This is a genomic window from Colwellia sp. MEBiC06753 (assembly GCF_053470325.1).
Map to the genome: position 1 here is coordinate 1 of NZ_JBQMTM010000006.1, position 115,343 is coordinate 115,343.

Sequence of the window (115,343 nt, forward strand, 5' to 3'; positions counted from 1 at the left end):
AAGTCTTTCACATTCAAAATGTTAATGCCTATCACAGCAGGCTAAAAGCATGGATAGGACGGTTTCATGGAGTCGCCACAAAGTACCTTGATCATTACCTTGGTTGGTTCAGGTATATGGATGCTCCAGGAAACCTTAATGAAAACAAGCTATTTCGCATTCAACAACAGTTAATGGGAACATAGCCATTATTAATAGTTGCGAGTTTATAATAAATTTGATCATTACATTAGGACATAACATTAGTTATTTGACAGCTTCGCAGATGAATTATTGTAAGTACTGAAAGCTAATCATTTAGTTGTGAGATAGTTTGCATTTCATTGCTATATCTTTATATTGGTAGAAAAGTGTATTGAATGGATATAAATAGATGGATTTTCAAAGACCTACCACGTTCAAACAAAGCCTTCACAATGCTTTCAAAGACAGTATTAAGTGCGCATTGTATAGCACTAACCCCATTATTGAGCTTTTAGAAGAAACGTTTTATCAAGAACAGGTTAAAGACTCACCACATGGTTGCTACATGCCTGTTCCATTCCCTACTGGCGTGGGAAAAACATACAACACCCTATCATTAATCATTAAAGCCGTACTTGATGACATCGATAACGAGCTCACTCAAGGGGAAGACTATCAACCTAGAACAATCTACTACATTACTAACTCGGTTGATAATGTTTCAGAAGCCTATAAAGATTTAATAAAGCGCGTTAATAGCTCGACTCTATTTGACGACACTCAAAAGGCTATCCTTATAGATAGCTTCCTATATGCACCTTCTAACTCACATTCTTTGCTAGAGTTACTTAAAGATGACAGTAACGTATTAGAAAAGATATTGAAGCTGTTCGACGTAGAAAAAAATGCCACTCTAATGAATAGCATAGATCAATTGAAAAGTGAGCAAACAGTACTTAAGGTAAAGCTATCACCTATTCAAAAGAAGACACTTACAGCCCGTATTAATGACTTTGCAAGTGAATGCTACTCGAGTTTGATAAGGCATATTCAAAAGGTTCAACTGGGTGATACTCCTGTCTCCTTGTCAGACGGTAACATCAAACTACTTAGTAAGTTGATACCCGGTATCAAAATAGAAACGAATCAAGCTCGCGTTGTATTCATGACAACTAAGAAGTTTCTATTTGGTTTACAGCAATCTAAAGGTAAATTCCATCCTGTAAGGCACTTAAGTGGAGCTATGCTATTCATAGACGAAGTAGATAGGCAACATCAAGAAATTCTAGATCACTTAGTATCTTCAAATGACACCGACTTGCTATCGACGTTAAGAACCATTCATTCTAACCTTAAAGAGCAAAAGTTGTGTACCAAGTCTCAGTATGAGGGTATCGAGGAGATGTTCGAAGAGTACCTGGATAAGGTAAAGAGCTTCTTCACAAAGTGGTCTCTTCAGTACTCATTTGACATTGATGCAAGTGCGATTGAAGACGATAAACAAGTATTACTCTTTAGTGACAAGCTTACGACTCACAACACAAGTGTAAAGGGCAAGTTAGGGTTGAGTTTAAACGATGAGAACCAACAGCATGAAATTGCTCTAAGAGGCCGCTTTAAAGACCGGGAAGAGCACGACTTTCCAAAGTTCCTTGGTGGGCTTGAAAGGTTAGTAAACAGAACCTTTCACTCACTAGTTGAAAAAGCAGAAGAGCGATATCGGGAGAATATGGTAGGAGTTCTTTCTGAGGTCGAGCTAAGACAGCTAACATCATCTCAAGCTATTGCGAGTATTTTAGATCAACTAAATTTACATGGATTACGCCACCAGCTAAATCAGCAATTAAATTATTTAGTTGGTCGTCAAATAGGGGCACGTCGAAGCGCTGCAAATTATCATACGCGAGGAATACGCATGATAGAAATAGATCGTTTACCAGAAGCCCAAGACTCTGTCATATTTAAACACCAAGGCTTTAATGTATCACCTACTGGGATGCTAGCATCATGGGTTGAGTCTGGTTGCTGTATCTTGGGAATTAGCGCGACAGCGGAGTGCGACTCAGTCATCCATAATTTTGATAATAGATACCTAAAGAACAGTCTGAATAACAGGTTCATACAACTATCACCGTCTCAACGCAGCTCAATTCATGATTATTACGATATGGAGCGAGACTACAGTGGAAAAGGGGTTTCCGTCGTTCCAAGTGGAGTAGAGCAAAATTATGCCTTTATCCGAGACCTAATCGGAGAATGGAATCCCAGTGCTAAAAATAGAGAGTTGCTTTATCGGAAGCTATTTCAATGCGAAGAGAGGGAAGTAGAGTTCTGCTTAAGTTGGCTTAGCAAGCTTTGTTTGGCTATTCAAAGATTTGCAGAGTGTGATGGAAACCGTTACATGCTTGGCATGTTAAATCGTAATATAAAGCCGAGTATTCATCCTTTTCTTACGTGGTACGGAGAGAAGCTCGAAAAGACGTTACCTATTTCAATAAAGATAGTAAGCGGCATCAATGCTTCTTTCCTTAAACAAGGCTTATTTGAAAAGGAAGTAATCGAACATCTAGAAACTTGTTCAGACAAGGTGGTTGCACTAACTTCTTATCAAACAATGTCTTCTGGGAAGAACCCCGACTATAAATTTAATCCTAAATTAGAAGGCAGTAAGTTAATTCATGTTGGTCATCGTAACAGTGATCGAACTGATATTGATTTCATGTACCTCGAAGAACCAACCCATTTAATATCTGTCGAAGGTAAACCTGAAACTCGCACAAGTGATCGATTGCTACTTTTAAGTTACGGTATGGCACTTCAAGAGTCGGGTGTACTCACATTAAATCAAGCGAGCGCCTGGGCACACAATGTAGTAACTCACGACAGCCCCCACAATTTATGCCGAGAGCTAAAGAATAAATTCTATAAAAAAGACTCTGATGATTGCCTAAATGCAATCTATAGGATCATTGAGCAAGCTGTAGGTAGAGCCGCTCGTACAGAGATGAAAAGGCAAAATATTTATATAATTGCCGATAATAGGCTACTGCAGCTTCTTGCCAACGATGAACGAGATACGGCTCTATTCTCTCACGAATATCGCAGTATCGTGAGCTACGCTAAAGAAACCTTTAGTTGGGCAACCCCACCGGTCGACAGGGCTTCAAGGCGTCGACAAAACCTTGCACTGTTGCACTCAGATCGTTCGCTAGGCGCAATCAACCGAATGTTAAGCCTCATTAATTCAGAACCAAGCATCGAAAACATTAAAGCTTGGCAAGACCTTCGTTACCTTGCATTAAAAGAGCCTGCAGCTGTTAACGCCCCAACATATCTTGAATATTACGTTCAATCAAATGATCCAAGTGGCTATAACTACACACCACCAACTGAAGAATGGAAAACCAACGAGTATCGATTTTTTGAGCAATCTATTGCGCCTATAAAACGTGTAAGTGAGGCAAGCTCAATGCTTCCAATTTTTATGCGTAACGATACCGTTAAGGGATATTTTGAACATCATGGTTATTCAACGCAATGGCCTAAAAATGCACAATTCATGCTATCACCACCAATGTTCATAAACATCTATTTAGGAGCGATTGGAGAGGAAGTCGGTAAAGCTATCTTACAAGACCAAGGATTTACATTTGAACAACTCCCAATTGAACACTTTGAAGTACTCGACGAAATTATCGCTCTTGGAGAGCATAAAGCATTAATTGATTATAAACATTGGGATCTTACTTCTTGGCGATCATTATCAAATGAAGAGCGTAAAAAGGTCATGAATAAATTTAGTGATAAATTATCAGCCCTTCACTTAAACAAGCTAGTTATCTGCAACATGTTAAGACAAGGTGATGAACCAATCACATATTTTGATTCTAACTTTAATCCAATGTCGAGCTATATGGACTCATCCATCATAGTCATTCCTAACTTGGTCAATGATCATGACGGAAGCATTGATTGTGAAGCTATCGAAGCCCTGTCGCGCTGGATAGGTACTAAATAAGGAATAGAATAAGTGTCAGAACACGTTTTAGTTAATCGTATTGATGTTGAGTTTAATGGCTCTGCAATAGACTCCGATTTTGATTTTTACAATGTTAAGTGTGACCTAAAGGGCAAAAGCAATTACGGAAAAGTAATCAACAAGATATACAAGTACGTAAAACCACTATCTATGTGCCGTATAAAAGATGGCTATACTGTAATGCTTAATAAAGGAGTCAAGCACTCTTTAAATGATCATCACTACTCAGTCATCCCTCAACACCCCGATAATATACCAGTTAGCACTAAAGCTAAATTACTGATAGGTGCTTTACCTGTAATACAGTCGGAGTCCCGAAACTATAGTGAAGGTGTGGGGCTATATTACCTTGCTGATATCGAGACAATTCGTAATGTCGATGTATTGAGAACATATGAAATTAAAATCGAATGGGAGCAACAGAAGCATTTAGTACTCGGTATCAGCTCAGCAACGTTTACGCCCGTTAGCTACCACACTAATAGTGAGGGTGAGCTTTATAACGACTGTAGGCATTTACCTAGATTCAACTTCGACCACTGGACTCAAGAGCTTACTCGCTCAGGTCAAGGAGAGTATATTCGAAAGAAGCACCGTGATAAGAACATGGTAAGCGAAATGGTATCGTTGGATACAAAAAATCCTAGCAAGTTTATGCGATCAAAGATGGGTGTACTTGCTACTTTTATGGAAGACGTTAAACGACACCTATCTTCTTATCTAAGTTTTCGATTTGAAACTATTTCACCTGAGTATCGTGTAAAGTTTAAAGATAGAGACGTGAAGTTTGCCTACACTGCAATAAACCAGCTACTTTCCAAACACACGATTAATGTCATAAATCTAACAGAATGCGATATATCTGAGCTTCTGAAGAAGCTAGAGGATGAAAAGTTTACTTTTACACAGTCTACTACTATTGCTGCTGGCGCTTTAAATCTCGCTATACATCACGACAATGAGTATTGCGAATCCAAGCAGATAGAAGACCCTTATAATTCGTTGCATGCAGATAAAAATACCGTTATTCAGTCAGCATATCCAGAAACCCTTATAAGAAAGGGCAAGCTGTCGCAATCAGAGTATGAAGCTTGTAAGAAAGAGCTATATGTAAAGCTCGAAGCAGCATCTAAAGAGCTTAAATTCATAGCCCCACCTGGTAATTGGCTGTTTGTTGTTTGTAATGGGAATGAAAGAATGGAGCGGCAATACGATACGTTGAGAGTATCTGATAGGAAACTATACTTCTCACAGCTTGACGAGGATAGCGCTCAAACACAATTCCTTTTAGACTTTCCAAGGCAGTTAGTCAATGGAGAGCATGCAGTTGTCGATCTAGACTCGGGCGAACCATATATTTTTGAAGATACAAAGTATGTTGCTCTGCCTCAATATCAAGAGCTAGCCAGTGTTATGAATGAACTAACTACAGGATATTCAAACGGTATAAAACGAGACTGGATTGAAGAGTTTCTCCTTCTACTTGATAAAGAAGAAGTTCATCTAGCGAACCCTGAACTAGTCAAAAGCCGATTGACAATATTACTTTCTAAGCACCCTAGTTTATTGACGTTCTACAAAGAAGACATATTCAATGATAAAGAGAATAAGATAACGTACAAAGGAAGCTTCCAAACCTTCTTCGATTGGATACTAACTGAGAAAGGGCTTCGCTTAGCCGCATCACTGAAAGGACAAGATAAAGGCTTGATCGAGTCCTCCCTAGGTCTATTCTACAATGCTCAAGAGCAACTCTACTTTATAGGCGATAAAGACAACGTAAAAAGCATACCTAGATTCTGTCGAATTAGACGCATTCTTACAGATGCTACTGAAGTACCAACTGAGCTACTTCAGATGATGGAGGTATTTCATATTCGTCATAAACAGGCAACTGTGTACCCATTTCCTTTTAAACATTTAAGGGAGATGTCGAAAGGTTCCACAACTTCTAATTCCTAAACTATTACTAGCTTGAGAGGAGTTTGAAACAGGAGCGTTTTTACGGAAATTTATTCTCGAATGATTTAAAGTTCGCAGAAATAATAAATTATTTTCATTACCTAAATGAAGATACAAATTACATAACGATGCATAAAACTAAAGGTTCTGGCATAGACAATGTAATCGTGGTGCTGGATGAATATTCTTGGTCTCAAAGCTATGATTTTAAATCTTTTTACTCTGACTGCTCCTCGGAAAACAAAAAATCAAATACTCAGAAGCTGGTTTATGTTGCATGTTCTAGAGCAAAGAAAAACCTGAGATGTATTCGGATAGTTAATGATGCTGAAGAAGAAAAGGAGCTTTTAAAATTCTTCTCAGGCTTTCCTGTTACAAAATTTGATTACTCTCTTGCCGTAAGTGCTTAGTTTGTCGGTGAAAATTTAATTTTGATATTGCAAATGGTTGATTAAAGATGAGCATATGTACGGTTGAAGAGTGCGGCTTACAGGGTGAATATTATGGAAAATGCGCCTGCATTGCTCTAAAGGTGATTATCAATCGGACAAGCATAGTGGGTTACTAGTGTTATGTGTTTATTTATCAAATGTTTGTATCTTTTTATCTACTTCCTCCGTCACATGATACTTAAATGATGTAGTACAGATTGTGGTACAAGATGTTTTGAAATATTTATATTTCATTAAAATACATGGTGTTATATTGTTTTGTTGAGTCCCGCCATCACCAATAGATTGATAAAGGGCTGTAATAATACAGCCTTTTTTTATTGCCTGCATTTTATTAAAAGCGTCCTCTTTCCGCATCCTAATACAGTAATCAAAATCCCTATATTTAAGATAATAGAAAATACTCTTAGCTACTATTTATAATGTCAGGCATTGCAGCGCCATAACGGTTAATTCAGTCGCGTTAATCAGGAAGCTAATGTGTAGGTGTGTATAAAAGCTTTTGTCTGCTTTACATCCATATGAGAGGCTATTACTTAAGGCTTTATGAAAGTTACTATGTAAAAAGGAGAACGTTTTTCGGCAGTGTTAGGGGCGGTAGATAGTGTTCTCTATTTTGGTGTTAGCTAACATGCTTAGAATCAAAAGTTAAAAATCAGAACTCTATTTGAATGTTTAAGTTCTGATTGTGCAGTTGGCTATATCAGCATAAATGCTGTGGCGAGAATGAGCGCAAATATATTTTAAATTAAGAGTTATGTCGGTGTTATGAATTAAGCGTTAGGCCGTCGGCGTAATCAAGAAAATCTAGATTGAATGAGGTAACTTAATTAAAAGCTAGGGTAACTCTATTTTAAAGGGCTTGTGGTGACTTTTTCTGAACTTTATGACTTGTCTTTGGTTTGGCTTGAAAAACAAAAGTCACCTACTATGAGGTGACTTTATGCTGTTTACTTAGGTGATAGATTAGTCAGTTGGTGATTAGTCAAAGTAAACGAATTTAATCACAAATAAGGCTGCCAGAATTAATACGCTAGGCGATAATTCTTTAAACTTACCTGAGAAAATTCTTACGGCTGCATAACTAATAAAGCCAAAAGCAATACCGTCAGCGATTGAAAAGGTCAATGGCATAGTAATACAAATTAATGTTGCTGGTACCGCGTCGAGCAAGTCATCCCATTCAATATGAGCAAGGCTTGATAGCATTAGCACAGCAACAAAGAATAGAGGCCCAGCGGTGGCGTAAGCTGGCACCATTCCGGCTAATGGCGAGAATAGCAAGGCTAGTAAAAATAGTACGCCTACCACTACGGCAGTTAAGCCGGTTCTACCACCTGCGCTTACACCTGCTGCGCTTTCAACGTAACTGGTCGTGGTTGATGTACCCAACATACTACCGGCAATTGTCGCCGTTGAATCAGCTAATAGCGCTTTATCTAAACGTGGCAAATTGCCATCTTTGTCTAATAAGTTTCCTTTTTGCGCGACAGCAATCAATGTTCCTGAAGTATCAAACAAGTCGACGAATAAGAATGCAAAAATAACGCTGATCATGCCAATTTCTGTGGCACCAGCTAAGTCTAATTGCATAAATGTAGGGGTGATATCTGGCGGTGTAGAAATTAAACCGTGATATTCGATATCACCGATTAAGATGCCGATGCCAGTAATAATTAAAATGGCATACATTACCGCACCGTTATAGCCTCTGATCACCATAGCGACAATTAAGAATAAACCAAGTGCAGCCATAATTGGTGGTAAGGTAGTAATATCACCTAGGTCAACGAAAGTGGCTGGGTTGTCAACTACAATACCAGCGCTTTTTAGCGCAATAAACGCAAGGAACAAGCCGATACCAGCTGCAATACCTGAACGTAGTGCTTGAGGAATGCTATTAATTAGCCATTCACGGATACGCATTAAACTTAAAATAACAAATACAATACCGGATATACACACGCCGCCTAATGCTACTTGCCAGCTATAGCCCATTTCTAATACAACGGTATAGGTGAAAAATGCGTTTAGGCCCATACCTGGGGCCAGTGCAATTGGGTAGTTAGCGATAAAGCCCATCACGAAACAACCAATGGCAGCGGCTAAACACGTGGCAACAAATACAGCTCCTGCATCCATACCTGTATCTGACAACATGGTTGGATTAACAAAGATGATGTAAGCCATAGTTAAGAATGTGGTTACACCGGCCATGATTTCTTGTCGAACATTGGTGTGATGCTCTTCAAGCTTAAAGAGTTTTTCAATCATAATATATGGTTTCTATTATTGTTGGTTGCCTGTTAATACAGGCTAAACTAAGTGTGAATTTGTCTGTAAATTAAAAAACAAGCGTTAACTATACGTTGGAAACGTCAATGATTAAAGAATCATCAATATTGGTTGACGAAATAGTCTCTTTACTATAGTCATAAGCTTTACGTGACTCACTTCGGTCAATCGGTAAGTTAATAAAGTCAAATAACTCAGTATCTGCTAATTGGCTTGGGCTGACATTCTTGATGGCATTAAAAATGTTTTCAATACGGCCAGGTGCTGAATGCTCCCATGAATTGAGCATGGCTTTGATGTTTTGACGCTGGAGGTTTTCTTGTGAACCACATAAATTACAAGGGATAATTGGAAACTCTTTTAGTTCTGCCAATTCAATTAAGTCTTTCTCGCGGCAATAACTCAGTGGGCGAATGACCGTATTGCGGTTGTCGTCTGCACGTAGCTTTGGCGGCATTGCTTTTAATTTAGCACCGAAAAAAATATTTAAAAATAACGTTTCTACGATATCGTCCATATGGTGACCTAAGGCTATTTTAGTGGCACCAATTTCTTCAGCGAATGAATATAAGGTGCCACGTCTTAACCTTGAACATAAACCACAAGTGGTTTTACCTTCTGGCACCTTTTGTTTAACAACCGAGTATGTATCTTTGTCGATAATGTAGTAGGGAATATCAAGTGATTCAAAATACTCAGGCAAAATATGGGCAGGAAAGCCTGGTTGCTTTTGATCTAAGTTAACGGCAATAACTTGAAAATTAATGGGAGCGGCTTTTTGTAAGCTCAATAAAATATCAAGCATAGCAAATGAGTCTTTGCCGCCACTAATAGCAGCCATAATAACATCGCCTTCTTCAATCATATTGTAATCGGCAATTGCCTTACCTACTTTACTACGAAGACGTTTTTGCAGTTTATTCGCTTCATAAACCGCTTTTCTGTTATCTATTTCAGCCATACCCAGAGAACTACATTAATAAATGGGCGCGTATTATAAAAGGAAAGGGCAAATTTAGTAAGCAAAAAATAACCAGCGCTGTCAATTTAAGCGCTGGTTACATTAGTTATTCTGATGAGGGGAAATAACCTTAAGGTTAATCTTGTAGTGGAGATTTATATCCGGCTGGTTTTAATGCTAAAACATCACAATTTAATTTGTCTATTACATGTTCGGCAGTATTGCCAATTAGTGCTGCTGACAAACCTGTGCGGCCGATCGTGCCCAGAATGACAAGTTCTGCGTCTAGTTCTTGCGATAACGCTTCAATGGTATCTTCCGGTAAGCCTTCTTTAACATGTGTGTTTGCGACATCAATACCAAATGCATTTGCATGTTTTTCCATGGCTTGTTTATGATGCAATAACATAGTGTCGTTATATTGGCTGGCATCAAACTCTGGTATTTCAATTGCAATATTAACTGGCGTGCCAGGGTAGGAGTTAACTAAGTGAACATTAGCGTTCATCAGGCCTGCAAGGTGCTTGGCCTCTTCGGTTATGATGTTATTCAGTGATTGGTGTTCTTGCTCGTCACTACCAACATTAACCGCCGCTAAAATATTGCCATTGTCTGGCCAAGAATGCTCTTTTACTAACAGTAACGGGCAAGGGCATTTACGTAATAAATGCCAATCGGTTGGCGTAAAAATAACTGATTTTAATTTATCGTGCTCATGGGTGCCTTTAATGACAATATCAAATTGATGCTTAAGCACTTGATCTATAACCGCTTCAAATGGGCGGTTATGCCAGACTACATCAATGGTAATATTGTTTTGTTGGGCGTTAAGCGACTTGATCTGCTCTTCAATCCACACCTTGCGATCATTGATCACTGTTTGTCGCATCGCATCACGTTCATCACTTGATAACATCGTGGTCATTTCATAGGAGAAATCAAAAATGCTTAGAAATGCCGTTATGCTTGCACCAGTTTTGCTGCCTAGTTCAATTGCTCGGCTCAGTGCTTTTTGATCTTCTGTTGTTGGATCAATTACAACAAGTATTTTTTGATACGTTTCCATTTATGCCTCGTTTGCCACATTGTTGATTTAAATAGTTTGCCCGCTATTGGCAATTAATTATTTGTTTTAAATCAAAAAATGCATTCGTTACATTATGACTAAAGCGCTATATTATGACTAAAGCATAGTATGGAAATATGATGATTTAAAGTGGAGGTTGACACCTTACTTTTATTTTTACTTCAATAAGGCGACTTCATTTAACTTATCAATATCATTTAAGGTAATCAGTTTACCATCGACATTGATTAACCCTTCTTTATGAAAACGATTTAATAAGCGGCTTATGGTTTCTACGGTTAAACCAATATAGTTACCAATATCACCTCGGGTCATGGTTAATCGAAATTCTTTTGGCGATAGGCCACGCGCTTTATAACGAGTGCTCAGAGTTGCTAAAAAGGTGGCTAGTCGCTGCTCGGCATTTTTGCGATTAAGTAACGATAACATTTCTTGATCAGTTCTGATCTCATTACTCATTAAACGTAATACCTGACGCTTTAACGCAGGCATACTGTTAGAAAGTTCATCTAAGGTATTGTAAGGAATTTCACAAACCATCGCGGTTTCTAGTGCTTGCGCAAAACTTTGGTGCTCGCTACTCGCTAGCGCGTCGAAGCCGAGTAAATCGCCCGCTAAATGAAAACCGGTAATTTGTTCTTCACCACTTGAGTCAATGGTGAATGTTTTGAATGTGCCTGAACGTATGGCAAATAATGAATGCAATGCTTCACCATCTTGGAATATTTTTTCACCCTTTCTGATTGGGCGTTTACGATCAATGATATTGTCTAAGGTATCTAGTTCTTTTTCATTAAGTGAAAAGGGCAAGCATAACTCGCTGATACTACAGTTTTGACAATGGATATGACTTTTATGAGCACATGATTCAGACATTTACAGGTTTAACTCATCAATTGAATTGGTTTAGCCAAAGGCCATGATATTAAAACATTGCTTGGTAGGCAACCAAGACCCCGTAAAAACCATAAGCAATTAGTATAATAGCCATAGTTTTTCGAAATAAATTGGACTGTAAGAGCCCCTTTATTGAAAAAATGCCGAATGATAATGACAGTAGCGCCGGCAATGTTCCTAAGCCAAAGGCTGCCATAATTAAGGCGCCATTTTCCATGCTGCCGCTGGCCATTGACCAAGTGAGTGTTGAATAAACCAGGCCACAGGGTAACCAGCCCCATATAATACCTAATGCCAGTGCTTTGGCATTTGAGTCAACCGGCAGTACTTTACTGGCCAGTGGTGAAATAAATTGCCAAATAAATTTTCCAGCTTGTTCTATTTTGGTTAATAACATTAACCATTGACCAAGATAGAGCCCAAGTAAAATTAAAAAAATGGCAGAAATTAGCCGTAATGCATGCAGAGGAAAGCCAATACTTTTGGCTGCTAAAGAACCGGTAAAGCCGACAATTGCGCCAATAATGCTGTAAGACGCAATGCGTCCTAGGTTATAGGCAAGGGTAAATTGCCATTTTTGCTTGTGGTTTTGCTGAGGAATTGCCGAAAGCAACATACCTGAAACGCCACCACACATCATTAGGCAATGTCCTGATCCTAGTAAACCAATAACAAATGCGGAAAGTAAATCTAAGGTCATTTGTTGGTTGAATCACCGTTGATTGTTGTTTTTTCTGATTGTTGTGCGGTGTTTTCTACAACTTCAATGTGGCTTTTTTGAGCGTCAATTGGCTTCTCTTGTGCACCAGCATGCTTGTCTGAGGCCTGTTGTTTGCTTTCATCGTCAAATAAAATACTTAACCCTTCTTTTTCTAAATCGTTAAACTGCTCGGTTTTAACCGCCCAAAAAAACAGGTAAATCCCGACAATGGTTAAAATAATCGCAATAGGAATAAGTACGTAAATAACACTCATGATTTTAAAAGTCGCAGCGAGTTGGTAATCACTAAAATCGAGCTTGCAGACATCCCGATAACCGCAAGGTAAGGGGTGATAAATCCACAAACAGCCAATGGCAACACAATAGCATTATAGCCAATTGCCCAACAGTAATTTTGGTAAATAATACGTCGGGTTTTAATACTGGTGTTACGCAGTGTTGTGATAGAAGACAGCTTATTATTTAATAAAATGGCATCTGCGCCACTTTTCGCGACATCTGTACCACCGCCCATAGCGATAGAAACATGAGCGGCACTGAATACTGGCGTGTCATTAACACCATCACCTACCATAGCAACGGTTTTTGTTGCTTGCAGCTTTTGCACAATATCCATTTTTTCATGGGCTGAAAGGCCTGCATGTACTTCGTCTAATGGCAGTTGTTTGCTTACTTTTTCACAACCTGTTTGGCTATCGCCAGATAGCATGATTGTTTTAATGTTGGCTTGATGTAAATGTTCAATAACCGAATTAGCCTCATCTCTTGGCTTATCGGATAAATAAATTGCGGCAATTAATTGCTCATTCTTACAAACCGCAATTTGTGCATCAATGCAAGTGTTTGCGTGTTCATGATCATCTGTGTTTACCAACCAACTTACTTTACCAACGGTAAAGTTATTACCATCAATGTCGCCAGAAACGCCAAGGCCAGGATGCACAGTGACATAACCGGCATTAATTGAATAATCTCTGTCTGCGTTAAATGCTTTGGCAAGCGGGTGTTGTGAATGCGTCTCTAAAGCGGCAACTAATGCTAATAGTTGTTGATCGGTGTAGCCTTGTTCAAAATGAATAATACGATCAACTTGAAACTGGCCTTGGGTTAAAGTGCCAGTTTTATCAAAGGCGAAAATATCAACCTCGGGAATAGTCTCTAAAACATGGCCTGATTTAATCATAATGCCATTGCGGTTAAGTTTGGTGGTAGCACAGGTAAGCGCTGTTGGCGTTGCCAATGAAAGCGCGCAAGGGCAAGTGGCAACCAGCACAGACAAGGTGATCCAAAACGCTTTTTCCGGCAAGTGTTGTTGCCAGTAAAGGGCGGTGGCGATGGCGGTTAATAAAATTATCGCAACAAAATATTGAGCGATTTTATCAGATAACTGGGCAATTTTAGGTTTGTGCGACTGAGCACTTTCACTTAAGCGAATAAGCTGACTTAAAAATGTTTCGCTACCAGGTTGCTGTACTCGGGCAATTAAGTTGCCGTCGCCATTAATCGTTCCTGCAAATATTTCATCTCCAATAGTTTTGGCAACCGCTCTTTGCTCACCTGAGAGCATAGCCTCATTAAAGTGGCTACTTCCGTGTTCTATAACACAGTCAGCAGGGGCTGTTTCGCCAGGCTTTATAATAATTTGATCGCTGCGCTGTAAAGATTTTGCCGTAACAAATTGTTCTATGCCATCAACCAATTTTGTTGCTGTCATTGGCATTAACTTTAACAGGTTGGCTGATACTTGCGCGGCGCGTGATCGTGCGCGAAACTCTAAAAACTTACCTATAAGTAATAAGAAGGTAAACATAGAGACTGACTCAAAGTAGACCTCACCCTGTTGGGTTACCGTTGCCCAGGCGCTGGCAAAAAATGCCAGTAAAATCGCAATAGATACGGGAACATCCATACTTAGGCGCTTGGCTTTAATGGCGTTTATTGCGCCGACATAAAATGGGAATGCGCCATAGAAAATAATTGGGATAGTTAGTATTAAGCTAACATGACGCAGATAGACTAAATTATGCTCAGCCATATCGGAAAACGCGCCAAAATATAAGCCAATGGCAATCATCATAACTTGCATCATTAAAATGCCGGAGACGCCAAGTCGTTTAATAAAGGTTTTACTTTGTGCTAGGTTTGCTGTCTCACTGTCGCTGGCTTTAAACGGTAGGGCGTGATAACCCAGTTGTTCAATATTTTCGATAATTTGGCTCAGTTTGATAACATCATTTTGCCATTTGATGTTGGCCCGTTGGCTGGTGGCGTTAACCGAAATGTTGGCAATGCCTTCAATTTTTTCCAATTTCATTTCAATTAGCCAAGCGCATGCCGCGCAGCTAATGCCATCAACGGTTAAAATGGTTTCTCTATACTCGCCAGCTTGGTGGGTAAATTCATGTTGTAAGTTGTCATCATCAAGCAATTGGTTTCGTTGTAATTGCTCAGGAACCAGTTGTGTGCCTTTAGGAGCATTTTCTGTGCGAAATTTATAGTAGTCGGTTAGCTTGTTATTAACGATAGTTTCGGCAACTGCCTGACAACCCACACAGCACATTGCTCGATTTTTATTATCAATAACAACATTAAGGGCGATGCCTTTAGGGATAGGCTCGCCACAATGAAAACAAGGTTCTGACATTACTGGGCTTCAGCTGGGTTCGGAATTAACTCAATAAAGTTGGCTTGAGGTAGAGCAATGGTTGCTTGTATCTTCCATGTATTCTCAAACGAAGATAGCGTTACGCGCCACTTTCCTGCTTTTGATTGCTCAAATTGATGGCGAAAATAACCGCTGCCATCGGGTGTTAATGCCAAATTAAAGTCTTTTTCTTTTTGGGTAGGGTGGTAAAAGCTGACATTTAAAATAGGAAATTGTTTTTCTATTCCAGTAGGCTTTATTACCAGTTCGTTATCAACGAGCTTTAAACCAAACTTCATGCCTAATTTTTGCGCTTCTTTTACTTTAGATACTTCCAAATTAATGGCTTTACCTTTTTTATAGTAATCACCTACAACTAAATCATCCGGGTCGGTATTGGCAATAATAACGGTTGAAATACCTGCAACAACGGCAGAAAAAGGTAAGAAAAATACTAACCAAGCCCAAGGCTCTTTGTACCAAGGTGTTTTCATTGAATAAATCTGATAAAAAATTATGGTCGTTATTGTAGCCTTTTATTTTAGCTGCTCCAATAATAAAAGGTTAAAATCTACGATCTATATCAATAAAAAACGCCTTATTAAATACTTAATAAGGCGTTTTAAAATAATAACTTAGATTAAGTTTTTAGTTGTTTGATAAACTAAATACGTAAGCACTAATTAAGTGAACTTTATCTTCACCTAGAATGTCTTTCCAGGCTGGCATTACACCGGCACGACCATTGCGAATTGATTCTTCAACTGCTTTTTGTGAGCCACCGTATAACCAAATGTTGTCGTTCAGGCGAGGAGCACCAAGGGCAATCCCCATTGCTGCGCTACCTTGACCTTCAGCACCGTGACAAGCAGCACACATTGCGAACTTAGGCGCTGCTTTTGCTGCTAAGTCAGCGTCATGTTCGCGGCCACTTAAGCTAAGCACATAAGCTGCCATTTCTTTAACGCCTGCTTCGCCGCCTAATGCACCTTTCCAAGCCATCATACCTTGTGCCTTACGGCCATTCATAATGCTTTCTTTGATCATTGCTGGCTCGCCACCGTACAACCAATCGTTATCCGCTAGGTTAGGGAAACCAGTTGTACCACGGGCGTCTGAACCATGACATTGTGCACAGTTTTGTAGGAATAAACGTTGGCCTACTTTAAGTGCCGCTTCATCGGTAGCTAAGTCTTCAATACTACGGGCAGCATAGGCTTCAAAGATTGGGCCGTATTTATCGTCAGCTAATTTAACTTCACGATCGTACTGGTTAAGTACGCCTGAGCTTTCCTTCAAGTTTGCCTCAGTACGTGCAGCTGATTCTTCGATAGTTAGTACGCCTTGGTTAGAGCTTTGCCAGCCAAGTAAACCCGCCCAGTTACCTAAACCTGGATAAAGCAATAGGTAACCAAAACCCCAGATAATGGTTAATAGGAAGAAAGTACTCCACCATTTAGGCAGCGGATTATTTAATTCTTCAATACCATCAAATTCATGTCCCATTGATTCGCCTTCAGGGACACCAGCGAAGTTCTTTAAACACATGCGTAATAACAGGTAACAACCTATCAAAGTACCCAGTGAAAGAACCGTAATCCAAATACTCCAGAAGCTAGACATTATTATTAGTCTCCTGTTTGTTTACCTCTTTATTGTCGTCTTCCTCGAAAATAGAGTTTGCTGCTTCATCGAATGCAGTCTTTCTCTTTTTACTGTAGGACCAAACCACAATAATGATAAAAAGTGCCAAAATTAGGAGGGCGATTAACCCTCTAAGTGTTCCATAGTCCATATCGTTACTTCAACGCGTGGCCAAGAGATTGTAAGTAAGCAATTAGCGCTTCCATCTCAGTTTTACCATTAACGTCTGAACGCGCTTTAGCGATTTCATCAGCAGAGTAAAGTGGGATAGGGTTGCCTTGCTCATCTTTATGTCCGCGATTACGAGTCAATAGGTTAAACGTTTCTAGCTTTTTAGCCGTTAATTTACCGTCTAACGTATTTTCTTCTAACCATCTAAAAGATGGCATATTTGACTCAGGTACCACTGAACGAGGGTCGATTAAATGGGCACGGTGCCAGTCATCACTGTAACGACCGCCAACGCGAGCTAAATCTGGACCAGTACGTTTTGAGCCCCATAAGAATGGATGTTCCCAAACACTTTCACCTGCCACAGAATAGTGACCATAACGTTCAGTTTCAGCACGGAATGGACGGATCATTTGGCTATGACAGGTATTACAACCTTCACGGATGTAGATATCACGTCCTTCCATTTCTAACGCTGTATATGGACGTAAATTAGTGACTGGTGTTGTCGTCGCTTTTTGGAAGAACAACGGAGTAATTTCTACTAAACCACCAATACTGATTGCCATAATGGTTGCAATAAAGAACCAACCAACGTGCTTTTCAAATTTTTCGTGTTTATTTTGAGGATTATTAGTCGCCATTGTGATGCTCCTTAAGCCGCTTCAACTTTCTTAAGGCTGCCGTTTTCAGCACCTATGGTTTTAAACATGTTGTAAAGCATGATAACAAAACCAGCCACAACTAATGCACCACCTAAGAAGCGCATAAAGTAGAACGGGTATGAGGCTGTTAAACTTTCAACAAAGCTGTAAGTTAATGTACCGTCAGTGTTTACCGCACGCCACATTAAGCCTTGCATAACACCAGAAATCCACATGGCAACGATATATAAAACGATACCTGCTGTGTGCATCCAGAAATGGATGTTGATTAAACGAACACTGTACATACGTTGTTGGTTAAATAGCACAGGAATTAAGTGGTACATCGCACCAATTGACACCATGGCAACCCAACCTAAGGCACCTGAATGTACGTGACCGATAGTCCAGTCAGTATAATGTGATAACGCGTTAACCGATTTAATCGCCATCATTGGGCCTTCAAACGTTGACATGCCGTAGAAAGATAACGATACGATTAAGAAGCGTAAAATTGGGTCATGACGAAGTTTATGCCATGCGCCTGATAACGTCATAATACCGTTAATCATACCACCCCATGATGGCAGGAATAATACGATAGACATTACCATACCTAAACTTTGTGCCCAGTCAGGCAATGCAGTGTAGTGTAAGTGGTGAGGACCAGCCCAAATATATAGTGAAACTAGTGCCCAGAAGTGAACGATAGATAAGCGGTATGAGTAAACCGGACGTTCAGCTTGTTTTGGTACGAAGTAATACATCATGCCAAGGAAACCAGCAGTAAGTAGGAAACCTACAGCATTGTGACCGTACCACCATTGCATCATCGCATCTATGGCACCCGAATAAATCGAGTATGATTTCATCATAGATACAGGGATTGCCATACTGTTACCAATATGTAATACCGCAACAGTAATGATAAAGCCACCGAAGAACCAGTTAGCAACATAGATATGTGATGTCGTTCGCTTAATTACCGTACCGAAGAATACGATGGCATAGCTTACCCAAACGACCGCAATAGCGATATCGATTGGCCATTCTAATTCAGCATATTCTTTACTGGTGGTGTAACCTAAAGGTAAGGTAATTGCCGCTGCGACAATAATCGCTTGCCAACCCCAGAAAGTGAAAGAAGCTAAGCTGCCACCAAACAACGCGGTTTTACAGGTACGTTGTACAACATAATAAGATGTTGCAAATAGGGCGCTAGTACCAAATGCAAAGATAACAGCATTGGTATGCAGTGGGCGTAAACGGGAGTAGGTTAACCAAGGCGTATCAAAATTTAGCGCAGGCCAAATTAACTGGGCTGCAATTAAAACACCAACTAGCGTACCAACGAACCCCCAAATGACAGTCATCACAGTAAATTGACGTACAACATTCATGTTGTAATCTACTGCTGATGTATTACTTTGACTCATGTTATGGTTTCCGCAGTTATAATTATTTGTTAATGGGTGTGGACTTGTCCGAGCAATTCACTAACTACTCTACAATTAGTTATAGACTATAATTAGTAACTTCACCCGTTGGAGTTCCAACACGTGCGCATGATAATGATTTAACGTAGAAAAGTCACCCGCGTTCACGGCAAAACCTGTTCTAAATCAAAAAAAATCACACATAATTACAATAAATGACAAAAATGTGGGTAAAATGCCATTGTATGTTAGATAAAAGGTTGATATGTGGTCATAAAATATACATTAATTACAAGTTGTCTATTGCTGCTTTTTGCCTGCCAACCCAGTAATGATAAATCTTTCACTTTAGCCACTGCTCAATGCATTTCTTCCCAGTCTCGTTGTGAAATAGTGATTGATAATAGCCAGATAGCCATCCTATTTAGTGAGGCCTATTTGGTCGCAGAAACCCCATTTAGTTTATATGTCGAGACGCAATCACCTGAAATCACCATAGCAAGTGGCTACATGGAAGGTGTTGATATGTTTATGGGAAAAATTCCTTTATTTTTCAAAGAAGAGCCAGAAATTACAGACAGTGGTCGGCGCTTTACTAGCCAAGGGCTGTTTGGTGCTTGTTCACAAAAAAACATGACCTGGCGGGTTTGGCTTAACTTAACTATTGAAAAGCAGGGTAATGTAGTTAGTAAAACCGTGTTTTTAGATGTAAAAAGCTATCAATCTGCTGCTGACATTACTACGAGTTAACTTAGCGCTAATTCAGTACTAACTGAGCGCTAACCAAAGTGCTACGCCTAACATTAAACTTCCTGAAACCCTGTTTAGCAAGGCAACATTGTTGCGTTGAGTAAGTACCTTGCCAATGGTTTTACCGCCACTGGCGTATATCATCATGCAGGTAAATTCAGAGAGAATAATAATGCCAATCAGTAGCAACAATTGTGGTGCTATTGCTAGTTGGTCATTAATAAAAGGCGGCAGTAAAGATACCATAAATGCCCAACCTTTTGGGTTAGCGATGGCGGTGATAAAGCCTTGGCTTGCTAATTGTTTAGCAGAAACGTTGGCTTTTTCCGTTTGATTTGAAATTGCTAACTTGCCTTTCGAGCGCCACATATTGATGCCAATATAGGCCAGATAAATGGCACCTAATATTTTAAAAAGCTGGAATATGTTGGGGTATTGTAACATTATCGCGGACACCCCAATTACCGCCGCAATGGCAACGGTAGCGACGCCAACTAACTCGCCAATCATCATGTACATAGTTCGTCTAACACCAATGGACATACCTAAGGTCATCGCCAAGGTCATGCACATGCCGGGTGTTAAGCTAACAATAAAAAATGTTGGAACAAATAAAGCAATTAGCGTTAGGTCAAACATAAAGGAACTCAGTCATAAGCGAAATTTCTTGTTATAAAAGTAGGCAGAGTTAACCGCCACCAATGATCTTAAATTGTAATCAGATCATTGGTCAGCTTTATTAGGGTTAAATGTTATTGGTGCTAAATATTGTCGGTGCTAAACGCAATTCGCTTAAATATTATTAGTGACATCAACCGAAAGCTTAAGGATCTGTCCAGGTTGCAAGTACTTTTTACGGCTTAAGCTATTCCAACGTTCGATATCACTGATTTTGACATTAAACTTGTCTGCGATGCGGGCAAAAGAGTCGCCTCGTCGCACACGGTAGGTAATATTGCGCATAATTGCTTGTTCACTTGGCTTGCCAGCGGTTTGGGCTAAACCAGACTTTTGCCAAATCACTAATTTTTGACCCGGCTTAATATAGTCTCTTGGCGCCATACCATTCCATTTAGCGATGCTGCGAGTAGAAACATTATATTTTTGGCTAATGTCCCATAGCGTGTCGCCAGATTTTACTGTGTGATAACTTTTTATACCTGGGCGTTCACGTTGTTGAGTTTTTGATAAACGCTGTTCTTGCGATAAAATGTAGTCATCAAGCTCTTGAGCAGCAACAGGAATTAATAAATGTTTACCGGCGCGTATATTATTGCCTTCAATATTATTAACGCTGCGGATCAACTCTGGCGTGGTATTAAAGTGCTTGGCGATGCGAATTAAACTATCACCATTTTTAATTTTATAACGTTGCCAACTTAAGCGATCTTTATCAGATAGTTTCGCCAACGCCGTTTGAAAGTTTTCGGCTTTCGTGCGCGGAACCACCACATAGTGTGGGCCTTGAGGGTCTGTTGCCCAACGATTAAAACCAGGGTTTAACCGTTGGAATTCCGCTAAACTTAAATCTGCCAATTTTGCTGCTTTGGCTAAATCTATTTGAGAGCCAATATCGACACTTTCAATTACTGGCACATTATCAATTTCATACAGTTTGACATTAAAGGTTTCTGGCCGTTTAACAATATCGGCTAATGCCAGTAATTTCGGCACGTAAGCGCGCGTTTCCTTCGGTAAATCCAATGACCAAAAGTCAGTAGGTTTATTTTTACGTGCGTTGTTCTTCATCGCGCGTTTAACTCGGCCTTCGCCAGAGTTATAGGCAGCAAGCGCTAATAACCAATCACCATCAAAATACTTATTGAGGTATTTTAGGTAAGCTATAGCACCTTGGGTTGAAGCAATAACGTCCCGTCGACCGTCATACCACCAGTTTTGCTTCATACCAAAACGTTTGCCGGTACCAGGCACAAACTGCCACATACCAGAGGCGCGGCCATGGGAATAGGCAAATGGGTCAAATGCACTTTCAACAATCGGTAATAATGCCATTTCTATTGGCATATCGTTCGCTTCTAGCTCTTGAACAATATAGTGGATAAACGGCTCAGCGCGTTTAGCGACACGATCAAGATAACTTTGATGTTTTGCATACCAGTTACGTTGCGCTATTACCCGATCATTTTGTGGAATATCGAATGTTAGTTGTTCACGCATATGTGCCCAAATATCTTCAGATACATGAACAGCATCACCATTTAAATCAATATCGATATCGGCAACGGGGTGAATAACATCGATAGTTTCGTCAGCAAGTAATGCTTGGTTAATTTCTGATGGCAGGGCGATATGGCTATTTGAAGCCAGCTCCCGATTGTTGTCAGCTTGCTGAGTTGTTTGGCAACCAAATAACAGAAGTGATGCCGATAATGCAGTTGATAGATACTTCATATACGTCTTTTCAATCAAAAAGTAGCAAAATTCTACTCGTTTAGTATGGTAATTCAAGGGCTAATTCATGTGATATTAAAATTGGTCCTTCCATTTTCGAATAGTGGCAAAGACGTTTACTTCAGTAGTTAACTGATTTCCAGCAAATATTTCTGCACTAGATTTAATTGAGTATTGATTACAACGCAAAAAAGGATTAATGGCGATTTCTTGTTCGATTGTCGTTGGAATCGAAGGCAAGTTTTCTGCTCTAAGCCCTTGAACGTGTTGGCTATACGAGTCCAGTGCCCTATTGTTAGGTTCAACGGCTTGGGCAAACGCTAAATTACTTAAGGTATATTCATGTGCACAATACACTTTAGTGTGTGCTGGTAAACTTTTTAATTTTGCAAGGGAGTTATGCATTTGTGCGGGTGTTCCCTCAAAAAGGCGACCACAACCGCCTGAAAATAAAGTGTCGCCACAAAACAAAACTTCATCATTAAAGTAAACAATATGGCCAGCGGTATGGCCGGGAACATCTAACACAGTGTATTCCACCTCAAATTCAGGTAATGGCACAGTATCACCTTCTTTTAGGGCGACGGCTTTATGTGGAATATTTTCATTTGCCGGACCAAATACTGTCGCTTGTGGAAATAAATCAATAAGCTCAGCTATCGCGCCGACATGATCTGGGTGGTGATGGGTGACTAAAATATAACTTAAGCTCAAGTTATGTTGCTTAATAAAATTAATACATGGTTGAGCTTGTCCCGGATCTACTAGTGTCAATGCCGAGTTGTTGTTTGCAGTAATCGCCCAAATATAGTTATCGTTAAAAGCGTTAATTGGCGTTATATTTATAGTCATATCAGCACATTTAAAAAGTTTTTATCATTATAACGACTAACTTTATCACGACAAACTCCGTTATAAATAGATCAAAAGGCTAGGATCTGTAGACCTTTCATTTTAGTCTCTGCTATAGGCTAATTTATAAGGTGACTAGGCGAACAGAGTGTAATGTAGTTATTCTACATTAACGATTTTCAACGCAGTTAGGTTGAAAATGAGCCATAGCCCTTCGGGTTGTTTTAAAAAAAAGGTGTCACCCTTTGTTGCTTAATATGCATTTGGCACAATCAAACTTTATATTAAGCGCCGCGATTGACCGCTTTTTCAAAAACAACAGCGTTATAAACTGAAAGATCAACAGACCCTAATAAAGCTTAGGATATTAAAATTTGATGAAATCTGCATTAGCTTATCGCGAACCAAGTACACCTCAACAATGGCAAGAACTGCCAATGGGTTCAACGATTTGCCAAACGATTAATCAGGCTATTGCCCCTTGGTGTAGCAAATTTTTTGGTTATCACTTATTGAAAATAGGCGCACTAAGTAGTGCAATTGATTGCAGTCAGTCACCAATTAAGCATCAGGTAAATGTGTCACATTGTCGCGAATTAAGCTCTGTGATCGCTGACATCGATGATTTACCATTTATTGAACATAGCGTTGATGTTTGTATATTGGGGCATGCACTAGAGTTTACTACTGACCCTCATCATGTATTGCGTGAAGCGTCACGGGTGCTGATCCCGAATGGCTATATGGTCATTACTGGATATAACCCATTTAGTTTTGCTGGATTAAATAAACTTATGCCATATCGGCGTAAGCAGTCACCTTGGCGGGAGCAATTTTTTACCCCAATGCGGGTTAAAGACTGGTTAGCGCTGATGGGCTACGAAGTATTAGACGACAATCGTTTGTTGTTTTCGATGCTTTCCGGACGCGATGAAGGCAAAAAGTCAGGTAAGCTCAATGGTTATTGGCAGCGGTTTGCCGGTAGTTACTTGCCTGCACTAGGCAGTATCTATGTGATTGTTGCCAAAAAACGTGTTCACCCGTTAACGCCAATTAAGCCTAAGTGGCGCTTACGACCAAGCCTACAACCAGCCAGAGTGACGCCAATGAACAGCAGCAAGGTTCATGGTAAATATCGCTAATAGTTATTTAAATGAGTGAAATAACTTTGGTTAGTTTATTTGTTAAAAAAAAGCCCTGAAAAATCAGGGCTTTTTTATGATTTGTAATGATTAGGCTAAGCCTAATCTGTTATTAGAACTTATACGTTGCTTGAGCATAGGCAAAACGGCCTTGACCGCTATGAACGTTTACAACAAATCCCATAAAGTCATGATAAGCAAATGGAGGCTCTTCATTAAACAGGTTAGTTGCACCAATAGTTAAAACAGTATTATCAATACCATAGTAGTTGAATGTTGCATCCACTGTGGTCATTGAATCAACTTTTTTATCAATACCTAAAGATGCTTCTTGTTCAAACTCATCGATAAAGTTAATCGCTGCAGTTGCACTGAAGTCGTCTTTCATCCAGTCAATTGAAGTTGTCCAGCGAATTTCAGGTTGCTCAAATCCACCTTCTTTTGTGCCTTTATAATCTTCAAAATTTAGAACATAGTTCATTACATAACCTAAACGGAATTGACCATATTCAGTATCTAAGTTGTAACGGATATCAACGTCTAAACCAGAAGTTTGTAGGTCACCAATGTTTTGGAAACCATCATTAACCTGAATAACTTCACCAGGATCATTAGGAATTGATGTAGGACGACGCTCAACAATGTCAGGATCTAAACCGTAAGTATCCATAACAAATTGTGTGTCTGAATCAATAATATCTTCGATGTCGTAATCATAGTAATCTACAGAGAAGCTTAAGTCATCTGTGATGTTATAAATTACACCAAAGTTATAACTCGTTGATTCTTCTGGCCCTAAGTCTGGGTTACCTTCAAAAACTGCTGTGTATTCTTGTGGTTCACAGGCACGATCTTGATTGCCGATCAATTCACAACGCTTAGTATCAATCAAGTTTGGCGACTCATCAGTACGACCTAAACCTAATTGGTGTAACGAAGGTGCACGGAAGGCAGTACCGTAGGAACCACGAACACTTAAGTCTTCGGTAGGTGTCCATAAAAATGATACTTTAGGATCGGTTGTAGTACCAAAATCAGAGTAATCTTCGTAACGTACCGCAAGTTGTACTTCTAAGGTATCAATAACAGGGATCGCTAATTCGCCAAAGATAGCTGTGTTGTCACGAGAGCCATTTGCTTGTGTCGCTTCAGTACCAAAGATATCACCACGTAAGAATTGATCATCTGGATTGTCAGAAATTTTCTCTTCACGGTATTCAGCACCAACCGCTAACATTAAGTCACCTGCAGGCATTTCCATCAATGGTCCAGAGAATTTTACATCAAGTGACTTATTGGTTGATTTACCAATACGTGTGGTAGTGGTTTCAATATAATCGAGTGACTCTTGCGAGTTTGAAGATGGCTCAAACGGGTCCCATAGGCCAGAATCAATCGCTTCTTGAATACGACGTGAGTTAGGAAAACCGTCAACACCGCGCTCAGTAGATTCACTTTTAATATAAGAATAAGCTGCTTCCCAGTTCCAATCGCCAATTTCACCTTGTAAACCTAAAATCGCGCGATAGTAATCTGAGTCTACGCGTTTTTCACGGTTGCCAATATCAACAGTACGGCGGCGCATAGTTAAATCCTGACCGTGGAACTCATGCTCTGGCATATCGGCAAACGGGTGATTAATGTTGTCGCCAGACATAAATAATTCATTGAAACTTGGGCTACCTGCGCCACGAACCACTGATTTTGAGTTTTGGCCGTTTAATTCAGCAAATGCACGCATATTATCGTTAATTTCGTATTTGCCCATATAATTCCAGCTAAAACGTTCGGCATCTGGGATCATGGTCATATGTGGGGCATAGTCATAACGACATAAGTTATTGGCAAAATCACGATCAGCTTCTGGACAAGTATCATTACCATATAAATCAATTAAACGGTTTGATGGATCTGCTGCCAAGGCAATGGTTCCAGGAATACCAGATGAAGATCGGAAGTCAGTTGTCAATGGATCATTGGGACGCAATGCTGTTTGGTTAGCTGATTTAGCGTAATCGCGATCGGCATATAACACTTCTTCGCGGTCAAAATATTCCATGATGAAGGTGTGGCTTGATTTTTCTGTTTGATTACCAAACACTAAGCTAAATGATTGCTCATCGCCACCGCCATCAGCAGTGGTACCAACTTTACCTGAAAGCTCAACACCATCAACATCATCACGTAATACAATGTTAATTACACCAGCTACCGCATCAGAGCCGTAAGTTGCAGATGCGCCATCTTTTAAGATATCGACACGTTTAATTGCAGATAATGGTATGTTGTTAATGTCAACAAATGCAGTATCAATACCTTTAGCAAACGGACTAACAGATACGCGGCGACCATTAACTAAAATAAGTGTTGAGTCAGCACCTAAACCGCGAAGTGATACTGATGAGCCGCCGTTGGCGGTATCATCTGAGCTGTTGGCTTGGGTTGAGAAAGTGCCTTGACCTGAAATTGGTAACTTAGTGAATAAGCTGATTAAGTCAGTAACACCGGTTTTTTGAATATCTTCTGACGATAAACTGGTTACCGGCGAAGGGCCTTCCATACTGGTTCTTTTAATATGAGAACCGGTAATTTGGATACGTTCTACTTCTTCTTCCGTTTCTGCAGCGACAACATTAAAACTTTGCGAGGCAAGTAATGCAGCAGAAATGCTTAGTGCAAGTGATGTTTTCTTAGAAAAAAACTTTGTCATTTCCTTCATTCCTTTTGATTATAATTATTAAAATCAAACTATAATTAGTTAACTTTTGTTAGCCATATCTTGTGCTATTTGCTAGTTCTTGAGACTAGTTTTTTGTTTGATCTACAAATTTGTAGCAAATATCTAGGCAGATAGGAATAGGGAATTTGTGTAGAATGTTAATAGATTGTAAATATATCTATCCGAAAACATACTTGGTTTAGCCGCAAACAGGCATCAGTACTGCATTTTCTACGACTCGATTCGTACAGAATAAAAATTTTCCATGGTCGATATTTTTTGTTGATGATGGGTACTTAGTTGTATTGTTTTGATCGAGTACCTGTTGTTGAAAGATTTTATCGGCTATTCAAATATGAGACACTGATGCCAACGCATAGTAAGCATTAATCTGGGAATTACATGTTAAGAGCAGAATTTGAACAATATTTATTTGAATTATTAAAACCTCAGCAAATCGCCGATTTCTGTCCAAACGGTTTGCAAGTCCAAGGCAGTGATGAGGTAATAAATATTGTTACAGGGGTAACGGCAACCGAAGCATTAATTGATCAAGCCATTGCGTTAAATGCAGACACCATATTAGTGCACCATGGTTACTTCTGGAAAGGTGAGTCGCAAACAATAACCGGAATGAAATATAACCGCATTAAAAAGTTGCTTGAGCATAATATCAATTTATTCGCCTACCATTTGCCGCTAGATATTCACCCTGAACTTGGCAATAACGCGCAATTAGCCAAGTTATTGGGCATTAAAGTGACAGGGCCTTTAGAGCTAGGAAACCCGTTGAGTGTTGGCGTGCAGGGCGAACTAGCCTTTAATATTAGTGGTGAAAGTTTTAGTCAATTAATTAGTCAAAAGCTTGAACGTCAATGTTTACATATTGCACCTCCGTCTAATAAACCTATAAAAACAGTAGCGTGGTGCACAGGTGGTGGTCAAAGTTATATCGAACAAGCGGCTAGCCAAGGCATTGATGCATTTATTTCAGGTGAAGCCTCTGAGCAAACTACGCATGTTGCCAGAGAATTAGGTATTCACTTTTTTGCCGCTGGTCATCATGCAACCGAACGATATGGCGCTAAAGCCTTGGGTGAACATGTAGCGTTAGAGTTTGGGCTAAATGTCGATTTTATCGATATTGATAATCCAGTTTAAGTAATAGCTATGTGTGTTAAATGGTTAGCTTATTAATGAATTTAATAAGCTATCCATTGCCAAAGTTGACCCATCGCTTCATACCAAGCAATACTGCTTTTCACTAAACTTTGGCTTTGCGGTAGAAAATTCTGCCAAACAAGTTGCTGCTCAATATTTTTCACATAAAATCCTGCAGGTGCAGGAATGGGGGTAACGCCCTCCAACGCAAAATATTTCATCGCTCGTGGTAGATGATAAGCGTCAGTTACTAGTACCGTATTTTTACCTTTAACTCGTGGTGCAATAAGTTGTGCTTCTTCGCGGGTATCTTTGGGGAATACCTCTAATAAAATTTTATTCTCTGGCACGCCCAAAGCGATAGCTGCATTTTTCACTTTCTCGGCATTTGACATTTCATCTTGGCCACCTGAACCAGAGGTAATGATTTGAGCTTCCGGATGCAGTCGATAAATTCGAATTGCTTCAACTAATCGAGACAGTGAACATGGCTTTAATTGTGATGTTGCAGGAAGAGCATCGTTTGAGTGGTGACCACAGCCAAGAACAATAATGTAGTCAACAGGTGTACTTGACCGACTAAAACTCTCATAGTTTTTTTCGAACGAGTAAATGCTTTTATCAGCAACATAAGGAATAGAGGAAATCGCCAGAATTAACGTTGCACACAATAGTAACCGACGACTTAAGCGAGCATTGGCTTTGGTCAGCATTAACGAGGTAACTAATAGTAAAAGGGTGATGTTGATCGGCATAACAATTACCGAGACCAACTTTTTAAACAGAAAAAAGTCCATGAAAGTCCGAATTGCACCTAGAGTTGCGCATTATGTTCAAAGCAGTTGACTATTCTAGCTAATGCATAGCTGCATTCAATATCTGTTGTCATATTTACTCGTGTAATAAAATTACAAATATTCATTAATTGATCGCTATTTTTACTTGTATCAGGCTTAGCTTTGATGTTTAATACCCGTGTTGTCGAGCTTTTACTTTAATAATGCTGGCAACACCAGAAGAGGTGCGAAAGCCAGGTAGCTAGTATGAGGAACCACATTCCCATGACCACTAGTGAGGGGGACTTTCGCCGAGGATACTAGTTTGAGTGGCGAGCTGTATTCGGTCACTAGGGTTGAATCCCTAGGATTGTCACCGCTAATGTAAGATAACTCGAGCATTAGCAAAGGTGGAGAGCTTCTGGCTGAAAATGTTTTGCTTATTTTCTGCTGCGCATATCCTCAGCCTTGCTCTTCCTTGTTGTAAATAGTTTACTTGCTATCTAGGGAGGACTTTCGATGAAATGTTATTTCGATTACACCTTAACTACTTATAATCAATCTCAGTTTAAAGCGTCTGGGAGTGTCTATGTCTAATTTAACTGTCGCTAAATTTGGTGGTACCAGTGTTGCTGACTTTCAAGCTATGCAGCGTTGCGCCAGTATCATTAAAAATGATTTAACTAACCGTGTGGTGGTCGTTTCCGCTAGTGCGGGTGTTACCAACCACTTGGTCGCATTGGGGCAAGCAAATTTATCAATTGAGCAGCAAGCCGAGATCATTGAAGCTATTCGTGTTATTCAATTTAATATTGCTGCCGAGCTAGCCAATACTGAAGCGCTAGAAACCGCTATAAATGGCAAGCTTGCCGAGTTGGCAGAAGTGGCAGCGCTGCAGGCTGAGCAACATAGTTTAAAAAATGCTGATGAAATTCTATCTTACGGCGAACAATTAAGTTCTATGCTATTTGCTCAAGTGCTTAATGAGATGGATGTAAGTGCCATTAGTTTTGATGTTCGCCGTGTAATGAAAACCAACAGCCTATATGGTCAGGCAGTCGTTGATATTGAGCTGTTAAAAGCTAAGGTGATAGATGAACTCACTCCTTTACTTAATCAACATGTGGTTGTTACGCAAGGGTTTATTGGTCAAGACAGTTTAGGCAATACTACCACGCTGGGTCGTGGCGGCTCAGATTATAGCGCGGCATTATTAGCTGAAGCGCTAGAAGCAACTAATTTAAGTATTTGGACCGATGTCGTTGGTATTTTTACCACCGATCCACGTATTACTGATCAGGCACGCTCAATTCCTGAAATATCCTTTGGTGAAGCGGCGGAAATGGCAACCTTTGGTGCGAAAATATTACACCCTGCCACTTTAATACCTGCGATGCGGACAAACATTCCGGTATTTGTTGGTTCAAGTAAAGAGCCCGAAAAAGGCGGTACCCTAATTCAGCAAACAGTGGCATCAAACCCAACTTATCGCTCTATCGCGCTTAGACGAGAACAAACGTTAGTGACGGTAAAAAGCCCGGCAATGTTGCATGCCAGTGGCTTCTTAGCGAAAGTGTTCGCCATATTAGCCAAACATGAGCTAAGTGTTGATTTAATTACTACCAGTGAAATTAGTGTCGCGTTAACTTTCGATAACCCAACGGGTAGCACCAAGTCATTAATCAATAATTCGGTGGTTGAAGAGCTTGAGCAGTTGTGTGAAGTGACGGTTGAGCACGGCTTATCTTTGGTGGCAATAATTGGTAATAATTTGCATAAAACTAATAGCTTAGGCAGTCACGTTTTTGATCATATTAATGACGTAAATATTCGTATGATTTGTCATGGTGCAAGTAGTAACAATCTATGCTTCTTAGTGCCAGAGCTAAGTGCTAATACGGTGGTAGAGCATTTGCATCAAGCGTTATTTGCTTAAAAGACATTTATTACGAGTGAGCAAGTAAGCTATTAACTTACCTTAAAAAGGCGAACCACAATGCTTAACCTCTGTGTTCGCCTTTTTCTTTAACCTTGCAAATTATTATCTACTTTTGCTGAGGCTTATCTCTTATCAATATCTAATCTAGCTTAATGCAACTAGCTAATATGCTGGCGGGCATTAGTTAGTAATTTATCTAAAGTCATTTGTAAGCCACTGAGCTCAGCCAAGGATAAACCGGTTAGGGCAAATAACTTCGCCGGAATTTGCTTGGCTTTTTGCTTAATATTACGGCCATGTGGCGTTAAGGTGATTGAAACCGAACGTTCATCTTCTTGACTACGAGTACGTTTTATTAGTTGTGCTTGTTCTAGCCGTTTTAGTAGTGGCGATAACGTGCCAGTATCTAAATCTAATGTTTGGCACAGTGTTTTGACTGGCATGGCACTATCAGCTTGCCATAGCGCTAACATCACCAAATATTGTGGGTAGGTTAGCCCCATGTCTTTCAGCATAGGGGCATATAGTTTAGTAATGCTTTTGTTTAAACTATACACCCGAAAGCATAACTGCTTTTCTAATGCTAGAGAATCAGACATAAGCGTTATAATAATGCGGTAATGGCCGGTTCAATTTTTTCAGGCTTGGTCATAGTGGCATAACGTTTGACGACTTTACCGTCTTTGCCAATTAAGAATTTAGTAAAATTCCACTTAATGCCTTCGGTTCCTAAAATACCCGGCGCTTGAGCTTTTAAATATTTGTAAAGCGGGTGCGCGTTGTCACCATTGACATCGATTTTGCCAAATAGTGGGAATTGGATATTAAAATGTAAATCGCAGAACGACTTAATTTCTTCGTTACTGCCTTTTTCCTGCTGTTGAAATTGATTACATGGAAAGGCTAATACCTCAAATCCTTGATCTTTATATTTATCATAAAGCTTTTGTAAGCCTTCATATTGTGGAGTAAATCCACAAGCGCTAGCTGTATTAACGATTAATAAAACTTTTCCTTCATAGTCTTTTAAATCAACGGTTTGTCCACGATAGTCTTGTGCTGAAAATTGATAAATTGAATCGCTCATAGTTAGCTCTTTTTAAGTTTTGTAAAATTAAGTTGTGCACAATATAAAATAATTAACGAATAAAAGCAAGAAAGTGGTTTGGCTATGACTAATTCAGTACTATAGGCGGCAATTATTTTTTATCGTTAATTTATCGTTATTTTTTTAAGTAAAGTAGGGCACTGACATGGCAAAAGTTGCATTTATTGGTTTAGGGGTTATGGGTTATCCGATGGCAGGCCACTTGGCAAAAGCAGGACATGAGGTTTCGGTATATAACCGTACTCAGGAAAAAGCCATTGCCTGGGCAGAAGAGTTTGGTGGTCAACACTTCCCTACACCGAGACAAGCTGCACAAGATTGTGAATTCGTTTTTTGCTGTGTTGGTAATGATCAAGACTTAAGCAGTGTTTGTTTAGGCGAAGATGGTATTTTAGTTGGAATGGTGAAAGGTACGGTGCTAATCGATCATACCACCGCATCGGCAGAAACTGCTCGCGAACTAGCGACACAAGCAGCTAAACAAGGCGTAGCATTTTTAGATGCGCCTGTTTCTGGTGGTCAAGCGGGCGCAGAAAATGGCGTATTAACGGTAATGGTTGGTGGCGAAAAAGCTGACTATGAGCGTGCACAACCGGTAATGGCCGCGTTTTCGCGTTTTACTCAATTAATGGGGCCAATTGGTAGTGGCCAGTTAGCGAAAATGGTGAATCAAATTTGTATTGCCGGTGTCGTACAAGGTTTAGCAGAAGCGTTTACCTTTGCTGAAAATGCCGGTCTAGATGCTGACTTATTAGTAGAAACTATTTCAAAAGGCGCTGCGGGCTCATGGCAAATGGAAAATCGTTATAAAACCATGTTTGCTGGTGAATATAACTTTGGTTTTGCCGTTGATTGGATGCGTAAAGATTTGGCTATCGCCTTTGCTGAAGCTGAAAAAAATGGGACTGAATTACCAATGACCAAAATGGTTGATGGCTTTTATGAAGAAATTCAAGCGATGGGCGGTAATCGCTGGGATACCTCTAGTTTAATTGCGCGTTTTAAGCATTAGTTATAAGCAACTATATAACTAACGAATCAAATAAAAATGCCAGCATAGTAACCAAGCTATACTGGCATTTTTAATATTAACCTTAAATCATTTAGCCCTGAAGGTATTTATCCTTGGAGGTATTGATACAAAGCTTTTAATACCGCCATTTTATTTTGGTTATCTTCATGCTCGTGTACCAAGTTTTCCAAGCGCATCATATATTCTTCAGCCGACAATACGCCTTTTCCACCAAATTGAATTTTATCGCGGCAATATTGTTGCCAGCTGGCTTTTTCAGTTGCTGACAAAGTATAGGGATAATTACGGGCACGATAACGAAATAACAAAGTAGGTAAGCGCGGATCTTGGAAATTAAACTGATGCACAGCCAGTTGCTCTGGCGGCAAACTGTGCAAAATAGCCATTTGTGCTTTATCGTTTTCCGAAAAGAACTCGCCGCCATAAAGTGCGTGCTCAGCGTCAACTTGCTCGTCATCGTTAAAATCTGGCGCAAACACTTCATTTAATTTATCGATAATTTCTCGGTGGTTTTTAAGCTTGGCTAAATTTTCTAAACAAGTTTCACGAGGAATCGCTAACCGCGCGGCATTTTCAGGTAATAAGGTTTTGGCAGGCGCGACTACCGGGCATTTATTAATATGAATTAGTTTGATCGGAATCGGTAATTCATCCTCAGCTAAATCTTGGTAACGGGTATAAAGGCGCTGTTTAATTTGCTCGGCACTTAACTCAAATAACGGGCTAGGATCACGTGCTAAATCAACGGCAATAACTGCATTTTTATTAGTGGGATGATAGGCAATTGGGCTAAACCAACTGGTGCAGCCGTGCTCAGCGGAAATTTTGCTTGAGGTATGAACAATTGGTGTCATGTTATAGACATCAATTAATTCGGCAACACTTCGTTTATTACGTAAGTTAAATAAGAAGTTGTAAAGTTTAGGTTGTTTATCTTTGATTAGTTTTGCCATGGCAATGGTGGCGTAAACATCGCTCATTGCATCATGGGCTGCTTCATGACTAATGCCATTTTCTTTGGTAAGCAGCTCTAATCGAAAGCTAACCCGTTGTTCTCCGGTGTCATCATTGGTCACTTGTGGCCAATTAATACCTTCTGGTCGAAGCGCATAACAAGCGCGCACCATATCAATAATATCCCAGCGGCTATTACCGTTTTGCCATTCTCTGGCGTACGGGTCGTAAAAGTTGCGATAGAACAGATAACGAGAAACTTCATCATCAAACCGAATATTATTGTAGCCAGCAACACAGGTTTGTGGCTGAGAAAATAGTGTATGAATGCGCTGGGCAAATTCAGCTTCTGGCAACCCTTCGGTTAAGGCTTTTTGGGGAGTAATGCCGGTGACTAATGCTGCTTCTGGATTGGGTAAATAGTCGGCAGGCGGCTGACAATAAAAAACCTCTGGTTCACCAATAATGTTTAAATCGAGATCAGTGCGAATGGCAGCAAATTGCGACGGTTTGTCATATTTGGGGGAAACTCCCCAAGTCTCATAATCGTGCCATAGGATTGTGGGTCGTTTATCCGTGTTGCTTTGTATGACCATATGTGATGTTAATTTGTTGATTTTTATGATGTTTGTAATGTATGCATCAAAGCAGGTTATGACTTTGTGTTTTGCAAAATTACTTTGTCTGATAGCTAGAAGTTGTACCTTAAAGTGCAACTAAACTTATCAGAAAATTGCACTTTATTGTGTGCGGCGCAATTTGCTTTGAATAATAACAGCTTTGTTTAGATGAAAGCTAATGGCATTTAAAGTATCACGACTAAAATCACTTCAAGGCGAACGTTGTGAAAAACATTAGAGAAAGAAGATATTGATAACTTGTCAATTGTCGTAAGTGAAAAAGGAAAGATAATTATCATTTTAAAGTTAAGCTGCAACGCATGTACTTTGGTGAATTTCTGATTTAATTTATGGCTAATGATAGATTAAAAGTACGCCAGCTGAATTTATTAGCTCATCAAAGAATAAAGCCACTTATGCATGTTTAATGATCTTTGTAGGTAAGCGATATTGATACCTTGATAGCAAATCATTTAGACCTTTACCTGCTTCTTATATCTGAGGTAAACGAACAATTATCTGAGGTAAACGAACAATTTAGTGTCAATGTCTTTTACACTTTCTATTTTTACTATTCTATTGTTGTTTTAAATTGTTGATATTTATGCTTTTATACTTAATGGTGTATATTTTGCTGCTTTTGTAGTCTGTATAGATTTCGCATTCGGAATCAGTTTGGTTTAAAACAGGGAGAGGAACTAATGAATTTAAAAATATGGGTACTCGGCTTAGCTATAATATTGACTTCACTGAAAGCATCCGCAGTTCTAATAACAGTTGATGACGTAGATTATAATGTAGATTGGAAGGTCGGTTTTTTTGTGGATATTGATGCCGAGGTAGGGCTTCAAAACCAGTTGTGGTGGGGCAATGCTAGTTTAGCGGAAGAATTCGCAGTCGCTTTAGGGTTTGTTGATGATGGAGACTTCTTGGCACAGTTTGGCCCAATGTTTGCATATGACCTCTATAACGATAATGGTGGTAGCTATACAGTAGAAATTCAGTACACTAGTCCGTATTACGCCCTAAGACAAGAAGAATACCAGTTTGCTTTTGCTTTTATCCAGGAAAATGTGCCAAGTGTTCCAGCCCCAGCCCCAGCTATATTGATACTTCTTGGTTTAGCAACTTTGATTGTCTCTCGAATAAAGTCAAAATAATAAATGCTGGTTATCCCTAACTTCGAAAAAACGCACTCTTTAGAGTGCGTTTTTTATGAAGTGTTCCTAAAAATAATAAATCAAAAATTTAGAGTCTTTAAAATGAGTTTATAAAACAGTTTTTGTTTTGATTGAAAGCGCCAAATTAATATATAAAGCAAAAGTTTTTGATAAGGCGCTACTCAACATATGATTTAATCACCGACCATTTCGTTGTAACATACCCAAAGACGAACAAGATTAATTTTCGCTGAATTCACGATGTGACTTCTAGTGATAGATACTTGAGGAAAATCACTAAAAATAACTTGGCTTTTGGTGAAGTTGAATTATTATATCGGCGCTTGATATTTGGGCAAAATTAAAGCATTAGATTGCATTTAACGCCTAACTTCAGCTTATTCATTATTGGTTAGTGTAAAGAACCAGTGTTAGCGCACAGACACTATCTTAGTTAGGTACTAATATGTCTGCTTTAGCACTCACTGATTACATTAATGGTGGCAACACCACCGATGACACACTTTTCGGCTTAATTGCTGATGATATTTCACGCCAAGGCTATAGCATTCAGCCAACGGCACTGCCTGAAACCATAGCAAATGCCTTGTTTGAACATCAACAAAGCCTTAACCAAAATAAATATGTTGAGGCAGGAATTGGCCGCGGTGATGACTATTTAAAGAATGAATTTGTCCGTACTGACGAAATTTGTTGGATTAATGGTGACTCAGAAGCCGGTCAGCAATGGCTGAGTTGGACAAGTCAGTTACAACACTTTTTAAATCGTCGACTTTTTCTAGGGCTATTTTCATTTGAAAGTCATTTTGCTCATTATGCACCTGGCGACTATTACAAGCGCCATGTTGATGCCTTTAAAGGAGAAGCTAACCGAGTACTTTCTGTAGTTACTTACCTAAATCCTGGTTGGAATAATACTGATGGCGGCGAATTGGTTTTATATGAGCATGAACAAGATTTAACTGGGATCAAGGTTGCTCCTTTGTTCGGTACAATTGTAGTGTTTTTAAGTGAAGAATTTCCCCACGAGGTACTACCAGCGCTAAATGATCGCTATTCTGTTGCAGGCTGGTTTAGAGTTAACACCTCAGTTTTAGGTAAAATTGATCCGCCACGCTAGCTCACTTTCTGTTAGTTGTTTGGTCACTTGCGTTTCGTTTTAGACCTTGGCACTTATTAGCTTATGAGTGCCTTTGATATATTCACTTAGCTTGAACACAGTTTGAATTTTGCATTTGCTTAATTCTTGTTCGGGCTAGGGCTTAGCCTTTCTTAAATATCATTCTATTTAACTCAATTAATCAATTTGTCCTAGCCCGTTATTCAAAAAAACTTAATATGGTTATCAATTTAATCTCTTTTACAAAATTCTATATCTGACCAATACTTACAGTCGAATCAACAGCATGAAACAATATATGAAATAGCGATATATTTAGCTTATGTTCACCGATAGGAGGTTAACAGATGTCAGATAAGAAATGTCCAGTAATGCATGGCGGAGCAACCGAAAGCAGTGCTTCAGTGATGGAGTGGTGGCCGAAGGCGCTTAACCTAGACATACTTCACCAACACGATAGTAAAACCAATCCAATGGGGGCTGAATTTAATTATCGAGAAGCAGTAAAGTCTCTTGATGTTGCCGCACTTAAACAAGATCTTACTCAATTAATGACCGAAAGTCAGTCGTGGTGGCCTGCGGACTGGGGTCACTATGGTGGCTTGATGATCCGTATGACCTGGCACGCTGCTGGTAGTTATCGTGTCGCCGATGGTCGCGGCGGTGCAGGTACCGGTAATCAACGTTTTGCACCATTAAATTCTTGGCCAGACAATGCCAACTTAGATAAAGCGCGACGTTTACTTTGGCCAATTAAAAAGAAGTATGGTAACAAATTAAGCTGGGCAGACTTAATCGCCTATGCTGGCACCATCGCCTATGAGTCAATGGGATTAAAAACGTTTGGTTTTGGCTTTGGCCGAGAAGATATTTGGCACCCGGAAAAAGATACTTATTGGGGCGCAGAGAAAGAGTGGTTAGCACCAAGTGGTGGTGAGGGCAGTCGTTATTCTGGTGAGCGTGATTTAGAAAACCCGCTTGCGGCCGTAATGATGGGCTTAATTTACGTGAACCCAGAAGGGGTTGATGGCAACCCAGATCCATTAAAAACCGCTAAAGATATACGTGTAACGTTCGAGCGTATGGCTATGAACGATGAAGAAACGGTGGCATTAACCGCTGGCGGTCATACCGTGGGTAAATGTCATGGTAATGGTGATGCTTCATTACTTGGGCCAGATCCTGAAGGTGCTGACCTAGATGAGCAAGGCCTTGGCTGGAATAACCATACCAATCGAGGCATAGGTCGAGACACCGTTACCAGCGGTATCGAAGGCGCTTGGACGACTAATCCAACTCAGTGGGATAACGGTTATTTTGATATGTTACTTAACCATGAGTGGGAGTTAACGAAAAGCCCAGCAGGTGCTTGGCAATGGAAACCTGTAGCCATTGATGAAGACAAAAAGCCGTTAGATGTTGAGGACAGCAGCAAACGCTATAACCCGATTATGACCGATGCCGATATGGCAATGAAAATGGATCCGGAATATCGGAAAATTTCTGAGCGCTTTTATCAAGACCCCGCATATTTTTCTGAAGTGTTTGCCCGCGCTTGGTTTAAATTAACTCACCGCGATATGGGGCCTAAAGTTAGGTATATTGGTCCTGATGTGCCTAGTGAAGATTTGATTTGGCAAGATCCCGTGCCTGCCGGTAACAGCCAATATGATGTTAACGCCGTTAAACAAGATATCGCTGCGACAGGTCTTTCAGTGGGGGAAATGGTAACCACAGCATGGGATAGCGCCAGAACATTTCGTGGTTCAGATAAACGTGGCGGTGCTAATGGCGCACGTATTCGCTTATCGCCACAAGTAAGTTGGGAAGGTAATGAGCCTGAGCGTTTATCTAAAGTATTAACTGCATTAGCGCCAATAGCGACCAAGCATAATGTGAGTTTAGCTGATGTTATTGTTTTAGCAGGTAATTTAGGCATTGAGCAAGCAGCAAAAGCCGCTGGGATTGACGTGGTAGTGCCTTTTTCAGCTGGCCGTGGCGATGCAACACAGGAGATGACTGATGTTGAATCATTTGAAGTACTTGAGCCACTGCATGACGGTTTTCGTAATTGGCTAAAACAAGACTTCACAGTAAATGCCGAAGAGTTATTACTTGATCAAAGTCAGTTAATTGGCTTAACCGCCCATGAAATGACCGTGCTTGTCGGTGGAATGCGGGTAATTGGTGCGAATTTTGGCGATAGCGATATTGGTGTGTTTACTGAACGTAAAGGTGCATTAACTAATGACTTTTTCGTTAACTTAACCGACATGCACTATAGCTGGAAACCGGTAGGTGAAAACTTATATGAAATTCGCGACCGCCAAACCGATACCGTAAAGTGGCAAGCAAGTCGCGTTGATTTAGTTTTCGGTTCAAATTCTATCTTACGTGCTTATGCTGAAGTTTATGCGCAAGATGACAATCAAACAAAGTTTGTTCATGACTTTGTTAGCGCTTGGACAAAAGTGATGAATGCCGACCGCTTTGATTTGAACTAAACTACTGTTAATAAAACTGCCAACGCCCAATTATCATCTATTTATGGTAATCGGGCGTTTTGTTTTACTTCACTATTAAATAGCACTTAATATCTACATTTAAGCTAAAATAGCACTGCCTTTTTAACCAGAAAGTTAATATAAGTTAAGATTAGATAATGAATTATTTGCGAATAATTTTTTTGCTGTGTTTTGTCGGAGTTGTTCACGCGAAAACAGAAGTTCCTTTATATACGTATTTTGACAAACCACCATTTATCATAAGTAAATCACAACAAGCAGGCCTTAGTTTTGAGCTTGCTGACAAGTTAAATAGATTTTCTGAGTCTTATCAGTACAAAATCGTTTATCTGCCAAAACAAAGAGCGTTAGCAGGTCTTGAATCCCCAGCTGCTTTATTGTGGGTGAATCCGACATGGGTTAACGATACAAACAAAACAAAGTATTGGTGGTCCAGTGAGTTAATACATGATCGAGAGCTATATATAAGTAATGATCTCGAGTTGGAATATAGCGACGATAGCTCTTTATTTGGCAAAACCTTGGTTGGTGCCAGAGGCTATATTTACTTCAATTTACAGCAGTACATTAAAAATGGCACTATTAAGCATATAGATGTTAATAGCGAGTCTTTAATACCACAAATGCTCATGAAAGGGCGGGGAGACTTCGGTGTGATAGGCTTTCAAACATATTTTTATTTAGTAAAAACTCACCCAGAATATATCGTAAACTTAAAAATTTTAAACAATTACGTAAAAATGTTTGAACGTAGTATTGTTGTTTCTCGCGCCGATACTGGTGTACAAAAAGATATTGAAGCTTTCCTAAATTCCAAACACTGGACTGACTTAGCTAATAAATGGCTAACACCTCAGATTTAATGTGAAGCACTTGTCGAATACTTTTTCGAATGCTTTTTCGAATGCTTTTTCGAATGCTTTTTCGAATGCTTTAGTAGTGAAGATAAGTAGTGAAGATAAGTAGTGAAGATAAGTAGTGAAGATAAGTTGGAAAGCTCAATTACTTTTATTGAATATGAATTGGAAGTAGGTGTCGGACTTATTTTAGCAGCCAAGCTTTGGCTTCATTAACATCAATAAAATTCTGAATAGGAATGGTGTGTTTTTCTGCGCACATTTCAACAATGTCTTGTCGGAAATCTTGCAGCGGGATCATTCGAGCGACTTTAAAGCCCTGAGTAATTTTACCGACTCGTTTGACCAATTCTAAGATTGTTACCGTCTCAAAATCCATTGAGGTTTGTCGAAAGTCTACTAACAGCAATCGAGTATCCTGTTGGTTAGCAAACTCCGTTAACTCAGTGTATAGGCGAATAATATCATCAGGATAAGTATCACCAATGACCACTGCTAGTGCGATTGCATCGTTTTTGAGTAACTTAAATTTAAATTTGGCGTTTTTATGGGGCTTAGACATTATCCATGAACCTTAGAATTCGATGCCAGCATTAGTGGAGTTTTTATAATAAAATTAACGTACTACTTTATTCTATATTAGTAATTTGTATATTAGTAAAAAGTACTTAAAAAACAAATTCTCAACAGACCCTAGTTAAGTTGATTTAGGACTAAGCATTCGTTATCGGTTACGTGGCATTAAAATGACTTATCTTAGGCGCGGTATATTTCTAATGCTTGGTTTTGGGCAAAGTACCATATTTGTTTAAATTGGATGTGTTCGCGGGTTGTTAGCATCGATTTTAGTTTTTTTACCACCACCTTATTTGGTAACGCTATGCCTAAATCATCATAAAGCAGCAAATAGATCGGCTCGTTAACTTGATAATTTTTATCTAGTTTAGTTTTGAGCATGGCTCTGGTATCGCCTTCTTGCCATGTCGCTTTGGCATGATCTTTAGTAGAAAAATATTGTTGGGCAAAGGCTTTCGGGTAATTTCGTGCTAACTCAAAATACACGTGTTGATGATTAAAGGTGCAACTTAAGTCAGGTTTAGGTGGCAAGCACTTTTTAATATGGCTTACTTGAGTATTTGGCAGGCAGGCGCAAAATTGCTTAAAAATAGCAATTTCATGTTGGCCTTTTTCTCGTTCAGAGTTCATCTGATTGGCCTACAGGTAACAAAAGTAAAATAGCTAATCAATTTTCTGCCAAACTTCATATTCCACTCGTTTTCCGTCTTGCCAGCGACTATTGTACCAGCGATCATCAATAAATTCGGCGGTAAAGCGAAAGCTTGTTCCTTCTTGCTCGTTAAATGAATTTAATTTCAAGGTTTCTACATACTGATTATTATGTAATTGATAAGTACCGGTACCTGATGCCCAAAACTTGTCACCTTTCATTGAAGTAAAACTAAAATGGCTGGTAGAAAATACTTTAATCGATTGTAACTGTTGCTGTTGATAATTGATGACTTGACCGCGATGATCAATATATTCACCAGATAACAGCTTCCAGCTGCCAACTAGCTTTTGCTGTTCGGTGTTGGCTAGTGAACTTGCGCTGACTATAAAGAGTAATAAGCCTAATAATTTACCTTTCAATTTATCATGTCCTTTTTCTTTTCCTTTTTAAGGCGTCACATTTAGTCTCAATAACTACAGAGTCATGCTTTCGCTAGTTTTATCTTAAAACCTACAGCCTAGTGTGTTGAATTGTAGGGATTAAAATCAAGTAAAATTAGAAATTTAATTTTATTTTTAAACTTTTTACAAACTTGTTGCGACTTATTGTTTGATTGTTGAAAAATATTTCGGGAAAGATTGTGAAAATAGCAGATACCAGTGGTCAAGATGTGGTGATCAGCCCATCGACTAAAAAGAAAACATGGATAGTTAGTGCCGTAGTTGGTGCAAGCTTAATAACATTAATTGGTTTAGCCACTCCGGCAATTTCGAGTTGGTCATCCAGTGATACCACCATTTCACGAGATCGCATTCGTTTAGCAACGGTTACTCGCGGTGATTTAGTTAGAGACTTATCGGTTCAAGGCCGAGTAGTTGCAGCGGTAAGTCCAAGGCTATATGCCACAGGTCAGGGCACTATCACCTTTGAAGTGGATGCTGGCGACAAAGTGGTTAAAGATCAAGTATTAGCGGTGATTGAAAGCCCTGAGCTAACGAATCAATTAGAACAAGAACAAGCCTCACTACAAAAGCAAACCTTAGACTTAGAACGTCAAAAAATTCAGGCGAGAAAAGCTGCGTTAGAAAATCAAAAAGCGGTTGATTTAGCCAAAGTCACGTTAGTGGCGGCTGATCGTGAAAAGCGTCGAGCTGACAAAGCCTACAAATTTAATTCCATCAGCCAAATAGATTTTGAAAAAGCGCAAGACGATTTACAAAACGCACAGTTGGTGTTTAAACATGCCGAGCAGGATGCAGCGCTTAATCAGGAAAGTTTGGCGTTTGAAATTAAAACCGTTCAGTTATTGGTTGATCGCCAAGCATTATTGGTTGATGAACTGCAACGTAAAGTCGATGAACTAACCTTACGCTCACCGGTAAACGGTATTGTTGGTAACCTCGCCGTTAAGCAAAAAAATCAGGTTAGTCGTAATCAGCCAATTTTAAGTGTGGTTGATTTATCCGAATTTGAACTGGAAGTGGATATTCCAGAGAGCTATGCCGACGACATGGCAATTGGTATGGGTGCTGAAGTATCGATTAATGGCGAAACGTATGCTGCAAACCTAGTGACTATCTCACCCGAAATTGAGAACAATCAAGTGACTGGGCGTGTACGTTTTGCCGCTTCTTCAGGCGCTGGTCAGCCAGACGGTTTAAGACAAAACCAACGATTAACGACCCGTATTTTGATGGAAAACAAACCAGGCGTGTTAATGGTGCGTCGTGGTCAATTTTTAGAAAGCTCTAGTGGCCGTTTTGCTTACAAAGTCAATGGCGATATTGCCCAGAAAGTAACCATAGAAACTGGCGCAAGAAGTTTATCAAACGTCGAAATAAACCAAGGACTAGCCGAGGGCGATGTGATTATCGTCTCCAGCACAGATCAATTTAATTCCGCAGATAAGGTACTGATTTCACAGTAGTAAGCCTGTCGACAATACAAGAAAGTTGCATACACAATAAAATTAAAGAGAGCACCACTATGTTAGTAATGAGCAATATTAAAAAAGTGTTTCGTACCGATTTAGTCGAAACCCATGCATTAAGAGATTTTAATTTACACGTAAATGAAGGGGAGTTTGTTGCAGTTACCGGGCCTTCTGGCTCCGGAAAAACTACCTTCCTTAATGTTGCCGGCATGTTAGAAACTTTTAATGAAGGCACTTACCAGCTTGATGGTGAAGATGTTAGCAACCTAAACGACAACCAACGCAGTAAGTTACGTAATGAAAAAATAGGCTTTATTTTTCAAAGCTATAACCTGATCCCTGATCTTAATTTATTCGACAATGTTGATGTGCCGCTACGCTATCGCGGTTTTGATGCTAAAACCCGCAAAGCACGTATCGAAGAAAGTTTAGAAATTGTTGGTTTAGCAAATCGTATGCAGCATTTACCGTCGCAACTTTCTGGTGGTCAACAGCAGCGCGTTGCTATTGCTCGTGCACTGGCGGGTAAACCTAGGTTTTTATTAGCGGATGAACCAACCGGAAACTTAGACTCATCAATGGCGCAAAGCGTGATGGACTTACTAAAAGAAATTAACCGTTCAGGCACCACCATAGTGATGGTGACCCACGATCCGCAATTAGCCAAACAAGCAACGCGCAATATCTTTGTTAAAGACGGCCAAGCTAGTGATGTTGACGACGTTGTTGCTATGCATGTAGCCAACGGCTAGGAGGCGCTATGTTTGCTTACTATTTAAAGCTCGCGTTTAAGAGCATCAGAAAAAATCCGCTGCTAAGTACGCTAATGGTGTTCGCTATTGCATTGGGTATAGGCGCAAGTATGACCACGATCACGGTAAATTACTTAATGTCAGCTAATCCTATTCCGGATAAAAGTGAACAATTGTTTTATGTGCAAGTTGACAGTTGGGATCCGCACAATGCCTTTGATGATGACTCAAACGATCCGCCTAACCAGTTGACTTGGACCGATGCCACCAACTTATTTGCCGCGCAAAAAGCGACCAAACAAGTAGCGATGGCAAAATCTGGTGGCATTATTGAACCAGCAAATCAAGATGTTAATCCGTTTGAAGCGGCTATTCGCTTAACAACCGCCGATTTCTTCTCAATGTTTAATACGCCTTTTTTATACGGTGGTCAGTGGGATCTGTCGGTTGATCAAAACCTAGAGCAGGTAGTAGTACTGACCAAAGCGCTAAATGAAAAAGTGTTTGGTGGTGAAAATAGTGTTGGCAGAAATATGGTAATTGCAGGTCAACATTTTAAAGTTGTCGGCGTGCTAGATACCTGGCAACCAGTACCTAAATTTTACGATGTTAATAATGGCGCCTTTGATGAAGTGGAAGAGTTGTTTATGCCATTTCACTTGAAAGAAACGTTAGAGTTGCCAAACTGGGGAAATACCAATTGTTGGAAAAGCCCTGAAGGTGAAGGCTTTAAAGCGTTTTTACGCTCAGAATGTATTAACTATCAAATGTGGGTACAGTTAGACTCGCCAAGTGAAAAAGCCTATTACCTAGATTTTCTAAACAACTATGTTAGTGAGCAAAAAGCGCTAGGTCGCTTTCCTCGTCCAATGAATAATCGTTTATCAGACGTCATGGAGTGGATGGAAAATCAACAAGTGGTGCAAGATGACGCCAAAATGATGATGTGGATGTCATTTATGTTCTTAATCGTTTGCTTACTTAATACCATAGGTTTGCTGCTTGCTAAGTTCCTCGGTAAATCCTCAGAAATTGGCTTACGTCGAGCAATAGGTGCGTCAAAGGGTGATATTTTCACTCAATACATGATTGAAGCAGCATGCATAGGTTTACTTGGCGGTTTAGTGGGCTTAGCGCTAGCGAAACTTGGGCTTATTGGCATTGAAAGCCTGTACGGTGAATTTGTTAAAAACTTAATAGCACTCGATTGGGTGATGGCACTAACCGGTTTAGTTATCGCCTTGGCATCTAGTATGTTAGCCGGCCTTTACCCAACATGGCGCGCATGCAATATTGCGCCAGCTAGCCAACTGAAAAGCCAATAAGGAGCAACAAATGTTAGAATTAGGACCTATTTTTCGCGCCTTATTGCGCAACAAGATTGGCGCATTATTAATTGCCATTCAAATCGCATTTACCATGGCAATTATTGTAAATTCAGTGTTTATCATTTATGAGCGCAGTCAGGAAACTAAGCGCCCAAGTGGTGTAGATGAAGCCAATTCATTTTATATCAACAGTAGTGGTTTTGGCGCTAATTTCGCGGCAAAAGCAACCATTGAAACTGACTTAGCTGCAATTCGAGCCTTGCCTGGGGTGGTTGATGCCATTCAAATTAACGCCATACCTATTAGTGGTGGTGGCTGGTCAATGGGCTTGCAAACTAAGCCAGGAGCAGAGCATGATGGCGCAGGCGTTGCCGTTTATATGGTGGATGAACATGGTTTAAATGCGCTTGATGTGCAACTAATTGCTGGTGAAAACTTTACTAAAACCGACATTCGCTGGCGTGCTAATGCCCAAAGCGACTGGCCGGATAATATTATTGTCAGCAAAGCGATGGCCGAGCGACTATTCCCTGAGCTAGATTATGCGCAAACCGTCGGTAAAACCGTCTATATAAATGATAACGAGCCGATGATTATTAAAGGGATTATTGATCAGCTGCAAGCGCCTTGGGTGGGGTGGGATAACCTCGAAAGCTCGATGTTATCACCAGAATATTTAGAAAGAAGTTCTGCGCGCTATTTTATTCGTACCGAGCCAGGTCGACGCGACGACATAATGAAAACAGTCGAAGAATTATTGGCACAGAATAAACAAAGGGTAGTTGATGGTATGCGCAGCCTAGAGTACGTTCGCGAGCGTAGCTATCGCAACCACACCGCCATGATTAAAATCTTAACAACGGTAATTATTACGCTAACTATCGTCACCAGTTTAGGTATTGTTGGTCTTGCTAGCTTTAGCGTAAATCGCCGTAAGAAGCAGATTGGTATTCGCCGAGCACTAGGCGCACGCAAAGCCGATATTCTGCGCTATTTTATGGTGGAAAATTTCCTTATTAGCGGCGTAGGAGTGATACTCGGTGCGATCTTAACCATAGCGTTAAATATGCTATTAGTTAAGGCATTATCACTGACACCTATGGATTGGTATTACGTACCAGCTGGCATGTTAGTGCTGTGCTTGGTAGGACAATTTGCGGTATTTGGTCCAGCGAAAAAAGCCACCGCGATAGCACCAGCTACCGCTACCAGAACGGTGTAATTACCCTATACCAATTTTATTAAATATTTAGCCAGTTCAGAGCTACGTCAGGGAAGTTCTAACAAAGCAAATTGATGCCGGTGTAGTCATTCTCCATCAAGGCAATTTGTAAAGTTATCACTTTCCTGACGAGCTCCCAAGGGCGAGTTTAAACGACTTATATGCTGCGTTACTGATTTTGATAAGGGAATAACCATTAACTGTAATCAAAGCCACGCCTACATGGATGTAGGTGCTTAGGTTTTGCAGGAGCATAAAACCTGTGCCTATAAGCCGTTTAATTCTCGCTGAATGATCAAATATTTAATTCAATTGGTATTTCATGTGAAGAACTATCTCAAGTTAACGAAAAAGGAGCGATTACGCTCCTTTTTTATGTCAAATTCTTAATAAAAACCGATGTTACTTATCTAGCTTTTGGCGCTCAGCTTCAACCGCTAAATAATAATCTTTTAGGGTTAACTCAGATGCTGCCGCTTCATCCATCACCACTGTGGCATTTTGGTGTAGTTGCAATGCTGATGCTGGGCACATGGCACTAAGTGCGCCTTCAACGGTGGCCTTTATTGCAGCTGACTTGTTTTCACCGGTAGCTAAAAGCAACACATGTTTACTGTCTAAAATGGTGCCGATACCCATAGTGATAGATAAGTGCGGCTGTTCTTCATCTTCAGTGAAGAAGCGGGCATTATCCGCAATAGTTTTTGGATCTAACGTTTTAATACGAGTACGTGACGAAAGGCTTGATGTTGGCTCGTTAAAACCAATATGGCCGTTACTGCCAATACCGAGTAATTGTAAATCGATACCGCCAGCGGCTTGAATCGCTTGTTCATATTGCTGACAAAATAGCGCTGGATCTTTTGCTAAACCATCTGGCAGCTGAGTGTTAGCACCGTTGATATCGATATGATCAAACAGTTGTTGCTGCATAAAATAGCGATAACTTTGCGGATGATCACCTGCTAACCCTAAATATTCGTCTAGGTTAAAGCTTTTGGCTGATGAAAATGAAAGTTTGCCCGCCTGATAACGTTTAATAAGCTCTTGGTAAAGGTTTACCGGTGTACCACCTGTTGCTAAACCTAATACCGAATCAGGCTTTTGTGCTAATTGTTGGCTAAATTGATTGGCACAAAATTGAACAGCGTCTTGTGCGTTAGGTTTAATGACAACTCTCATAAGCTTCCCCTTAATAATCTAAGCAAACTTTACTGCATTTTAAGCCAGATGACAACGCTGTCATTTAGCTTTTGTTTAAAAATACCATAGTGCTGTGGCAATTTGATGATTTTAGTTGAAGCTTTTAGGTCGGGCTTTTAGTTATGGGTTTTTAGTTAGGTGAGTAGGAAGGTTGTTCGTGAAGGTATTAGCCTAGCTATTAGCTTAAGCGCTTAGAACGAATAACCTAAAGACCTAGACTGGCTTATAAAATATAAATTTGGCAAGTGAATGTATTTGCTTACTTGCTTATTCATATAAAGTTTATTGGCAGCTAGTACGGAAAATACAAAACATTTGTTTGATCATTTTTATATGGTCATCAACCATATTGGAAAATGCTAGGCTGATTGGTGCCGCCTCTAAAAGCTGGGCAAATTCGTCGATAGTTATGCCTAAATTTTCCAAGGAAATAGTACCCAATACGATTTCTTTCTGTAACCTCGTTTTTATTGCTGATTGCACCTTTTTTTGCTCTGTTTGAATAATGTCTTCACAACAGCTTTGTCCAACGTGCTTTAGCTCGCTTCGAATAAGTTGATTAGGAATGCCGTCAAATAGGTCTGCGCAACGACTTAAAATTAATGATTCTGTTTCCAGCCAAAAAGCTTTTTCAGATGCAGCATACGCCGCTAACGATGATTTATATTGTTGAAAGTGATGGCTAACAACGGCACGAAAGATAGCTTCTTTTGAGTTGAAGTTTTTATATATAGTGGCGCGAGATATTCCAGCATAACGACTGATTAAAGAAACATTGGCGGCACTAAATCCGTGCTGAAAAAAACATTCTTTTGCCGCTGTTATGATTTTAATTGCCGTGGTCTGCAAAATTTATCTCCGATAGAAACCGCAACTGTTAGGCCATTTTAATCTTTACTATGCAAATAAACAACAGGTTTACAGATTGTGTAAAAGTGTAAACCTGTGCTAGGATCCTGTTACATTGCGTTAAGTCCGTTAGATTAAATTTAATGCAATGGTTTACTGAATATTCGGTTTAGAAAATGAGCGAAAAACAGCCTTGTTTATAAAAAACCACTTATTATCGACGCTATTTAAAGGGGATTGTCGGTGTTGCGACTTATTTTTCGTGTTTCAGCTATCAGTGTAATGGTGTTTTTACAAGCTTGCTCAGAGCAGGCGGATGTTGTTGAGGAAGTAAAACCATTAGTGGTGCAATTAACTCAAGTTAAGCAAACAAATTTTAACCAGTCTTATGAATTTCCAGCGACAGTTTCTGCGGTCAAAGATATTGATTTAAAGTTTGAAGTATCTGGTCGCTTGATTGAAGAAAACTTAATTGAAGGAAGTCTTGTCGAGCAAGGGCAAGTATTAGCGAAAATAGATCCCGCACCATTTCAACGAAAAGTAGAAGAAAATGCGACTCGCCATCAAGATGCAGTACGTAACCTTAAGCGTATTGAAGAGATGTTTAGTAAAAACGTGGCGTCACAACGGGAGTTAGATGATGCTAAGTCACTGTATACTATTACTAAAATTGCCCTCGAAAATGCTAAACAAGATCTAAGTTATTGTACTATTCGCGCGCCGTTTGACGCGGTCGTTGGCGCACGGTTTATAGAAAATAATAGCTATATTCGCGCTGGCGATACCGTCGCTAATTTGCAGGACAGATCCCAACTGTATTTTAGCTTCCAAGTGCCTGAGCGCATTATGACCGCCAATGCTGGTAATCGTGACGTTAAGGCAACCGCACATATCATTGGTCATCCTGATCTTGTGTTTGATATTACTTATGTTGAACACGAAACTACGCCAGATCCAATTAGCCAAACCTATGGTTTAACCTTTGCCATTGACGGTGAAGTCACTAATTTATTTTATCCTGGCTCACGAGCCACAGTAAAAATTGAAGACCGTAAGCGCACGCAACAAGCCTTGATAATTCCATTAAATGCACTGGTTGGTGATATTGCCAGCGGCTTTTATGTGTGGCGCTTTAATCCAGAGACAAATGCCGTTGAAAAAGCCAAGGTAACGGTGGCGGATATTACTAAAAAATATGTAGCGATTTCATCTGGGTTAGTTTCAGGAGATAAAGTGGTGTCAGCTGCAGTTAACCAAATGCGTGATAACTTAAAAGTTAAAGAATATCAGGCGGACTTTTAGGATGGATATTGCTAAGTATTCGTTAACTCGGCCAATAAATATTTGGTTAATCACCCTATGTTTTCTACTTGGCGGCGTGGTCGCGATGGGCAATATCGGTCGTTTAGAAGATCCCGCGTTTACGATAAAACAAGCGGTAATTATGACATATTACCCTGGAGCAAGCGCCGAGCAGGTTGAGCGGGAAGTTACCGAGCAGCTGGAAATTGCTTTACAGCAAATGTGGCAATTAAAAAAGGTTGAATCGGAAAGCAAGCCTGGCTTTTCACGGGTAACCATGGAAGTAAAATCCAATATCGATAGCCCTTTATTGCCACAAATTTGGGATGAATTGCGTAAACGTATACGTGATGTTCAGCCGTCTTTACCGGTTGGAGCCAGTGCACCTAAGGTGATCGATGACTTTGGTGATGTATTTGGTATTTATTACGCGTTAACCGCTCCAGATTATAGTGCCTATCAAATGCGCGAGTTTTCACGCATTATTCGCCGAGAATTATTAACTGTTGATGGCGTGGCCAAAGTGGCTGTTAGTGGCATTTTGGCAGAACAAATAGTGGCAGAAATTGATATGTATCAGGTTGCAGGATTAGGCCTGTCATTTCCTGATCTTCAGCAAGTACTTGCCATTAACTTACGACCTTTTGCTGGTGGTCGCTTGTATATAGGTGATAAACAAATTCGCATTCCAGTATCTGCCGCTAAAGATCAACTGGAAGAAATTGAAAACATTACCTTTGTGCTGCCAGGAAAAAACGCCTCAGTTAAATTGAAAGATATTGCTAGCTTATCTATTGAAGCTGTTGATATTCCAAATAACTTAAAACGTTTTAATGGCAAAAGCGCCATTACGTTAAGTATCTCTGCACAAAATGACATTAATATTGTTGATGTTGGAGCAAAAATAGAACAAAAACTTAGCGATATTCTTGCCACATTACCAGCCGGCATAGAAGTTTCGCCGATCTACAATCAAGCCAATATTGTCGATAAAGCCGTTGATGGCTTTATTTTTAACCTTGAAATGTCCGTTCTGGTGGTCACTCTGGCTTTATGCCTATTTATGGGCTGGCGTTCAGGTATTGTTGTTGGTGTGACATTATTAGTGACGGTACTTGGTACCGTGTTAATAATGTGGCTTTATGGACTGCAATTAGAGCGAATTTCATTGGGCGCTATGGTCATTGCCATGGGGATGTTGGTGGATAATGCCATAGTCGTTGCTGAAGGCATGATGTTAAGGATGGAAAAAGGAAAGTCCGCTCTAGAGTCTGCCAGTTTTATTGTTAAACGAACACAGTGGCCATTACTTGGGGCCACCGTTATCGGCATCGCTGCATTTTCAGGTATTGGCTTATCTGATGATAAAACCGGTGAGTTTCTATTTTCACTTTTTGCCGTGGTACTAATTTCACTGATGTTAAGTTGGGTATTGGCGGTTTCGCTAACGCCATTGTTGGGTAAATATTTCTATCAAGTTGGAAATAAACAAGAGGGTGCGCAAAGTCAGTCAGCGTTCCATAAAGGTTACTTGTTTTTATTACGCAACGCACTTCATCACCGTGGTGTTACTGTAGTGGCATTAATTGCCATTACTATTACCGCCTATTCGAGTTTCGGTTTAATTAAAAAAGGTTTCTTTCCTGCTTCTAATACGCCTAACTTTTTTATTCATTATTGGGGACCACAAGATAATGATATCCGCGCTACCGCTAAATATATGAAGGCCGGAGAAGATATTATATTGGCAAGTGAAGGCGTTGAATCATTAACCAGCTTTATAGGCCAAGGTGCTGATAGGTTTACCTTAGTTTATAAGCCGACCATGCCTAATGAGAGCTATGGCATGTATTTAGTGCGCGTACACAACGCGAAAGAAATTCCAGCTATTGCTAAAAAAGTGACTGAAAAACTTAAAGCGGTTAACCCTAATGCCGCTTATTATGCCGAAATTATGCAATTTGGCCCAGGAGCTGGGGCAAAACTGCAGGTGCGTTTCTCTGGCCCCGAGCCAACAGTGCTGCGCAGCCTAGCTGAACAAGCACGAGCGATATATTTAGACGATGGTGCTATTCGCGACGTTAGAGATAACTGGCGAGGTAAAGGTATCGTATTGATGCCCGATTACGATGAAAATGCTGCGGGCATTGCTGGCGTGTCTCGTAGTGATTTTAATCAAGCGATACAGTTTTATACCAGTGGTTTAATTGTTGGTAAATTGCAAGATGGCGACTATTTATATCCGATAGTTGCTAAATCGCAAGTAGAAAATAATGCGCGAATGGACCAACTTAAGGCATTAGAAAATGGCCTAGTTTGGAGTGCAAGCCAACGTACTTATATTCCATTTAAACAAGTTAGCGGCAAAACTTCTTACGATAGTGAAGAAATGCTGATTAACCGACGTGATCGCGTTCGTACGATCACGGTAATGGCAGAAGCCGGCTATGAAGAAACCGCCGGAGCAGCTTTTGCTAGAATGAAGCCAAAATTAGAAGCTATTGAATTGCCCGATGGCTACAAAATAGCTTGGGGGGGCGAATATGAATCTTCAAGAGATGCGCAAGCGGCTTTAGGTAAAGGTTTACCATTAAGCTTTCTAGTGATGTTTATCATTAGTGTTTTATTATTTGCCCGCGCTCGACAGCCACTAATTATTTGGTTAATTGTGCCTATGGCTATCGTTGGTGTGGTCGCGGGTTTATTACTGGCCGACTTGCCGTTTGGCTTTATGTCATTGCTTGGTTTTTTAAGTTTATTTGGTATGTTGATTAAAAATGCCATTGTTTTACTGGAAGAAATCGACTTACAAATTGACGAAGGTAAAGCTAAAGGTGATGCAATCGTTGAAGCTAGCTTAAGTCGTTTGCGACCCGTTTCATTAGCTGCTATCACCACAATATTAGGGGTTATGCCGTTAATAACCGATCCATTTTTTGCCGATATGTCAGTAACGATAATGGGGGGATTGGCATTTGCTACTGTGTTAACGCTAATAGCGGTACCTGTGCTTTATAGTATTTTCTATAAAATTAAAGTGGTGAAATATTAGGGCTGGTTAACGTAAATTTCGCTTGAGTTTAAAAGCTTTTAATCAACGCTTAGGAAGTGTAATTTAATGCTTTATAGAAATGCAGTTTAATCTGATAACACAAACTAACTCATATGCAGTTAACTCATCAATTTGTTGCGGCAATAAGTGAAATTTCAGTCACAAAATGGCGACAGTGCTTTCCTTCTGGGCAACCATTTACTCAGTATGGCTATTTACTGGCATTGGAGCAGTCAAAATCAGTTTGTGGCGAAACCGGCTGGCAACCGATACATCTAGAGGTGTTGACGGATAAGCAAGAAATTGTTGCTATCTTACCGCTTTATATTAAATCCCACTCCTATGGTGAATATTTATTTGACTGGTCTTGGGCCGATGCTTATCACCAGCATGGTATCGATTACTATCCAAAGTTAGTCACGGCAATACCATTTACCCCAGTGACCGGACAGCGCCTGGGAATTAATCAGGCTTTTAGTCAAAATACCACCGATATCATCAGTTATATCACCGAGTTGTTGGCGGTACTAGCGAAACAAATCAACGCTCAAACCAGCCAGTGCTTATTTATCGATAACGCAGGAAAAAAGGCATTAACAGCACAAGGCTGGCTAGGGCGCAGCGATATTCAATATCATTGGTTTAATCGAAACTATCAAAGCTTTGATGATTTCTTAGCGTTATTTACCGCGAGAAAACGTAAAAATATCATTAAAGAGCGACAGAAAGTTATTGCTCAGCACATAACTATTGAGCGGCTATTGGCGAGTGATGTAACAGAACAACTGTGGCAACAGTTCTATTCGTTCTACTGCAACACCTATTTAAAGCGCTCTGGTCATCACGGCTATTTAACGCTGGAATTTTTTAAGCAGTTAACTGAAGTTGTGCCAACACAAACCTTAGTGATTTTTGCTTATCATCAAGGTGAATTAGTTGCGGGTTCGTTATTTTTCTTTGATGAAAACACGCTTTATGGTCGTTACTGGGGTTGTAATCAGGCGTTTGATTTTTTACATTTCGAGCTATGTTATTACCAAGGTATTGAGTATTGCATTAAGCGCCAATTAACTAGCTTTAATGCCGGTGCTCAAGGCCAGCATAAAATTAAACGCGGCTTTGAACCTGTGTTTATTCATGGCTGCTATCAAATTTATCACCCTAGTTTTAATGCGGCCATCAGTCAGTTTTTAACTAAAGAGCGCCATCACAACAAAGGGTATTATCAAGCAGCTAAAGCCGCTTTGCCGTATAAAGCTGCTATCAATGAATCATTGCTTAATTAGCAATTACCGACCGCGGGTAAATAAGCCCGTCGTTAAACCGATACCCATCATGATCAAAAAACTGCCGGCAATAATGGTGGTATTAACTACTTCGTCTAAAAACAAGTAACCCCAAAATAGCCCAAATACCGGAATTAAATAGGTGACTGAAATTGCTTTGGTTGGGCCCACTTCGGTGATCAGTTTGAAAAATAAAATATAGGCAATCCCTGTACATAGTACCCCTAAGGTAAGTACGGCATAAATCGCTTTCGTTGACGGAAATTGTTCCGGCAAAAAGCATAAGCTTAACGGCACAAGTAATATTGCTGAACTGATTTGGCTACCGGCAGCTAATACTAGCGGTTTTAAGTCATGCAAATAAAGCTTGGTATAATTGGCCGCTATGGCGTAACACAGCGTTGCACAAAGTATTGCCACAACAGGCAGAATTAACATTTCGCCGCTGATTTCGGCTTTTCCTGAAACTAAAACAAATACCCCAATAAAACCCAGTAATAAGCCACTAACACCGTAAATTGAAATTTTATCTTTTAACCAAAAATACGCGACAATTGCGCCAAAAATCGGCGTTGTGCCATTGAGTACCGACGAAACGCCCGCTGACAACGACAGCACGGCATAGCCAAATAATGAAAACGGGATAGCGGTATTAAACAGCCCCATAATAAATATTTGTCGCCAGCGACCACTAAACTGGTGGTGCTGTTTTTTCAAAATCATTATTGGTGCTAAAAATACGCTGGCGGTTAAGGTACGAAGTGCCATTAATAATATTGGTCCTAGCTCTGGGCTACCAATACGCATAAATAAAAATGAAGCTCCCCAAAGAGAAGCTAAGAATACAAGCTCGAATAATGATTTTGTCGGCATCTTTTTTGGCAGTTCCGTTGATGAGTTTTGTATTAACTATTTACTAATCAAGAGATTAGCTAGGGGTTGGTTAACGCCGCTGGTTTTATCGAGGTGATATTTCAACAACCTCTATCCTAGTTAGCGAAGTAAAATGCCAAAGGATATTAACATTATCTAAGTGCATACCGTACTGTTTTGTATCTGGCTTTCCTTGTTTGTAGGCAGGTCTAGGATCTTGTTTTAATACTTGAGTAATTAATTGCGCTAAATGCCTTGGGTATGCGTTAAGTTGCTGCATTGCCTGTTGGCAAAAATGAACGTCAATTTGCGTTAAAGGGGCCTCGTTGGCATAACCACTTTCAGCATCGGGCAGAGCATCTGAATATTGAATATATGGCTTGATATCAACAACAGGGGTTTGATCAAGTAAGTCTAACCCTGAAATATGCAAATGAACATTACCGGCATTATGTTCAATGCCATCAAGCTTAACCACCGACATACCAATACCATTTGGCCGAAACGTTGAACGAGTTGCCAGTACGCCAAGTTTTTGATTGCCGCCTAAACGTGGTGGCCGTACTTTTGGCTTCCAGCCTTGTTCAAGGGTTTGGTGAAAAATAAATAATACCCAAATATGGCTGAATTTTTCCAACCCGCTAACCATAGCTGCGCCATCAAGTTGATTATCTAGCGTGATAAAGCCTTTAGCGGCAGTAACTAACCCCGGCTGTCGTGGAATGGCAAACTTTTCTTTATAAGGTGAGCTTACGGTGCCAATTGGGGTGATGGAATAACTCGCGTTAATTGCCATTATTGTGCTTGTTCAACTTGATATGCTTTGCCATAACAAATCGCCACCGCATGACATTCTTTGGTTTGCACTTGAGTACAACCTGAAAAAACAATGGCATTGGCGCCTAGCTGATAAGCTGCTCGGCGTGCATCAGTTCGGGCATCAATAACATCGGGCGCTGCATGGTGCGGCTTAACCTGACAGCTTTCACCTTCAACCATGCCAAGCATTTTGTATTTACCATCAAATTCACTTTCTTGTTTATAAATAGTAACTTGCCCCGGTGAAAAATAATGTTCAAAATTTTTGCGGTCTAAGTTGGTTTCAACCGTGGAAATAGGTGCACAACTGACAGCTAGTAAGCTGGTGGTAACTGCGATTAATCGACTAATGTGGGATTTGATCATTAACTTCACTTCTTAGAAAATTAGGTTGCTTGCCTTTGATCCAGTAATTAAATAGCTGGTCAATTCTGCCACTTTGTTCCTTCATTTTGATCCAGTTCCGCATAAAGCGTTCAAATTTATGATCGTTATGATTGATGGCAAATGACATGAATAAATCGTTTTGTTTAGGCTTAGGTACAACAACACTGTAATAGGGGTTGATAAGCGACCAGCCAGAAGCTGCTGCCGCGCCAATTAACATGGCATCAATATGTTGATACTGATCTTTAAAGAATAAGCGTGGCGTTGAAATTTCCCATGCTGTTATATTGGAGAATCGTCTTTTAACATCATCTTCATAGTGATAGGTTTCGGGGATACCAATAATTAAATTTGATTGTTTGGTAATTTCTTGCCACTTGGTAAATTCGTCGCGTCGCTCGTTTTTCACTAAGAATGCTAACGGCTGCTCAGTATAAGGTGCAGTCATGGTATATTTTTTGATATTTTCTGGAATTAATGGGAAACCTGTCGTCATATCAAGATAACCTGAGCGCAGCATATCTTCGGCTTGGCTATGGCGAATTCGCACGTATTCAATGCCAATTACCAAATCTGCCGCTAGCATATTGATAATTTCAATATCAAAGCCAACTAACTCACCTTGCTTATTGTGGAAGGCATAAGGTAGATCATCAATAAAGTAACCTACGCGAATAAAGCCGCGACGTTTAATACGTTGTAAAACGCCCATTTCAGGGAATAACTCGGCGTTTTGCGGTTCTGGAGCCGATAGATGTTTGGTTGCAACTGAATCGAATAAGCGCTGGCGTTCAATAAATTTATCGTAGCCTTGGTATTGCATATCAAGCTTGGTTAAGCCAAATTGCAGCAACATAAACAGTGAAATAGAAACAAACGGTAATACCAACAAATTACGAATAATATACGGCATTTTTAAGCGTAAAGTTTTGCCAAGAACACTGGCAATTAGCATAACAAAACACACCGTAAAGCTAACAGATAGCAGGGCACCTATACGGCTGGCAATTAGGTTATCAGCAACTAAATACAACTCAAACATGCTGCTTGATACATTAAATAAATCAAGCAGTGTTGGCATAGCAACAACTGTTGAGCCAAATAGCTGTGGAATACCGATAAAGATCAGCTTGGCATATTCTTGTGGGCCGATATAAGCGCCGGAGAACCATGCGCCAAACAAGGCAAAAAGTAAGGCCAGTAGCTTACCACCAGCAGGGAGACTGTATGAGATTGGCACCAAAATATCGGCTAGTTTTTCATTATCATTCGATTGCTTCGGGAGCTCCGCAAAGCTAACTTTTAGCTTTTCAATAATCACAGGTAACACGGCAAAAAAGCTACCTGTGGCAAAGGCCGTAATCATGGCGGAACGACAAGCTTTGAGCACTTGGCGGTACCTAAACGGCGTTAGTGTTGCTACTAATATAGGAAACACCACAAACGCCAGTAAAATAACTAAAATACTGGCACTAAAAATATAAACCACTAAGCCCTCTATTAAGCTAGGGTCTATGGTTGCTGCGGCTTTATAACCAATACAGAACACCCCGACTGGCGCAAAACGCATGACTATGCCACTGATATTACCTAAGGCATTTTGTAAGCTGGTTAATACCGCTAAAGTATGTCGCTTACCTTTGATATTGATTAAACCAACGCCGAAAAAGATACTGAATAACACCACAGATGGAATGATGGCGTTGGCAAAAGCATTAAATGGGTTCGCTGGAATAAACAATGATACCAAGTCAAATTCCGCTTCGGTTTTCACCGTAGCAGCGCTATAAAATGAAGCGTTTTTCCAATCAGGGAAAGCAATTGTGGTCAGTAGGATAAACAGTATGCTGATAACAGTTAACAAAAGTAATATCGTGATACTGGCTTTTACCGCAGACTTTGCTTTGTTTGGCGTTAAGCTGCCAATACCAACCATCAATGATAAGGCAATGTAAGGTAGCGCTGTCATCTGCAATAGCAAGACAAAAGCTGAGGATAAGCTGGTAATGCCCGGAAATAGTGAAAAATTGGCGCCTAAAATTAGGCCGAAAATCATGCCGAAAATGATTTTTGCTGAGAGTGGAATTTGCTTAAACAAATTAATATTCCTTGGTTTAGGCTTGATAGCCGTTTAATTATGCCGATGACTTTATTCGATTTTTAGTCTAACTATTACTTATACTGTATGTCATTTGTGTGTTACTTGTGTGTCATTTATATTGGGCTATTACATTTTTAACCGTAGCAATACCGAACATTACTTTATCGATAAATGACTCAGAACTTGCGACTAAATTAAAGTTAGAATGTTTTGACCATACCGCTTGTAATTTATCGTCTAGATCAATGGCTGCTTGCTCTGATTCGTTACGAATTGGGTTATTACTGCGAATACTTTCTCCAGATTTTGCCGCTGTTTCAAGAAAAATAACCGCGTCATATTGGGCAAACTCTGCTTCAAGAGTGGTGTTCATCTGAGTAAAAAAATCTTGTTCAGAGCCGGGCCAGTAGGCTAACCCATCAAGCGTGCCACGATCACATAAAATAACGCAATCGGGGTAGGTAGCTCGTTGAATATCTTCTAAATGTTTTTGTAGATGGAAAATCGCGCATTGTTGAGCTTTTAAAATGCTATCGTTAGTCGCTCGCTCAATACCGCCGCTGAAGATCATGGTGGCAGACTCCGGCACTATCGCCAGTTTGCCTGCGAATTCACGTCGAATTAAATCAAGTGCGGTGGTTTTTCCGCCACCAGGGCCGCCCGTTAAGACAATTCGTTTTTTCATAAGGAGAACAAAAGTTAAATAGTTGAAACGAATATGTTAATTGTAACTGACTTAGGTCGTGGTGTGAATATCAGGGGAATAATAAAAAGCCGTATATAAAAAAGGCCTCATAATGAGGCCTTGCATAAATTAGGTATTAGTTACAATACGCTTATTTTATATTAACTATTTTTTGAAATATAGTCGTTAACCATAGTTTCTAACACATTTAATGGCACAGGACCTTGGCTTAATACCACGTCATGGAACTGACGAATATCAAACTTATCACCTAATTTCTCTTTGGCCCGTTCACGTAGTTCAACAATTTTTAACATACCAATTTTGTATGCAGTGGCTTGTGATGGCATAACGATATGACGTTCAACCATTTTTACTGCATCAGATTTGGCATTTGGTGTATTTGTTACGTAGAAGTCAATACCTTGTTCACGCGTCCATTTCTTAGCGTGAATACCAGTATCAACCACTAAACGACAAGCGCGCCATAACTCCATTGCTAAACGGCCAAAGTCTGAGTATGGGTCTTGATAAAAACCAATTTCTTTTGGAATAAGCTCTGAATATAATCCCCAACCTTCTGTGTATGCGGTGTAGCGACCAAATTTACGGAATTTAGGAATGCCTTCTAGCTCTTGCTTAAGAGCAATTTGCATATGGTGACCTGGAATACCTTCATGGTAAGCCAATGCTTCCATTTGATAAGTCGGCATTGCTTCCATATCGTAAAGGTTCGCGTAATAAATACCTGGGCGTGAACCGTCCATTGAAGGCTGTTGGTAGAAGGCTTTACCTGCTGATTTTTCACGGAAAGCTTCTACTGCTTTAACAATCATATCCGCTTTAGGCTTGGTTAAGAATAACTCGTCTAAGCGGCCCTTCATGGTATCGATTAGTGCAGTAGCTTCTTTTAAGTAACGCGCTTTACCTTCTTCAGTGCCAGGGTAATAGAACTGTTTGTCGTGACGCATAAACTCGAAAAATGCGGCTAAGTCACCTTCAAAGCCCACTTTTTTCATAATTTCACGCATTTCGTCATGAATACGTGCAACTTCACTAAAACCTATTTCGTGAATTTGCTCGGCAGTTAAGTCGGTGGTGGTTGTGCGGTTAAGGGCGTTGTTAAAGAACGCTTCACCTTCAGGGAACTTCCATGCACCATCGCGAGTATCAGCTTTGGTTTCTAATGCCGTAAGGTAAGTGATCAAGTCTTGGTATGCTGGCTGTAATTGTTCAACTAATGCTTTTTCAACATCAGCAATTAACGATGCTTTTTTAGCATCATCTAATTCAAGCTTGTTCACTTTTTTGCGGAAGTCAGCAAGAATAGGGCTATCTTCACCGTCGCTAAATGGCGCACCAGAAATGATGTTATTTGAATCGCGAAGTACGTGTGTGAACACGAATTTAGGGGCAATAATGCCTTTTTCTTCACGCACTTTTAAATTGTCAATTAATTGATTAATTAAGGTATTAGTACCATTAACACGGGCAATATAGTCTTGTGCTTCTTTTTCATCGGCAATGCTGTGTTGGTTAATTAAAAATGCTGGCACTTGTGAGTGTAAACCAAACATTTGGTTGACAGGATAGTTATGATGGCGCCATTTGAAATCTTCGATTTCTTGTTTTAACTTTTGCTCTAACAGTGCATAGCTCACTTTAGTTTGAGCATCTAACTTGTCAACATCTAATGCTTGAATACGTTTTAAGTCTGCTTTAGTTATTTCAAGCTCTTTAAGGTTGTTTTCTTCTGAAATATCATTCCACTTATCGTAGTCTTTTTTGATGCCAAGGTAAGTTTGCATCATCGGGCTACGGTCAACACCCTCGTCGAAAATTTGATCAAATAGCGCGTTTGCTTTTTCAGACTCAGTTTGTTGAGTCATTTCTTGTTTTACTGGCGCTTGCGTGTCTGTTGATGTCGTTGTTGCAGGCTCTTTACCACAGCCAGCTAAAAGTGCGCTGGTCATAGCTAAAGCCAATAAAGATTTTTTATATATCATAGTGCTTCCCTCAAAATTAAACCTAAAGAGTGTGCCTTGTAATGTAGCGCCATTCAATGGTGTGTCGATAAAAAGCCTCATGGATAAGATAAATGGTTGTTGCGGTCTTGTTTCGTTGATGAAAATACGCGATATTTGACGCCAAACTCCTAAGTGTCTGTGTTGTTTTGAATCAAGCTCGTGATAACTCTATAAAAATTACCTTTAAAAAAGCCAGTTATAGTGATGTCGGTTTTTTAACCTATTTGCGCAAAATCACGATGGATGATTACTTAAAACAAGCAGGGCTTGTATTAACCGACGTGCAGCATACTAATAGAGTATTAGAGTTTTTTAATGAGTCGTATCTGATTTTACTCAATGAAAAAAGCGTAGGTGTCATTAAATTAGGTATTGAAAACAGTGCGTTGCATATTCGTCAATTCCAAATTCTTCCGCAATATCAAGGGAAAGGGCTGGGCGGTCATGTGCTTAATATTTGCAAGAAAAAAGCCCGAGAAAAGCAGACTTCGTTAACCCTAAATGTGTTAACGAATAACCCTGCGCAACAGCTTTATTTGCGCCAAGGTTTTGTTATTGAAGCGACCGATGAATTACAGCACTTTATGCGTTGCACTGATTTAACGGCTTGTTAACGCTTTTTAGTTTAACTGCTTTTTAATTTAATTAACTGTTTTGCCGATAAACCGAGGCTGCCTTGCTGTTTTTGTTCAGCAAGTTGCACAGATAAGTGCCAATACAGCCAGCGCCAAAAAAGGCAATATTTGGCGGCGATAGTTCATGGTTGAATATTTTGTTTGGCGCTAAAATCATTAATAAATTTTACCGTCAGCAGATACTTGGCTGGTATCGATACGTGACGGGGTTGCTTGGCCGCTAATAATTGGCTTAGCAGCTTCGGCAATGGTTTCTAATACCGTTTTCAATGACGATAATTGAATGGTATCTACTTGATCAGATACGGCATGGTAATGCTTGTCTTGTGATAACTGTACAGAGCTAAAACTGTGAGCCGGTACGCCAAGGCGCGCTAGCGTGGCGTTATCTGAGCGGTAAAACAGTTGCTGCTCTGGATAAGGATCAGCTTCTATCACTAACGACTTTTCGGCTAAGGCACTATTCATAATTGTCCCTAAATCTGAACGTTCCATTCCTGTCATCCAAAGTTTTCCTTGACCGAATTTTGATTCTTTACCAATCATTTCTAGATTAATCATGGCTATCACATCGCTGGCAGCAAGCTGCTGGGAAAAATATTTTGAGCCAAAACCACCAATTTCTTCGGCGGTAAATGCAACAAATAATAGGCTGCGCTCATTGTTTGCTTGCTTTGCATAATATTGGGCTAAGTTGAGAATGCCGGTAACACCAGAGGCATTATCATCAGCACCGTTATAGATGGTATCACTTGCCTGATGACCCGTATTTTCTTGGTCAGAATGTTCAGCGGTTAATTTAGTGCCTAAATGATCATAGTGTGCAGAAAACAGCACGATTTCTTGGCTGCGAGTTTTACCAGGTAGCACGCCTACCACGTTAGTTAATTGTTTTTCTGTAATCTTTGATTGTGCAATAACGGAAAACTGTTCAATCTTATCTATTTCCGACAATGCCAAGATCAGAGTGCCGGCATCCTGAGTGTTAAGTTTAGTCAGGCCTTGATCAAAATACGCTTTATAGCGTTTAAACAGCGCTTGATGCTTAGGGTGAACTAGTGCTAAATGTTCACCTCCTTGCATATTAATATCAGCTAATGCTTTTCTTAAATTATCGTGTTCACCAATGATAGTCACTTTAACTGTGCTACCTGCAACATCGCCGCTGTGCTGCCAGTTAATACTGGTATTGCTGCTGGCGATAGTGACTAGTTCTTGATTAATTGTAAGATTGTTAATGGTCACTTCAAGTTGGGTATTAGTGATGGTTGCTATGTTAAAGCCTTGCAAATAACTGCCATTAAACGGCGCTAATCCAGAAGATTTAAAACGCTCGGCAATATAATTTGCTGCTTGGTCAATTTCCTCGGTAAATACGCGACGACCTTTAAGCTCGTCACTGGCTAACATTTCAATATCTTGTTTCACGCTTTCAAGATCAATATTGGCAGCATTTGCCGTTAAGCTTATTGATGTCGCGCCTGTGAAAACAGATGCAAGTAAAACTGGCGCAAGCAAAACGGATTTAAGTAAGGTAGCTAGCGTGCTATTAGTAAAGCGAGTGTTTGTTCGTGACATTGTTTAAACCTTGTTGTTAGCCGCTTTTATTTCAATGCTTAGTTCTACGCATTGCTGTGTGCTTGTTTTAGTATTTAGTTTTAAATTGGCGGCTTTATTATTTTATTTCTGGTGTGTTTCTGGCGAAGTTGCTCAAGCATTGTCGCTATTTTAGGCACATGCCTCAAGCGATTTAATGACATCAGTAACGTTATTTTGAAGAAATTTTGTAAATTAATGTGGTGAATGTTTCATATTACCTTGATTGATTTAGGTGATGGCTAAATCGCATGTTAAAGTAGCTTGAACTGACCAGCTGACTAGTGTTAAACATGCACTGTTTAGGCACCATAATTGATAAAAAGCGCTCAACCGTACTTTAAACTGTAGTTTTAACCGTACAGCTACTCGTACTATCAGCCCATTTATATTTTGAAGAGAATTATTATGACTATTACTTCATTTAATCCGCCGCAACGCACGTTAATGGGACCTGGCCCATCAGATGTCAGTGCCCGGGTATTATCGGCATTAGCACGTCCTACTATCGGCCATTTAGATCCAGCATTTGTCGGCATGATGGATGAGGTAAAAACCTTATTGCAATACGCATTTCAAACGAAAAACCCTTATACCATCGCATTATCAGCGCCGGGTTCAGCAGGGATGGAAGCGTGTTTTGTGAATTTAGTGACACCAGAAGATACGGTAGTGGTTTGCCGTAATGGTGTTTTTGGTGCGCGTATGATTGAAAATGTTCAGCGTATTGGTGCCAAGTTAGTGGTTGTGGATAGCCCTTGGGGCAGAGCTGTTGACCCACAGCAGTTAGAAGATACGCTCAAGGCCAACCCTCAAGCGACAATTGTTGCTTTTGTTCATGCTGAAACATCTACTGGTGCGCGCTCTGATGCCAAAACCTTGTGTGAAATTGCTCGTAAGCATAGCTGTTTAACCATTGTTGATGCGGTTACCTCATTAGGTGGTTCTGAATTAAAAGTGGACGAGTGGGGCATAGATGCCATTTATTCTGGTAGCCAAAAATGTTTATCGTGTGTGCCGGGTATCTCACCGGTTAGCTTTAGCGAACAAGCGATTGATAAATTAAAGGCGCGTAATGTACCTGTGCAAAGCTGGTTTTTAGATCAATCGTTAGTAATGGGTTATTGGTCGGGTGAAGGCAAGCGAGCTTATCATCACACCGCACCAGTAAACTCACTTTATGCGATGCATGAATCTTTGTTAATGCTCAAAGAAGAAGGTTTGGAAAATAGCTGGCAACGCCATGCAGATATGCATCAGCTTTTAGCCAAAGGTTTAACAGAATTAGACATTGAATTTATTGTGCCAGAAGCCGAGCGCTTAGCTCAGCTTAATACCATTAAAATTCCATTTAATTTAGATGATGCTGCGGTGCGTAGTTATTTATTAAATGAGTATAACCTTGAAATTGGTGCAGGTTTAGGCGAGTTTGCCGGCAATGCGTGGCGCATTGGTTTAATGGGGTTTGCTGCACGTAAAGAAAATGTTGCCCTATGTCTAACCGCGCTTGAAGATGCGATTACTAAGTTTCGTTAAAACTTTCGCATCTTGCTTAGGCGGGAAATAAAAAAGGAAGCATTAGCTTCCTTTTTTAATGTTTACCTTTAATCGAGCGTTGCTAGATTACCAGCTACCGGTATTTTCCATACTTAGCCATGGCTCTTGTGGCGGCAGGTGACCATCTTGTAATAACTCAATTGAAATACCATCAGGCGAGCGAACAAATGCCATATGGCCGCAACGCGGTGGACGATTAATGGTAACGCCAGCATCCATTAACTTTTGGCAAGTGTCATAAATATTATCAACGCGTAGCGCGATATGACCAAAGTTTCTTCCTTGCGAGTAGTTTTCGGTTTCTCCCCAGTTATGGGTTAATTCAATTTCATGGCCACCTGCTTCGGCCGCTAAAAAGATTAAGGTAAATTTGCCTTCAGGCACTTCATGGCGACGCACTTCTTTTAACCCCAATAAGTCACAATAAAAGTGCAGCGAAGCGTCCACATCAAGAATGCGAACCATAGTGTGGAGTAATTTCATTTTTGATCCTATATCAAGATTTCATGTCAATAATATTGACTAATGTTAACATACCTTATTGTTAATTAGCCTTAAACCTTACCAATTCTTGTAGTAAATCACTTGAAAACCCACTATTGGAAATATGAATTTATAAAAGCAACTTGTATTTAATGTTTGTCGTTAGCGTTGCCTATAATTGTACAAGCTATAATTAACTAATTATCTTCAATAGAGTACGAAATGAAATTTAGTACCGATAACACATCACCTCGAAAATTTCGACCTCATGGCAGAATTGAACTGACTATTTTTGAAGAAGGGATAATTCAATACGATGCACTAGGGCCATTTAATCGAGAATTAATGAAGGCTCTTGAAGAAGTCGAACAAGGCGCTTTAGCCTCCTTTAAGCAAAATTTTGGAAAGTGGTGTGAAGTCATTATATTTCATGATTCATGCATGATGCTCGAAGATGCCTTAGCGGAGCTTGAAAGTTACCTTAAAGAATTATATGAACATGGCTTGGCACAACCCACGGCTTTTGTTTTTCAAGAAGGGGTAGAAGGTAGTTCGTTAATGAAGCCTAAATACAAAAGCGTCTATAACCATGCAAAAATTCCTTATCAAGATTTTAATACCATTGAAGGCGCAATCCACTGGTGCCGGTCGCAATTAAAAAATTAATTTAACCATTGAAATTTTAATAAAAAATATTGCATTGGCGAAAATTTGAGATATTATTCGCCAGCTTCTTGTAGATAGCCAATCCGAGTACATTGCAACCAGATTGCAGCAAGGCGATAGAGCAACTATCCAAGAGTGAACTTGAATGTTTAGTTATGTTTAAATCGCTCGAACTCTGCTACTTGATCATTAAGGTGTTAGCTGAGTTTTTTAGTTTAGCTTTATTGACAATGCTCGGAGAATAGCTATGTCTTTACACTCTATGTTAGCACCAGTGCACACTGATGTTGCTGATTCATCTTTAGGCTTACAGCTTGATAAACAGCAAGCTGAAGCACTTGTTGCACAATTTGGCTCGCCGTTAATGGTGTTAGATTGTGATCTGATTCGAGCGCAATATCGCGCGCTGCAGCAAGCACTACCTAGTGTTGATCTTCATTACGCATTAAAGCCATTGCCACATCCGGCAGTAGTTAGCACGTTATTGGCAGAAGGCGCTTATTTTGATTTAGCCACTAATGGCGAAGTCGATTTAGTGGCGTCAGTTGGCGTACCTAGCGGACGTACCATTCAAACTCACCCGATCAAGCGTGATAGCGATATTGCTCATGCGGTGGCATATGGTTGCAATGTTTTTGTTGTTGATAATATTAATGAAATCGACAAATTTGCTAAATACCAAGAGCAAGTGGAATTACTGGTTCGTGTAAGTTTTCCTAACCCTGAAGTGCTAGCTGATTTATCGAAAAAGTTTGGTTGTTTGCCTGAGCATGCATTAGTGCTGATTAAGCACGCCTATAGTTTAGGAATTCGTGTAAAAGGCTTGTCATTCCATGTAGGTTCACAAACTAAAAACGGTATTAAATATGCTGATGCAATCACTAAATGCCACCATATTATGTTGCAAGTGGTTGATGCCGGTTTACCAGCGTTAAGTACGCTAGATATTGGTGGTGGTTTTCCGGTGAAATATACCGACGATGTCCTTGATATTAGTGATTTTTGCGCGCCAATTCGTCAAGCGCTAGCATTATTGCCAGATACTGTTCGAGTTATAGCAGAACCAGGGCGTTTTATTGTGGCACCTGCGGTGACTAATATTGCTTCTGTAATGGGCCAAGCTGAGCGTAATGGCAAAACTTGGTACTATTTAGATGATGGTATTTACGGTTCATTTAGTGGCTTAATGTTTGATGAAGCAAACTATCAAATCAGCGCCTTAAGCATTGAAAATGAAGTTTTTCCAGCAGTATTAGCAGGACCAACATGCGATAGCATTGATGTGATTCGCGAAGAAATTTTATTACCAAAACTAACTAATGGTGACTTAATTGTTAGTACCATGATGGGCGCATACACCAGCTGCACGGCAACTGATTTTAACTTTTTTAAACGTGCACAAATGATAGTACTAAACGAAGTTGCCGCTGAGCAGGTGATGGTTAGTGCTTAGGCACACATGATTTCACTGTCTACAACTTGACGCTATAAAGAAAAGGGCATGTTAAAATGCCCTTTAACCTGTCTTCTATTTAATCTCTAACAAATCTTCAATAATACAGGCGCTTAATGCTGGTTTACGAGCGGCGCAAGTGTATCAGCCATATACATCAGCTACTGATGAACATTAATCTTACGTTTGGCAGTAACTTGAAGTTTAGCTTGTAACTAGTGTATAACAAATTTATTATATAATGAATTTGTTATGTTCTGATTATGTGTTTTGAGGGTTGGTCATTGAAAGTTCTTTTTTTGGGCACAGAAAGCTCGGCTAGATCTATCATGGCAGAGGCACTGTTAAAATATCACGGCAAAGACGAATACCAAGTATATAGTGCAGGTACTGAGCCAAACAGAGTTGATCCTCGCACCTTAAAAGCTATTGAACATTTTGGCTTGTCTACAGAAGGTTTGCGTTCAAAACATCTTGATGAACTAGCCAATACCTCTTTCGATTTTGTTATTACACTTTGTGATAAGGCGGCAAAAGAATGCGATAGTCGAATCAAGGGTACGAATTGCCTAGCTTGGGACTTTCTTGAGCCTAGTTCACGCAAAGAGCCCAACCCCTATGAAAAAACGCTGCAAGAGTTAAATGAACGGATAAAACTCTTTTTGCTAAACCAAGAAAAATTAGAAGAAAAAGGAAAGGCACAGCAAAAAACAGCCGCAATAACGCCTACCACTTTTTACAAAGCGCTTGCTGATGATATTCGCTTGAAAACGCTGTTGATCATTGCGGTGGAAAAAGAAGCATGCGTTTGTGAGTTGATGACCGCTTTGGGTGAAGAAAGCCAACCGAAAGTTTCTCGTCATCTTGCACAACTTAGAAAAACAGGCATTTTGTCTGATCGGAAACATCAACAATGGGTGTTTTACTCGCTTAATCCAACACTACCTGAGTGGATGAAAAAAACGATAACTTCAACAGTGGTCAATGATCCTATTTTCATTGAACAAGAGTTAGCTCGTTTAAATGCAATGGGTGATCGACCAACTCGTGTTGCAAGTTGTTGTAATTAAGGAAGCTAACAATGGGAATTTTTGAACGTTATTTATCGTTATGGGTAGCAATATCAATAGCTGTCGGTGTGGCATTGGGGATTGTTTATCCACCGCTTTTTGAAGCCATTGCAAGGCTTGAAGTTGGTTGTCGCCGTTTTCATTTGGGTGATGATCTATCCAATGATGGTGCAGGTGGACTTTTCTACCATTAAAGAAGTGGGTAAAAACCCACAAGGGCTGGTATTAACGTTAGTCATTAATTGGCTGATAAAGCCATTCTCTATGGCGGCACTAGGTTGGTTGTTCTTTGAGGGCTTGTTTGCTGATTTCGTCTCAGCCCAAACCGCACAAGAGTATATTGCTGGTATGATTTTGTTGGGGGTAGCCCCTTGTACGGCAATGGTCTTTGTTTGGTCACAATTAACAAAAGGTGATGCAAATTACACGTTAGTGCAAGTGTCGGTTAATGACGTGATCATGATATTTGCATTTGCGCCCATTGCAGGGTTGCTGCTTGGCGTGACAGATATTCATGTGCCTTGGGGAACCTTATTTATATCAGTTGTTTTGTATGTATTACTGCCGTTAATTGCAGGAATATTCACTAGAAAAATCTTAAATAGCACAGGGCGTGATGAAACTGCAATTACGAGTTTATTAGATAAAATAAAGCCATTATCCATTATTGGCTTGTTAGCGACCGTCGTGCTTTTGTTTGGGTTTCAAGCCAAGACTATTATTGCGCAACCGCTAAACATAGTACTTATCGCTATTCCGTTAATTCTTCAAACCTATGGCATTTTTATCATTGCCTACTTTATTGCGGTGAAAATCAAACTGAAACATAACATCGCGGCACCGGCCTGTTTAATAGGTACCTCAAACTTCTTTGAATTGGCAGTAGCGGTAGCAATTTCTCTGTTTGGCTTACATTCGGGAGCGGCATTGGCAACCGTAGTTGGCGTACTTGTTGAAGTACCCGTTATGTTGTCACTAGTGGCGATAGTGAACAGAACAAAACATTGGTTTAACGAATAAATTATTCGAAGATTTTTTAATGAATAAATAAATGAATATCAGTAAATGGGAGCTTAAAAATGGCGATTAAAATTGGTATTAACGGTTTTGGACGAATGGGACGTCTAACGCTAAGAGCGGCTTTTGATTGGCAAAACATTGAATTTGTGCAAATAAATGATCCAGCTGGTGATGCTGAAACACTGGCGCATTTATTAAAATACGACTCTGTACACGGGATATGGGCGCATGAGGTTACACATCACGACCAAAATATTGTGATCAATGGCCAAGCTATTCGAGTGACTCAAAATAAAGCAATTAACGATACTGATTGGTCTGAGTGTGATTTAGTGATTGAAGCTTCAGGCAAAATGAAAACGACTGAGTTACTTCAAGCTTACTTAGACCAAGGCGTTAAAAAAGTAGTGGTCACTGCGCCAGTAAAAGAACAAGGTGTGCTTAATGTGGTGATGGGCGTTAACGACCACCTTTATGATGTTGAGTCACATAACATAGTCACCGCCGCATCTTGTACCACTAATTGTTTAGCACCAGTGGTAAAAGTATTGCAGGACAATATTGGTATTAAGCATGGCTCAATGACTACCATTCACGATATTACCAACACTCAAACCATTTTGGATGCTCCGCATAAAGATTTACGCAGAGCGCGTGCTTGTGGCATGAGCCTTATTCCAACCACCACCGGCTCAGCAACGGCTATTACCCATATTTTCCCTGAATTAAAAGGCAAGTTAAATGGGCATGCAGTGCGTGTACCGCTAGCCAATGCATCAATTACCGATTGCGTATTTGAAGTCGAGCGCGCAACAACGGTTGAAGAAATTAATGCTTGGATGAAACAAGCCGCAGAAGGCGAATTAAAAGGCATTTTAGGATTTGAAGAAAAACCACTTGTTTCTATTGATTACAAAACCGACCCGCGCTCTAGCATCATTGACGCACTTTCAACCATGGTGGTAAATGGCACTCAAGTAAAGCTGTATACCTGGTATGACAATGAATGGGGCTACGCTAACAGAACCGCCGAGCTTGCCCGTAAGGTTGGGTTATCAATTCAGGGTTAATGTAACGCTATGAAACGCTTGGCATCTTTGTCTGACGATATTAAGCAATACCTTGTTGTAACGGGCAACTATTGGGCGTTCACCCTAACCGATGGTGCACTGCGTATGTTAGTGGTGCTTCATTTTCATGGGTTAGGCTATAGTCCACTTAGCATTGCCATGTTGTTCTTGTTTTATGAAATTTTTGGCGTGGTAACCAATTTGGTTGGCGGCTTCTTAGGTGCTCGTCTAGGCCTAAATAAAACCATGAACATAGGCTTAGCCATGCAAGTTATTGCCTTACTCATGTTGGCAGTTCCTGCCCAATGGTTAACCGTTGTTTATGTCATGATTGCTCAAGCGCTTTCAGGTATTGCCAAAGATTTAAATAAAATGAGCGCCAAAAGCGCTATCAAAATGTTGGTCGCAGTGGGGCAGGAGGGCACGTTATTTAAATGGGTGGCAGTGCTAACAGGCTCTAAGAATGCGCTAAAAGGCGTTGGTTTTTTCCTAGGCGGCCTGCTGTTAACGCTGTTATCGTTTAAAGGCGCTATGTTGCTAATGGCGGGAGTTTTATCACTTGTGTGGTGCTACAGCCTTTATGCGTTAAAAAACGATTTAGGAAAGGCAAAGAACAAACCCAAATTTACCGACATATTTTCTAAGAGTCGTTCGATTAATCTGTTATCGGCTGCTCGATTATTTTTATTTGGTGCGCGCGATGTCTGGTTTGTGGTGGCATTACCTGTATTTCTTTCACAAGCGTTTGGTTGGCAACATTGGACCGTGGGTGCATTTTTGGCGTTATGGGTTATTGGCTATGGCGTTGTTCAATCGATTACTCCTAGGTTAATCAACTTTAAACAAAACCTTTCACCGGCAACTGAAACGGTGAAATGGGCGAGCTTACTGGCACTGGTAACCTTGGGTATTGCCTTGTCATTATATTTCAACTGGCAGGTTAAAACCTTACTCATTGCTGGCTTAATGGTATTTGGCGTACTGTTCGCCATTAACTCATCACTGCATAGTTATTTGATCGTGAGCATGGCAGATGCTGATGGTGTTTCATTGGATGTCGGGTTTTACTATATGGCGAACGCCATGGGACGACTTATCGGTACGGTTTTATCAGGTTGGGTTTTTCAGCTTTATGGCTTAGCCGCGTGCTTGGCTATTTCTTTTGGCTTTATTGTTATTGCAGCGGTTATATCTGCCAAGTTGCCAACGAACAAGTTATAAATAATGTTGTAACTACTCGGACTGAAACTATATGGTGGCCTTGGAGTATTCAGAAACTTAATTTTAGCGTCAATGCTCGATGAATACTCCTAGCTATTAACCGCTTGTTATACGTACCTGATTAAACCAACGACAATTAATATAAATGCCAAGGCAAAATATTTATAGCTATCGGTACTAACGCCAACATTATTTTTAAACCACACCTTAACTGGCGTATTGAACATTAGTGGAGATAAAAGCAGCCCACGAAGTAAAGCTAATACACCAACTGCCATAGCAATTGAACCCAAATTTATAATATTAGTTTGATAAAAAGCGACCGCTTGCATCAATACCACAAAAGCCATTGCGAATTTAATGAGGAAAGTACTACGTTTAATTTTTATTGCATGAGCTTCCATTGAAACCAAATCCTTGATGTGTGTAACGCTTCAAGAAGCGGCGCCGGTTACGGCGTCCCGCTTGCTTGACTTGTTAACGCTCTCACTGCTGACAAAATATATATTCCATTGCGGAGTCGCCACGCTTATATTCTCTTCTTATTTCAAATGGAGATGATGTTGGGTGTAGCGAGTAAATTTCTCTAACCTTTAATAGCTTCCAGCCCGCTCTCTCACCGCTTTTACTGCCGCCGGATATTTGATAGCAGCGCAAAATTTCATCGCCTTTTTTATCTCTGCCATAAGCATAGGGCTCTACAGTTCGCGAGTATCCGCTGTAGCGAAGCTCAATTAGGCTCACATTTTCAATTGCTTTGCATAATTCCTGTTTCATATCATTTACCATCCGAGGGTAGAATCTGAGCTGACATCCAATCGTCATAGCGCTGTCCGCAATTTGTGCAAACATTTAGAGTATGCTCTTTGGCAGCCCTAACTAGCTGCCTCTTTTTATGCTCGCCCTCCCAACAGCGCAAGCAATAAGCAATTCCAATTGGCTCACCTTCAGAATTAACCTCATAGTATGCATCGTTATGGCGCTTCAAATCACCCTTTGCTTCAAATGCTTCTTTTAACTCAGCGATAATCCGATCTTTTTCAATAATCACATCTTGGACTTCAGCTAGCTCAAGCTTAGCCTCTGCTAATGCACTTACAAGATCGGCAAATTTAAGTTTCATTTCCGCCTTTTCAAGTGAAAAGTCACTTTCTCTAAAATACTTGGCAATGTCTGTAGCAGTTTTCAAACTGCTCAATGCTGCTGCGATAGTAGCTATGTCTGGCACATTGCTCTCCTTGTTTGTCTCGTTAACAGTTACTATGTAGACGTCTCAGTAATGTCCGTCTATGAATATCTAATTAAACCTAACATAAATTTTAATTTATTCAATATGTTAGCGAAGAAATATAAGTGTTAATTTATCTTGAACAGAATATTACTGAGACTTCTTAGTAATATCCAATTGTAACTAGCAACTTTTATTCAACTATTTCATGAGGTTAAAGGAGTTTAAGGTGGTACCTTGGGAATTTACTGAGCATTCTCAGTAACCTCGAGATCAACGTTCGCTATTCTTGCAGCAGACTTTAGCTACTCAGTTTTAGCTTTCAGCTCATATAAATCTTCAATAATACAGGCTCTGTATTTAAGTTTGCGAGCCACGCAAGCATAACGGCCGTTTAGAAAACCAGTGGTGAGCATCGACGTTAAATTCAGCAGACACGACGTTAAGTAGCTTTTCTGCTACTTGGTCGATATTTTTACCCATGGCATATTTTGTTCGGTTTGATACGCGGAAAATATAAGTAACAACCGCTATGGCTGGCTAGCCGAAAGGTAAGGAAAGTAGGTGTAACCGATTGTGCGATTAACAGACTTACAGTATTAACTGTTATAAAGCTCTGGCTGTCACAACTTAGATTGTGACTAACCAGTTTAAAAATTTCTTTGTTTCTAGCGAATTTTGAAAGCGGATATTTTTTATTTTTTGGTTGTCTTTAAAAACAACGTTAAATTTATTTACGGATATAGCCGAAATTGGTGGCTGAGCATTAATGCTGTTGCCATTATATATATGTGTCATGTTTGATACTTTTTAAAATTATGAGGGTGAACGGTAAGACAAAAAGCTGAGGATTAATTCAAGGAGAGAGTATTACAGTAATAAAAAGGCTAATGACAACTAGCCTTTGATAATGCTATTTGATTTAAACAGGTGTTACGTTTGAAGCTTGAGGGCCTTTTTGGCCTTGCTCAACATTGAATACAACTTGCTGACCTTCAAATAGCGATTTATGACCTTCAGAAACAATTGAACGAAAATGAACAAAAACGTCTTTACCACCTTCACTTGGTGTTAAAAAACCAAAACCTTTTTCTTCATTAAACCACTTAACTACGCCTTGAACAGTATTAGACATATTTGAAACCTTTTATTAATTAAATATTTTGGTGGATTAGCCACCGTAAAAGCAATAGATATATACAAGTAAAACATTAACCAGTAGAGCAAATGAAAATACAAGTTCGACCTAAACTAATAAAAGAAGAAAGAGAAACGCAAAGTGCAGTAGTAGATAAAGCTTTAAATTTCTAAAGCGCCGCCATGGTACGTTATTGAACGTTATATGTACAGGCGTTTGTTTATTTATTTTTACAATCGTATTAAACAATTACTCTGTCTTGTCTTTAAACTCACACAAGTCTTCAATAATACAAGCGCCGCATTTGGGTTTACGCGCAGTGCAAACGTATCGCCCATGCAGAATAAGCCAGTGGTGCACGTCAACTTTAAATTCAGCTGGCACAACTTTGAGTAGTTTTTCTTCGACTTCTTTTACGTTTTTTCCTGGCGCAAATTTTGTGCGGTTGGAAACGCGATCGATGTGAGTGTCAACGGCTATGTAGGCCAATCCGAATGATAATTAAAGTAGGTGTAAATATATATAGTTTTATAAGGTTGGTTTGAGCTATAAGTGGCCGTTAATATTAATTTTACTAACGTCAATTGTTCCGACAAACAAGTCATTAGTTGTCTAAGATTATCGCCAATTATGTTGTTTGTTACATCACAAAAAGTTTAACTTTGTTCTGAGTCCGATAGTTCGTTAAAGGCCAGCTTCTTGCATTAAATTCTGACCCTGAAGCAGATATCCTCAAATACATTTTAATGCCGACATTGCCTACTAACATTGCCTACTAATAATTGAATTATTCAATGCTAGAGTACAGGAAATCTGGCTTTATATTTGATGTAAGTTGTTCATTGATAAAGTGAAAGGAAAGGCGTATGCTCAAAAAACAACCTCTGAAAGCAGCAGTGTTGCGAAAGTAATTTGGTCAATCCTAATGTTAAGGAAAACACAATGAATTCAACACGTATGCGACTGCTAATCTTAGTTTTATGCTGTGTGATAAATGCATGCGCTAAACTTCAGCAAACTCCTAATACTGAAAACATCGCAACTGCTGTCGTTAGTTTGGCAGTTCAATATCAAGAACCTGAAGGCTGGGCTAAGTCTGTGCAAGGTAACCAAACCACTTTTGTTGCACCAGAGAAAGATTTGTCGTTGGTTGTGGTAGCCATTACGAGTGCAAACGATGCAGAAGAGGCAGCATTAAAAGCGTGGAAAGCACATGATCCTGATTTTTCCCGCAAAATTAGAATTAATTTGCCAGAAGCAAAAAAAGGTGGTTGGGATGCAATAAGAAGTATTGAGTACCAAACGTCTATAAGTGAAGAAATGCTCGCCTTTGCTGACGTTTATCAATTGGGTGAACAATGGCAGGTACTACTTTTTGATGGTAACTATGCAACTTATGCGAAACGTAGTGCAGCCGTAAGAGCAATGTCACAGAGTTTCGAATTAGCCGGGTACCAGCCTGAAGATTTGTCACAACGTAAAGCCCAAAAACTCAGCCCCGAAAAAATCACAGCGCTGCTCAAATTTGTTGAAGAATCAGCCAATGCCCTCAATATTCCGGGCGTGGGCGTGGCGGTCATTGAAGATGGTAAGGTTTTGTTTGAAGGTGGGGTAGGCATCAAAAGTATTGCAACTCAACAGCCTGTAAATAAAGATACTGCTTTTATGGTTGCCTCTAATACTAAAGGAATGACAACTTTATTATTGGCTAAACTTGTCGAATTGGGCAATCTAAACTGGGATGATCAAGTCATCAGCCATTATCCTGATTTTAAATTGGGTGACGAGAAGACCACGCAAAGTGTGTTAATCAAACACCTTGTTTGTGCTTGTACCGGTCTGCCCCGCAAAGATTTAGGCTGGGTATTTAATAGCGGACCAAATGTGGCTGCTACGGTGACCTTTGATGATTTAGCTAATACGGTTCCGACTAGTAGTTTTGGGGAACTATACCAATATAATAACCAGATGGCATCTGCCGCAGGTTATGTCGCTGCGCACATTTTATTCCCTGAAATGGAAATCGGTGCTGCTTATGATAAAGCGATGCAGCAATACATTTTTGACCCTCTAGAAATGCAACACACTAGCTTTTCTTTTGCGCAGGCGTTAGCAGGTGATGCCGCCTCGCCACATGGCTTAGATCTCGCTGGTAAAACTGAATTGATCCCCCAATCTGCGACCGAAGGTTTTAATCATACGGTTACGCCATATCGCCCCGCTGGTGGTGCGTGGTCAACCCCCAGTGACATGATAAAATATGTGCAAAATGAACTGTCCGAAGGGCTTTCTCCAGACGGTACGCGATTGTTTTCTGCAGAATCAGTATTAAAACGCCGGGAATCAACCGTCGCTACTGGAGCAAGTAGCAGTTACGGCATGGGGTTATCATCTGTAAAAATAGGCGGGATTGATATTATAGAACATGGCGGCAGCTTGGCAGGTTACCTGTCTAACTTCATCGCCGTGCCATCTGCTAATGTCGGAGCCGTTATTTTAACCAACTCCGATGAAGGTTATGCCTTACTTAAACCATTTACACGTCGCATGATTGAACTGTTGTATGACGCGGAACTACAAGCCCAAAGCCAAGTGGCAGTTACAGTAGAAACAAATGCTTTATACGTGGGTAAATTGCGTGAAGAAGTCACCTATCCACCCGCTCCCGATGTCGTGACTAAACTCGCTAATTTGTACATCAGCCCAGAATTAGGCCAGATGACAGTTACGAAAACTGGTGGAGAAGTCATACTTGACCCCGGCGTATGGACAACGCCTATTGCTACTAAAGTCAGTCCTGATGGCAGAGTGTCATTAGTAACGATTGCGCCGTTTATTCTAGGGCTTGAATTGGTTGTTGGTGAATCAGAGGGCTTAAGTACTCTTAGTGTTATTGACTCTCAACACACATATACGTTTACCGAAGTAAAGAAACCCTAAATAGGGTTGCAAAATTTCTTATTAATCTGCGTTGAAGCGGTTAATTAGGGTATACCTGTGCCTTGATAGAACAACGCCTCATAGGCAGTGTATAGATATAAGGTAAAGAATAACCAGCAATGATGCGCGAGAAAACCAAGCGGCAGAACTTAATGGATTGTTAGCGTTGGGATTGATGTGCAATAATTCTAATATAACGAACCAATAGAATAGTAACGATGTGCCTATATCAACTATTTCAGTAAACTAATCGGCTACGTCTGCAAATGACACATAGCAGTCATTAGTTTATTCAGTTTTATCCTTAAATTCACACAAATCTTCAATAATACAAGCGCCGCACTTGGGTTTACGTGCAGTGCAAACGTAACGACCATGCAGAATAAGCCAGTGGTGCACGTCAACTTTAAATTCAGCTGGCACAACTTTGAGTAGTTTCTCTTCGACTTCTTTTACGTTTTTTCCTGGCGCAAATTTTGTGCGGTTTGAAACACGGTCAATATGAGTGTCTACTGCAATTGTAGGCCAGCCGAAGTATAACGGAAGTAGATGACTTCAGGTGTTTAATAAGTAAGAAGAAAAACTGTTTACTCAATTTGCATGCTCTACATTTTTCCTTATTTACAGATATTGATTTAAATTTTTTGTTTTTCCTTTACAAAAGAAAAATTTTGCTAAAAGATTAAGAATTTAAAGTTGATTAGTAGGTACTGCTTTTTATGTTTATCGATTTCGATATCACTAAACGAAATAATATTAATATATTGGGGAAGGGTAGCAAAACCATCATGCTTGCTCATGGTTTTGGATGTGACCAAAAAATGTGGCGTTTTTTAACACCAATGTTAGAAAATGACTTTAAAGTCATTTTATTTGATTATGTTGGGTGTGGCCAATCTGACTATTCTTTTTACGAAAAAAATCGCTACTCAACATTAAAGGGCTATGCTCAAGACGTTATCGAGATCTGTAGTGAGTTAGCAGTGTCTGATGTCATTTTTGTCGGGCATTCTGTCAGCAGTATGATCGGTATGCATGCTGCTATTCAATCACCGACACTATTTTCAAAATTGGTTATGGTGTGTCCTTCTCCATGTTTTTTGAACTTTCCTCCTGCGTATATGGGAGGCTTTGATAAGGAAGATTTAGAAGAGTTAATAAACCTTATGGATAAGAATTATATCGGGTGGGCTAGTTATCTTGCTCCTCTTGTAATGGGACAAAAAAATGATTCATCATATATAGAAGAATTAGAAAACAGCTTTTGCTCGACAGATCCTAAATATGCAAAACCTTTTGCCAAAGCCACGTTTTTCTCTGACGATCGCTCATCCTTACCACAACTTTCAGTTCCGACGTTAATTCTGCAAAGTAGTCATGATAACTTAGCTTCAAAAGAAATAGGTCAGTATATGGATGCACATATTCCAAACAGTCAATTGCAAATTTTGGAAGCAAATGGGCATTGTTTACATATAACAAGTCCTGAGCAGGTATTTGATGCGCTTATGAGGTTTATTGATTGATTGATATAAGTACAGATTGTTTTCCGTGTTTACTTATCACGACTCAATTGGAAACAAACGAACTAATTTATTCCAATCATTTTGCACAAGATTTTCTTGGAATCTTACCAGATAAAAGTATCAGTTTGTTTGATGTAGTGTCTAAGGCTACGTCAATTTTTTTTGAAAGTTATATTAGTCCCATGCTGCTTAGCCATGGGGAGTGCAAAGAAATTCAGATAACATTAATCGCTAGTAATGGAGCGAAATTACCGGCAGTAGCAAATATTGCATCGAGCGGAGAAAGAATATATTGGGCAATATTTTTGGCTGAAGAAAGAGATAAATTTTATCAAGAGCTTTTAGTTACGCGAGAGAGTCTTGAGCGTCAAAATGAAAAATTATTAGATTTAACTCGAGTAGATCCGTTAACTTCATTGCTTAACCGTAGAGCTACTATTGATGACTTTTATAATATAATCAAGCAGTTAAAGAGGGTTTTTGTTCCTGTTTCATGTGTGATAATAGATATTGACTTTTTCAAAAAAATTAACGACGGTTATGGCCATAATGAAGGTGACAAAATAATCCGAGCGCTTTCAGCTAAATTAAAGGAAAGTGCAAGGGATTCGGATATTGTTGCTCGCTGGGGAGGGGAGGAATTCTTAATGTTGTTATACAACTCGAACGCCTCTAACACCAAGATATTCTGTGAACGTTTGCATAAAAAAATTAACCTTATTAAATTGCCAGACAGTAAAAGCTTAACGGTTAGTATTGGAGTTACAGAGTTAAAGGAAAATGAGCTGGGCCTAGACAAAGTATTTGATAGGATTATAAAACGTTCTGATGACGCTCTTTACTTTGCCAAAATGAATGGCCGTAATTGTACTAAGCTTTATTAATAAAGGCAGAGGAACGATTACACGTTACTCAGTCTTATCTTTAAACTCACACAAATCTTCAATGATACAAGCACCACACTTGGGTTTTCTGGCAACACAGGTATAACGGCCATGAAGTATCAGCCAATGATGAACGTCGACTTTAAACTCGGCAGGTACTACTTTTAATAATTTTTGTTCAACTTCAACTACGTTTTTACCCAAAGCAAATTTAGTACGGTTTGAAACACGGTCGATATGGGTGTCGACAGCTATGGTAGGCCAGCCGAAGGCTGTATTTAGTACTACGTTGGCGGTTTTGCGGCCGACACCGGGTAGGGCTTCTAGTGCTGCACGGTTTTCTGGTACTTCACCACCATGTAAGTCGACCAACATTTGGCAGGTTTTCATGGTGTTTTCAGCTTTGGTATTAAATAAACCTATGGTTTTGATGTAGTCTTTTAACTTATCTAAACCTAAATCTAATATCGCCTGTGGGGTATTGGCTACCGGAAACAGTTTGTCAGTGGCTTTATTGACCCCAACATCTGTCGCTTGTGCTGAAAGTAAAACCGCAATTAACAACTCAAAAGGTGTCGAGAAGTTAAGCTCTGTAGTTGGATGCGGGTTATCATCCCTTAATCGGGTTAATATTTCTAGTCGTTTACTCTTATTCATTTTTATCGTTTGTGAGTCAAATTATGGTTTGGTGATCAATTTACGAGTCAAAATTTACCCGAACACGTTCAATATGTTGTTCTTCAACTACTGGCTGTTTGGCGGCTTGATGGCTATCAATGGCATTTTTTGCCGCAATCAAAAAGCCCATTGCAATAAAGGCACCCGGAGGCAATATTGCTAGCAAGAATTGGCTGTCAAAACTAAATACTTCTATGCGCAGTACCGTCGCCCATTGACCTAGCAATAGCTCTGCGCCATCAAACAATGTGCCTTGACCTAAAATTTCACGAATGCCACCAAGGGTGACTAAGACTGCTGCAAAGCCTAAACCCATCATTAAGCCATCAAAGCTTGCTTGTTTAATTGGATTTTTTGATGCGTAAGCCTCCGCTCGGCCGATAATAGCGCAGTTGGTCACAATCAGCGGTAAAAATATCCCAAGTGATTGGTAGATGCCGTAGGTAAAGGCATTCATCAGTAACTGCACGCAGGTTACAAACGCGGCAATAATTAACACGAAAATAGGAATACGTATTTCTTTAGGTACCCATTGTCGAATGGCTGATACGGTGGCGTTAGAGCAGATTAGTACTAGCATTGTCGCTAGGCCCAAGCCTAGTGCGTTGGCAACAGTGGAGGTTACTGCGAGCAGTGGACATAAACCTAGTAGCTGAACTAAACCAGGGTTGTTTTTCCATAGGCCTTGCCATGCAAGTTCTTTGTATTCGTCAGTTAATTTCATGGTTAAACCTCGCAATTATGCGCTTGCTGAAACAGCGTGGTTTTATTTTTTTCAAAGTAATGCGCGGTGTTTTTAATTGCTTTGACCACAGCTCGTGGGGTAATGGTAGCACCAGTAAATTGATCAAACATGCCACCATCTTTTTTAACTTTCCAACGGTTACTTTGCACTTCACTGTCTGTGCGATCAGTAAAGGTATAAATCCAGTCTGATTTACGCGTTTCTATTTTATCGCCAAGCCCCGGAGTTTCTTGATGCTTTAACGTTCTAACGCCACCAATTGAGCCATCAATGTTGACGGCAACAATGAGCTCAATTTTTCCATTGTAGCCATCAGGAGCGGTAGTAGTGATGGCTGCAGCAACCGGTTGTTCGGCTAATGTTGCTAAATAAGCCTTATGTGGTTCATTAGTGCCAAGTAATTCATCCTGAACGATTATGCAATGGTTTGACATAATATTATCGTGAACATCATCACTAACTATTGCATGAAGTGTTGATAATAATTCACTTTGTTCTTGCGCTTTAATTCGCCCTTTAGTTAATTCATAAGTTAAACCAACCAACGCCGTACAGCCTATTGCAAATAGGGCAAGAATTTTAGCGTTCTTTTCAATAGCAATACGCATTATTTAGTTCCTAACTTGTGACCAAAGGTGCGCGGTCTGGTGTAAACATCGATCAGAGGCGCGGCCATATTACAAAGCAATACGGCAAAGGCTACGGCATCAGGATAACCACCAAATTTTCTAATTAAAAATACCAGCAGGCCAGCCAAGGCACCAAAAACTAGTCGGCCTTTAACACTGGTAGCGCCAGAAACTGGATCGGTTAAAATAAAAAATGCACCCAACATGGTGGCACCAGACAACCAATAAAACATGGTGGAAGGGTTTAAATCAGGGCTGATAAAGTGAGCGATTAATGAACAAACAAATAAGCTGGCGAGAAAACTAAACGGCGCCGCCCAGTGAATAGCTTTTTTAATTAACAGTAATAAACCGCCAGCTAGAAAAGCTAAATTTACCCATTCCCAGCCTAACGCAAAATTATCGCCAAATACTGGGGATGCCATAGCTTCAGAAACGGTTTTACCTGTAGTAATGGCTGTTTTTAAGGTATCTAGCGGTGTGGCCATAGTGTAGCCATCAATATGCGTTCGCAGTTGCTCGGCTGAATATCCTAAGCTTGTGCTGTCAGTAAAAATCATCGCTAACGTATCGTTAAATCCGTATTCAATACTGACTAGCGGCGATGGCAGTAACCAAGTGGTCATTTGTACCGGAAATGATATTAGCAACATGACATAGGCTGCCATAGCAGGATTAAACGGATTATAACCTAAACCACCATAAAGCTGCTTAACTACCACGATAGCAAACATAGCGCCTAACACCGAAATCCACCACGGCGCCACCGCAGGTAAACAGATACCTAATAGTACAGCGGTTAAAATAGCGCTACCGTCAAACAATGCCGGTTTGATTGGTTTCTCTCTAAGGGCTAATACTAAAAATTCACAAATTAATGCGGTAACAATGGCAAGTGTGATGTGGATCAGGTTGCCCCAACCAAAGAAATACCATTGTGCGAAAATACCTGGCAATGTAGCTAAAATAACCAAGCGCATTAACGCTGAAGTTTCTTGCTGAATATGGTTATGAGGTGAACTTGCTATCCAAAATGCCATGACTTAATTCGACTCTTCTCGTTTTTGTTTTTTTGCTTTCGCTTTGGCTATTGCTGCGGCAATTTTTGCTTGTTTATCGTGCTCAGGGGCATTGTTTGCTTGATGCTCAGTATTATCACCTGTGTCCTTGGCTGGTTGCGAGTTCGCTATTTTTTTTGCTTTCGCTTTGGCGACAGCTTGTGCAATACGTTGCTTTTTCTGTGCAGCTGTCTCAGCCTCGGTTGAAGGTGTAACTTCTGCACTTGCCGCTTTATTGTCTTGCGTGTTGCTATCCGATGCTGTTTCCGGCTCATGTTCAGTTGCTGTAGCAATATCATTCTGCTCAGAGCTTGCGCTGGTTTGCTGATGCTGTTCATCAACTAATTCTGGTGACTTATTTTCTTGAGCTTTTTTTGCTTTTTTTGCTTTGGCCTTGGCTACAGCTGCAGCAACACGTTGACTTTTAGCGCTTGAATCATTTGTATCAAGTGCTAAGTTGGGTTGTATCGCTTGCTCGGCTGCATTTGTTGCCTGCTCAGTTCTTTGCTCAGATTTTTGATCAATTTCTTGCTCAGCTTTGTTAGCGGCTTGCGCTTTTTTCGCCTTAGCACGTGCAATTGCCTGAGCTACTCGGTCGGCTTTATCTGTGTTGTCAGCGGCAGAAGATGATGCTTGAGTAGGGCGGTTAGCATTGTCGGGAGTATTCTCAGTCTTTTGCTCGACTGACGCTGAACTGCTCTGCTGGCTAGCGGCAAGTTCGGCAGCTTTAGCTGCTTTTTTGGCTTTAGCGCGGGCAATGGCTGCGGCAACAGGTGATTCACCTTGCTTGTCGCTATTTGACTCATTAGCTTGCGGTTCAACTGTTGGCGAGGCACTTTCTTCTATATTTGTATTGCCAGTGCTTTGTGCTTTTTTCGCTTTAACTCTAGCCAATGCTGCTGCTACGGCAGATTGCGCTTGTTGACCTTCTTCCGTTTTAGCACTCATTGCTGCACGCCTTGCTTCAGAAGCTTTACGTTGCTTTTCTTCTCTTGCTTTACGCTCGCGCTCTAATCGCGCTTTGCGTGCTTCAAAGCGTGCTTTTGCTTTTTCAGCTTTTATATCTTGTAAATCTTGGTGACGAATTTCTGCTTTTGCTACCCGGTAATATTGAACCAAAGGAATATGACTAGGGCAAACATAAGCACATGCGCCACAATCAATACAGTCGAATAAATTAAGTTGCTTCAGTTTGTCAAAATCTTTCGCTTTGGCGTACCACTGTAATTCTTGCGGCAGCAATTGGCTTGGGCATACCTCGGCGCATTGGCCGCAACGAATGCATTCAACTTCTTTGTTATCAAGCGCTAATTCTTTGTCATTGGGTACTAACAAACAGTTAGTGGTTTTGATCACCGGTACCTTATCTGATGGCAAAGTAAAGCCCATCATCGGCCCGCCCATAATAATCACTTGTTTGTCTTTAGCTTGAATATTGTGACATTGTGCAACTAAATCTTTAACTGGCGTGCCGATTGCTGCCCAGATATTTTGTGGTTTAGCTAAACCTTGGCCTGTCACAGTAACAACACGTTTAATTAACGGTGTATCATGGATAACCGCCTCTGCTATGGCAAAGCAAGTGGCGACGTTTTGCATAACCACGCCTTGGCTGATAGGTAAACTGCCACTGGGGACTTCTCGGCCAGTTAACGCTTTAATCAGTTGTTTCTCACCACCCGTCGGATATTTAGTTGGCAACACGCAAACATGAATACCATTAATACCGGCAACCGCTTTTTTCAGTGACTCAATGGCTTCTGGCTTGTTATCTTCAATACCAATTAACACCATTTGTGGGACTAATAAATGCTTAAGAATATTGATGCCATCGACTATGGTCGCGGCGTGTTCTCGCATAAGTAAGTCATCGGCAGTGATATAAGGCTCACATTCCGCAGCGTTAATGATTAAAAAATCGATATTAGGCTTATTATTTACCTTAATATGGGTTGGGAAGCCGGCGCCCCCCATACCACTGATACCGGCATTGGCAATTTTTTGGACAATATCGGTTTTATCTATTGAATGGTAATCTTCACACAGGTTTCTCGGTCGCCATGAGTCTAAGCCATCAGGCTTGAGAAAAATACATAACTCGGATAGCCCAGAAGGGTGAGCGGTCATGTGATTAGCTATTTGTTCTATCGTACCACTGGTTGGGGCATGAACAGGTACTGCCATCGGCGAGCTAGGGGCGGTAAGTGGTTGGCCCTTTAATACGTGATCACCAATGTTTACTAAAATATCACCAGCGACACCAATATGCTGTTGTACTGGGATCACTAATTGCTCAGGCAGCAGTAACGGCTTAATAGGTTTGTCTGTAGTTAAAAACTTTTGTTCTGGCGGGTGCACACCACCAGAGAACTTCCAAAAGTGATTGTGTTCAATTCGATTTATAATAGATTGCACTTTTACTTCCTATTCTATTTCCACAACAGGAATCGCATTAAGATCCCATTGCCAATTTTTGGTGGTTTGTGGAATAGGGCGCATTTCAATACAGTCAACTGGACAAGGGGCAACACACAGGTCGCAGCCAGTACATTCATCGGTAATTACCGTGTGCATTTGCTTGGCCGCACCAATAATAGCGTCAACCGGACAAGCTTGAATACATTTAGTACAGCCGATACAGTCTTCTTCAATGATAAAAGCAACTTTCGGCGTGTTATCTTGCTCATGGGTCGCATCAAGTGGTTGAGGTTCAACCCCCATTAAATCGGCTATTTTTTTTATGGTGTCTTCACCACCAGGTGCACATTTATTAATTGCTTCGCCATTTGCCACTGCTTCAGCATAGGGCTTACAGCCGGGGTAACCACATTGACCACATTGCGTTTGTGGTAGTAGCGCATCAAGCTGTTCAACAATCGGGTCGCCTTCAACTTTAAACTTGATTGAAGCAAAGCCAAGTAGTGCTCCAAATAATGCGGCAATCACACCAATAACAATAATAGCAATGATGACAGTCATTAGAATTTCACCAAGCCAGTAAAGCCCATAAAGGCTAAAGACATTAAGCCTGCAGTGATCATAGCAATGGCTGAGCCTTTAAATGTTTGTGGGATATCTGCATCGGCAAGTTTTTCGCGCATTGCAGAAAACATGACTAACACTAGCGAAAACCCAGCTGCTGCACCAAAGCCATAAACAATAGATTCAAAAAAGTTATGCTGTTCATAAATATTGAGTAAGGCAACGCCTAATACCGCACAGTTTGTGGTTATTAATGGTAAAAAGATGCCGAGTAAACGGTATAAATTTGCGCTGGTTTTATGAACCACCATTTCGGTAAACTGAACGACAACGGCAATGACGAGTATGAAAGCCATGGTCATTAAATATTCTAAACCTAGCGGCGTTAAAATATAGGTGTTAACTAAATAACTCAGCATTGATGCCAATGTCATAACAAACGTTGTGGCAAATGACATGCCGATAGCGGTTTCAGTTTTTGATGACACGCCCATAAACGGGCACAGGCCGAGGAACTGTACTAAAACGAAGTTATTTACTAATACTGTGCCAACAAGCAACAGCAAATATTCGGTCATAACGTTGTGTGAAATCAGGAAAATTCCGCTTATTATCCTTGTTTATAACGAAATTAACAACTTATGGATTGTAGGGATTTTCAATTTTTTAACGAAAACCCCCAGTGATTAAGGTAGTAAACTGATGGGTTTATAGTGGTTTTGGCTTTCCTACATAAAAACCTTGGCAACCATCAATAAATAAACGTTCTAGCGTATGCTTTTCTTCCTGACTTTCAACGCTTTCTGCTAGCACCCCAATACTTAGGCGGTGAGCTAAATCTACCATTAGTCGCAAGAAATATTGATTATTCTTATCATCATCAATATCACGCGTATAAGTGCTATCCATTTTGATAAAGTCAGGCTTTAAGTCTCTGAAAAACTTAAATGAGGTTAAACCAACACCAAAGCGTTCTACAGTAACTCTAGAACCAACACGATGTAACATGTCGATAAAGCGTTTACTGGTGCGGATATTTTGCTGCAGGCCAAATTCACTTAATTCAAAAACAAGGCGAGGGGCTACTTTAGGTTCACGTAGTAATCTGCGTTCAAGCCAAATTATAAAATGCTCATCGGCAATAGTACGCGCACTTACGTTAATCCCATAGCTGTGGTCGATTAAGTTTTTCGAAACAATTTCGTTGATTGCGGTCTCGATAATTAATTTATCAACCGCGGCAATTTTATCGAGCTTTTCAGCCATAGCGAAAAATGAGGCCGTTGGTAGCATCTCTTCATTTGAGTTGAGGAAGCGCGCCAGCACTTCGCTATAGACTCGGCTATTTCTGCTTGTTGGTTGAATAGGCTGAACTAATAATTTAATTCGTTGATTTTCAATAACGTTATCAATTTCTTGACGCCAATTTTGGTTGCCTTGATTAAAATCTGCGTTTTTTAGCGCTTCAGCGTCTTTTTGCACATACCACGCATTAATTCGCTGCGTTTGCGCAATGCTAATCCCCGTATCGGCCAACGCTAATAACTCACCTAACGGTTTAGTTTGATCAAAGTGAACTAAACCGCTATATGCGATTGAATCAAGATCTGACGTTTGTTGATACTCATTAAAGCGATTGGTCAGATCTGTGGCAAAACTTTCTGCTTCTTTTATTGGTGTATTCGGCAAAATGGTGGCAAAGTCAGAACTATTTAACCTAAATAGGCGACCAGACTTATATCGGCTAATAGTCTCTTTTAAAATTTCAGACACTTGCTTGATATAATTATCACCTTCGTTATAACCATGTATTTGGTTAACCGTTTGTAACTCGCTACAGCGAGTAATAACTAATACCCCATATTTTAGCGAACTTTTACTGTCCATGATGGATTCATAAAACTGGACAAATTTATTGCGATTATCAACGCCAGTGATTTGATCAGTATAGGCTTCTTTTTGCAGCATTGATGAGTTGGTTACCTGAGACTCAATAAGCTGCTTAATTGCTAGCATACCTTGCTTTAATTCAGGAATATCAATAATGTCATGTTCACTATCTAATTGGGCATCAGAGACAATTGACAGGTCTTTTTTAATTTGTTGGTTAATCACCGCCATAAATCGAGTATTATTTTTTATACTCATTGATGTCGCAAAGGCTATAAGTGCAACGATAAGCGCGGTTAATGCCGCAATAAATTTTAATATGAATAGTGATTCTGCAGAGTGGTTAAGCTGATAGTCTATGGTGAGATTAACCGTTTGCAGCGATACTTTATTTATTGGCTGCTCTACAAAAGGAAATGTAAAACCAGGTTTGGGGTTTGTATAGCTATATATTTTTTCTCCGTTGTAGCTACTAATGTTCAAAATGTTGTAATCAGCATTTTTCCTTAGCGTATTGGCTAGCTCTTTATTGTTACCTATTTGTTGAGCAATAGCTGCTATGGCTGTTTGGTGCTGTTTATCTTTATCAGCCGTAAAGTCGGCTAAAAATACAATTGAGATAATTGACGTAATTACGACAAAAACAACGCCTAGCACGATATTTCTCGCCAATAATTGAGAGAATGAGTACATGATCTCTTGAAGTTCCTACGAAAAATTTAAACAGGTTTATAACCTATTTATAACATGAAAGTATAGCCAATTCTAACCTATTGTAATGCATAAAAATATCTGTTTAGCTAAACCTGTAAAGATCTGAATAAAGTCATTTTAATTTTTTGATTAAAACCTAGTAAAAAATAACCAATAAATCATCAGAGATTGGTCATTTATACTTGCTTAAAGTAGCTCCGAGCTATATAATCCGCTGCAACTTTAAGCAATACGATTGCACTGAGAAGTAAATAACCTAAAGCAAATGAAATGCAAATTAAGTTATTTCCTTTAATCGTATTGTGTTCATCAATGCATTTTGATGAAAACAATGGGCTCAGTGATTATTAGCCCCTTGTTTTGGGGCTTTTTTATTTGGTTGGCTTATTAACTGAATAAACAGCAAGAATTCGCTGGGCTTTATGCCCTTTTTTTGTATCTGGAGAATTTAGGATTGGCAAAGTTCGAGCAAAAACTCACTGAAATGTTGCGACCTGCAGTTGAAGAGGTTGGCAAAGAATTACTTGGTACCGAGTTTATAAGTGCCGGTAATCATTCAGTGTTGCGGTTATATATCGATCATGAGAACGGAATTACAGTAGACGATTGTGCGGAAGTGAGTCGTCAAGTAGGTGCTATTTTAGATGTTGAAGATCCAATTAGCACTGAATATAACTTAGAAGTTTCGTCACCAGGGTTGGATAGACCGCTGTTTGACCTAGCTCATTTTGAAGCAGTTGTAGGTCAAGTGGTTGAAGTTAAGCTTGGAGTGCCACTTAATGGACGCCGAAAGTTTAAAGGTCAATTATTAGCGATCGAAGGTGAAACCTTAATTGTTGAAGTTGATCGCCAAGAATACGAATTGCCATATGGCAATGTCGATAAAGCGAACTTAGTTCCCCAGTTTTAACATTATTGAGTAAGTAGAAGGCTAAAAAACATGAGTAAGGAAGTTTTACTGGTCGTAGATGCGGTGTCGAACGAAAAAGCGGTTCCACGGGAAAGTATTTTCCAAGCAATGGAAACAGCATTAGAGACAGCCACTAAAAAGAAATATGAAGGCGATATTGAAGTTCGTGTATCTATTGATCGCAAAACCGGTGAGTTTGATACCTTCCGTCGTTGGTTAATTATTGACGACAGTCAGCAAGAAATGGAAAACCCATATGCGGAAATTAGTTTAGCCGCAGCTCAATATGAAAACCCGGAATTAAATGCCGGTGATTATGTTGAAGAACAAATTGAGTCAGTAAAGTTTGACCGTATAACCACACAAACTGCCAAGCAAGTTATTGTGCAAAAAGTGCGTGAAGCAGAGCGTGCGTTAATCGTTGACGCATACCAAGAGCAAGTTGGTGAGCTAGTAACTGGTGTGGTGAAAAAAGCCAATCGTGACAGCATCATTTTAGACTTAGGTAACAATGCTGAAGCGATTGTTTACCGTGACGATATGTTGCCACGCGAAGTATTTCGTCCAGGTGACCGTGTTCGTGGTTTGTTATATGCAATTAAGCCTGAAGCACGTGGCGCACAATTATTTGTTAGCCGCACTAAGCCAGAAATGCTGATTGAGCTATTCCGTGTTGAAGTACCTGAAATTGGCGAAGAAATGCTTGAGATTAAAGGTGCTGCTCGCGATCCAGGTTCTCGTGCTAAAATCGCGGTTAAAAGTAATGACAAGCGTATCGATCCTGTTGGTGCCTGTGTTGGTATGCGTGGTTCGCGTGTACAAGCGGTTTCTGGTGAACTTGGTGGCGAGCGTGTTGACATCGTATTATTTGACGATAACCCAGCACAGTTTGTTATCAATGCTATGGCACCAGCTGAAGTTGCATCAATTATTGTTGATGAAGACAAAGGTACTATGGATATCGCTGTTGAAGAAGGCAACTTAGCAATGGCAATTGGCCGAAATGGCCAAAACATTCGTTTAGCAAGCCAACTGACTGGTTGGGAATTAAACGTAATGACCGTTGATGATATGAACGAAAAACATCAAGCGGAAAACGATAAGGTACTTAACCTATTTACCGACAAACTCGATATCGACGATGATTTTGCCACCATCTTAGTAGATGAAGGCTTCACTTCATTAGAAGAAATTGCCTACGTGCCAGTCAATGAATTACTTGAAATTGACGGCATGAACGAAGAAATCGTTGAAGAATTACGTGAAAGAGCAAAAGCAGCATTAACGACACAGGCACTAGCTAGTGAAGAGTCGTTAGAAGGTGCTGAGCCAGCCGAAGACTTATTAGCACTTGAAGGTTTAGAGCGTCACTTGGCGTTTGTGTTGGCAAGTAAAGGTATTTCAACGTTAGAAGACCTTGCTGAACAAGGTGTAGATGACCTAGTTGAAATTGAAGAAATTGATGAAACCAAAGCAGGTGAGCTGATTATGGCTGCTCGTAACATCTGCTGGTTTAGTGAAGAATAATAACGCCGGGAGAATTGTATAGATGGCAGATGTAACGATTGAAGAACTCGCCAATGAAGTAGGCACTCCGGTAGACCGCTTAATTACTCAGTTTGCAGAAACTGGTGTAAAAAAATCAGCGCAGGACACGGTTACTGAACAAGAAAAAGAAACTTTGTTGACTCATTTAAGAAAGCAACATGGTGACGAATCTGATGCTCAGCCGAGCAAAATGACATTAAGTCGTAAAAAGAAAACGACCCTTTCTGTTGGTAGCGGCTCAAAAGCTAAGCAAGTTCAAGTGGAAGTGCGTAAAAAACGCACTTACGTTAAGCGAAGTGATGTTGAAGAACAACAGCTTGCGGAAGCACAAGCTAAAGCTGAAGAAGAAGCGCGTTTAGAAGCTGAAGCACAAGCAGCAGCAAAAGCTGAAGCGGAAGCTAAAGCCAAGGTAGAAGCCGAAGCTAAGGCTAAAGCGGAAGCTGAAGCAAAAGCAAAGGCGAAAGCTGAAGCGGATCAAAAGGCGAAAGAAGCAGCACTAGCAAAAGCGAAAGAGATAGAAGACGCGAAGAAGGCAATGTCGCCAGAAGAGCGCGAAGAAGCTGCAGAAGCTGAGCGCATCTTAAAGCAAAAAGAAGCAGAAGCTGCAGCTAAAGCAGAAGCGGAAGCAAAAGCGGCTGCTGAAGCAGCTAAAAAGCTTGCTGAAGAAAATGAAGCGCGCTGGAAAAAAGAAGAAGAAGAGCGTAAGGCGCATGAAAATGATGTCGTACATGTAACCTCTTCTCGCTATGCTCAAGAAGCTGAAGACAAAGTTGATGCTGAAGATGAGGGTGGTCGTCGTCGTCGCAAGAAAAAACCTGCGAAAGAAGAAAAGCCAGCTTATCAAGGTAAAGGTAAGAAAAAAACCTTATCAGCCCCACAAAGCCTTAAGCATGGCTTCCAAAAGCCAGTAGAGATCAAAATGCAAGAAGTGCGTATTGGTGAAACAATTTCAGTAGCTGAATTAGCTAACAAGATGTCTGTTAAAGGTGCTGAAGTTGTTAAAGTGATGTTTAAAATGGGCGCAATGGCGACCATTAACCAAGTGATTGACCAAGAAACAGCAGCATTGGTTGCTGAAGAAATGGGTCGTGAAGTGGTACTGGTTAAAGAAAACGCATTAGAAGAAGCTGTGCTATCTGATCGCGGTGAAGTAGGTGAAGCGATTACTCGTGCTCCAGTAGTAACCATTATGGGTCACGTTGACCATGGTAAAACTTCATTACTCGATTACATTCGTGAAGCGAAAGTAGCCGCAGGTGAAGCGGGTGGTATTACTCAGCATATCGGTGCATATCACGTAGAAACCGGCCATGGCATGGTAACTTTCTTAGATACACCAGGTCACGCCGCGTTTACCGCAATGCGTTCACGTGGTGCTAAAGCTACTGATATCGTTATTATCGTTGTTGCTGCAGATGATGGTGTTATGCCACAAACAATTGAAGCAATTCAGCATGCTAAAGCAGCTGGAGCGCCGATTGTTATTGCGGTAAACAAAATGGATAAAGAAACCGCTGATCCGGATCGCGTAAAAACTGAGCTTTCACAACACGATATTATTCCAGAAGACTGGGGTGGTGATGTACAGTTTGTTCATGTTTCAGCAAAAACTGGTTTAGGCATTGATGAATTGCTTGATGCTGTATTGTTACAAGCAGAAGTACTTGAGTTAACAGCCGTTGTTGACCAAATGGCCAGTGGTGTTGTTGTTGAGTCAAAACTTGATAAAGGTCGCGGCCCTGTAGCGACGGTACTTGTTCAAGAAGGTACATTGAAGCAAGGCGATATCGTTCTTTGTGGCTTAGAGTACGGTCGTGTACGTGCGATGCGTGATGAGTTAGGTCGTGAAATTAAATCGGCTGGCCCATCAATTCCTGTTGAGATTTTAGGTCTTTCTGGTGTACCACAATCAGGTGATGAAGCTACTGTTGTTAAAGATGAGAAGAAAGCTCGTGAAGTTGCGCTTTACCGTCAAGGTAAATTCCGTGATGTTAAACTTGCTCGTCAGCAAAAAGCGAAATTGGAGAACATGTTCTCTGACATGGCTGAAGGTGATGTTTCTGAAGTTAACGTGGTATTAAAATCTGACGTTCAAGGTTCACTTGAAGCAATTTCTGATGCGTTAGTTAAACTTTCAACAGATGAAGTGAAAGTGAAAATTATCGGCTCAGGTGTTGGTGGTATTACCGAAACTGATGCCTCACTTGCTGCAGCATCAAATGCGATTGTTGTTGGTTTCAACGTACGTGCTGATGCCTCTGCGCGTAAAGTAATCGAAGCTGAAGGTGTTGATTTACGTTACTACAGCGTTATCTACAACCTAATTGACGAAGTTAAACAAGCAATGAGCGGTTTACTTGCACCAGAATTTAAGCAAGAAATTATTGGTCTTGCTGAAGTACGTGATGTGTTTAAATCACCGAAACTTGGTGCAATTGCTGGTTGTATGGTTACCGAAGGTTTGATTAAACGCAGTGCGCCAATTCGTGTACTTCGTGACAACGTAGTAATTTACGAAGGTGAATTAGAATCACTTCGTCGCTTTAAAGATGACGTTCAGGAAGTTCGTAACGGTACAGAATGTGGTATCGGTGTTAAGAACTACAATGACGTTAAAGTGGGTGACCAAATCGAAGTATTCGAGACTGTAGAAGTTAAAAGAACGCTTTAGTAGCGATCTTTTGCTGAGTAATTAAATTTAACGTCATCCCGTATTCGTTACGGGATCTTCTTCCGCTTTAATGAAGTTTTTAATGATAAGGGGATTCCTGCCTACACAGGAATGACGAAAAATTAATGAAATGGGGGCTTAGCCCCCGTTTTTCTCTCAACGAGAATAAGTTAGGAGTCATTATGAGCAGAGATTTCTCTCGTACTGATCGGGTTGCACAGCAAATCCAAAAAGAAATTGCCACGATTATTCAGCGTGAAGTGAAAGATCCACGCTTAGGAATGGTTACGGTAAATGCTGTAGAAGTAACACGTGATTTGGCTTACGCCAAAATTTTTGTCACGTTTTTTACCTTAGAAGGGCAAAATGAGCAGCAGTCGGCAGCTATTTTAAATGAAGCGGCTGGCTTTATTCGAAGCTTACTTGCTAAACGTTTAAAAGCGCGCATTATGCCTGAACTGCGTTTTGTTTATGACGCTTCATTAGTTGAAGGTGTTCGCATGACTAATCTTGTTAATCAAGCGGTTGCCGACGATGAGCGTAAAGCGGGTAGTCAAAAAACTGATGAAAGTGCTGAGGACTAATCATTAATGGCTAAACGAAGAAAAGGTCGCTCAATAAACGGCATTGTGTTACTCGATAAGCCGTTAGAAATTTCTTCTAATCAAGCACTGCAACAAGTAAAGCGCTTATATTTTGCCCAAAAAGCAGGTCACACTGGTGCGCTTGACCCACTTGCTACAGGTATGCTGCCAGTATGTTTAGGTGAGGGCACTAAGTTTTCTCAGTTTCTGCTTGATACTGATAAAACCTATATAGTCACCGCTAAATTAGGTATACGTACAACCACTAGTGATGCTGATGGTGAGATTGTTAGTGAAAAACCAGTGAATATTACCCAAGAGCAACTTTCAGCGGCGCTTGATAAATTCCGTGGTAAATCACAACAAATACCATCGATGTACTCGGCGTTGAAATATCAAGGTCAGCCTTTATACAAATATGCTCGCGAAGGCATTGAAGTGCCACGTGAAGCTCGAGAAATAGAGGTTTTTAGCTTAAAGCAATTACGTTTTGATGTTGATGAAGTAGATTTAGAGTTACACGTATCGAAAGGCACCTATATTCGCACTATCGTGGATGATTTAGGCGAGCTGTTAGGTTGTGGCGCTCATGTGGCAATGTTACGCCGGGTTAGCGTTGGTCATTATCCACGCGATAAAATGGTGACTATTGAACAACTTGAAGCGTTACTAGAAAAGGCAAAAACTGAAGATGTTAAGCCGTCTACTTATTTGGATGAAGTATTATTGCCGATGGAGTCTGCGTTAGTAGGCATGCCTTCAGTAGAAGTAGATGAAAGTTCGGCGATGTATTTGCGTAACGGTAATCCTGTGCAAGTAGCGCAAGCGCCAGTTTCAGGCTTTGTACAAGTGTATTGTGACAACGGTGAGTTTCTTGGTGTCGGTCAAATAAATCGAGACGGTTTGGTTGCGCCAAAGCGTATTGTCGTTGAGCACGAAGATAACTGTTAATCTTGCTTGCAATCGTAGGGCGTAGTGATAGAATACGCGCTCTTTGGAACGTCTTGCTGATTTAGTGTTCGGCTTGACGCGATTTTTTACACTAAAATATTTTAAGGTACATATTATGTCTTTAACTACTGAACAAAAAGCAGCATTAGTTGCTGAATACGCTATCAAAGAAGGTGACACTGGTTCTCCAGAAGTTCAAGTTGCTTTGTTAACTACACAAATCAACCACTTACAAGGTCACTTTAAAGCTCACATCCACGATCATCACTCACGTCGTGGTTTATTACGTATGGTTAGCCAACGTCGTAAGCTTTTAGACTACTTAAAGCGTAAAGACGCTCAGCGTTACACTACATTAATCGGTAAATTAGGTTTACGTCGTTAATCCTAGCTTTACTCGAAGAAAAGGCGCCAAATGGCGCCTTTTTTGATCTCACTTGGCCTTTGCCAATCTCATTGACTCTCTTAACTTTTATAGCTCATCTTCTGGTTTGACCACTTAGTCATTTGCGCTACTATAGCAAAATACAACCTTTGATAATTAAGCGTTAATCGCTAATGGAAAGGTATAGGAATTAGGTAACCGATAGTCATGACCATCTCACCCGAAGATATCACCATCAGCTGTCAGGATGGTGTTAAATTAGCAGCTAGCCTGTATTGTCCAAGCTCACCAGTAGTGGGGGCAGTGATGATCGGCCCTGCAACAGGTATTAAGCGTCAGTTTTATCATTATTTTGCTTTATATTTAGCTGAGCAAGGCTACGGCGTTATCACGTTTGATAATCGTGGTATTGGTCAGTCATTAGTTGGCGATATCAGCAAGTGTGAGGTTAATTTACAAAGCTGGGGCGAGTTAGATATGCCTGCGGTGCTCAGTGAATTGCAGCAACGTTTTCCAGACACTTTATATCATCTTGTTGGGCACAGTGCTGGTGGCCAACTATTAGGTTTGATGGCGAACTGTCAGGAGCTTACCTCAGTATTTAACTATGCTTGTTCATCAGGTCAATTGCGCAACATGCCTGCACCTTATCAAATAAAAGCACATATTTTTATGAATATATTTATTCCATTATCTAATTTGCTTTTTGGTCATGTGAAATCACAATGGTTAGGCATGGGCGAGCCCTTACCTAAAAATGTCGCTGCGCAGTGGCGACAATGGTGTAATGGCCAAGGGTATGCAAAAACCGCCTTTGGTAAAACTATTCATCGTCACTGGTATCATGAAATCGATGTACCATCGCTTTGGGTGAATGCTAGTGATGATGAAATAGCCATCAACGATAATGTTGAAGATATGGTAAGTGTCTTTAGCCAAATTCGCGAAAGGCGCTTAACGTTATTACCAGAGCAATTTAATTTGCCTGAAATTGGACATATGAAATTCTTTAGTCGCAGGGCGTCGAATTTATGGCAATTTGCTTCGGATTGGTTTGAACAATTCAACGCCGCTGGAAGGAAATAAAGCGAAAAAGCACTAATTGCTGATTTAGCGCAAATATTTTTATGACAATATTATTTTAATTGCCTTATACCAATTTTATTAAATATTTAATCACTTCAGAGCTACGTCAGGGAAGTTAGAATAAAGTAAATTGATGCAGATGTAGCTATTCTCGGCTTTGTCTCCTGAGTCGCCCTATCTCCTGCATCCATGCAGTCGTCCATCAAAACAATTTGCAAAATTATCACTTTTCCTGGCGAGCTCCCAAGGGGCGAGTTTAAATGGCTTATATGCTGCGTTATTGATCTTGATAAGGGAATAACCATTACCGGCAATCAATGCCTTGCCCATAAGCCATTTAACTCTCGCTGAATGACCAAATCTTTAATTCAATTGGTATTAAAGCTAGCAAAAGCCACACTTGCCGTTATAATGACCGTGCAAAATTAAATGATAGAAAAAGAGCTAATTTAAATAGGTAAATTAGTGTCTCAACTAAGGAATGAAATAAATGTTTACTCCGGTAACAAAAACATTTGAATACGGTCAACACACCGTAACTTTAGAAACAGGCGTTATCGCGCGTCAAGCTACTGCTGCTGTAATGGCATCAATGGATGACACTAGCGTTTTGGTAACCGTAGTTGCTAAAAAAGAAGCTGTTGAAGGTCAAGACTTCTTCCCGTTAACAGTTAATTATCAAGAAAAAACGTACGCAGCGGGTAAAATCCCAGGCGGTTTCTTCAAGCGTGAAGGTCGTCCTTCTGAAGAAGAAACACTAACTGCACGTTTAATCGATCGTCCAATTCGTCCGTTATTCCCAGAAGGGTTTACCAACGAAGTTCAAGTGATTATTACAGTAGTTTCTGCAAACCCAGAAATTGCCCCAGATATTATTTCATTATTAGGTACGTCAGCTGCTTTAGCGATTACTGGTGTACCGTTTAATGGTCCAGTTGGTGCAGCCCGTGTTGGTTACACTGACGGCAAATATATTTTAAACCCTCTTCAGTCTGAACTGGAAACTAGCCAATTAGACTTAGTTGTAGCAGGTACTGAAGCTGCGGTATTGATGGTAGAATCTGAAGCTGATGTATTATCAGAAGAAGTGATGCTTGGTGCAGTAGTTTATGGTCATGAGCAGTCACAAGTTGCAATCAATGCTATTAAAGAGTTTGCAGCTGAAGTGAATAATCCATCTTGGGATTGGGTTGCTCCAGCTAAGAACGAAGCATTAGCGTCGAAAATTGCTGAGCTTTCAGAAGCACAAGTAAACGAAGCATACCAAATTACAGAAAAAGCAAAACGCTATGAGCGCATTGCTGAAATCCGCAATGAAGTTGTTGAAAAGCTGTTAGCTGAAGACGAAGAATTAAACGTTCAAGAAGCGAAAGACATTTTCCACGATTTAGAAAAAACTGTTGTACGTGGTCGTATCACGCAAGGTCATCCGCGTATCGATGGTCGTGAACCAGATATGGTTCGTGCGTTAGACGTAATGACAGGCGTATTACCAAGAACTCACGGTAGCGCAGTATTTACTCGTGGTGAAACTCAAGCGTTAGTAACAGCTACTTTAGGTACAGCACGTGATGCACAACGTGTTGAAACTATATTAGGTGAGAAAACTGACAACTTTATGTTGCACTATAACTTCCCTCCATACTCAGTAGGTGAGACTGGTTTTATCGGTTCTCCTAAGCGTCGCGAAATCGGTCATGGCCGTTTAGCTAAGCGCGGTATTATGGCGGTTATGCCAACAATGGAAGAATTCCCATACGCGGTACGTGTGGTTTCTGAAATCACTGAATCAAACGGTTCATCATCAATGGCTTCTGTTTGTGGTACTTCATTAGCGTTAATGGACGCTGGTGTACCAATTAAAGATTCGGTAGCTGGTATTGCTATGGGTCTGGTTAAAGAAGGTGATAGCCACGTTGTACTTTCAGATATCTTAGGTGATGAAGATCACTTAGGTGATATGGACTTTAAAGTGGCAGGTACTAAAGATGGTATCACTGCACTGCAAATGGACATTAAGATTGAAGGTATTACTAAAGATATTATGCAAACTGCACTTAGCCAAGCTAAAGGCGCGCGCGTACATATCTTAAGCGTAATGGACCAAGCAATTAACAGTGCACGTGACGATATTTCTGAGTTTGCTCCACGTATTCATACACTTAAAATTAGTGCTGATAAAATTCGTGACGTTATCGGTAAAGGCGGCGCAACTATTCGCCAACTTACTGAAGAAACGGGCACAACCATTGAAATTGAAGACGATGGCACGGTGAAAATTGCGGCAACAGACGGCAAGCAAGCTGAAGATGCAATCAACCGCATTAAAGCGTTAACTGCTGAAATTGAAGTAGGCTCTGTGTACACAGGTAAAGTTGTGCGCATTGTTGACTTTGGTGCATTCGTTAACGTATTACCAGGCAAAGATGGCTTAGTTCACATTTCACAAATTTCAGATGAGCGAGTTAACGCTGTTACTGACGTGTTAAGTGAAGGTCAGGAAGTGACTGTTAAAGTACTGGAAGTAGACCGTCAAGGTCGTGTGCGTTTAAGTATGAAAGAAGCTGTTGAAAAAAGTGAAGCTGCACCAGCAGAAGCACCAACAGAAGAATAATACTTTCTCACCTACTCGGTAAAATAAAAGGGAGCTATAAAGCTCCCTTTTTTATATACTGATTATCACAATATCACCTAGAAGTTAGTGAGGACGTATTTTTAAGTGAATAAATTATTGACTACTCTAACCGTTGCTATTTTGTTAACCGTACAAGGTTGTGCCTCAACAAACAGCGCCAATGACACTGTCGGCAATTTAGTAATTGCTGAGCCTTTACCAATTAATTATAAAAGTGAAGTCGCCTTAGCGCGTTTGACTGAAGTTATACAACGTGCAGAAATTAATGATGTGCAAAAAGCTCAGCTTTATTATGATCGAGGGGTGATTTATGACAGCGTTGGCTTGCGAAATTTAGCCCGTTTAGACTTTAACCGAGCACTTAGATTAAAACCTGATCTGGTTGATGCTTATAATTTTCTAGGTATTCATTTTACACAGCTTCAAGAGTTTAATCAGGCCTATGACCAATTTGATTCTGCAATTGATTTAGCGCCAGAGCACGAATTTGCTTTCCTAAATCGAGGCATTGCTTTGTATTATGGTGGTCGCCCGCAGCTTGCTGCTGACGATTTTGAAGTGTTTCTAAGTAAACAAGTTAACGATCCTTACCGTGTACTTTGGTTATATTTAGCAGAAAAGGATGTTGATCAAGAACTCGCACTAGTCAATTTAGCTGAGCGTGCAAAAATGGTTGGCGACCATGTTTGGGCGAAACAAGTGATCAGGCTTTATTTAGGCGAGTTGTCTCAAGATAAGTTTATTGCGCAACTTACCGAAAATGTTGAAACTAACAAAGCATTAACCGACAGATTGTGCGAAGCTTATTTTTACTTAGGTAAATACGCTTTATTTAATGGCCATGAACATGCTGCCATGAACTTTTTTAAATTAGCACTTAGTACTAACGTTTATGAGTTTGTCGAGCATCGTTACGCCAAGTTAGAGCTTGATTTATTACGAGACACTTACCTGTAACTTGTAATGGTTGCTAGATTATTATGTTTTTTGAGCTTGGTGATATTATTATCTTCAAGCTCATTTTCCTCCCAGCGTTACCTTGAACAGCACAGCGCTTACCTCTACAAAAAGACAAAAGTTTTAAATTATGCTTTAGCGCATAACCAGCCCTTAGCACATTATATTAATTTCAATCGAGTAAAAATTGGCAGCCAACAATGGCTAGCTAGCGGTAATGCTATCGCCAATTTACACCCTGAGGTTGCCTTTGCAATGATGCAATATTTTCATCAGCAGGGAAATTTAGCGTTAGCAAGTTTTTATGGCCAACAGGCTATTTCAGAGCAAGCTTTAACAAATTTCAACGTGGCCACCAGTCGCATGAATTATGCTTATAATCGACAACAAGCATTGGTTGAGTTAGCGACAATTTTATATCGTCAAAATCAATATCAGCAAGTTTACAAGTTGGCCAATTTTGTTAATCAGAGCAATAGAGTTAATCAGACTAATAGCGTTAATAGCGCCAATATTGCTAATGAGTTAAGCGAACAACTAATAACAACCCCTGCATTAACTAAGCTTGTCATCAAGTCGTTAATGGCAGAAGAAAAGGATGCCGAACTATATCGTTTGGTGAACACATTAAACAACCTGCCTCAAAGTCAAAGTTCTGGATATGCGCCTTTGTTTAGTGAACTTCGAATGTTTAACCTACTAAATGATAAGCCCAATAGTGCTAATGCAAGCTGTTCAGCTTCTATTACCTTAGTCGGCAGTCGTTGGGAGTCTTTAACAAAATGGGCCACTTTTGCTAAACAGCTTAAACACAGTGAACTTGCCTCGGTTATCTGTGTGCAGCAGATTCAATACGTGCCTGATATTGCTCAAAATTGCGTTGCTGAAAAAGGGCAAGCAATAAGCTGTAGTGAATTATTTTGGCAGCAATACACAGATGTTTTAGCGAGTGAATATTTAGCTGTGATGTTAGATGAAGGTGGAGCAAATGTTCACTATGGTATTTTGTACTTGGATAAAGAAGATGACTTTACGGTTTTTAAACATGAATTAAACCATTTGCTTGGTTTTGTTGATGAATATGAATTAGCTAATAGCCATACAGTTTGTCGTTTGCCGAATATGGCATTAGGTTATAACATTGCCATCGTAAATTTAGATGACATTAATAATAATAGGTTGGACCTAGATCAAGTAAAACAACTTCCTTGGTTTGCGATGCTTAGCACCAGTCTTAATAGCAATGAATATTTGGTTAGCAAACCTAATGAAACTGGCGAACAAATAAAGCAGTATTTGCCAATCAACCAAGCGCTGTCCGAGTCTGGAGTGGGAATGTTTGTTGCAGAAACCTGTAGTGAAGAAACTGGACATGTCGCATTAAAGCCATTGCCACAGTTAACCATTATGCGTAATCACAATACTAAGTTTCCGAAAACTTATGTCGATTTGTTGAAGCAGTCGCCAAGAAAGTTTAATCGTCCAAGCTTTCATTACAATATTGCCTATGCCTTGTATCAACAAGGTAATAATGAAGCTGCAAGGGAGTTTTTGAAGCAGTCAGCTACTTACACAAGTGACCAACAAACAAAAGCGAAAATATTAATAGGTGGTTATTAACTTACTTAATTTAACTTAAGTTTAATTTGCCTAGGCTTTGCTTTAAATTGTGCAAAGTTCTAATGTAAAGCCTTACGTACGTTTAAGTATATCTATACGTCGCTCGATTAAGGATGTTTGCTTTGACGAATGTAGTTTTTTAACCTCTATGCGAGGAACATTTCTTACACTGGCTGTTGGCCACATTGCTTGATTTGGGGAGTCTTGTTCTTGTATTTCAAGCGGTTGCTTATCTGCATCGAGATTGTTTTTATACCAAGAGAATAGTGCCATATTTCTCATCCTTCATTGTTGTCTGTTAGGTATAGCTCAAACTTGATTAAATTAACAATTAATTAACGAATTATTTTATCGATAATAAGATATAATTGTTGAAAATTTATTACTGTGAAATGTCAGATTTTTGATGATTGAGTTTTGCCCGCAAGAATTTAAGCGACAGTTTCCATTTTTTCACGAAAACAATAGCAATGGTCAGTCGTTAATATACTTCGACAATGCTGCCACTACTCACAAGCCTAAAACGGTTATAGAGCATTGCAGTGAATTTTATCAAGACTACAATGCTAACGTTCATCGTTCTTCCCATCAGTTGAGTAGTGTCGCAACTCAAAAATTTGAGCAAGCTAGACACCTAGTAAAGCGGTTTATTGGCGCAGCTTCAGAGAAAGAAATTGTATGGACCAAAGGTACAACTGAAGGGATTAATTTAATTGTTCAAACCTATGGCCGCACAAATATTAAATCGGGTGATGAAATTTTGCTTAGCGTCAGTGAACATCATGCCAATATTGTACCTTGGCAAGAGCTAGCGAAAGAAACCGGCGCTGTAATTAAAGTAATGCCACTAGAAAGCGATGGCAGAATAGATACGTTAGGTGTTAATGAACTTATTTGCGATAAAACAGCAATTGTTTCGTTAGCGATAATTTCAAATGTTATTGGCAAACGTAATGACGTTGACGCCATTATTGCTAAAGCGCATAGTGTCGGCGCTATTGTTGTCCTTGATGCGGCACAAGCAATTGTTCATGAAAGAATTGATGTTAGCGCGCTTGATTGCGATTTTCTGGTGTTTTCAGGGCACAAAATGTATGGCCCGACGGGAGTCGGCGTTTTATTTGGCAAGCAAGCGCTGCTAGAAGCAATGCCACCTTATCAGTTTGGCGGAGAGATGATTAAGAAAGTTAGCTTCTCTGGCACTAGCTATGCTGATCTTCCATTTAAATTTGAAACCGGTACGCCAAATATCGCAGGAGTTATTGGGCTTGGCGCCGCTGTTGAGTTTATGCAGCACCATGGTAATGCGATGTTTAACTACGAAGCGGAATTGACTAAGTATTGCTATCAAAAGCTGGCAGCAATAGACAATATTCAATTATTGTTCGAGCAAATGCCAGATATTCCGTTATTCTCATTCACAGTAAAGCGCCATCATAACCAAGATATTGCGAGCTACCTTACCGCTCATAACATTGCGATAAGAGCAGGGCATCATTGTGCCATGCCTTTAATGGAGTACTTATCTTTGCCAGGTAGTCTACGTATTTCATTAGCGCCATATAATACCAAACAAGAAATCGACTCGGTTATTAAATGTCTGCAAGACTTCATTGCAGGTAATGCTTCTGAGCAAAAGCAAACTAAAGACGCCATATTGAAAGTAGAAGCAAGATTAGCGATAACTCAGAGCGCACCTGAAAAAAATCCTTTGGTTAACGATATCATTCAACGATTGCAAAATGCTCGTGGTTGGGATGGTCGTCATCGAGAAATTATGCTGCTTAGTAAGCAATTGCAGCGTATGCCACACTCATTAAGAACTAACGATAACTTAATTCAAGGCTGTGAAAGTGATGTCTGGATTAAGGCGAATCAAACCGCTGATGGTCAGTGGCACTTTCAAGCAGATAGTGATGCTAAAGTGATCCGGGGTTTACTGGTGATAATATTGAGCTTTTATCAAGATAAAACCTCGGCGCAAATTCAGCAGTTGAATATTGATGATTATTTTGACCAGCTAGGGTTAATGCACCACTTAAGCCCGTCAAGAGGCAATGGGGTAAAGGCCATTGCCAATTATATTTATCAGCAGAGTCAAGGCGGTTAGCGAGTTGACTCCGCTAACGCTACCATTTTGTTTAATGTGCTTACTATCTGGGTTTTTTCTGAATAAGCTTATCAATGGCTCTGCCAACAGCAAAAAATGCAAAGCTTGCTGTAACATGGGTTGCCGCGCCAAAGCCGCCACTGCAATCTAATCGCATTGCACCTTCATTACTTTGTTTGGCATGACAAACGTTACCTTCGTTATCAGGATAAACCAGCTGCTGAGTTGAAAATACCGCATCTATGCTAAATTTACGCTTAGTATTGCGCGAGAAATTATACTCACGGCGCAATTGGTTTCTAACTTTAGCCAGCAGCGGATCTTGATAGGTTTGGCTTAAATCGGCAATGGTAATTTGCGTCGGATCGGTTTGACCACCAGCGCCACCTACTGTAATTACCGGTATTTTTTGGCGCTTGCAATGGGCAATTAATGCTGATTTCACCTGTACTGAGTCAATTGCATCAATAATATAATCAAACTGATCAGTGATTAGCGTGGCGAGATTATCCATGGTCACAAAGTCTTCCACTTGGTTGACCATGCATTCTGGGTTAATTTGTTTAATACGCCCAGCCATGACCTCTACTTTACTCTCTCCAACTGTAGAGGTTAAAGCATGAATTTGGCGATTGACATTGGTTGTACAAATATCATCTAAATCCACTAAGGTGATCTGGCCAATCCCTGTTCTTGCCAAAGCTTCTGCAACCCATGAGCCTACGCCACCTATGCCGATCACCGCGATATGTGCTTGTTGAATTATTTCTGCACCTTTGGTGCCATAAAGTCGCGAAATGCCGCCAAACCTAAGTTGATAATCAGACATATAAATCCACTGAGCAAAATAAAGGCGCGCATTATACCAAGATTTTTTTTAGTTTGGCTAACCTGCTATTGCACTTGGTGAAACTGACAAAACTTATATTTACAGGTGCTTTTCTGCTCGGGTTTATGGTCAAGTAATGTTGCTTGCCATTTGAGTAGGCGTTGATCAAAATAAACCGCAAATATTGTCATCACTAGATACAGCATAGGTACGACTATTAGTGACTGCTTTATAGAAAACTCAAATGATGAGGGAATTAACGCAATAATTACCACAGTCAATAAAATGAGCAGTTTTTGACTGGCACTAATTAATAACAGTAGGTTTTTCATTTTTCACTTCCTTTTACCCTTTACTATTAAGTTGTAGCAATCATATCGCTTGTTAATCTCTTTTAATGGTGGCATATTAGCCATCATTAATGGTAAAAGTGACGCTTTGTGTTGCGGAGGAATTGCTGATGAAAATTGCAGTATTAGCAACCAATGGCTGCATGGTATCGGCTATATATGGCATATTAGATGTGATTATAGCTGCCAATTTTTGTGCGAAAAAGCGCTATGGTAACGGCACAGATAAAGTATTAGATTGCCAAATTTTTACTATAGATAATCGTCCAGTTACTGGTTACAACGGTATTCAAATTATGCCAACCCAGTTACTAAACTTTGATGATGTGCCTGATATTATTGTGGTTTCAGCGACCGTTGAAGTAGTCGTTGATTGCTGTGGTGATGATATTGAAATAGCACAGCGTGATGAAATTAAGCAGTGGCTTAATCATTGTTACCAACAAGGCGCTTTAGTTACTAGTTCATGTACAGGTGCATTTTTATTGGCGTCGTCTGGCTTATTAGCTGGTAAAGTGGCAACAACCCATTGGCGAAGTGCAGAGCTTTTTCACCGGGTATTTCCTTATATTCGCCTAGAGAGCGATAAATTATTAGTCGATAACGGCGATATTATTTGCTCTGGCGGCTCGATGTCCTATATCGATTTAATGCTTTATATTGTTGAACGCTATATAAGTCGGGAAGTGGCATCTGATAGTGCAAAGCTGATTGTTTTTGATCCTGTACGAGACAAACAGTCGCCTTATATTAGCTTTAAAGCACATAAAAAGCATGATGATCAAGCGATATTAAAAGCCCAAGAATGGCTAGAATCACACTTTCATAAAGAAATTATTATGGATGATTTAGCTCAGCAGGTTGGTTTAGGTGCTCGCACCTTTAAACGTCGCTTTAAGTTAGCCACTGGCGAAAATCCGATTAATTATTTACAGCGTATTCGGGTGGAAATGGCGAAAGAGCGTTTAGAAAAAACCACTGACACGATAAATAACATTATTTGGTCAGTAGGGTATGAAGATGTTTCTAGCTTTCGGCAGTTATTTAAACGCTTTACCGGCTTAACGCCAAAAGACTACCGACAAAAGTTTGCCTAAAAAAATTCGTATAAAAAACTAATGCCTTTAACATAAAAAAAGCAGCCAGTTGGCTGCTTTTTTTATTAAGAATAAACTAAATTGCTTATTTATCCGCTAAAGGTGTAAATTCGCGGTTAATTTCGCCTGTGTACATTTGACGAGGTCGACCGATTTTTTGACCAGGTTGAGATAACATCTCATCCCAGTGAGAAATCCAACCAACAGTACGTGACATTGCAAAAATTACCGTAAACATGCTAGTAGGAATTCCAATTGCTTTTAAGATAATACCTGAGTAGAAATCAACATTCGGGTATAACTTCTTCTCGATAAAGTATGGGTCTTCTAAAGCAACTTTCTCTAACGCCATTGCTACATCTAATAATGGATCGTTAATGCCAAGCTCTTTTAATACTTCATGACATGTTTCACGCATTACTGTTGCACGTGGGTCAAAGTTTTTATAAACGCGGTGACCAAAGCCCATTAAACGGAATGGATCGTTTTTATCTTTAGCTTTAGCAACAAACTCATCTACACGGCTAACATCGCCAATTTGCTCAAGCATAGTTAAACATGCTTCGTTAGCACCACCGTGAGCAGGGCCCCATAGTGATGCAACACCAGCTGCAATACATGCATATGGGTTAGCACCAGAAGAACCTGCTAAACGTACCGTTGATGTTGATGCATTTTGCTCATGATCAGCATGAAGCGTAAAGATACGATCCATTGCTTTAGCAAGCGTTGGGCTTACTTTGTATTCTTCTGCAGGTACAGAGAACATCATGTGTAAGAAGTTTTCTGCATAAGATAAGTCGTTACGAGGGTAAACGAAAGGTTGACCCATGCTGTACTTATAAGCCATTGCTGCAATCGTTGGCATTTTTGCAACTAAACGATGAGCACAACGCATACGTTGAGCAGGATCGTTAATATCTAAATCACTGTGATAGAACGACGACATTGCGCCAACTACACCACATAACATCGCCATTGGGTGAGCATTTGGTAAGAAACCTTGGAAGAAGTGCACCATTTTTTCATGAACCATAGTGTGGTTCGTGATAATGTTTTTGAACTCTTCGTATTGCTCTTTATTTGGCGCTTCGCCATTTAATAGAATGTAGCAAACTTCAAGGTAATCGGCGTTTTTCGCTAAACTATCTATGGCATAGCCACGATGTTGAAGTATACCTTTACCACCATCTATATAAGTGATTGCAGACTCACAAGAAGCGGTCGCAAGAAAACCAGGGTCATAGGTGAAGTAGCCTGATGCACCTAATGTGCGGATGTCTATAACGTCGTTGCCGGCAGTACCTGAAAGAATTGGTAACTCAGCAACTTCTTTACCATCAATACTTAAAGAGGCTTTTATATCAGCCATATGTTTGATCCCCTATATTTTTTAATTACTGACTGGGCTAATCAAAAGAAGTGACTAGATAGTCAGTTTTTTTGAATATAAAACTGCGGGCTATTCTACTGCAAAGTGCCCCCATAAAGTCAATTCAAATGTGTGTTTGAATTGACTAAAGTCGTAAAAAAGTAACCGTTTAGTACAAAATTTAGCCGCAACTCTTTAAAATCGCACGAAAATTGTAATTCATAAACTTCAACTATATAATCAGTCTGATTTACATTTATTTCCTACTGCATAGCTGTGCAATAAGTTTAATAAGTGTAGTCTATTTGGGGGGTTGCTCATCTAACAAATTCATGGGTAACAATAAAAAAAAGTTGAAGGCTCTAAGAGCTCTTTAGGCATCAATCGTGAAAAAAGAACGTCCTGTAAACCTAGACCTGACTACAATTAAGATGCACCCAGCAGCAAATGCTTCAATATTACACCGTATTTCTGGTGTGATTATGGTGTTTGCTATCGGTATTTTATTGTGGACACTTTCATTATCATTATCCTCTGCTGAAGGATTCGCTCAAGTTCAAGCTATGCTTGATGGCGTTTTCTTTAAACTCATTATGTTAGGTATTTCCTCAGCGCTTATTTATCATTTACTTGGCGGTATCCGTCATCTATTAATGGATCTTGGCCACTTTGAAGAAAAAGCCTCAGGTAACGCTAGCGCGAAAATTATTATTGCGTTATGGGTTATTTTGACCGCAGTAGTAGGAGTTTGGTTATGGTAAATAATGTTGCAACTGTAGGCCGAAGCGGCGTACATGATTTTATTTTATTAAGAGCAAGTGCAGTGGTTTTAGCAGCTTACGTGCTGTTTATCGCTGGTTTTTTCATTTGTACACCAGAAGTCACTTATGACGTATGGCAAGGTTTGTTCGCTAACCTTGGTATGAAGGTGTTTACACTTGTTTCTTTATTTGCATTGTTAGCACACGCTTGGATAGGTATTTGGCAAGTATTGTCAGATTACATTAAGCCAGCGTTCTTACGTGGTGCATTGCAATTTTTCTTCTCTGTAACTTTGCTTGCTTATTTAGCGGCAGGTTTCCTAATTGTGTGGGGTGTTTAAGTGAGCGTTCCAGTTCGTGAATTTGACGCCATCGTAATTGGCGCCGGCGGTGCGGGTATGCGCGCTGCATTAGCAATTTCTGAGTCAGGGCAGTCTTGTGCGTTGATCTCAAAAGTATTTCCAACTCGTTCACATACAGTTTCTGCCCAAGGTGGTATTACTGTAGCGCTAGGTAATGCGCATGAAGACAACTGGGAATACCACATGTATGACACCGTAAAAGGCTCTGACTTTATCGGTGACCAAGATGCTATCGAGTACATGTGTAAAACAGGTCCTGAAGCAATTATCGAATTAGAGAAAATGGGCTTACCTTTCTCTCGTTTTGAAAATGGTAAAGTTTATCAGCGTCCATTTGGTGGTCAGTCTAAAAACTTTGGTGGTGAACAAGCGGCTCGTACCGCTGCAGCAGCTGACCGTACAGGTCACGCGTTACTACACTGTTTATACCAACAAAACGTTAAAAACAAAACCAATGTATTCTCTGAGTGGTATGCACTTGATTTAGTTAAAAATGACGACGGTCATGTAGTTGGCTGTACGGCAATTTGTATTGAAACAGGTGAAGTATGCTACTTTAAAGCTCGCGCAACAGTACTTGCTACTGGTGGTGCTGGCCGTATTTTCGCTTCTACAACTAACGCTCATATTAATACTGGTGACGGTGTTGGTATGTCACTTCGTGCTGGCATTCAAATGCAAGACATGGAAATGTGGCAGTTCCACCCGACAGGTATTGCTGGTGCTGGTGTACTCGTAACAGAAGGCTGTCGTGGTGAAGGTGGTTACCTACTAAATAAAGATGGTGAGCGCTTTATGGAACGTTATGCGCCTAACGCTAAAGACTTAGCAGGTCGTGACGTTGTAGCTCGTTCAATGATGACTGAAATTCGTGAAGGTCGTGGTTGTGACGGTCCATGGGGTCCACATATCAAACTTAAACTAGATCATTTAGGCCGTGAAACGTTAAACCAACGTTTACCAGGCGTTTGTGATTTATCGAAAACATTTGCTCACGTAGATCCAGCAGAAGAGCCAATTCCAGTTATTCCTACTTGTCACTACCAAATGGGTGGTGTGCCTTGTAATGTTAACGGTCAGGCTATTTCTATCGATGCAAACGGTAATGAAACAATTGTTGAAGGTTTATTCGCAGTTGGTGAAATCGCGTGTGTATCAGTACACGGCGCTAACCGCCTTGGCGGTAACTCACTACTAGACTTGGTAGTATTTGGCCGTGCAGCAGGTAACTTCTTAGGAACTTACTTAAGCGAAACTGAAAACGGTAAAGATGCAACTGATTCTGATCTAGAAGCAGCGCTAGCGCGTTATAACCGTTGGGAATCGTCAACTGGCGGTGAAGACCCAGTACAAATTCGTAAAGACCTACAGCAATGTATGCAGATGAACTTCTCGGTATTCCGTGAAGGTGAAGCAATGGCGCAAGGTATGAAAGAATTAACTGAAATTCGTGAACGTTTACAACATGCACGTCTTGATGATAAGTCTTCAGAATTTAATACCCAGCGTATTGAGTGTTTAGAATTAGACAACTTAATGGAAACAGCATTCTGCTCTGCGAAAGCGGCAAACTTCCGTACTGAGTCTCGTGGCGCACATGCTCGTGAAGACTTCCAAGAGCGTGATGATGAAAACTGGTTATGTCACTCAATTTACACGCCTAGCACAGAAGAAATGACTAAGCGTAGTGTAAATATGACCCCTGTTCATCGTGAAGCTTTCCCACCGAAAGTTAGAACGTACTAAGGAGCACTGCGATGAAACAAATTTTTTCAATTTACCGTTATAACCCAGATGTGGATAATGCTCCTTACATGAAGGACTATGAGCTGGATATTCCAGACGGTTCAGACATGATGGTGCTAGATGCGTTAATTTTGTTAAAAGAGCAAGATCCAACGTTATCTTTCCGTCGTTCGTGTCGTGAAGGTGTTTGTGGCTCTGATGGCTTAAACATGAATGGTAAAAATGGTTTAGCGTGTATTACGCCGCTTTCTGCCGTGAAAGCTTCGAAAATCGTGCTACGTCCATTACCTGGTTTACCGGTAGTTCGTGACTTAATTATCGATATGACGCAATTCTACAGTCAATACGAAAAAATTAAGCCGTTCTTAATTAACGATGGTAAAAACCAGCCAGCGCGTGAGCATTTACAATCTATCGAAGAGCGTGAAAAGCTTGATGGCTTATATGAGTGTATTTTATGTGCATGTTGTTCAACATCATGTCCATCATTCTGGTGGAACCCTGATAAATTTATCGGGCCAGCAGGTTTATTACACGCATATCGTTTCTTAATTGATAGTCGTGATACCGCTACGGAAGAGCGTTTAGATGACTTACAAGATGCTTACAGCGTATTCCGTTGTCATGGCATCATGAACTGTGTTGATGTTTGTCCAAAAGGATTAAACCCAACAAAAGCCATTGGCCATATCAAGTCAATGCTTTTAAAAAGAGCCGTTTAATCAGCTGGGGTGGGGCGTTTGCTCCACCCTGATTAAACACATTTATTGGTTGCTTTTACCCTGTAAAGGAACAGCTAATGCCCGAAGGTGTAATGAAGGCTTGGTTAGAGTCTTCCCATTTAAGTGGTGCTAATACTGCTTATATTGAAGAACTGTATGAATCGTACTTAGAAAACTCGCAATCTGTGTCAGCAGAATGGCGTAGTGTTTTCGAATCCCTACCAAAAATTGAAGGTGCTGATGTTGAATATAAACATTCAGCTATTCGTGAAGAATTTAGAGAATTAGCCAAGCAGCCTGCTCGCAATGTGGTTGTTTCGGGTGGTTCTGATGCAAAACAAGTAAGAGTTTTGCAGTTAATCAATGCTTTCCGTTTTCGTGGTCACCAAAATGCCAGTTTAGATCCATTAGGCATTTGGCAACGTGAGCGCGTTCGTGATTTGCAATTATCTCATCATGACCTGTCAGAAAACGACTTTGATAAAGAGTTTAACGTTGGTTCATTCGCTTCTGGCCAAGAATCAATGAAATTAGGTGATTTATATAAAGCATTAAGAAAAACCTATTGTGGTTCTATTGGTGCAGAATATATGCACATTACATCTACCGAAGAAAAACGTTGGTTACAACAACGTTTAGAAGGTGTGCAATCACAAGGGCAGTTTAGTAAAGAGCAAAAGCAAGAAATTCTTAAAGGCTTAATTGCCGCTGACGGTTTAGAAAAATACCTAGGTGCTAAGTTTCCTGGTGCTAAACGCTTCTCATTAGAAGGCGGTGATGCGCTTATTCCAATGATGAAAGAAATTATCACGCGTGCTGGTTCTTATGGCACCAAAGAAGTGGTAATAGGAATGGCACACCGTGGTCGTTTAAATGTTCTAGTTAACGTCATGGGTAAAAACCCAGCGAAATTATTTGATGAATTTGCCGGTAAAACTGATGGCGTATTAGGCTCGGGTGACGTTAAATATCACCAAGGTTACTCGTCTGACTTTATCACCCCAGGTGGTAATGTTCATTTAGCGTTAGCGTTTAACCCGTCGCATCTTGAAATCGTAAACCCTGTGGTTATGGGCTCAGTACGCGCACGTTTAGACCGACGTGAATGTAGCCAAGGCGATTTAGTATTACCAATTACTATTCACGGTGACTCAGCAATTGCCGGTCAAGGTGTAGTACAAGAAACCTTTAATATGTCGCAAGCACGTGGCTTTAAGGTCGGTGGTTCTATTCGTATCGTGGTTAATAACCAAGTTGGTTTTACCACGTCGAAACAACAAGATACGCGCAGTGGTGAATACTGTACTGATATCGCTAAAATGGTGCAGGCGCCAATTCTGCATGTAAATTCAGATGATCCTGAAGCGGTAATTTTAGCAACACAAATTGCAGTTGATTATAGAAATACCTTTAAGCGTGATGTGGTTATTGATTTAGTTTGTTATCGCCGTCATGGTCATAACGAAGCGGATGAGCCAAATGCAACACAGCCGCTGATGTATCAAAAAATTAAAAAGCATCCAGCACCTCGTGAAATTTATGCCAATAAATTAGCGACCGAAGGCTCATTATCAGAAGCTGACAGCAAGCAATTAGCTGATACCTATCGTAAATTACTTGATGAAGGTCAATGTACGGTAGAGCAATGGCAGCCAATGACAGGGCATTCTGTTGATTGGACACCATATTTAGGTCATGAGTGGGATGATGCATATAACGGCAGCATGCCTGTTGATAAGCTAAAAGCCTTAGCCGAGTCAATTTCAACATACCCAGAAGATCACCCTGTACATTCTCGTGTGAAGAAAATATACGATGATCGGAAGAAAATGGCGTCTGGCGAGAAGTTATTAGACTGGGGCTTTGCTGAAAACTTAGCCTATGCCACAGTAGTTGATGCAGGTAAGCGAGTTCGTATTACAGGTCAAGATGCTGGTCGTGGTACCTTCTTCCACCGTCATGCGGTGTTACATAACCAAAAAGATGCGTCAACCTATACGCCACTACAAAATGTTCGTGAAGGCCAAGGTCCTTTTGATATTTACGACTCAGTATTATCTGAAGTATCTGTAGTTGCTTTTGAGTACGGTTATACAACGGCTGAACCAGCCGGTTTAACCATTTGGGAAGCACAATTTGGTGATTTCGCTAACTGTGCGCAAGTGGTGTTTGATCAGTTCATTTCATCAGGTGAGCAAAAGTGGGGTCGTTTATGTGGCTTAACTATGCTGTTACCTCATGGTTATGAAGGTCAAGGTCCTGAGCATTCATCGGCTCGTTTAGAACGTTACCTACAATTATGTGCGGATCACAATATGCAAGTATGTGTGCCGTCAACGCCTGCGCAAGTATTTAATATGCTTCGTCGTCAAGTTGTTCGCCCTATGCGTCGCCCATTAATTGTAATGTCACCTAAATCATTATTACGTCATCCATTAGCGGTATCTTCTTTAGAAGAGCTAGCTGAAGGCGTATACCACAATGTTATTGGTGAAGTTGACGATATTAAACCAGCAGACGTTGAACGCGTTGTTTTCTGTAGCGGTAAAGTGTATTACGAGCTACTTGATCAACGTCGTAAAAACGAGCAAAAAAATGTCGCGATTATCCGCGTAGAACAGCTTTATCCGTTCCCAGAAAAAGAACTTGCTGCTGAGTTAGAAAAATACAGCCACGTGAAGCAATTTGTCTGGTGTCAGGAAGAACCGCAAAACCAAGGTGCATGGTATTGTTCACAGCATCATTTCAGAGCGGCAATCCCTGAAGGAACTTATTTGACGTATGCCGGCCGTAAAGCATCAGCTGCTCCTGCGGTAGGTTATATGTCAGTCCATGTAAAAGAACAGCAAGCGCTAGTCAATGATGCGCTTAACGTCGAATAACACATTATTGATTAAGAGTTTGTGAGTAAGGAATAAATTAATGACAACCGAAATTAAGGTTCCCGTTTTACCAGAATCAGTTGCAGATGCAACGGTTGCAACTTGGCACGTACAAGTCGGTGACACTGTCACTCGTGATCAAGTGTTAGTAGATATTGAAACTGATAAAGTAGTGTTAGAAGTACCAGCAACATCTGACGGCGTAATTACTGAAATTCGCCAAGAAGAAGGTGCGACGGTACTAGGTGAACAAGTTATCGCTATTCTTTCAGAAGGTGCAGCAGCGCCAGCTCCAGCTGCTGATAAAGCGCCAGCAGAAGCTCCAGCCGCAGCTAGCGGTAAAGTAATTGATATTTTAGTACCAGTACTTCCAGAGTCGGTTGCTGATGCAACAGTAGCGACTTGGCACGTAGCTGAAGGTGAAGCAGTATCACGCGATCAACAATTAGTTGATATTGAAACTGATAAAGTTGTACTAGAAGTTGTTGCCCAAGAAGACGGCGTGTTAGGCAAAATTATTCACGCTGAAGGTGAAACGGTATTAGGCAACCAAAAAATTGGTGAATTAAATGCCGGTGCTAGCGCATCAGCAGCACCTGCAGCAAGTGCACCAGCTGAAGAGTCAGCGTCTGGCGACGATGTTGCAAGCCCATCAGTTCGTCGTTTAATGACCGAAAAAGGCTTATCTGCAAGTGACGTTACTGGCACCGGCAAAGGTGGTCGCATTACTAAAGAAGATGTTGAAGCAGCAGTAAACAAAGCGAAAGCGCCAGCAGCTCCTGCTGCAGCGGCAGCAAGTGTTGCAGCAACCGCAGCATTAGGTGAGCGTACGCAAAAACGTGTTCCTATGACCCGTTTACGTAAAACAATTGCTAACCGTTTATTAGAAGCGAAAAACTCAACGGCAATGTTAACCACATTTAACGAAGTTAACATGAAGCCAATCATGGATTTACGCGCACAATATAAAGATGTATTTGAGAAAACTCACGATACACGTTTAGGCTTTATGTCGTTCTACGTTAAAGCGGTTACTGAAGCATTAAAACGCTTCCCAGCAGTAAATGCTTCTATTGACGGTGATGACATTGTTTATCACAACTTCTTTGATATCTCGATTGCGGTTTCTACGCCTCGCGGTCTAGTAACTCCGGTATTACGTGATGCTGATCAATTAAGCATGGCGGGTATTGAAAAGGGTATTAAAGATTTAGCGATTAAAGGTCGTGATGGCAAATTAACCATGGACGATATGCAAGGTGGTAATTTCACTATTACTAACGGTGGCGTATTCGGTTCATTACTTTCTACGCCTATCATCAACTTACCGCAAACTGCGATCTTAGGTATGCACAAAATCCAAGATCGTCCAATGGCGGTTGATGGTAAAGTAGAAATCTTGCCAATGATGTACTTAGCATTATCTTATGACCACCGTTTAATCGATGGTAAAGAGTCAGTTGGTT

At 40.3% G+C, this 115,343-nt stretch carries 96 protein-coding genes, 5 pseudogenes and 1 riboswitch (1 of these 102 running past the window's edge); of the genes and pseudogenes, 49 read left to right on the forward strand and 52 right to left on the reverse strand.

The genetic code is table 11. The features are described 5' to 3' along the window. The 4 genes and pseudogenes from ACOB82_RS06345 to ACOB82_RS06360 all read left to right on the forward strand — a co-directional run. Window positions 1-185, forward strand: a pseudogene (locus tag ACOB82_RS06345) (IS1595 family transposase); the annotation flags it as partial. 188 nt (window positions 186-373) lie between these two features. Continuing rightward, a complete protein-coding gene (locus ACOB82_RS06350) occupies window positions 374-3,982 on the forward strand; it encodes a hypothetical protein (RefSeq protein WP_448212108.1) in 3,609 nt (1,202 codons plus the stop codon). Window positions 3,983-3,994: 12 nt separating this feature from the next. Further along, window positions 3,995-5,965 (forward strand): hypothetical protein, encoded by a 1,971-nt coding sequence (locus ACOB82_RS06355; protein WP_448212109.1) that lies wholly within the window; start codon window positions 3,995-3,997, stop codon window positions 5,963-5,965. A gap of 23 nt (window positions 5,966-5,988) precedes the next feature. Continuing rightward, window positions 5,989-6,375 (forward strand): hypothetical protein, encoded by a 387-nt coding sequence (locus ACOB82_RS06360; protein WP_448212110.1) that lies wholly within the window; start codon window positions 5,989-5,991, stop codon window positions 6,373-6,375. 1,023 nt (window positions 6,376-7,398) lie between these two features. On the opposite strand, the gene ACOB82_RS06365 is transcribed toward ACOB82_RS06360, so the two are convergent. The 12 genes from ACOB82_RS06365 to ccoN form a co-directional block, all read right to left on the reverse strand. Next, window positions 7,399-8,691 carry an NCS2 family permease gene (locus ACOB82_RS06365; protein WP_448212111.1) on the reverse strand — a complete coding sequence of 431 codons (1,293 nt, stop codon included), beginning with the start codon at window positions 8,689-8,691 and terminating at the stop codon, window positions 7,399-7,401. An 88-nt stretch (window positions 8,692-8,779) separates the two neighbouring features. Beyond that, window positions 8,780-9,673 carry a tRNA 2-thiocytidine(32) synthetase TtcA gene (gene ttcA, locus ACOB82_RS06370; RefSeq protein WP_448212112.1) on the reverse strand — a complete coding sequence of 298 codons (894 nt, stop codon included), beginning with the start codon at window positions 9,671-9,673 and terminating at the stop codon, window positions 8,780-8,782. A 136-nt stretch (window positions 9,674-9,809) separates the two neighbouring features. Then, a complete protein-coding gene (gene uspE, locus ACOB82_RS06375; RefSeq protein WP_448212113.1) occupies window positions 9,810-10,739 on the reverse strand; it encodes a universal stress protein UspE in 930 nt (309 codons plus the stop codon). Window positions 10,740-10,916: 177 nt separating this feature from the next. Beyond that, a complete protein-coding gene (gene fnr, locus ACOB82_RS06380; protein WP_448212114.1) occupies window positions 10,917-11,636 on the reverse strand; it encodes a fumarate/nitrate reduction transcriptional regulator Fnr in 720 nt (239 codons plus the stop codon). 49 nt (window positions 11,637-11,685) lie between these two features. Further along, window positions 11,686-12,357 (reverse strand): sulfite exporter TauE/SafE family protein, encoded by a 672-nt coding sequence (locus tag ACOB82_RS06385; protein ID WP_448212115.1) that lies wholly within the window; start codon window positions 12,355-12,357, stop codon window positions 11,686-11,688. Next, the gene (ccoS, locus tag ACOB82_RS06390; protein ID WP_448212116.1) at window positions 12,354-12,632 is read right to left on the reverse strand and encodes a cbb3-type cytochrome oxidase assembly protein CcoS; all 279 of its coding nucleotides are present in this window, start codon (window positions 12,630-12,632) and stop codon (window positions 12,354-12,356) included. The genes ACOB82_RS06385 and ccoS overlap by 4 nt, the downstream gene beginning before the upstream one ends. Further along, window positions 12,629-15,022 (reverse strand): heavy metal translocating P-type ATPase, encoded by a 2,394-nt coding sequence (locus tag ACOB82_RS06395; protein ID WP_448212117.1) that lies wholly within the window; start codon window positions 15,020-15,022, stop codon window positions 12,629-12,631. The genes ccoS and ACOB82_RS06395 overlap by 4 nt, the downstream gene beginning before the upstream one ends. Next, complete coding sequence (locus ACOB82_RS06400; protein WP_448212118.1) at window positions 15,022-15,516, reverse strand: FixH family protein; 495 nt, start codon at window positions 15,514-15,516, stop codon at window positions 15,022-15,024. Before ACOB82_RS06400 ends, ACOB82_RS06395 begins: the two co-directional genes overlap by 1 nt. A gap of 154 nt (window positions 15,517-15,670) precedes the next feature. After that, a complete protein-coding gene (gene ccoP, locus ACOB82_RS06405; RefSeq protein WP_448212119.1) occupies window positions 15,671-16,645 on the reverse strand; it encodes a cytochrome-c oxidase, cbb3-type subunit III in 975 nt (324 codons plus the stop codon). Continuing rightward, window positions 16,638-16,817, reverse strand: a complete 180-nt coding sequence (locus ACOB82_RS06410) for a cbb3-type cytochrome oxidase subunit 3 (RefSeq protein WP_448212120.1) — start codon at window positions 16,815-16,817, stop codon at window positions 16,638-16,640. The genes ccoP and ACOB82_RS06410 overlap by 8 nt, the downstream gene beginning before the upstream one ends. Before the next feature lie 4 nt (window positions 16,818-16,821). Continuing rightward, on the reverse strand, window positions 16,822-17,481 hold the full coding sequence (ccoO, locus tag ACOB82_RS06415; protein WP_448212121.1) for a cytochrome-c oxidase, cbb3-type subunit II: 660 nt from the start codon (window positions 17,479-17,481) through the stop codon (window positions 16,822-16,824). An 11-nt stretch (window positions 17,482-17,492) separates the two neighbouring features. Continuing rightward, a complete protein-coding gene (ccoN, locus tag ACOB82_RS06420; RefSeq protein WP_448212122.1) occupies window positions 17,493-18,917 on the reverse strand; it encodes a cytochrome-c oxidase, cbb3-type subunit I in 1,425 nt (474 codons plus the stop codon). Between the two features lie 393 nt (window positions 18,918-19,310). Between ccoN and ACOB82_RS06425 the strand changes: the two genes are divergently transcribed. Next, the gene (locus ACOB82_RS06425) at window positions 19,311-19,667 is read left to right on the forward strand and encodes a hypothetical protein (RefSeq protein ID WP_448212123.1); all 357 of its coding nucleotides are present in this window, start codon (window positions 19,311-19,313) and stop codon (window positions 19,665-19,667) included. Between the two features lie 18 nt (window positions 19,668-19,685). Here ACOB82_RS06425 and ACOB82_RS06430 read toward each other — a convergent pair whose 3' ends face one another. The 3 genes from ACOB82_RS06430 to gloB all read right to left on the reverse strand — a co-directional run bounded on the left by ACOB82_RS06430 (window position 19,686) and on the right by gloB (window position 22,931). After that, the gene (locus ACOB82_RS06430) at window positions 19,686-20,306 is read right to left on the reverse strand and encodes a LysE family translocator (protein ID WP_448212124.1); all 621 of its coding nucleotides are present in this window, start codon (window positions 20,304-20,306) and stop codon (window positions 19,686-19,688) included. A gap of 153 nt (window positions 20,307-20,459) precedes the next feature. Then, the gene (locus tag ACOB82_RS06435) at window positions 20,460-22,079 is read right to left on the reverse strand and encodes a LysM peptidoglycan-binding domain-containing protein (RefSeq protein ID WP_448212125.1); all 1,620 of its coding nucleotides are present in this window, start codon (window positions 22,077-22,079) and stop codon (window positions 20,460-20,462) included. Window positions 22,080-22,154: 75 nt separating this feature from the next. Next, window positions 22,155-22,931, reverse strand: a complete 777-nt coding sequence (gene gloB / locus ACOB82_RS06440) for a hydroxyacylglutathione hydrolase (RefSeq protein ID WP_448212126.1) — start codon at window positions 22,929-22,931, stop codon at window positions 22,155-22,157. Window positions 22,932-23,308: 377 nt separating this feature from the next. Here gloB and ACOB82_RS06445 point away from each other — a divergent pair, with 377 nt between their 5' ends. Beyond that, window positions 23,309-24,073: a methyltransferase domain-containing protein gene (locus ACOB82_RS06445; protein WP_448212127.1), complete on the forward strand. Its 765-nt coding sequence runs from the start codon at window positions 23,309-23,311 to the stop codon at window positions 24,071-24,073. A gap of 112 nt (window positions 24,074-24,185) precedes the next feature. Here ACOB82_RS06445 and ACOB82_RS06450 read toward each other — a convergent pair whose 3' ends face one another. Next, the gene (locus ACOB82_RS06450) at window positions 24,186-26,792 is read right to left on the reverse strand and encodes a TonB-dependent receptor plug domain-containing protein (protein WP_448212129.1); all 2,607 of its coding nucleotides are present in this window, start codon (window positions 26,790-26,792) and stop codon (window positions 24,186-24,188) included. A gap of 402 nt (window positions 26,793-27,194) precedes the next feature. On the opposite strand from ACOB82_RS06450, the gene ACOB82_RS06455 reads away from it, so the two are divergent. Then, window positions 27,195-27,953, forward strand: a complete 759-nt coding sequence (locus ACOB82_RS06455) for a Nif3-like dinuclear metal center hexameric protein (protein ID WP_448212131.1) — start codon at window positions 27,195-27,197, stop codon at window positions 27,951-27,953. A gap of 41 nt (window positions 27,954-27,994) precedes the next feature. Here ACOB82_RS06455 and ACOB82_RS06460 read toward each other — a convergent pair whose 3' ends face one another. Next, window positions 27,995-28,750 carry an ElyC/SanA/YdcF family protein gene (locus ACOB82_RS06460; RefSeq protein WP_448212133.1) on the reverse strand — a complete coding sequence of 252 codons (756 nt, stop codon included), beginning with the start codon at window positions 28,748-28,750 and terminating at the stop codon, window positions 27,995-27,997. 211 nt (window positions 28,751-28,961) lie between these two features. Then, window positions 28,962-29,158, forward strand: a riboswitch (Lysine riboswitch). Between the two features lie 160 nt (window positions 29,159-29,318). Here ACOB82_RS06460 and lysC point away from each other — a divergent pair. After that, window positions 29,319-30,665, forward strand: coding sequence for a lysine-sensitive aspartokinase 3 (gene lysC / locus ACOB82_RS06465; protein ID WP_448212134.1), 1,347 nt, complete (start codon window positions 29,319-29,321; stop codon window positions 30,663-30,665). A gap of 161 nt (window positions 30,666-30,826) precedes the next feature. Here the strand turns inward: lysC and ACOB82_RS06470 are convergent, their stop codons facing one another. Continuing rightward, a complete protein-coding gene (locus ACOB82_RS06470) occupies window positions 30,827-31,267 on the reverse strand; it encodes a MarR family winged helix-turn-helix transcriptional regulator (protein WP_448212135.1) in 441 nt (146 codons plus the stop codon). A gap of 5 nt (window positions 31,268-31,272) precedes the next feature. Then, on the reverse strand, window positions 31,273-31,755 hold the full coding sequence (locus tag ACOB82_RS06475; protein ID WP_448212137.1) for a glutathione peroxidase: 483 nt from the start codon (window positions 31,753-31,755) through the stop codon (window positions 31,273-31,275). Window positions 31,756-31,921: 166 nt separating this feature from the next. Between ACOB82_RS06475 and ACOB82_RS06480 the strand changes: the two genes are divergently transcribed. Beyond that, the gene (locus ACOB82_RS06480) at window positions 31,922-32,788 is read left to right on the forward strand and encodes an NAD(P)-dependent oxidoreductase (protein WP_448212138.1); all 867 of its coding nucleotides are present in this window, start codon (window positions 31,922-31,924) and stop codon (window positions 32,786-32,788) included. Between the two features lie 107 nt (window positions 32,789-32,895). On the opposite strand, the gene sbcB is transcribed toward ACOB82_RS06480, so the two are convergent. Further along, window positions 32,896-34,359, reverse strand: a complete 1,464-nt coding sequence (gene sbcB, locus ACOB82_RS06485; RefSeq protein WP_448212139.1) for an exodeoxyribonuclease I — start codon at window positions 34,357-34,359, stop codon at window positions 32,896-32,898. Between the two features lie 725 nt (window positions 34,360-35,084). On the opposite strand from sbcB, the gene ACOB82_RS06490 reads away from it, so the two are divergent. From ACOB82_RS06490 to ACOB82_RS06505, 4 genes are all read left to right on the forward strand, one after another. Continuing rightward, window positions 35,085-35,543, forward strand: a complete 459-nt coding sequence (locus ACOB82_RS06490) for a hypothetical protein (protein ID WP_448212140.1) — start codon at window positions 35,085-35,087, stop codon at window positions 35,541-35,543. A 466-nt stretch (window positions 35,544-36,009) separates the two neighbouring features. After that, entirely contained in the window at window positions 36,010-36,684 is a 675-nt protein-coding gene (locus ACOB82_RS06495; protein ID WP_448212142.1) for a 2OG-Fe(II) oxygenase, read from the forward strand. 347 nt (window positions 36,685-37,031) lie between these two features. Next, a complete protein-coding gene (gene katG, locus ACOB82_RS06500; RefSeq protein ID WP_448212143.1) occupies window positions 37,032-39,188 on the forward strand; it encodes a catalase/peroxidase HPI in 2,157 nt (718 codons plus the stop codon). A gap of 158 nt (window positions 39,189-39,346) precedes the next feature. Further along, complete coding sequence (locus ACOB82_RS06505; protein WP_448212144.1) at window positions 39,347-40,072, forward strand: substrate-binding periplasmic protein; 726 nt, start codon at window positions 39,347-39,349, stop codon at window positions 40,070-40,072. Between the two features lie 178 nt (window positions 40,073-40,250). On the opposite strand, the gene ACOB82_RS06510 is transcribed toward ACOB82_RS06505, so the two are convergent. The 3 genes from ACOB82_RS06510 to ACOB82_RS06520 all read right to left on the reverse strand — a co-directional run bounded on the left by ACOB82_RS06510 (window position 40,251) and on the right by ACOB82_RS06520 (window position 41,716). Beyond that, window positions 40,251-40,628 carry a hypothetical protein gene (locus tag ACOB82_RS06510; protein ID WP_448212145.1) on the reverse strand — a complete coding sequence of 126 codons (378 nt, stop codon included), beginning with the start codon at window positions 40,626-40,628 and terminating at the stop codon, window positions 40,251-40,253. Window positions 40,629-40,822: 194 nt separating this feature from the next. Next, the gene (locus ACOB82_RS06515; RefSeq protein WP_448212147.1) at window positions 40,823-41,272 is read right to left on the reverse strand and encodes a hypothetical protein; all 450 of its coding nucleotides are present in this window, start codon (window positions 41,270-41,272) and stop codon (window positions 40,823-40,825) included. A 33-nt stretch (window positions 41,273-41,305) separates the two neighbouring features. Beyond that, the gene (locus ACOB82_RS06520) at window positions 41,306-41,716 is read right to left on the reverse strand and encodes a hypothetical protein (protein ID WP_448212149.1); all 411 of its coding nucleotides are present in this window, start codon (window positions 41,714-41,716) and stop codon (window positions 41,306-41,308) included. A 221-nt stretch (window positions 41,717-41,937) separates the two neighbouring features. On the opposite strand from ACOB82_RS06520, the gene ACOB82_RS06525 reads away from it, so the two are divergent. The 4 genes from ACOB82_RS06525 to ACOB82_RS06540 are packed head-to-tail and all read left to right on the forward strand — an operon-like array spanning window position 41,938 to window position 46,532. Beyond that, window positions 41,938-43,224, forward strand: a complete 1,287-nt coding sequence (locus ACOB82_RS06525) for an efflux RND transporter periplasmic adaptor subunit (RefSeq protein ID WP_448212151.1) — start codon at window positions 41,938-41,940, stop codon at window positions 43,222-43,224. Window positions 43,225-43,283: 59 nt separating this feature from the next. Beyond that, window positions 43,284-43,982 (forward strand): ABC transporter ATP-binding protein, encoded by a 699-nt coding sequence (locus tag ACOB82_RS06530; protein ID WP_448212152.1) that lies wholly within the window; start codon window positions 43,284-43,286, stop codon window positions 43,980-43,982. Between the two features lie 8 nt (window positions 43,983-43,990). After that, window positions 43,991-45,307, forward strand: coding sequence for an ABC transporter permease (locus ACOB82_RS06535; protein ID WP_448212154.1), 1,317 nt, complete (start codon window positions 43,991-43,993; stop codon window positions 45,305-45,307). A gap of 10 nt (window positions 45,308-45,317) precedes the next feature. Next, on the forward strand, window positions 45,318-46,532 hold the full coding sequence (locus tag ACOB82_RS06540) for an ABC transporter permease (protein WP_448212156.1): 1,215 nt from the start codon (window positions 45,318-45,320) through the stop codon (window positions 46,530-46,532). A 402-nt stretch (window positions 46,533-46,934) separates the two neighbouring features. On the opposite strand, the gene nagB is transcribed toward ACOB82_RS06540, so the two are convergent. Further along, complete coding sequence (nagB, locus tag ACOB82_RS06545) at window positions 46,935-47,714, reverse strand: glucosamine-6-phosphate deaminase (RefSeq protein WP_448212158.1); 780 nt, start codon at window positions 47,712-47,714, stop codon at window positions 46,935-46,937. A 303-nt stretch (window positions 47,715-48,017) separates the two neighbouring features. Continuing rightward, window positions 48,018-48,584, reverse strand: a complete 567-nt coding sequence (locus ACOB82_RS06550; RefSeq protein WP_448212160.1) for a TetR/AcrR family transcriptional regulator — start codon at window positions 48,582-48,584, stop codon at window positions 48,018-48,020. A 243-nt stretch (window positions 48,585-48,827) separates the two neighbouring features. Between ACOB82_RS06550 and ACOB82_RS06555 the strand changes: the two genes are divergently transcribed. From ACOB82_RS06555 to ACOB82_RS06565, 3 genes are all read left to right on the forward strand, one after another. Further along, a complete protein-coding gene (locus ACOB82_RS06555) occupies window positions 48,828-49,886 on the forward strand; it encodes an efflux RND transporter periplasmic adaptor subunit (RefSeq protein WP_448212162.1) in 1,059 nt (352 codons plus the stop codon). A gap of 1 nt (window position 49,887) precedes the next feature. Continuing rightward, window positions 49,888-52,938, forward strand: a complete 3,051-nt coding sequence (locus ACOB82_RS06560) for an efflux RND transporter permease subunit (protein ID WP_448212164.1) — start codon at window positions 49,888-49,890, stop codon at window positions 52,936-52,938. Between the two features lie 113 nt (window positions 52,939-53,051). After that, entirely contained in the window at window positions 53,052-54,224 is a 1,173-nt protein-coding gene (locus ACOB82_RS06565) for a GNAT family N-acetyltransferase (protein ID WP_448212166.1), read from the forward strand. Between the two features lie 3 nt (window positions 54,225-54,227). Here ACOB82_RS06565 and ACOB82_RS06570 read toward each other — a convergent pair whose 3' ends face one another. From ACOB82_RS06570 to ACOB82_RS06595, 6 genes are all read right to left on the reverse strand, one after another. After that, complete coding sequence (locus tag ACOB82_RS06570) at window positions 54,228-55,097, reverse strand: DMT family transporter (protein ID WP_448212168.1); 870 nt, start codon at window positions 55,095-55,097, stop codon at window positions 54,228-54,230. A gap of 85 nt (window positions 55,098-55,182) precedes the next feature. Beyond that, window positions 55,183-55,893: a tRNA (N6-threonylcarbamoyladenosine(37)-N6)-methyltransferase TrmO gene (gene tsaA, locus ACOB82_RS06575; protein ID WP_448212170.1), complete on the reverse strand. Its 711-nt coding sequence runs from the start codon at window positions 55,891-55,893 to the stop codon at window positions 55,183-55,185. Continuing rightward, window positions 55,893-56,282 carry an Rcs stress response system protein RcsF gene (gene rcsF / locus ACOB82_RS06580; RefSeq protein WP_448212171.1) on the reverse strand — a complete coding sequence of 130 codons (390 nt, stop codon included), beginning with the start codon at window positions 56,280-56,282 and terminating at the stop codon, window positions 55,893-55,895. Before rcsF ends, tsaA begins: the two co-directional genes overlap by 1 nt. Continuing rightward, entirely contained in the window at window positions 56,263-58,401 is a 2,139-nt protein-coding gene (locus ACOB82_RS06585) for a cation:dicarboxylate symporter family transporter (protein ID WP_448212172.1), read from the reverse strand. Before ACOB82_RS06585 ends, rcsF begins: the two co-directional genes overlap by 20 nt. A gap of 112 nt (window positions 58,402-58,513) precedes the next feature. Further along, a complete protein-coding gene (locus ACOB82_RS06590; protein WP_448212173.1) occupies window positions 58,514-59,089 on the reverse strand; it encodes an AAA family ATPase in 576 nt (191 codons plus the stop codon). Window positions 59,090-59,250: 161 nt separating this feature from the next. Further along, on the reverse strand, window positions 59,251-61,095 hold the full coding sequence (locus ACOB82_RS06595; RefSeq protein WP_448212174.1) for a DUF885 domain-containing protein: 1,845 nt from the start codon (window positions 61,093-61,095) through the stop codon (window positions 59,251-59,253). A gap of 167 nt (window positions 61,096-61,262) precedes the next feature. Here ACOB82_RS06595 and ACOB82_RS06600 point away from each other — a divergent pair, with 167 nt between their 5' ends. Further along, window positions 61,263-61,730, forward strand: a complete 468-nt coding sequence (locus tag ACOB82_RS06600; protein WP_448212175.1) for a GNAT family N-acetyltransferase — start codon at window positions 61,263-61,265, stop codon at window positions 61,728-61,730. 177 nt (window positions 61,731-61,907) lie between these two features. Here the strand turns inward: ACOB82_RS06600 and ACOB82_RS06605 are convergent, their stop codons facing one another. Next, window positions 61,908-63,329 carry a M28 family peptidase gene (locus ACOB82_RS06605; protein WP_448212176.1) on the reverse strand — a complete coding sequence of 474 codons (1,422 nt, stop codon included), beginning with the start codon at window positions 63,327-63,329 and terminating at the stop codon, window positions 61,908-61,910. Between the two features lie 426 nt (window positions 63,330-63,755). Between ACOB82_RS06605 and ACOB82_RS06610 the strand changes: the two genes are divergently transcribed. Then, window positions 63,756-64,883 (forward strand): pyridoxal-phosphate-dependent aminotransferase family protein, encoded by a 1,128-nt coding sequence (locus ACOB82_RS06610; protein ID WP_448212177.1) that lies wholly within the window; start codon window positions 63,756-63,758, stop codon window positions 64,881-64,883. 87 nt (window positions 64,884-64,970) lie between these two features. Here the strand turns inward: ACOB82_RS06610 and ACOB82_RS06615 are convergent, their stop codons facing one another. Then, window positions 64,971-65,387: a VOC family protein gene (locus tag ACOB82_RS06615; protein WP_448212178.1), complete on the reverse strand. Its 417-nt coding sequence runs from the start codon at window positions 65,385-65,387 to the stop codon at window positions 64,971-64,973. A gap of 222 nt (window positions 65,388-65,609) precedes the next feature. On the opposite strand from ACOB82_RS06615, the gene ACOB82_RS06620 reads away from it, so the two are divergent. The 6 genes and pseudogenes from ACOB82_RS06620 (at window position 65,610) to arsJ (ending at window position 71,887) form a co-directional block, all read left to right on the forward strand. Then, window positions 65,610-66,053, forward strand: coding sequence for a hypothetical protein (locus tag ACOB82_RS06620; RefSeq protein ID WP_448212179.1), 444 nt, complete (start codon window positions 65,610-65,612; stop codon window positions 66,051-66,053). A gap of 247 nt (window positions 66,054-66,300) precedes the next feature. Next, the gene (locus ACOB82_RS06625; RefSeq protein ID WP_448212180.1) at window positions 66,301-67,506 is read left to right on the forward strand and encodes a type III PLP-dependent enzyme; all 1,206 of its coding nucleotides are present in this window, start codon (window positions 66,301-66,303) and stop codon (window positions 67,504-67,506) included. A 263-nt stretch (window positions 67,507-67,769) separates the two neighbouring features. Then, a complete protein-coding gene (locus tag ACOB82_RS06630) occupies window positions 67,770-68,576 on the forward strand; it encodes a metalloregulator ArsR/SmtB family transcription factor (RefSeq protein WP_448212181.1) in 807 nt (268 codons plus the stop codon). Between the two features lie 11 nt (window positions 68,577-68,587). Next, window positions 68,588-69,596, forward strand: a pseudogene (gene arsB, locus ACOB82_RS06635) (ACR3 family arsenite efflux transporter). Window positions 69,597-69,655: 59 nt separating this feature from the next. Continuing rightward, entirely contained in the window at window positions 69,656-70,666 is a 1,011-nt protein-coding gene (locus ACOB82_RS06640; RefSeq protein WP_448212182.1) for an ArsJ-associated glyceraldehyde-3-phosphate dehydrogenase, read from the forward strand. A gap of 9 nt (window positions 70,667-70,675) precedes the next feature. Then, entirely contained in the window at window positions 70,676-71,887 is a 1,212-nt protein-coding gene (arsJ, locus tag ACOB82_RS06645; RefSeq protein WP_448212183.1) for an organoarsenical effux MFS transporter ArsJ, read from the forward strand. Window positions 71,888-71,994: 107 nt separating this feature from the next. Here arsJ and ACOB82_RS06650 read toward each other — a convergent pair whose 3' ends face one another. The 6 genes and pseudogenes from ACOB82_RS06650 to ACOB82_RS06675 all read right to left on the reverse strand — a co-directional run. Beyond that, a complete protein-coding gene (locus tag ACOB82_RS06650; RefSeq protein WP_448212184.1) occupies window positions 71,995-72,291 on the reverse strand; it encodes a hypothetical protein in 297 nt (98 codons plus the stop codon). Between the two features lie 82 nt (window positions 72,292-72,373). Further along, window positions 72,374-72,664, reverse strand: a complete 291-nt coding sequence (locus tag ACOB82_RS06655) for a hypothetical protein (RefSeq protein WP_448212185.1) — start codon at window positions 72,662-72,664, stop codon at window positions 72,374-72,376. 1 nt (window position 72,665) lies between these two features. Further along, window positions 72,666-73,115, reverse strand: coding sequence for a hypothetical protein (locus ACOB82_RS06660; protein ID WP_448212186.1), 450 nt, complete (start codon window positions 73,113-73,115; stop codon window positions 72,666-72,668). 305 nt (window positions 73,116-73,420) lie between these two features. Beyond that, a pseudogene (locus ACOB82_RS06665) lies at window positions 73,421-73,655 on the reverse strand (endonuclease III); the annotation flags it as partial. 382 nt (window positions 73,656-74,037) lie between these two features. Then, a complete protein-coding gene (locus tag ACOB82_RS06670) occupies window positions 74,038-74,250 on the reverse strand; it encodes a cold-shock protein (RefSeq protein ID WP_448212187.1) in 213 nt (70 codons plus the stop codon). Window positions 74,251-74,502: 252 nt separating this feature from the next. Further along, a pseudogene (locus tag ACOB82_RS06675) lies at window positions 74,503-74,751 on the reverse strand (endonuclease III); the annotation flags it as partial. A 444-nt stretch (window positions 74,752-75,195) separates the two neighbouring features. Between ACOB82_RS06675 and ACOB82_RS06680 the strand changes: the two are divergent. Further along, window positions 75,196-77,193 carry a serine hydrolase domain-containing protein gene (locus ACOB82_RS06680; protein WP_448212188.1) on the forward strand — a complete coding sequence of 666 codons (1,998 nt, stop codon included), beginning with the start codon at window positions 75,196-75,198 and terminating at the stop codon, window positions 77,191-77,193. A 288-nt stretch (window positions 77,194-77,481) separates the two neighbouring features. On the opposite strand, the pseudogene ACOB82_RS06685 reads toward ACOB82_RS06680, so the two are convergent. Next, a pseudogene (locus ACOB82_RS06685) lies at window positions 77,482-77,727 on the reverse strand (endonuclease III); the annotation flags it as partial. A gap of 185 nt (window positions 77,728-77,912) precedes the next feature. Between ACOB82_RS06685 and ACOB82_RS06690 the strand changes: the two are divergent. Together ACOB82_RS06690 and ACOB82_RS06695 are read left to right on the forward strand one after the other, a co-directional pair. Next, window positions 77,913-78,719: an alpha/beta fold hydrolase gene (locus ACOB82_RS06690; RefSeq protein ID WP_448212189.1), complete on the forward strand. Its 807-nt coding sequence runs from the start codon at window positions 77,913-77,915 to the stop codon at window positions 78,717-78,719. Continuing rightward, on the forward strand, window positions 78,716-79,603 hold the full coding sequence (locus tag ACOB82_RS06695; protein ID WP_448212190.1) for a GGDEF domain-containing protein: 888 nt from the start codon (window positions 78,716-78,718) through the stop codon (window positions 79,601-79,603). Before ACOB82_RS06690 ends, ACOB82_RS06695 begins: the two co-directional genes overlap by 4 nt. A 24-nt stretch (window positions 79,604-79,627) precedes the next feature. Here ACOB82_RS06695 and nth read toward each other — a convergent pair whose 3' ends face one another. The 8 genes from nth to ACOB82_RS06735 form a co-directional block, all read right to left on the reverse strand. Next, a complete protein-coding gene (gene nth / locus ACOB82_RS06700; protein WP_448212191.1) occupies window positions 79,628-80,260 on the reverse strand; it encodes an endonuclease III in 633 nt (210 codons plus the stop codon). Between the two features lie 40 nt (window positions 80,261-80,300). After that, entirely contained in the window at window positions 80,301-81,005 is a 705-nt protein-coding gene (locus tag ACOB82_RS06705; RefSeq protein WP_448212192.1) for an electron transport complex subunit E, read from the reverse strand. Between the two features lie 2 nt (window positions 81,006-81,007). Next, complete coding sequence (gene rsxG / locus ACOB82_RS06710) at window positions 81,008-81,634, reverse strand: electron transport complex subunit RsxG (protein ID WP_448212193.1); 627 nt, start codon at window positions 81,632-81,634, stop codon at window positions 81,008-81,010. Further along, window positions 81,634-82,695, reverse strand: a complete 1,062-nt coding sequence (rsxD, locus tag ACOB82_RS06715) for an electron transport complex subunit RsxD (protein ID WP_448212194.1) — start codon at window positions 82,693-82,695, stop codon at window positions 81,634-81,636. The genes rsxG and rsxD overlap by 1 nt, the downstream gene beginning before the upstream one ends. A gap of 3 nt (window positions 82,696-82,698) precedes the next feature. Beyond that, on the reverse strand, window positions 82,699-85,128 hold the full coding sequence (gene rsxC, locus ACOB82_RS06720; protein ID WP_448212195.1) for an electron transport complex subunit RsxC: 2,430 nt from the start codon (window positions 85,126-85,128) through the stop codon (window positions 82,699-82,701). Between the two features lie 9 nt (window positions 85,129-85,137). Further along, a complete protein-coding gene (gene rsxB / locus ACOB82_RS06725) occupies window positions 85,138-85,692 on the reverse strand; it encodes an electron transport complex subunit RsxB (protein WP_448212196.1) in 555 nt (184 codons plus the stop codon). Continuing rightward, entirely contained in the window at window positions 85,692-86,273 is a 582-nt protein-coding gene (rsxA, locus tag ACOB82_RS06730) for an electron transport complex subunit RsxA (RefSeq protein WP_448212197.1), read from the reverse strand. The genes rsxB and rsxA overlap by 1 nt, the downstream gene beginning before the upstream one ends. Before the next feature lie 130 nt (window positions 86,274-86,403). Beyond that, window positions 86,404-88,278, reverse strand: a complete 1,875-nt coding sequence (locus tag ACOB82_RS06735) for an EAL domain-containing protein (protein WP_448212198.1) — start codon at window positions 88,276-88,278, stop codon at window positions 86,404-86,406. Between the two features lie 475 nt (window positions 88,279-88,753). Here ACOB82_RS06735 and rimP point away from each other — a divergent pair, with 475 nt between their 5' ends. From rimP to ACOB82_RS06785, 10 genes are all read left to right on the forward strand, one after another. Then, window positions 88,754-89,209 (forward strand): ribosome maturation factor RimP, encoded by a 456-nt coding sequence (gene rimP / locus ACOB82_RS06740; RefSeq protein ID WP_448212199.1) that lies wholly within the window; start codon window positions 88,754-88,756, stop codon window positions 89,207-89,209. Between the two features lie 30 nt (window positions 89,210-89,239). Further along, window positions 89,240-90,736 (forward strand): transcription termination factor NusA, encoded by a 1,497-nt coding sequence (gene nusA, locus ACOB82_RS06745; protein WP_448212200.1) that lies wholly within the window; start codon window positions 89,240-89,242, stop codon window positions 90,734-90,736. Window positions 90,737-90,758: 22 nt separating this feature from the next. Continuing rightward, entirely contained in the window at window positions 90,759-93,428 is a 2,670-nt protein-coding gene (gene infB / locus ACOB82_RS06750; protein ID WP_448212201.1) for a translation initiation factor IF-2, read from the forward strand. Window positions 93,429-93,610: 182 nt separating this feature from the next. Then, window positions 93,611-94,012 (forward strand): 30S ribosome-binding factor RbfA, encoded by a 402-nt coding sequence (gene rbfA, locus ACOB82_RS06755; RefSeq protein ID WP_448212202.1) that lies wholly within the window; start codon window positions 93,611-93,613, stop codon window positions 94,010-94,012. Window positions 94,013-94,018: 6 nt separating this feature from the next. Beyond that, complete coding sequence (gene truB / locus ACOB82_RS06760) at window positions 94,019-94,963, forward strand: tRNA pseudouridine(55) synthase TruB (RefSeq protein ID WP_448212203.1); 945 nt, start codon at window positions 94,019-94,021, stop codon at window positions 94,961-94,963. A gap of 115 nt (window positions 94,964-95,078) precedes the next feature. Next, window positions 95,079-95,348, forward strand: coding sequence for a 30S ribosomal protein S15 (gene rpsO / locus ACOB82_RS06765; RefSeq protein WP_448212204.1), 270 nt, complete (start codon window positions 95,079-95,081; stop codon window positions 95,346-95,348). A 207-nt stretch (window positions 95,349-95,555) separates the two neighbouring features. Continuing rightward, a complete protein-coding gene (locus ACOB82_RS06770; RefSeq protein ID WP_448212205.1) occupies window positions 95,556-96,434 on the forward strand; it encodes an alpha/beta hydrolase family protein in 879 nt (292 codons plus the stop codon). A gap of 490 nt (window positions 96,435-96,924) precedes the next feature. Next, window positions 96,925-99,048, forward strand: coding sequence for a polyribonucleotide nucleotidyltransferase (pnp, locus tag ACOB82_RS06775; RefSeq protein WP_448212206.1), 2,124 nt, complete (start codon window positions 96,925-96,927; stop codon window positions 99,046-99,048). Between the two features lie 105 nt (window positions 99,049-99,153). After that, window positions 99,154-100,026, forward strand: a complete 873-nt coding sequence (nlpI, locus tag ACOB82_RS06780; protein ID WP_448212207.1) for a lipoprotein NlpI — start codon at window positions 99,154-99,156, stop codon at window positions 100,024-100,026. A 255-nt stretch (window positions 100,027-100,281) separates the two neighbouring features. Continuing rightward, window positions 100,282-101,646 (forward strand): hypothetical protein, encoded by a 1,365-nt coding sequence (locus ACOB82_RS06785; RefSeq protein WP_448212208.1) that lies wholly within the window; start codon window positions 100,282-100,284, stop codon window positions 101,644-101,646. 72 nt (window positions 101,647-101,718) lie between these two features. Here the strand turns inward: ACOB82_RS06785 and ACOB82_RS06790 are convergent, their stop codons facing one another. Further along, on the reverse strand, window positions 101,719-101,919 hold the full coding sequence (locus tag ACOB82_RS06790) for a hypothetical protein (protein ID WP_448212209.1): 201 nt from the start codon (window positions 101,917-101,919) through the stop codon (window positions 101,719-101,721). A 133-nt stretch (window positions 101,920-102,052) separates the two neighbouring features. Here ACOB82_RS06790 and ACOB82_RS06795 point away from each other — a divergent pair, with 133 nt between their 5' ends. Then, window positions 102,053-103,756, forward strand: a complete 1,704-nt coding sequence (locus tag ACOB82_RS06795) for a SufS family cysteine desulfurase (RefSeq protein ID WP_448212210.1) — start codon at window positions 102,053-102,055, stop codon at window positions 103,754-103,756. 43 nt (window positions 103,757-103,799) lie between these two features. Here the strand turns inward: ACOB82_RS06795 and tcdA are convergent, their stop codons facing one another. Together tcdA and ACOB82_RS06805 are read right to left on the reverse strand one after the other, a co-directional pair. Beyond that, entirely contained in the window at window positions 103,800-104,585 is a 786-nt protein-coding gene (gene tcdA / locus ACOB82_RS06800; RefSeq protein ID WP_448212211.1) for a tRNA cyclic N6-threonylcarbamoyladenosine(37) synthase TcdA, read from the reverse strand. Window positions 104,586-104,650: 65 nt separating this feature from the next. Then, on the reverse strand, window positions 104,651-104,917 hold the full coding sequence (locus ACOB82_RS06805; protein ID WP_448212212.1) for a hypothetical protein: 267 nt from the start codon (window positions 104,915-104,917) through the stop codon (window positions 104,651-104,653). A gap of 128 nt (window positions 104,918-105,045) precedes the next feature. On the opposite strand from ACOB82_RS06805, the gene ACOB82_RS06810 reads away from it, so the two are divergent. Further along, complete coding sequence (locus ACOB82_RS06810) at window positions 105,046-106,032, forward strand: GlxA family transcriptional regulator (RefSeq protein ID WP_448212213.1); 987 nt, start codon at window positions 105,046-105,048, stop codon at window positions 106,030-106,032. Window positions 106,033-106,117: 85 nt separating this feature from the next. Here ACOB82_RS06810 and ACOB82_RS06815 read toward each other — a convergent pair whose 3' ends face one another. Beyond that, window positions 106,118-107,404, reverse strand: a complete 1,287-nt coding sequence (locus ACOB82_RS06815; protein WP_448212214.1) for a citrate synthase — start codon at window positions 107,402-107,404, stop codon at window positions 106,118-106,120. 386 nt (window positions 107,405-107,790) lie between these two features. On the opposite strand from ACOB82_RS06815, the gene sdhC reads away from it, so the two are divergent. From sdhC to odhB, 6 genes are all read left to right on the forward strand, one after another. Continuing rightward, entirely contained in the window at window positions 107,791-108,165 is a 375-nt protein-coding gene (sdhC, locus tag ACOB82_RS06820) for a succinate dehydrogenase, cytochrome b556 subunit (protein WP_448212215.1), read from the forward strand. Continuing rightward, complete coding sequence (gene sdhD / locus ACOB82_RS06825; RefSeq protein WP_448212216.1) at window positions 108,159-108,506, forward strand: succinate dehydrogenase, hydrophobic membrane anchor protein; 348 nt, start codon at window positions 108,159-108,161, stop codon at window positions 108,504-108,506. Before sdhC ends, sdhD begins: the two co-directional genes overlap by 7 nt. Continuing rightward, entirely contained in the window at window positions 108,507-110,273 is a 1,767-nt protein-coding gene (sdhA, locus tag ACOB82_RS06830; RefSeq protein WP_448212217.1) for a succinate dehydrogenase flavoprotein subunit, read from the forward strand. Between the two features lie 11 nt (window positions 110,274-110,284). After that, the gene (locus ACOB82_RS06835) at window positions 110,285-110,995 is read left to right on the forward strand and encodes a succinate dehydrogenase iron-sulfur subunit (protein WP_448212218.1); all 711 of its coding nucleotides are present in this window, start codon (window positions 110,285-110,287) and stop codon (window positions 110,993-110,995) included. A 77-nt stretch (window positions 110,996-111,072) separates the two neighbouring features. Further along, window positions 111,073-113,877 (forward strand): 2-oxoglutarate dehydrogenase E1 component, encoded by a 2,805-nt coding sequence (locus ACOB82_RS06840; protein WP_448212219.1) that lies wholly within the window; start codon window positions 111,073-111,075, stop codon window positions 113,875-113,877. A gap of 40 nt (window positions 113,878-113,917) precedes the next feature. Next, window positions 113,918-115,343: the 5' portion of a 2-oxoglutarate dehydrogenase complex dihydrolipoyllysine-residue succinyltransferase gene (odhB, locus tag ACOB82_RS06845; RefSeq protein ID WP_448212220.1), read on the forward strand. It continues 59 nt past the right edge of the window; the window shows 1,426 of its 1,485 coding nt (coding positions 1-1,426); its start codon is at window positions 113,918-113,920; its stop codon lies off the right edge, out of view.

Bases quoted from the DNA above. Each gene is read 5' to 3' on its own strand.
- ACOB82_RS06815 (WP_448212214.1), bottom strand. From the start codon at position 107,404: ATGGCTGATATAAAAGCCTCTTTAAGTATTGATGGTAAAGAAGTTGCT.
- ACOB82_RS06790 (WP_448212209.1), bottom strand. From the start codon at position 101,919: ATGGCACTATTCTCTTGGTATAAAAACAATCTCGATGCAGATAAGCAA.
- ACOB82_RS06625 (WP_448212180.1), top strand. From the start codon at position 66,301: ATGTCTTTACACTCTATGTTAGCACCAGTGCACACTGATGTTGCTGAT.
- gloB (WP_448212126.1), bottom strand. From the start codon at position 22,931: ATGACTATAAATATAACGCCAATTAACGCTTTTAACGATAACTATATT.
- ACOB82_RS06560 (WP_448212164.1), top strand. From the start codon at position 49,888: ATGGATATTGCTAAGTATTCGTTAACTCGGCCAATAAATATTTGGTTA.
- ccoN (WP_448212122.1), bottom strand. From the start codon at position 18,917: ATGAGTCAAAGTAATACATCAGCAGTAGATTACAACATGAATGTTGTA.
- ccoP (WP_448212119.1), bottom strand. From the start codon at position 16,645: ATGTCTAGCTTCTGGAGTATTTGGATTACGGTTCTTTCACTGGGTACT.
- nth (WP_448212191.1), bottom strand. From the start codon at position 80,260: ATGAATAAGAGTAAACGACTAGAAATATTAACCCGATTAAGGGATGAT.
- ACOB82_RS06365 (WP_448212111.1), bottom strand. From the start codon at position 8,691: ATGATTGAAAAACTCTTTAAGCTTGAAGAGCATCACACCAATGTTCGA.
- truB (WP_448212203.1), top strand. From the start codon at position 94,019: ATGGCTAAACGAAGAAAAGGTCGCTCAATAAACGGCATTGTGTTACTC.
- ACOB82_RS06620 (WP_448212179.1), top strand. From the start codon at position 65,610: ATGAAATTTAGTACCGATAACACATCACCTCGAAAATTTCGACCTCAT.
- arsJ (WP_448212183.1), top strand. From the start codon at position 70,676: ATGAAACGCTTGGCATCTTTGTCTGACGATATTAAGCAATACCTTGTT.
- ACOB82_RS06590 (WP_448212173.1), bottom strand. From the start codon at position 59,089: ATGAAAAAACGAATTGTCTTAACGGGCGGCCCTGGTGGCGGAAAAACC.
- ACOB82_RS06460 (WP_448212133.1), bottom strand. From the start codon at position 28,750: ATGGACTTTTTTCTGTTTAAAAAGTTGGTCTCGGTAATTGTTATGCCG.
- infB (WP_448212201.1), top strand. From the start codon at position 90,759: ATGGCAGATGTAACGATTGAAGAACTCGCCAATGAAGTAGGCACTCCG.
- ACOB82_RS06795 (WP_448212210.1), top strand. From the start codon at position 102,053: ATGATTGAGTTTTGCCCGCAAGAATTTAAGCGACAGTTTCCATTTTTT.
- ACOB82_RS06350 (WP_448212108.1), top strand. From the start codon at position 374: ATGGATTTTCAAAGACCTACCACGTTCAAACAAAGCCTTCACAATGCT.
- ACOB82_RS06690 (WP_448212189.1), top strand. From the start codon at position 77,913: ATGTTTATCGATTTCGATATCACTAAACGAAATAATATTAATATATTG.
- nusA (WP_448212200.1), top strand. From the start codon at position 89,240: ATGAGTAAGGAAGTTTTACTGGTCGTAGATGCGGTGTCGAACGAAAAA.
- rbfA (WP_448212202.1), top strand. From the start codon at position 93,611: ATGAGCAGAGATTTCTCTCGTACTGATCGGGTTGCACAGCAAATCCAA.
- ttcA (WP_448212112.1), bottom strand. From the start codon at position 9,673: ATGGCTGAAATAGATAACAGAAAAGCGGTTTATGAAGCGAATAAACTG.
- ACOB82_RS06565 (WP_448212166.1), top strand. From the start codon at position 53,052: ATGCAGTTAACTCATCAATTTGTTGCGGCAATAAGTGAAATTTCAGTC.
- tcdA (WP_448212211.1), bottom strand. From the start codon at position 104,585: ATGTCTGATTATCAACTTAGGTTTGGCGGCATTTCGCGACTTTATGGC.
- ACOB82_RS06455 (WP_448212131.1), top strand. From the start codon at position 27,195: ATGTTAAGAGCAGAATTTGAACAATATTTATTTGAATTATTAAAACCT.
- sdhD (WP_448212216.1), top strand. From the start codon at position 108,159: ATGGTAAATAATGTTGCAACTGTAGGCCGAAGCGGCGTACATGATTTT.
- ACOB82_RS06400 (WP_448212118.1), bottom strand. From the start codon at position 15,516: ATGAAAACACCTTGGTACAAAGAGCCTTGGGCTTGGTTAGTATTTTTC.
- ccoS (WP_448212116.1), bottom strand. From the start codon at position 12,632: ATGAGTGTTATTTACGTACTTATTCCTATTGCGATTATTTTAACCATT.
- tsaA (WP_448212170.1), bottom strand. From the start codon at position 55,893: ATGGCAATTAACGCGAGTTATTCCATCACCCCAATTGGCACCGTAAGC.
- rsxD (WP_448212194.1), bottom strand. From the start codon at position 82,695: ATGGCATTTTGGATAGCAAGTTCACCTCATAACCATATTCAGCAAGAA.
- ACOB82_RS06735 (WP_448212198.1), bottom strand. From the start codon at position 88,278: ATGTACTCATTCTCTCAATTATTGGCGAGAAATATCGTGCTAGGCGTT.
- ccoO (WP_448212121.1), bottom strand. From the start codon at position 17,481: ATGGCGACTAATAATCCTCAAAATAAACACGAAAAATTTGAAAAGCAC.
- nagB (WP_448212158.1), bottom strand. From the start codon at position 47,714: ATGAGAGTTGTCATTAAACCTAACGCACAAGACGCTGTTCAATTTTGT.
- ACOB82_RS06705 (WP_448212192.1), bottom strand. From the start codon at position 81,005: ATGAAATTAACTGACGAATACAAAGAACTTGCATGGCAAGGCCTATGG.
- rpsO (WP_448212204.1), top strand. From the start codon at position 95,079: ATGTCTTTAACTACTGAACAAAAAGCAGCATTAGTTGCTGAATACGCT.
- ACOB82_RS06680 (WP_448212188.1), top strand. From the start codon at position 75,196: ATGAATTCAACACGTATGCGACTGCTAATCTTAGTTTTATGCTGTGTG.
- ACOB82_RS06570 (WP_448212168.1), bottom strand. From the start codon at position 55,097: ATGCCGACAAAATCATTATTCGAGCTTGTATTCTTAGCTTCTCTTTGG.
- ACOB82_RS06535 (WP_448212154.1), top strand. From the start codon at position 43,991: ATGTTTGCTTACTATTTAAAGCTCGCGTTTAAGAGCATCAGAAAAAAT.
- fnr (WP_448212114.1), bottom strand. From the start codon at position 11,636: ATGTCTGAATCATGTGCTCATAAAAGTCATATCCATTGTCAAAACTGT.
- uspE (WP_448212113.1), bottom strand. From the start codon at position 10,739: ATGGAAACGTATCAAAAAATACTTGTTGTAATTGATCCAACAACAGAA.
- rsxG (WP_448212193.1), bottom strand. From the start codon at position 81,634: ATGCGTATTGCTATTGAAAAGAACGCTAAAATTCTTGCCCTATTTGCA.
- ACOB82_RS06430 (WP_448212124.1), bottom strand. From the start codon at position 20,306: ATGTTTGACCTAACGCTAATTGCTTTATTTGTTCCAACATTTTTTATT.
- ACOB82_RS06435 (WP_448212125.1), bottom strand. From the start codon at position 22,079: ATGAAGTATCTATCAACTGCATTATCGGCATCACTTCTGTTATTTGGT.
- ACOB82_RS06770 (WP_448212205.1), top strand. From the start codon at position 95,556: ATGACCATCTCACCCGAAGATATCACCATCAGCTGTCAGGATGGTGTT.
- ACOB82_RS06655 (WP_448212185.1), bottom strand. From the start codon at position 72,664: ATGAAACAGGAATTATGCAAAGCAATTGAAAATGTGAGCCTAATTGAG.
- ACOB82_RS06490 (WP_448212140.1), top strand. From the start codon at position 35,085: ATGAATTTAAAAATATGGGTACTCGGCTTAGCTATAATATTGACTTCA.
- ACOB82_RS06505 (WP_448212144.1), top strand. From the start codon at position 39,347: ATGAATTATTTGCGAATAATTTTTTTGCTGTGTTTTGTCGGAGTTGTT.
- ACOB82_RS06670 (WP_448212187.1), bottom strand. From the start codon at position 74,250: ATGTCTAATACTGTTCAAGGCGTAGTTAAGTGGTTTAATGAAGAAAAA.
- ACOB82_RS06640 (WP_448212182.1), top strand. From the start codon at position 69,656: ATGGCGATTAAAATTGGTATTAACGGTTTTGGACGAATGGGACGTCTA.
- katG (WP_448212143.1), top strand. From the start codon at position 37,032: ATGTCAGATAAGAAATGTCCAGTAATGCATGGCGGAGCAACCGAAAGC.
- rcsF (WP_448212171.1), bottom strand. From the start codon at position 56,282: ATGATCAAATCCCACATTAGTCGATTAATCGCAGTTACCACCAGCTTA.
- ACOB82_RS06610 (WP_448212177.1), top strand. From the start codon at position 63,756: ATGACTATTACTTCATTTAATCCGCCGCAACGCACGTTAATGGGACCT.
- ACOB82_RS06480 (WP_448212138.1), top strand. From the start codon at position 31,922: ATGGCAAAAGTTGCATTTATTGGTTTAGGGGTTATGGGTTATCCGATG.
- sbcB (WP_448212139.1), bottom strand. From the start codon at position 34,359: ATGGTCATACAAAGCAACACGGATAAACGACCCACAATCCTATGGCAC.
- ACOB82_RS06510 (WP_448212145.1), bottom strand. From the start codon at position 40,628: ATGTCTAAGCCCCATAAAAACGCCAAATTTAAATTTAAGTTACTCAAA.
- ACOB82_RS06785 (WP_448212208.1), top strand. From the start codon at position 100,282: ATGATGCAATATTTTCATCAGCAGGGAAATTTAGCGTTAGCAAGTTTT.
- ACOB82_RS06810 (WP_448212213.1), top strand. From the start codon at position 105,046: ATGAAAATTGCAGTATTAGCAACCAATGGCTGCATGGTATCGGCTATA.
- ACOB82_RS06395 (WP_448212117.1), bottom strand. From the start codon at position 15,022: ATGTCAGAACCTTGTTTTCATTGTGGCGAGCCTATCCCTAAAGGCATC.
- ACOB82_RS06385 (WP_448212115.1), bottom strand. From the start codon at position 12,357: ATGACCTTAGATTTACTTTCCGCATTTGTTATTGGTTTACTAGGATCA.
- ACOB82_RS06835 (WP_448212218.1), top strand. From the start codon at position 110,285: ATGAAACAAATTTTTTCAATTTACCGTTATAACCCAGATGTGGATAAT.
- ACOB82_RS06840 (WP_448212219.1), top strand. From the start codon at position 111,073: ATGCCCGAAGGTGTAATGAAGGCTTGGTTAGAGTCTTCCCATTTAAGT.
- ACOB82_RS06515 (WP_448212147.1), bottom strand. From the start codon at position 41,272: ATGAACTCTGAACGAGAAAAAGGCCAACATGAAATTGCTATTTTTAAG.
- lysC (WP_448212134.1), top strand. From the start codon at position 29,319: ATGTCTAATTTAACTGTCGCTAAATTTGGTGGTACCAGTGTTGCTGAC.
- ACOB82_RS06630 (WP_448212181.1), top strand. From the start codon at position 67,770: ATGTGTTTTGAGGGTTGGTCATTGAAAGTTCTTTTTTTGGGCACAGAA.
- ACOB82_RS06540 (WP_448212156.1), top strand. From the start codon at position 45,318: ATGTTAGAATTAGGACCTATTTTTCGCGCCTTATTGCGCAACAAGATT.
- ACOB82_RS06605 (WP_448212176.1), bottom strand. From the start codon at position 63,329: ATGTCACGAACAAACACTCGCTTTACTAATAGCACGCTAGCTACCTTA.
- ACOB82_RS06410 (WP_448212120.1), bottom strand. From the start codon at position 16,817: ATGGACTATGGAACACTTAGAGGGTTAATCGCCCTCCTAATTTTGGCA.
- ACOB82_RS06450 (WP_448212129.1), bottom strand. From the start codon at position 26,792: ATGAAGGAAATGACAAAGTTTTTTTCTAAGAAAACATCACTTGCACTA.
- ACOB82_RS06445 (WP_448212127.1), top strand. From the start codon at position 23,309: ATGAAATCTGCATTAGCTTATCGCGAACCAAGTACACCTCAACAATGG.
- ACOB82_RS06595 (WP_448212174.1), bottom strand. From the start codon at position 61,095: ATGATATATAAAAAATCTTTATTGGCTTTAGCTATGACCAGCGCACTT.
- rsxA (WP_448212197.1), bottom strand. From the start codon at position 86,273: ATGACCGAATATTTGCTGTTGCTTGTTGGCACAGTATTAGTAAATAAC.
- ACOB82_RS06495 (WP_448212142.1), top strand. From the start codon at position 36,010: ATGTCTGCTTTAGCACTCACTGATTACATTAATGGTGGCAACACCACC.
- pnp (WP_448212206.1), top strand. From the start codon at position 96,925: ATGTTTACTCCGGTAACAAAAACATTTGAATACGGTCAACACACCGTA.
- ACOB82_RS06470 (WP_448212135.1), bottom strand. From the start codon at position 31,267: ATGTCTGATTCTCTAGCATTAGAAAAGCAGTTATGCTTTCGGGTGTAT.
- ACOB82_RS06805 (WP_448212212.1), bottom strand. From the start codon at position 104,917: ATGAAAAACCTACTGTTATTAATTAGTGCCAGTCAAAAACTGCTCATT.
- ACOB82_RS06530 (WP_448212152.1), top strand. From the start codon at position 43,284: ATGTTAGTAATGAGCAATATTAAAAAAGTGTTTCGTACCGATTTAGTC.
- ACOB82_RS06650 (WP_448212184.1), bottom strand. From the start codon at position 72,291: ATGGAAGCTCATGCAATAAAAATTAAACGTAGTACTTTCCTCATTAAA.
- ACOB82_RS06475 (WP_448212137.1), bottom strand. From the start codon at position 31,755: ATGAGCGATTCAATTTATCAATTTTCAGCACAAGACTATCGTGGACAA.
- rsxB (WP_448212196.1), bottom strand. From the start codon at position 85,692: ATGACTGTCATCATTGCTATTATTGTTATTGGTGTGATTGCCGCATTA.
- ACOB82_RS06615 (WP_448212178.1), bottom strand. From the start codon at position 65,387: ATGAAATTACTCCACACTATGGTTCGCATTCTTGATGTGGACGCTTCG.